Source organism: Lawsonibacter faecis (assembly GCF_014287675.1).
Lineage (GTDB): Bacteria > Bacillota > Clostridia > Oscillospirales > Oscillospiraceae > Pseudoflavonifractor > Pseudoflavonifractor faecis.
The window spans coordinates 115343-230685 of the sequence record NZ_JACOPQ010000003.1 but is presented as its reverse complement, the minus strand read 5'-3'; the positions used below and the strand labels follow the sequence as shown (position 1 = coordinate 230685).

Below are 115343 nucleotides of genomic sequence, written 5' to 3'. Positions count from 1 at the left end.
TTACTACTGCCATTATTGACACCTCCATAAAATTCGGAGGGGCGGGGCTGCCGCCCCTCCGTGCAAAAACTGCTTCAGCTGCAGCGACAAATTATTGCTTTATCCAGGCGATGCGGGAGATGTTGATGAGGTGCTCGTAGGTGAGGTTCTCGGAGATGGAGTTGTTGCCCCAGGAGCCGCAGCCCAGCGTGGAGGTGGGGTTGAGGCCGTTGGCCAGAGCGGGGTTGGCGGCGAAAATGCCGGGCTGGTTGACCAGCAGACGGGAGACAGGCAGCTCCACGCCGGCGTATTCGGCCTTCTTGTCGTCATAGGTATGGACCACGGCGGAGTGGCCGGCGCCCTCATAGAGCAGATTGGCCTTGGCGACGGCCACGCCCTCCTCGAAGGAGTCCACCGCGATGGCAATGGTGACGGGGCACATCTTCTCGGCGCAGAGGGCGTCCTTGGCGCCGGCGTTGGCCTTGTCCACCTTCAGCAGGATGATGCGGGTCCACTCGGGGATCTCCACGCCGGCGGCATCGGCGATGTCCTTGGGATACTGGCCCACCAGCTTGGAGTTGATGTGGCGGCCGTCGGGGAAGAGGGCGGTGCGGAACTTCTGAACGGTCTCGTCGTCGGACACATAGTAGGCGCCGGCTTCCTTCATGGCGGCCAGGAACTCGGCCTCGTCGGCGGCGGGATAGATGGCGGACTGGTTGCCCGCGCAGATGAGGCCGTTGTCGTAGCTGCGGCCGGCGACAATCTGCTCGGCGGCCTCCTTATAGTTGAAGCCCTTGTCGATGATGGTCTGTACGTTGCCGGGGCCCACGCCGAAGGCGGGGTGTCCGGAGGAGTAGGCGGAGCGGACCATGGCGGCGCCGCCGGTGGCGATGATGACGTCGGAGGCCTGCATCAGCAGCTGGGTGCACTCGATGGAGGGCTCCTCAATGCACTGCAGCAGGTTCTTGGGCGCGCCCAGAGCGGCCAGCGCGTCGTTCATGATCTGGACGGTGTGCAGGGTGGACTTCTTTGCGCGGGGATGGGGCGCCACGATGAGCACGTTGCGGCCCTTGAGGGCGTAAGCCGCGTTGAAGATGGCGGTGACGTTGGGGTTGGTGCAGGGGGCGACGGAGCACATAATGCCCTTGGGCTTGGCGACGAGGGCCAGCTTGTTCTCCTCGTCGTAGCCAATGATGCCGACGGACTTCTTGCCGTCCAGCGCGTGGTGGATGCCGTCGGGGGAGCCGGCGTTCTTTTCGATCTTGGCGGCAAGATCGCCCAGACGGGTCTCCTCGACGGCCTCGCGGGCCAGCTCCTCGGCGTGAGCGCCGAAGGCGTCGAGAACGGCGTTGACACAGGCGTCCACCTGCTCCTGGGTATAGTGCTCAAATTCGGCCAGGGCCTGGCGGGCGTTGGCGACCAGCTGGGCAACTAATTCCTGATTATCCATGATAGGATCCTCCTCCTATAATTTTGATAAGCATAATTTATCACCTGCGCGGTTTCCCATATTGTATAAAACGGAACAGACGGCGGGGGGAAGGTGTTAGGCGTTTGTGTAAATATGATAAAAGGGGGCCAAAACGGCTCAAAGGTTGGGACAGGAAAGAAGTTTACCGCCGGATGCCGCGCGGGCGGCCGTGCTCAGCGGAGGGCCCGCCCGGGTAAAAAAACAAATCCCCCATCGAACCGGTTCGATGGGGGATTGTGGTCGGTCAGGAGCGGCAGAGGACCTCCCTGCGGAAGCGGAGGGGGGTGTCGCCGCAGAAGCGGCGGAATTCCCGATTCAGGTGGGACTGGTCGAAATAGCCGTTGTCGAAGACGATGTCGGACAGGCTGGCCTCGTCGTCCTGCCGGGAGAGCATCCGCACCGCGTTCTGGAAGCGCATGATGGAGGAGTAGTTCTTGATGGAGATGCCGTGGGCCTCCTTGAACTTCTCGCGGCAGTACCGGCCGGTGTAGCCGGTGTAGTCGCTGATGACCTCCATGCGGATATTGCCCCTGGCCTGGCAGAGCTGGAGCTCGGAGAGCTCCACAAAGTCGGGTGTGTATGTATCGTCGGTGAGCTCCAGGCGGGCGAAGTCCGCGATGGCGGCGATGCGCTGGTCGAAGGTCTCCTGGGCGGCCAGGCGCTCGGCGATCCAGCCCGCGCCCTTCAGGTCGTCCTCCAGGGAGATCTGTGCGTCGGTGAGCTCGTGCCAGGCCGCGCCAAGAGGACGCATCCCCTTGGGGCTGTAGGGCTTGAAGCCAAAGTACACCGAATCGGGGGCCAGCACCAGCTCCCGGGGGGCGGTCTGAACGCCGCTGACCACCGCCACGGGATTCTCCCGGTCGCACTTGAAGAGGAAGTCGATGCATGCGTCGGGGATCAGACGGATGGGCGTGCCGTCCCTGCCGGTCTGGAACTGGTAGCACAGCGCCAGGTTTTTCTTGGAATAGGGGTTCCACTTGAGCAGGCGCTCACTGTAGTGGAGCTGCTTGGAGAGCTCGGGCTGCAGGGGCACGATGTCCCGGTCGATGTTCGTCTGACAGGTACTCATCATACATCCTCCTTACAAACCAAACGTGCGGCTACTCTCGTTGTAATGGCAAAATCAGCTCTCGGCGCGGGAGGGATGGGTCTCGTCCAGGAAGAAGCCGATTACAAACGATACCAGGTTTACGAAGCCGAAGATGAAAAGACTCCACTTCAGGCCGAAGGCGTGGGCGGCCACTGCGTCGGCCACGGGGGCGATGCCGGTGAGAAAGGTGGTCAGGGCGCCGCCGATGGTGGGGGAGACAAAGCCGGAGAGAAACGCGCAGGCGTTGAAGAGGGCGAAGGCCGCGCCGGAACGGCTGGGGGTCATTCCCTCCAGCTCCATGGACATGGTAAAGAGCACGGGCATCCACATGCCATTGCCGATGCCGTAGATGGCGGTTCCGGCCATTGCGAGGGGAACGCTGAAGCTGACGGTGGACACCAGGGTGCACACGCCCGCGAACTTCAGAATCTGCCCTATGATGAGTATGGGCTTGCGGCGGCCGGTCTTGGACATAATCACGCCGCCCATTACGCTGCCGACCAGGCCAACCAGGGGAAAGGCCAGCGCCGCACAGAGGTTTGCCACCGCGGGGTCCATGCCGCCGCCCTCAGCGATGAGGGTGGGGAGCACCACAACCATGAAGGAATAGCAGAAGAAGTCCATTACAAAGACCAGACAAAGAAGTTTGATGTTCTTCCGCTTCCAGAGATTGCGGTAAATGCCCTTTTCAGGCAACTCCACCGCCGCGCTCTGGGGGATATCCGCGGCTCGGATGCAGGTCACCCAGACGACCATCAGAATGAGCAGCGCCACGCCCCAGACGCCCATGGCAATTTTCCAGGAGCCAAGGAGGCTGCTGAGGGGGAGCATCAGCGCAAAGCTGATGACAGTGCCGATGAAGGGAAACATACCGTTAAGGGTGTTCATGGTATCCCTCGCCCTGCCTGTATACCAGTTCATGATGGCGGAGCCGATGAAGGGGATGGCCAGGCCGAAGCCGATGGAGTAGATGCCGCGGGCCACCAGAAAGAGGGGGTAGGTGGGGGACCAGAAGTTGAGGAGCACGCCGATGGTCAGGAAAAACTGGGTGCCCAGATAGAGCTTGCGGATCCCCAGGCGGCTCTCCAGGATACCGCCGGCCAGACAGGCCACGATACTCATGGGAAAGGTGATGGAGACGGAGAGGTTCAGCAGGGCGTCCTGGCCCGCCAGACCGTAATACTCGCTCAGTACGCTGAGGATGGGTGAGGGAGACATCTGCTGCACATAGCCGATGCCGATGGTCAGAATAACCAGAACTGTCATGAGCGGCAGCTTGCGGGGCCGCTGTTCCATAGGGGGTTCCTCCTTCGAGTTTCTTCTCTCTTCTCTTTTTGCGTTTGCGATGTTTTGCGGTGGGGCTTCCTCTTTTTACAATACAGAGGAGGTACGGGCGCTGTAAGGTGGAGACAGACACGGGCTTACCGTGAAACTACATTCAGGAGGAGATTGCAATGACGAATACAGAAGTCGAACGCGTCCGCGAGGTAGTGCAGCGTTATATCGACGCCACCTACAAGGCGGATATCCCCGCGCTGAAGAGCTGCTTCCACAAGGATGCCCGGATGACCGGCTATCTGGGCGATATGCTGCTTGTCGGCACCCCCGATCCGTTTTTTGAGGATATGGGCTCCGCGCCCTCGATGGAGTCCAAGGGCGACCCCTACAAGGCTGAAATCCGCGCGCTGTCCGTCACCGGCCGCATCGCCGACGCGGTGGTGTACGAGACCGGCTTCCGGGGCGACGGCGTCCTGGAGGACCACTTCCATCTCATCTGCGACAATGGCGTCTGGAGCATTATCTCCAAGAACTTCACCACCATCTGAGCATCTGCATATCGGGCCGGACCCCTTGGGGTCCGGCCTTTTTATGTATCGAAGCCGGGCGGACCTGACAAAACACAGGAAGCCTCCGTCCGCCTGCCGGAGACCCGAACCGGGCGGAGGAGGTGGTCTGAGCACTGTGAAAGAGCGGTAATCCGGGCAGTCTGTCCCCGGTGCGTCTACATACTAACCCATCTGAGGACGATTTTGCACTATCACAAGTGATAGTCTGAGTGATAATCCGCTGAGGAAAAGAGACGAACACCTATCATTTTCTACGTGCGTTTTTTGTGCATATGTGGTATACTGCTAACAAAAGATCGCGCGGCGGCAAAAAACGGCGTTTTCGGGCGTTTCCGGCCGGAAAAATACAGCTGGGCCCGCGGCGGTGCTCAGGAGGTCGGAAAGCTTCAAAAGTGAGGGGTGGTAGTATTGCACATTCTTGGTGCGAAGATCCTGTCCCGCTCCAGGGTCAACCGGCAGCTGGACCAGATATTTGCCTATCCTCTGACGGTTGTCAGGGCCCCTATGGGTTTCGGAAAGACCACGGCGCTCCGGGAGTATGTGCACGCCAAGCACCTGGACCCCATCTGGCTGTCCCTTCTGGGGTCCGGCGGGTCCCTGGCCTACTGCTGGGAGCGGATGAACGCCCAGATCAAAAAGAAGAACCCCCAGCTGGCCCAGCGGTTCGTGGACTTGGGCTTTCCCAAGGACGCCCCTCAGCTTGCCAAGATTGTGGGGCTCGTCTGTGAGACCGAGTATACCGAGCCCACCCTGCTGGTGATAGACGACTACCACCTCATCGACTGCCAGCAGACCGCCGATCTCATCACCCTGATTGCCGGGGAGCAGGTAAAGAACCTTCACATCGTGCTTCTCACGCGCAATACCCAGGTCCTGCCCGTGGCCGATCTGGAGCAGCGGGGCCTCTGCTGGGTGATGGGCCAGGAGGTTCTGCAATTCCGGGCGGGAGAGATTAAGGATTACTTTGCCCTCATGGAGTACGACGCAAGCGAGGAGGCCCTTCAGAGCGTGGGCCGCTGGACGGGTGGGTGGATCTCGGGCATTTACCTGGTCCTGCGGGGGATGCGCCAGGGTCTGCCCATCGGCAGGGGGGAGGACATCGACCAGCTTCTGGAGCTGAACCTCTACAGCGCCTATGACGGCGAGACCCAGAATTTTCTGGAGAAGCTCTCCTGGCTGGACGCCTTTACTCCGGAGCAGGTGTCCTGGGTGTTCGAGGACACCGCCGCCAGCGCCAAGCTGCTGAATCTGGTGCAGGGCAACGCGTTTATCATGTACAACAACACCCTGGCCGCCTACAAGATGACCGACCTGCTTCAGGAGTTTCTCCAGGGGAAGGCGCGGCAGAAGGGCGTGGACCCCCGCCCTCTCTGGCACCGCATGGGGCTGTGGTTCCTGGAGCGGGGAAAGAGCGTCCTGGCCTATGACTACCTCTGCCGCTCCGGGGAGATCGAGACCATTCTCCGGGATCTGGACCGGGCGGTGGGCAAGGATATCCACTTCGCCCAGTTCCCGCAGATTCATAAGGTGTTCGACGGCCTGCCCTCTGAGACCGCGTTCCGCTACCCTCTGGCCACGCTGCGCAACATCCGGGTCATGGCCCTATCCGGCCCGCCCTCCTCCCACAGCGTGCTGGAGGAGCATCTGCAGAATATGGAGCGCTATTTCCTGACCGTCAAAGACATGGATGAGCAGCGCCGGACCCTGATTCTGGGCGAGATCCACAATACCTGGATTTTTATCGCGTTTAACGACGTGCAGCAGGTGGTGGCCCATGCCGAGCAGGCCGTGAAGTATTTTGCCGGCCGGTACTCCTGCATCGTCAGCAACGAGACGGAGTTCAACTACGGCGCGCCCCACCTTCTCTACTGCTACTACAAGAAGCCGGGCACCCTGCGGGATACGGCGCGGTTCATCGCCAACCACTTCCATACCCTGGCCCAGGCGGTGGAGGGCTGCGGCTCGGGCAGCGAGCCCCTGGCGCTGGCGGAGTATGCCCTTGAGACCGGGGACTTTGACAATGTGGAGCTCAACGCCCAGCGGGCCATCTACCAGGCCCGCAGCTATAACCAGACCTCCATTGAGATCTGCGCCGCCTTTGTCCTGGCCCGGCTGAGCCTCTACCGGGGCAAGTTTGCCGAGGGAGAGCGGCTCATCGGCGAGCTGGCCGGCACGGTGAGCAGCCAGAACAGCGCCGTTCTCAACACCACCATGGAGCTGTGCGCCGCCTATATCAGCAGCTGCTTCGGCAAGGTGGACGCCATTCCCAACTGGCTGAAGGAGAACGATATGGACACCGGCAGCTTCCTCTTCCAGGGGGTGGCCTTCCCCTATATCGTCTGTATGCGGGCGGTGCTCCTCTCCGGGGCGTTTATCCGGCTGGAGGTCCTCTGCCAGGAGTTCCGGGAGAAGTTCGCCCTCTACAACAATCAGCTGGGCTTTATCCACAACTATATCTGCTGCGCGGTGGCCCGGTCCAAGCTCTACGGGATCGAGGCGGGCTGCGAGGAGCTGGAGCACGCGCTGGTCCTGGCGGCGGCAGACGATGTGGTCATGCCCTTTGCCGAGAACGCCATAGGCATCCTGCCGATGCTCCGCAAGATGCGCTGCTCCCGCAGGGTGCCCCAGGACTTCCTGGCCCGGGTGGTGAGCTGCTGCGAGCGCTATCAGCAGAGCGTGTCCGGTCTGCTCCCCACCGCAGTCACACTCACCGACCGGGAGCGGGAGATCCTCCAGATGCTGGCCAAGGGCATGAAGCACGAGGAGATCGCCTCCGGACTCTATATCTCGGTGCCGACGGTGCGCTACCATGTGAAAAACGTATACCAGAAGCTGGAGGTCAACAACAAGGTCTCCGCCATACAGAAGGCCAGAACCATGAATCTGATATGACAAAAAGAGGGAGCCGGCGGACCATTGTCCGCCGGCTCCCTCTTTTTGTCATATCAGGCCTTTCCAGCTGCATAGCGCCGAACAAACTCCTCCTGGGGGACGGGCTTTGAGAAAAAGAAGCCCTGGCCGTAGTCACAGCCGATCTCCTGCAGGAACGCCACATGCTCCCTCTGCTCGATGCCCTCGCAGACCACCCGGATATTGAGCGCGTGGGCCAGCTCCGTCACGCAGGCGAGGACGTTTTTCACCCTATCGGACACGCCGTACTCCCGCAGGAAGCCCCTGTCCAGCTTGAGCACCTGAATGGGGAGGGTGTCCAGCAGGTTCAGGCTGGAGTATCCGGAGCCGAAGTCGTCCATGGTGACAACAAAGCCGGCGTCCTGGAGCTGGAGCAGCTTTTTTACGAGCACGTCGGAGGTCTCATTGAAGGCGCTCTCCGTGATTTCCAGCTCAATGCAGCGGTGGGGAAGGCGGTAGCGGTCCACAATCTCCAGTACCGCCGGATAGAACCGCTGCTGGTAGATTGTGACACGGGAGAGGTTCACCGCAATGGAGAACTCTCCGCCGTACCGGTCCATGTGACGCCGGATAAAGGCGCAGGCCTTGTCCAGCATGCAGAAATCCACCTCCGCAATGGAGCCGTTGCGCTCGAAGAGGGGGATAAAGTCGTCCGGGGCCACGATGCCGTGGCCCGGGATATCCCACCGCACCAGCGCCTCGGCGCTGTGGAACGACAGGTCGGAGAGGCTGAATTTGGGCTGGAGGTACATTTTAAACTCGCCGCCGTCCAGCGCCCGGCGCAGCCGGTTTTTCAGCTTGTTCTCATGGTTGAGCTTGTCCAGCAGCTTTTCGTTGTACCAGACGGTGGTGGACTTGCCCAGCAGCTTGGCGTCCTTGTGGGCCATATTGGCCTTGTCCATCACGGACTGGATGACCTCGGCGTTTTCGGGGATGGCATATGCGCCAACGGTAAAGGTGACGAATTCGGAGACGTTGAGCAGCGGCCCCTGGAGCAGGGTCTTCGCGAGGAGGCTGCGCAGGCCGTCCACAAGGTCCGGCTCCTGTCTGGCCAGGATGAGGAAGTCGTCCGCGGAGATGCGGGCGCAGAGCTGATTCGAGTGGTAGCGCTCCCGCAGGGCGTCCGCCAGCGCGCACAGCAGCTTGTCGCCCAGCTCGTATCCGTAGCTGCTGTTGAGAAATTTGAAGTCGTCGATGTCCAGCTCAATAAGGCAGTACCAGCCGCCGGGGCGCTGGCGGAGGAGGGGGGCGGCATTGGCCTCAAATCCCGCCCGGTTGAGGATGCCGGTCAGGTTGTCGGTATAGATGCTGTTCTCCAGCGCTCTGCGGTTTTTGCGATTGAGCAGGGTGAACACGCAGACCGAGATGAGGAGGACCACGCCGTAGAAGACGATGAACCGGATAAGCTTGCGCTCCGCGCCCTGCTCCGCCAGGAGCACCATCTCGTCCGCCTGGGCGAAGTGCCGCTGGCTCAGCTCATAGAGCCGCAGAGGGGAGGTCTCCCCACGCCGAACCTGATGGATTTCCGTCTTCATCTCATCCCACGTCTGCTCCAGGAGCGCCAACTGGGACTGATAGTCCTTGTCGCCGTTGCGCCGCAGATTGAACTCCCCCTGGCCGGTGCGCAGGTTGTCGATGATCTGATCCAGCCTGAGCAGAAGCGCGTCGTCCTGCTGGCCGCTCATCTCCTCCTTGACCAGCTTCTGGGTGGCGCCGCGGACAATCCCGCTGTAGTTCACGATGCGTGCGTCGCCAAGATTTTGCATCAACAGGACCATCAGAATGGCGAGTGCAATCACCCACATGCAGGTGTAGATAAAAAACTCGTTCTTCTTCCTCATAGGCGGCCTCGATTCTACCAGTCTTGGCGCGGGAACAGGGGTGATACTGTGCCGGGGCCAGAAATCCGGGAGGGCCGGTCAGCGCTGTGCAATCTCCCTGGCAAGGACCGCGCAGAGCTGCCCGATATCGATGGGCTTGCTGACGTGGGCGTTCATTCCGGCCGCCAGCGCGGCGGAGATATCGTCGCTGAAGGCATTGGCCGTGGTGGCGATAATCGGAATCGCGGCCCCGTCGGGCCTCTGGCTGGTGCGGATGCGCCTGGTGGCCTCGTACCCGTTCATCACCGGCATCTGCACATCCATCAGTATGGCGTCGAAGTGCCCGGGTTCGGAGTTCAGGAAAGCGTTCAGCGCATCCTGGCCGTCCACGGCGCACTCCACCGTCACGCCGCTCATGGTCAGCAGCTCCACTACAATTTCTCGGTTGAGCTCGTTGTCCTCGGCCAGCAGCAGGCGCTTCCCCTTCAAAACGGCCTGGCCGGAGCCGGCGTCCATATGGAAGCGCTGTTCGCAGCCCAGGGCGGCCCGGATGGCCGCGTAGACGGAGGAGCGGTAGAGGGGTTTGGGCAGAAATGCGTTGGCGCCTGCCTCGCGGGCCCGCTCCTCAAACTCCGAGCTGTCATAGGCCGAGATCATGATGATGGGCAGATCGAATCCCACGCTGGCACGGATCCGCCGGGTTACCTCAATGCCGTCCATGTCGGGAATCTTCCAGTCGACCAGACAGAAATCGAACCCACCGCCCTGCCGCTGGGCGCCGACGACCCGGTCGACGGCCTCTTTCCCCGTGGTGACCCATTCGGACTGGATTTTGATGTTCTCCAGGAGGGAGGCGGTCTCCACACAGACGTCTTTTTCATCGTCTGCCACCAGGGCACGCAGACCGAGGTCGGAAAAGTCCTCCAGGGGACCCGCCTCCTCATCACGGAGCAGCGGCAGGTCCACCGTGCAGACGGTTCCCACGCCGCTCTCGCTCTGAATATCGATGCGCCCGCTCATCAGGGTCACCAGGTTCTGGGTGATGGACATCCCCAGCCCCGTGCCGCCGTAGCGCCCGGCGATGGAGGCATCGGCCTGCTCGAAGGGCCTGAAGATACGCTCCAGCGCCTCGGGGGCCATGCCGATGCCGGTGTCCCGGATGACGAAACGCAGAGTGTCCGTGCTGTGCTTGGAGGCGATGCGGGTTACGGTCAGGGTGACCGCACCGCCGGGCGGGGTGAACTTGACCGCGTTGGAGCCCAGGTTTAAAAGAATCTGACTCAGGCGCAGCGCGTCGCCGATGTACTGGGTCCGGCCCTCAAAGCCGGACATGACCTCCCTGAACGCGACGCCCTTGGCCTTGGCCTGGGCATAGATGGTGGAGACGAAGCTGTTGACGACCTGGGACAGGTCAAAGGGCTCCTTCTGCAGTGACATCTTGTCGCTCTCGATTTAGGACATATCCAGCACATCGTTGATGAGCATCAGCAGGTGCTTGGAGGAGTAGTTGATTTTGGTCAGACAGTCCTCCACCTTCTCCGGGGAATGGACGGAGGCTGCGGCGATGGTGGTCATACCGATGATGGCGTTAAGCGGAGTACGGATTTCGTGGCTCATGCGGGAGAGAAAGTCGCTCTTGGCGGAGTTGGCCCGCCTCGCGTTCATCATGGCATCCTGAAGGGCCTGCCGCGCCTTGAGCTCATCCGTGCAGTCGGACAAAACGCTGATGACCTGAAGTTTCTTCATACTGTCCGCGCGGTAGATTCGTACCGACAGCCACCGCTTTTCCCGGTCGGGGAGGGTGTATTCCACGGTCTTGATGAAAGGGAGCTCCTGGGCGTGGACGGCGGCGCGGATCTCGGCGGCGTCCTCACTGCGGAAGCCCCGGTAGAGATCTTCCATGACAGCCACCGGGCGGCCGATGACCCTCTCAATGTTGAGTCCGGTATAGTAGATCTGCTCTGTCTCCGCGTCGCGGATCAGGAATGCGTCGTCAATGCTGTTGGAGAGCGTGTCGAAAAGCTGGCTGCGCAGAACCAGCTCCCGCCTCTGCCGCCGAAGGGCGTACTGGGAGAGGAGGAGGGCGCCGAACATCAGCCCCATCAGGACAAGGGAGCCAATCAGGGTGTTTTGATGCAGAGCCTCCGCCATTTCGCCGTACTGGACCTTTTTATCCTGTGCGCTCTGTATCATCTTGTCCAGAATACCCGTTGCCTCATCGTACAGAGGGTACAGGCGGGTGTCCTGCCAGCGTTCAATTTCGTCCAGGGTGGTGTCCCTCCCCCCGGCAAACTCCAGGCAGGCCGAATGTTCCGTATCCAGCGCCGCCAGGGCGGCGTACAGCCGGGCCATGTCCTCCGGGTCGCCCAGGTAGAGCGTCTCCAGCTTATCCAGAGGCTGCGCCATTTTGGAGTCGATGTCGTCCAGCGCGCTGCGGACCAGGGTGATATCAGCAGCGCTGTTATGGGAGGTCAGACGTTCAAAGCGAATCCGCATCTCCGATATGCAGCTCTTGAGATCGCCTGCCGCCGCCACCACCTCGAAGGGGTGGTCCGATATGACCTCCATATGTCCGGAGAGCTGGTTGGAGCTCCACAGGGTCATTATCAGGTAGATCAGCATCAGGACGATGAGGCCTGCGGTGCTGACAGTGCTTAAAATCCAGGTTTTATCCTTCGCCCTCATGCCGCTGCCGGCCGGCTTGCTGTGCATGTACAACTCAACTCCAACGTGTCCGTCCTTCGGCGGAGCGATTTATATGGGGTCCGGACCTGCGAGGTCGCTCTCCATGGGGGAGAGGACGGAGAGGGTGCCTCTGACCGAGTCGTCGTAAAAGCAGTAGCGCTTCCGTCCGTGCTGCTTGGCTGCGTAGAGGGCCTGATCCGCCCGGTGGAACAGCAGCTCATAATTTTTGCCGTCCTTGGGCGCGATGGACACGCCCATGCTGAGGGAGACGTCAAACTGGGCGTATCTGCCGGCGATGGCCTCAAACAGGCGGCTGACCATGGGCTCCACCTCATCTTTATAGGGGGTGAAAATCAAAAACTCGTCTCCGCCGATTCGGGCGGCGATGTCCTCCTGGCGGATGTTCTGGACAATCCGCCGGGCCACGTCCTTCAGCACCTCGTCGCCGAACATATGCCCGTACCGGTCGTTGGCGTTCTTGAAGAGGTCCAGGTCGAAGAGAATCAGCGCGTACTTCTCCGCCCTGCCCTTCACCAGGGCGGACTCAATCTGCGCCCGGGCGGACATATGGTTGTGGAGCTTTGTGAGGGAGTCCTGCTCCGCCTGCTCTTTCAGCGCCTCCAGCTGGAGACGCTCCTCGTGTACGTCGGAGAATTTGCCGATGGTCCCGGTCATCACCGGGTGCTCGTCCCCCACCCACAGGGGCCGGGCCACCACCTTGTACCAGCGCTGCTGGCCGTGAATGTTCAGCGCGTAGACGGCGTGAATCAACGGGTTTTCGGGCGTGGCGGCGGTCAGCCGGCCAAAGAGATCGTGCAGATCGTCGTACGAGAGGACCTTGTGCAGCTCGGCATTGTGCTCCGGGTGGGGAATCAGCTCAGGCAGCCCAAGCTGAGCGGCGCCCCAGTCGGAGAGGGTCAGCAGATCGGTGCTCAGACTGTACTCGTACTGAATCTCCTTGGACATGGAGGCGAAGAATTGATATTTGGTCCGCTCCTGCTCCAGCAGGGCGAGGGTACGGCTGGAGACCTTCCCGGTGCTCAGCACCTGGGAGGAGATGCTGGAGATCTCGGAGGCGGAGATCTGCTCCGTGGTGCTCTTGGCCATCTCCTCCGCGATCCGCGGCCCCATCTCGATGAGGCACTGCAGGAGGATGGGATTGAAGACGCCGCACTCGCCGTTGAGGATCATCCGCATGGCGGCCTCATGGGAATAGGCGGGCTTGTAAATGCGCTCGTTGGTGAGCGCGTCGTATACGTCCGCCACAGCCACCACCTGGGCAGAGATGGGGATTTCGTCGCCCTTGAGTCCGTCGGGGTAGCCATGGCCGTCATACCGCTCATGGTGCCACCGGCAGATTTCATGGGCGATTTGGATCAGCTCCTCATTCTGGTGGCAGGGGGCGTTCTCCAGAATCCGGGCGCCGATCTCGCTGTGGGTTTTCATAATCCCGAACTCCTCCGGCGTCAGCTTGCCGGGCTTGTTGAGAATGTGCTCCGGGATGGATATTTTTCCAATGTCGTGGAGGGAGGAGGCGTTGACAATCAGCGCGATCCGGCCGGGGGTCAGTGGGTAGCGGCCTGTCATATGGACCAGATGGCGCAGCAGCAGGTCGGTGATGGTGCGGATATGCAGCACATGCATCCCACTCTCGCCGTTGCGGAATTCCACGATGTTGGAGAGAATCTCCACCATCAGGAAGTTGTTGCGCTCCTTCTCCAGGATTTGCTCGGTCACCATGCTCTCCAGCATCTTCTGCTTGGCGTAGAGCATAATGGTGTTTTTTACCCGGCGCTGGACCGTCTTCTCGTCGAAGGGGCGGCTGATGTAGTCGGTGGCCCCCAGATCGTAGGCCTGGTCGATATAAGAGGAGGAGGTCTCCGCCGAGATCATAATGACGGGCACGCTGCTCAGCCACTCGCTCTTGCTCATGTAGGCCAGAACCTCAAAGCCGTTCATCTCCGGCATCATAATATCCAGCAGCACCAGGGAGAGCTCCGCGTGGTACTTTTCCATAATGGAGACCGCCTCCAAACCGTTGGCCGCCTCCGAGACGGCATACCTGTCGGCCAGCATGTCGGCCAGCATGGAGCGGTTGATCTCCGCGTCGTCTACAATCAGTATCTCGTATTTCTGTTCCGTGCCAGACACCTCCCACCCGTGTCCCGGGCGCTTAATTCAAATGGCTGCGAATGGCCGCGCGGGTCCGGTGGTACTCCTCGCGGACCCGGTCAAAGCACGGCTGGGTGCGGTCGTCGGGCGTCCCGGCGCGCAGATTTTCCGTCAGCTCTATGCAGGCGTCACGCAGGGCGTTCAGACTGAGATTCATGGAGATGCCCTTGATTGTATGTACCGCGCGGAAGGCGTCCTGATAATCCCCCGCATCCATGGCGGAGCAGAGCAGCTCGAAGCTGCCGTCCCTGAGGAACATGGTCAGAAAACGATCAACCCGGTTTTCACTCATAAATCTGCGCATCACGTCGTCGTAATCGGCGGCAGCGGCGGCGTAGCATTCTCTCAAGTTCACCGGACCATCCCCTTTGATCATAATATATTGATACATTATAGTCCAAGATATCGAAAGAGACAATCACATTGTTGCAAATTGAGACAAAGAAATTGAATTACAACGGGTCTGAATGTTGAATCCTGCTTTTTTGCTCGAATATATGGAAATAAACTCAAAATACCGTTATAATTGAGCAGGAAAGGCGGTGCAAGATGTCAATCAACAGTCAGGAACAGACGATATACCGCAGCCTCGCGGGACAGATCCAGCTTGGTTTTTTCGACGACGGCGAGCGGTTCCCCTCCGTACAGGAGATCGCCCGGCGCTTTCGCGTGTCCTACTGCCCGGCGCAGCGGGCCCTCAAGGCGCTGGAGCGGGCGGGGCTGGTGCAGCTCTGCCGCGGGAGGGAGACGCTGGTGATTGCCAAGCCCTATCATAACTACCTGGACAGCCCGGTCTTCCGCGCCCGGGCGCTGGCGCTGGCGGATCTCTGCAGGAGCCTGGAGTTACTCTCACCCGCCATTACAGTGGAGGGAATTTGCCGGATGGAGTCTGGGCAGCTGCCGGCACCGCCGGAGGCGGATGCCGAGTGCGCCCAGCGGGCGAAGTACCTGTACAGAGGCTTTGAGAGGGCGCTGAGGGCCCTGGGGAGCCGGACCGTGCTGAGTCTCTACTACGACGTGGGCGCGTTCGCCGGGAGCGCGCTCCTCGATATCCTCTCAGAGCAGACCGGCGGGGAGAGCGGCGTCCTTCTGCGGGAGCTGTCGGAGGGGACGCTGCGGAGCCTGCAGGACTGTGAAGGGGGGAACTTCTCCGCGGCGTTTCGGCGGCAGCGGGACGCGGCACAGCGCTTTTTTGCGCTTCCCGAGCAATTTCTGGACGGGGCGGCGGCAAGCGCCGCAGAAGCCCCGGCGGCCTTCCAGTGGGAGCCGAACAAGGGGCGTACCCGCTACTGCGACGTTATCGCAATCGATTTGGTCTGTGGGATTAATCAGGGGAAGTATCCGGTGGGAACGCTCCTGCCCTCGGTTGGGGCGCTGGCGGACATCTACCATGTGTCGACGATCACCATCCGGCGGACCGTCGGCGTGCTGAATCAGCTGGGCGTCACCGCCACCATCAACGGCGTGGGCACCCGGGTGATCTTCGCCGGGGATGCGACGCTGCTGCAAAAACGCAGGGGCCTGATGCTGGACGAGAACCTGCTGGACTTCCTGGAGGCGGTTCAGCTCTTCGCCCTCACCTGCGCCCCGGTGCTGGAGTATACCTTTCCCCACCTGAGCGGAGAGACCCTCCGGGGACTGACTGACGCGGTGTCGTCGGGCGACCGGAAGGCCGGTATGGTAAACGCCATCAGCGCCTGCCTGCAGGCGGTGACGCGGGAGTGTCCCCTTGCGGCCGTCCGTGAGATCTACGGAAAGATCACCCTTCAGCTGCTGAAGGGGAGCGTGCTGCGGCTGAACGAGACCGGGGAGGAGCGGGTGGACTGCTGGTCCGCCCTCTCCTCGCAGCTCCGGGAGAGTCTGACTCAGCGCGACGGCGCGTGCTTTGCCCAGCTTTTCCGGCGGGTGGCCGCGGACAATTTCCGTACGTCAAAGCAGACCCTGCTGGAGCTGAAGGTGGCCGGCGCAGAGGCGGTTGCCGCCCCGGCGGAACTCTCCGGGATGGAATAAGAGCGTATAAGAAGCGGGGCCATGCAAGTTGCATGGCCCCGCTTCAGACTGTCAAAAAACCTCAGCTATGTTCTATTCCGCCGTCAGCGCCCGGTACAGCGCCTCGGTGTCGTCCACGATCAACCCGGCCCCGTGCTCCAGCAGAAAGGCCCGGTCCCGGAAGCCCCAGGACACCGAGATGCAGGGGAGGCCGGCGCTGCCGGCGGTCTGGATGTCCACGTCGGAATCGCCCACGTAGACGGCCCGGCCGGCGTCCGCGCCCAGCTCCCTCAGGGCTTTGAACACCGTGTCCGGCGCGGGCTTGCGGGAAATCCCGGCGGCCTCGCCGATAGCGACGGGGAGCAGCCCCTCAAAATAGGCCTGGGCCAGGCCCTTCACGGCGGCGTCGAATTTGTTGGAGACAATGGCAAGGTGAAAGCCTTCCGCGCGCAGCCGCCGCAGCAGCTCCAGCACACCCGGGTAGGGGGCGGTCCGGTTCTCCATGTTGAGGACGTAGTGGGCCCGGAAGTCGGCCAGCACCTTGGACACCAGGTTCTCCGGCGTGCCCTCGGGCACCGCCCGGGCCACGAGCCGGGCCACCCCGCTGCCCACGAAGCGGCGCACCTCGTCCACAGTACGCTGGGGCAGGGCATTGACGTTCAGCGCGTAGTTGACGCTGTCGGCCAGATCCTGAAGCGTGTCCAGCAGCGTCCCGTCCAGGTCGAAAATGACCGTATCATATCGCATAAAATCCACCTTTTCTCTGTCTTGGCTGTTGAAATTTCATTGCAGATTAGCGTCCATTATACAACTCCGCCGCCCGCCGCGCCATACCCTGCGGGGCCCTTCCTCTCCTTTTGGCGACTTGACCAACAGGGGACTATCAACTCCCCCTATCACTTGTGATAGGTTATGGGAAAACGCCTTGATTTTGAATTTGCAATCTGCTATGTTAATTTTGCATCAAACTATTTCCGCCAGGAAATAAAGTTAAGAGGAGGAAACTAGCATGAACACGAAGAAGCTGGGCTCCCTGCTTCTCGCGGGCGCTATGGTGCTGTCTCTGGCAGCTTGTACGCCCAAGGAGGCGGAGCCGACCCCTACCCCAAGCGCGTCTGCCGCGCCCGAGGTAAAGACCATCACCAAGACCGCCCAGGGCTACGGCGGCGAGGTGAGCGTCACCGTCACCTTCACCGACGGCGTGATCACCGACGTGGCCGCCGTGGGCGAGAGCGAGACCGAGAATATCGGCGGCAACGCCCTCAAGGAACTCCCCGGCAAGATTAAAGAGGCGAACAGCGCCGACGTGGACGGCACCTCCGGCGCCACCATGACCTCCAACGCCATCAAGAGCGCCGTGAAGGCCGCCATCGCCGAGGCCAAGGGCGAGAGCGAGCCCACTGCCGGCGCGGTCGCCATGAAGCCCGGCACGTACACGGCCACTGCCAGCGGCTTCTCTCTCCTCCAGCCCCTGGAGGTGAAGGTCACCGTCAGCGAGACCGCCATTGAGAAGATCGAGCTGGGCGAGAACGCCGAGACCTACCCGTTTGTCACCGCCGCCATGGAGAAGATTGTTCCCCGCATGCTGGACGCCCAATCCGTCCGGGTGGACGCCATCACCGGCGCCACCGGCTCCAGCACCGGCATCAAGCTGGCCACCGAGGCCGCGCTGAAGGACGCCCTGGCCGCGGGCGGCGCGGACGAGAGCGCCATCGAGAGCTTCTACACCGTGCCCGAGAAGGTCGGCAAGCAGGAGACCATCGACACCGATATCCTGGTGGTGGGTATGGGCGGCTCCGGCACCGCCGCCGCCATGAGCGCCGCCGAGGCCATGTACGCTGCCAACGGGGGCGACGCCTCCAAGGTCTCCGTCCTGGCCATCGACAAGGCCGGCAAGTACGGCGGCACCTCCTGCATCACCGCCGACACCATGGGCATCAACGCCCCTGAATACGACGCCACCTACCACGGCGGCAAGGACTACGTGGACGCCGAGGCCATGAAGGCCGATTGGAACAACTTTACCAAGGGCGACGCCAAGCAGGAGCTGCTGGACCTCTTCTTTGAGGAGTCCGGCCCCACCATCGACTGGCTCATCAGCCACGGCTTCGACTACGGCGAGGGTTCCCCCGACGGCGAGGGCTGGGAGTACGGCGGCCCTCAGCGCGGCTTCACGCCTGAGGACATTTTCTACTGCAAGTTCCAGTACACCGGCCAGGGCTACGGTAACTGGAAGAAGGAGACCGGCGAGATGTTCGACGCCATCATCGCCGACTATGAGAAGCTGGGCGGCAAGTACCTCCTGGAGGTCGAGGGCACCGAGCTTATCTACGATAAGGCGTCCAACACCGTCACCGGCGTGAAGGCCGTGGGCTACGACGGCACCGAGTACACCATCAACGCCAAGGCGGTCATTACCGCCACCGGCGGCTTCTCCAACAACGCCGAGCTCCAGGAGCAGTACCTCTCCAACGAGTACTACCCCCTCCAGGGCGCCTGGAATATGTACGGCATGACCCAGAACGACGGCAAGATCTTCGCCTCCGCACTGGATATCGGCGCGGGTACCTATAACATTGGCATGCCCCCCATGGTCCATCTCCAGGGCGCGCCCATCACCCTGCACGAGTACCCCGTGGAGATCGTGGGCGATGAGAACGACGTGGGCTTCTGGTCCGCGCTGCCCCGCCGCAACTCCCTCAACGACTTCCCCAACGCCCTCGCCAGCGCGGCCTACGCCCTCCAGGTGGGCATGGACGGCGCTCGCTTTTCCAACGAGGCTGGCACCTTCCAGACCTGGAAGTCCGGTCCCAGGTACTACACCATCTGGTCCGACGACTACTTCCAGTCCGTCAAGGAGAACGGCCTGCCCGGCGCGGGCTTCGGCGACGACCTGACCTGCCAGGGCGGCATCGACGGCGGCAAGCCCATCCCCGAGGTCTACGACGTCATCGACCTGTGCATCGAGAAGGGCATCGCCTACAAGGCGGACACCCTGGAGGAGCTGGCCGAGATCACTGGCATGGACCCCGCCACCCTGACTGAAAATGTCGGCCGTTACAACGCAGCTGTGGCCGCCGGCGAGGACACCGAGTTCGGCAAGAGCGCCGACTACCTCACCATGTCCATCGCGAATGAGGGTCCCTACTACGCCTTCGTGGGCGCGTCCTACATCTACTCCACCGTGGGCGGCCTGGACGTGAACACCGACATGCAGGTTCTGGGCAGCGACAACGCCACGCCCATCAACGGCCTGTACGCGGTGGGCACCGACTCCCTGGGCGTTCTGTTCAGCGAGCAGCGCGAGTACGTCACCTATGGCGGCGCGGCCCAGGGCTGGGCCTACACCTCCGGCCGGATTGCCGGCAAGGCTGCCGTGGAGGACCTTGAGGGCTAAACCGAACCAGTCAGCTTATATTTTACTCTTCAGTCATGCAGCCCCGGCTGTGTCCGAAAGGACATGGCCGGGGCTGCGGCTATGATTGAGACGGACAGAAAATAAGAACTGAAATGTGAAAGCCCGGCGGGAAAAGAGCCCCGTTCGGTTCTGGGACGGATACGGATTCATTGGAGAGCCTCCGCGGCCTTATCAATTTCCGCTTTTCTGCTGTCCGTCCACCGCTTCCTCTTGACAAATTCCACGCCCTGGGTTAGAGTAGAGAAACAGATTTTCGAGATGACGGCGGAAAGGGTGTTCGGGATGTTTGGAACGAAGCGGGTGAGAACAGAATAGGTACGACCCGTGGACGACCAGCCGCTGCGCCCGGATGCCGGGAGCGCTTATAGATCAGGTTGCCGTGGCGTTGCTTGCCGCGGTTTTTTTGTACCCAAATGAGTGTAGGGGGCGGTTCTGCCGCCCCGCGAGAAAGGAGGTCCCCATGGACCCGACACAGACCGGGGGCGGCAAGGCCGCCCTGATATGGCGCTTTCTGCGTCCGAGCCTCTGGCTCTTCACAGGCGCGCTGACCCTCTCCATGCTCAACACGGTCTTCAATGCCGCCACGCCCCAGATTATCCGCACCACCGTGGACTCCGTCATCGGCCCGGAGCCCTTCGCCCTGCCGGAACCGCTGGTGTCCCTCCTGAGGCTGGACAGTCTGGAGCTTACCCGCGGACTCATCCTGGCGGCGGCGGCCATTCTGGCGGCGGCGGTCCTTTCCGGGGTGTGCAACTACCTCTCCCGCATCTGGACCGCAAAATGCTCGGAGAACTTCGTCAAGGGCCTGCGGGACGGACTCTACGACCATATTCAAAAGCTGCCCTTCTCCTGGCACACAGCCCACCAGACCGGCGAGATTATCCAGCGCTGTACCTCCGACGTGGACGTTATCCGCAACTTTGTCACCAACCAGCTCCTGGAGGTCTTCCGCACCGCCTTTATGGTCGTTTTCTATCTCGTTGTGATGTTCTCCATGAATGTGAAGATCTCACTGGTGGCCCTGGGGTTCCTGCCCATCATCATGGGCTACTCCTTCTTCTTCTACACCAAGATTGCAAAGCGCTTCCTGGCCGCCGACGAGGCGGAGGGGGAGCTCTCCACCACCGTTCAGGAGAACCTGACCGGCGTCCGGGTGGTCCGGGCCTTTGGCCGGGAGCAGTACGAGATTGACCGCTTTGATGTAAAGAATCAACGCTTTACAGACCTCTGGATCAAGCTGGGCAAGCTGATGAGCGCGTACTGGGCCAGCGGCGACCTCATCACCGGGCTGCAGATTATGACCGTCCTGCTGGTGGGCGTGTACGAGACCGTGGGCGGCGGCGTCACCGCCGGCGAATTCCTGGCCTTTATGTCCTATAACGCGGCCATGGTCTGGCCTGTGCGGGCACTGGGCCGCATCCTCTCCGAGATGAGCAAGGCGGGCGTGTCCATCGACCGCGTAAAATATATCCTGGACGCCAAGGAGGAGCCCGGCCCGGCGGAGCCGGTGGAGCCGCCCATGGACCGGGATATCGTCTTCGACCACGTATCCTTCGGCTATGAGGAGCAGGGGAGTACCGTTAAGGATATTTCCTTTACTATCCCTGCCGGGTCCACCTTCGCCATTCTTGGCGGTACGGGCAGCGGCAAGAGCACCCTCATGCACCTTCTGGACAGGCTCTACGACCTTCCTGAGGGCGGCGGGCGCATCACCATCGGCGGCGTGGACATCCGCAGCATTCCCCGGGAATACCTGCGCAGGAACATCGGCATGGTCCTCCAGGAGCCCTTCCTCTTCTCACGCACCATCGAGGAGAACATCAAGGCCACACGGCCCATGGCGAGCCTGGAGGAGGTCCGCGCCGCCGCAGCCACCGCCTGCGTGGACGCCGCCATGGCGGAGCTCTCCCTGGGGTACGACACCATGGTGGGGGAGCGGGGGGTCACCCTCTCCGGCGGGCAGAAGCAGCGCGTGGCCATCGCCCGGATGCTGATGCAGGGCGCGCCCATCATGGTCTTTGACGACTCCCTCTCCGCAGTGGACGCCGAGACCGACGCGCAGATCCGCGCCGCCCTCAGGGAGCACGAGGAGGGCAGCACCGTGGTCCTCATCTCCCACCGCGTCACCACCCTCATGCAGGCCGACCGCATCCTGGTCCTGGAGGACGGCCGGGTGGCCGAGGAGGGCACCCACGCCCAGCTTATGGAGAGGGGCGGCATCTATAGGCGCATTTACGACATTCAGATGAACAGCGAGGACCGGGTCCTCCTGGAGGAAGGGGGGGACGACTGATGGCCGCCTACGACGAGAAGGAATATGCCCAGTCCTTTGACTGGCGGGTGTGGAAAGCGCTTTTCCCTTACCTAAGGCCCTATAGGAAGACCCTCATTCAAATCTTTGTCTTTATCTTCCTGTGCGCCTTTATCGACATTCTGCTCCCCCTCTTCCAGCGGTATGCCATCGACCGCTTTATTGAGGGGAATACCACTGCCGGGGTAGCCGGCTTCGGCGGGGCCTATGCAGCCGCCATTATCCTCCAGGCCCTCTTCGTGGTGGCCTTCACCCGGGGCTCCATGCGGCTTGAGATGATGTTCGGCCGGGACATGAAAAAGGCCTGCTTCGTCCACCTCCAGACTCTGTCCTTCTCCTACTACAACGTGACCCCGGTGGGCTATATCCACTCCCGGGTCATGAGCGACACCAACCGCATAGCTGCCCTGGTGGCCTGGAACTTCTTCGATATGCTCTGGGCCTTCTCCTATGTGATCGGCGTCTTCATCGCCATGCTGATGCTCAACGTCCAGCTGGCCCTGCTGGTTATCCTGGTGGTGCCCGCCATCGCCCTGCTGACCTGGTATTTTCAAAACCGCATCCTCCACTGGAACCGCAAGGTGCGCAAGGCCAACTCCAAGATTACCGGCGCCTTCAACGAGGGCATCACCGGGGCAAAGACCTCCAAGACCCTGGTCATTGAGGACCAGAATTTTGCCGGTTTTCAGAAGCTCACCGGAGATATGCGCGCCTCCTCCGTGAAGGCCGCCCGCCTCAGCGCCGTCTATATCCCGCTGGTCCTCTTCGTCAGCTCCATCGCCACGGCGGTGGTTCTGGCCAGGGGCGGCTTCCTGGTGAGGGAGGGACTTCTGCTGCTGGGCACTCTTTCCGCCTTCGCCTCCTATGCGGCGGGCATCTTCGAGCCCATCCAGCAGCTCGCCCGAAACATGGCCGACTTTATCTCTATCCAGGCCAATATTGAGCGCGTTACCGGTCTTTTGGACGAGAAGCCCCTCATCAGCGACGCTCCCGAGGTGGTGGAGCAATACGGCGACACCTTCCACCCCAAGAAGGAGAACTGGCCCCCCATCAAGGGGGACATTACCTTCGAGGACGTGTCCTTTCAGTACCCCGACGGCAATGAGGAGGTGCTGAGCCACTTCAGCCTCCATATTCCCGCCGGGACCACCGTGGCCATCGTGGGGGAGACCGGGGCGGGGAAGAGCACCCTGGTAAACCTGGCCTGCCGCTTCTTCGAGCCCACGGCGGGCCGCATCCTCATCGACGGCGTGGACTACCGCCGGCGCTCCCAGCTCTGGTTACACTCCAACATCGGCTACGTCCTCCAGGCCCCCCATCTCTTCTCCGGCACGGTGATGGAGAATATCCGCTATGGCCGGCTGGACGCCACCGAGGCTGAGATCAAAGCCGCCGCCGAGGCGGTGAGCGCCGACACGGTGGTGAAGAAGCTGGACCGGGGATACGACAGCCCGGTGGGTGAGGGGGGCGACCGCCTCTCCACCGGCGAGAAGCAGCTCATCTCCTTCGCCCGGGCGGTTTTGGCCGACCCGCGGATTTTCGTGCTGGACGAGGCTACCTCCTCCATCGACACGGAGACGGAGCAGCTGATTCAAAACGCCATCTCCCACCTGCTGGAGGGGCGCACCTCCTTCCTCATCGCCCACCGGCTCTCCACCATCCGCCACGCGGACCTCATTCTGGTGGTCCGGGACGGCCGCATCGTGGAGCAGGGTAAGCACGAGGAGCTTCTGCGCCGCAAGGGGTATTACCACACGCTTTACAGCAAGCAGTTCGCCGAGGAGGCGGCGCTCCGGGCGCTCCAGGCGCAATAAAAGACGGCGGGGCAAAGTCCTGATGGACTTTGCCCCGCCGTCTTTATCTCTATATCCATTCCAGGATGGTATTGCAGAGGTATTTCCCCTTGATTCTCCGGCCGATTTTCAGCGCGGTCTCCATGGCCTCTTCGGCCATAGCGCCGGTCACCCCGGCCAGATAGTCCCGCGCGCCCTCCGGGTCCTGACCAAACCGCTTCACAGCCTCGTCCTCCGCCCGGGCCAGGGCGGCGAAGAACCGGTCCTCCATGGCCTCGTAGACGGGAACGACCTCCACGGGGGCGATGGCCTCGTAATTGCGGCAGCAGAGCTCGGCGGTCTCCTGGAAGGCCCACCAGGCGTCTGCGGGGTTGAATGCGCCGCACTCGCCCCGCTGGTAGGCCTCCGGCAGGCCGCGCCCTCCGGTGTAGCAGGGGACGAAGGGGGCCAGCCGGGCGTTGCTGAACGCGAACCAGACCGGGCAGCCCAGCTCCTGCGCAAGCGCGGGGGAGAGGTCGGCAATCATGCAGACGACCGTGCCCCCCTGGGCGATGCTGGTGCTGATCTCCATCCAGAAGGGGTTGTGGAAGCGTCCGGCCTCGGGAGCCGTCCCAAGGCTGTACTCCGTGCCCTCCAGCCCGTCCCGCATCAGGTCCATGAGTCCCCGCAGGGTGACGGGCTCCCTGGGGACACAGCCGTAGACCGGGGCCTCGGGCGGCAGGTTCAGCCCGCCCAGCTTGTTGAATACCCGCCATTTCCGCAGGGTATTCACCGGATTCAGCGCCCCGCCGTAGCCGGGGTTCAAATCGGTGGAGTCCCCGCCGAAGGCGGCGGCAAAGTTGAGCTTTTCTCCGCTGCGGACCAGCCCCTTCTCCACCGCCAGCTCATAGAGGCCGGGGGAGCAGAGAAAATTCTCGTGGTCCTCAAAGTCCACCTCGCCGATGCCGAAGCAGTTGGGACGGCACTCCACCTGGTCGTCGGACACCCGCCGGGCGCACCAGTAGCCGCCGGGACCCAGCTCCAGGAAGAAGCCCTCCTCCGGGTCGGCCACGGCCATGCAGACGGTCCCCTCGGCTCCGTCAATGGTGGAGACGGAGTAGCCGTACCGGGCGATCAGTTCCCCCGCCGTCTCAATGGCCTGCCGGGCGGTCCTGCCCCGCTCCAGCATCAGAATGACCAGGTCGTCACACTCCAGCAGATCTCCCTCCTTCTGGTAATCGGCAAAGGCGTAGACCCCCTGCATGGAGACCGCCACCCTCTGGTCGTTGACTCCATCCGCCCAGGAGACGCGGCGCGTGCCGGTCTCGTAGGCGGCTGCGGAATAGGTATAGCCGTAGGTCAGCGGGACCTGGGGGATGGGCGTGCCCTTAACGGTGAGAAAGGTATCCCCGCCGTCCCAGGCCCGGCGGGGTACGTAGTGCACATGGCCCGGACATCCGGGCCAGTCGTCGTTGGCGGCCAGGAGCACATGGCCGGCGGCGCTGGCATTCCTGCCCACAATGACGGAAAAACACATAGCGGCAATTCTCCTCTCTTATCGCGTTTCTTTCATCAGGGCCTTGGCGGCGATCAGGTAGGCGGCGCCGGTGATGATAAAGCAGAAGAACACCGCGCCGATGGAGGCCATGACGAAGGGGATCTGCTGGCCCACGAAGTAGGCGGCCACGCCCAGCAGGAAGCAGCCGATGGCTACTGGGTTAATGCCGTTCTTGTACCAGTAGGGGCCGTTCTTATTGCTGAACTGGCTGATGTCGTACTTCTTTTTGCGGATAAAGAAGTAGTCCGCCACCAGAATGGCGATGCAGGGCGGGAACACTGCGCCCAGGTATCCCAGGAAAATCTGGAAGGTGTCCAGAAAACTGCCCAGTACCAGGGGCGTGAGGGCCAGCAGCACCGAGCCCACGGCGATGATGGTCATAGAGACCTTGGGGGAGAGCTTGCTGCTCACGTTGGCGGTGGAGAATCCGCCGGAGTAGACGTTGATCATATTCACCGCAATGGTGGACAGCACAATGAGCACGTTGGCGATCTGCCCCATACCCAGAGAGGAGCAGATGTAGCCCAGGTCGGCGGAAGTGGGGTCGAAGAGACCGCCGTTGAGCACCGCCACCGCGATAGCGCTCACCGCGCCAATCATGCAGAACCACAGCATACCGAAAGCGGCGCCCGCCATGGGGGCCGCGGTGGCCGCCGTTTTGCTCTTGGTGTAGCGGGTATAGTCGGCCACCGCCATGACCCAGGCGAAGCCGAAGGCCGCGAAGGAGTCCATCGCTGAGCCGAAGGGCAGGGCCCAGCCGGAGTTGGCGGGATTGGCCTCCAGCTTCCAGGCCGCGATATCGCTGAAGGAAAAGGTGCGGAAGACCTGCACCGTAATCCAAACGCTGAGGACGATCAGGCAGATGACTGCGATATTCTGGGCGATGCCGATGAGCTTCGCGCCGCCGAAAATAGCGATTACGCTGGTGATGGCCAGGATAATGATCACGGAGAGGGCTATCATGGGCTTGGAGTGGGGGTCCGCGCCGGTAAAGCTGGAGATGAGGCTCGCCAGGGGGACTGCGGCGATATAAGTGTTGACGCCGCACCATCCCACAAACTGCAGGGCGTTGATGAGAGAGGGCAGCTTGCTGCCCACAATGCCGAAGGGGACGCGGGCCAGGCCCATGGTGCTGGAAGCCACCCGGAAACCCATGATGCCCACCAGGGCCAGAATCAGATAGACCAGAGGATTGCTGATAATGGCTGCTAGGAAGGCGCCGCCCAGCCCCAGAGCGCCCACGATGGTGCCCATATACCAGGAGGTGGGGTTGGCGTTGGCGCAAATCCAGACCGACGCCATCTCCTTGATGCCGTAGTATCTGGCGTTCATTGGGACATACTCGTCAATGTCATAGTCGCGGACGACGTTCTCTTTGTTTGTATCAGCCACCAGAACTCACTCCCTTTTTAATTGTGGCAACAAATTCTGCGGCGGGCGTCGCGCGCCGCCCGTCATCTGCAAATAAAATATATCCACAAAAATGCACTCTGTCAAGCATAAAAATTAATGCAAAAGCCACAGAAAAGGGGTGTCAATAATTAAAAACTCAGATTGGTCCTTGTGAAAACGCACAGGTGAAATATTGCAAAACGATATTATATAGTCAAATTATTTACCATTTTGCAATTTAAAAACAAAGGAAACACATTGATAATTATTAAAATATGGAAAATGAGAGTCCGGAGGGAGAAAAACGATAAAATATTTTACCATTACAGCGAATGAATTAAGAAAAATACCAAATTTAATCTGGTAAAAAAATTGACCAATATGTGCGCGCGAGAAAATGAATATATATTGGAAATATGAATAAAAATTCTGCGGATGAAAAACAAAAAGGCAGGGCCGCAGAAGCGGCCCTGCCGGTATCAGGCCTCCTCCGAGGCGGCGATGTCTGCGCGGATGCTGTCCGCCAGCGCGGTGGTCAGCTTGCGAAAGGCGGTGAGCACCCACTCGCACTCCTCCTTGCTCAGGTGCTGAAAGGCCTGGCGCTCCGCCTCATGGAGGCGGGCGAGGAGCTTGTCCGCATAGGCCTTCCCCTTGGGGGTAAGGCGGATGAGGTTGTTGCGCTGATCGTGGAGGGCGCGCTGGCGGGTAATAATACCGTCCTGCTCCAGCCGCCGGAGGGAACAGGAGATGGTCTGCTTGGAGTAGCCCAGGCTGTCCTTCAGGCTGCGCTGGGTACAGAACTCCTGCTTGCTGATCTCATTGAGCACAAAGAGGGTGGTATCCTGTATTTTGTTGGCGGAGGCCCATTCGTTATAGACGGCGTCCATCTGAAAATAGCTGCTGTAATAGCTGTCAATATAGGCCTCCAGCTGCTTGCGTTCCTTGGCGGTCATGCCAAACCTCCTCAAAATGGCGGCGTGTGGTAAGAACGGATATCTATTGGCATTATACCCCAGGGGTGGAAAAACCTCAAGAGAAAAGCCCGCACAGACTTTTTACCGGCAGGGAAGGGTCCCGCTGCGGCCCGAACAAAAATTTGCGGAAGAAAACGAAAAAAGGATATTGACAAATACGCGCTATCCTGCTAAAATAACATTCGTTCTGTACGGGACAAATACCCGGCAGACACCAATATGTGGGGGTATAGCTCAGCTGGGAGAGCGCCTGAATGGCATTCAGGAGGTCAGCGGTTCGATCCCGCTTATCTCCACCACAAGTCCCTTTGGGACCTACAATTGAATACGGTTACGTGGGGGTATAGCTCAGCTGGGAGAGCGCCTGAATGGCATTCAGGAGGTCAGCGGTTCGATCCCGCTTATCTCCACCACAAAAGTCCCGAAATCACATGATTTCGGGACTTTTTCTTTGTTTTTTTGGATCTTGACGGGGGTATAGCTCGGTCGTCTGCTAAAATTGCAGGCGGCTTAACGATACCCCTAATGGTCAGGAAACGAGGAGCCACATAAAACGCTGGTTTTATACTAATCTTAGGTGCAATTGAGAATGAAATATGATAACATGTCTATTAATTATCTTAGTACAAAGAAGGGTGTCAATGGATAAAATCTGTCATTTGGCGCAGCAGCATCTGGCCGAACTCGATAGCATACCGAACCTATACCGGGCCTATGAAGATGAGTTTGTTGAATACCTCAGCGATGCCAGTGAAGAATTTCTCTGGCTGGGCATTAAAGTAGACCCCTTTGAAGATTCGATGGATCTTTATCTCACTTTCGACTATGTTGACCTTCCCACTGGCCGGCTTGAGGAGCTCTCAGCCAGCGATATAGATATTCTTGCTTTAAATGAGAGAACCAAATTGGAGCAAAAGTACTTTTCCAATTTCCTAAAGGATCACAGTCATGGCTTTGTCTGTACCTGGACAGAGCCCACTATGTGTCGTGGCATGACCAGCAGAGTGGGATATCGTGGTGTGCCGAGTGGATTTGATGAGGCCAATGCGTTTATTCAGAGTTGTAAAAACTATTTCGAATCAGTTCACGCTATGAATGATGAGGAACTTTTATCCATTCTCGTTAACGATCTGGTGAGCAGGCTTGGTTATAAAGGTGGTCTTCCTCTGAAATTGGAGTGCGGCAGTGTATCCACAGTCTCTCCAGACACGCAGTTTGTGTCGGCGGCTCTGCTGCAAAATCCCTACCTGGGGAAAAATTATGCCTTTTTTCAGTTGCCTATGCCATCTGGGACGGTGAAAACGATCAGCGCCGTTGCCTCTGATGCGCATATTTTTCAAATGTTGTGTCAAGAATTTGAGTATCTGGATGGCGCGGATTACTATCTGTTGGATGATGCGTTAATCGGCGTAAGCCGACATTTCTTATGGCGCAGTACATATAAGGACGACCCAGGAGTCAGCTATAGCCCCTATCTGGAACAGCTTGATGTCATGGACCGTTTTGAGGAGTTTCTTCCCTATGCAGATGAAGCACTGCGCAATCTTTACTATAATGATTATAAGCGCCGACTGGCTTTCGGTGCAGAAATAAATATTTTTACAGAGGGTCCCACAGATTGGAAACACATGAAATTTCACTGGCAGCGTTGTAGAGAGCAATACGCCTTTTCCAGGCTCGATCTTAAATTTCTAGAATATGAGTCTGAAAACAGCGGTGTGTCTACTGCGATTCACATGGATATGGATGGGACCAAACTATGCGAAATGTGCCGTTCCTTTTCCCTAACAACAAATCGAGAAATTCTCATTTTTATCGCCGACCGCGACCGTGCTGATGTGGTGAAAGCTCTTGCACCCACCCAAGGCAGCTTTAAATATTGGGGGAACAATGTCTATTCCCTGGTACTTCCTGTCCCGCCCCACAGGGTGGCTACTCCGGACATTTGTATTGAACATCTATACTTGGATGAGGAAATTAAATCCACATTTATGTGTAGTGATGGTGTAGAGCGCCGACTCTACTTGGGAAATGAGTTTGACCAATATGGGAGGGCTCCTGTGTTGGACCGCCTCTGTATAAACAGAGCTGCCTGCGGGGCAAGGAGTATTCGGGTCATTAATGGTTCGACTAAGGAAAGAGTCCTCTCTCTGAGCACTGAATCAGAGATTAACTATGCGCTGAGCAAAATGCAGTTTGCTGGGCATATTTGTAAGGGAGAAGTTCCCATCAGCGCTACTACCGAGAAGGCTTTTGAAGCGCTGTTCAAAATTATTTTAGATATCAAGATTCATCATGACAATATTGTAGCTTCCAGCAGACAGCCGCAGACTGAATAACTTCCTATGTATTGAAGCGCATCTCCAAACTCCATATAGAGGGGTACGTAACCGATGGGGTCAGGAGCCCCCAGGGGATTATCTCGCCCAGAAACGGATGGGTCGGCGTTTCCCGCTTCCGTTCCTGCCGCCGTTGCAGGAAGGCGCGCCGGGCCTCGTCCGTCAAATAGACCCCGCCGCTCTCCCGGAAGTCGAAATCCGCCTGCTTGAGCACCCGGTTGTTGACCAGGGTGAGGACGAAGCGGTCCGCCATGCAGGGGCGCAGCTCCTCCATCAGATCCAGAGCCAGGGAGCTCCGGCCGGGGCAGTCCCGGTGGAGAAAGCCCATGTAGGAGTCCAGCCGAGCGTCCTCCGCGCGCAGGCCGTGATCCAGCCGGGGGCGCTCAATGCTCCAGTAGGCGTTGTACAGCTTCCCGAACACCATGGAGCGGGCCGCCCGGCAGCTCTGGGCCGGGTCGCCCGCCCAGCGGTACTGTTCCCGCCGGAGCAGGACGCTGCCGTTGGCCTCGCCGCAGGCCCGGGCCAGGAATTTTCCCCTGGGGGTGCGGAAGGCCAGGAACACGCCCCGCCGGGCACAGGCCTCCATGAGGGCGGGGGAGGCCCCGGGATAGGCGAAGAAGATGATGCCGGACAGGGTGTGCAGGGGGTACCGGGCCAGCACCTCTTTTTCCCGGTTGGCCGCGACGTTCTCCCCGTCCAGGGAGAGGTAGATGTCCTCCGAGGTGACGAACAGGGTATTCAGCAGCTGTCTCATGGCCCGGCGCAGATAGGCCCCCGCCGTGCGCTCCCGCAGCAGAGCGGTCAGGCAGAGTTCTTCCAGAGAACGGGCGCTGCAGGCTTTGGATGGCTTGACTCTGGGCGTATACCCCCGGCGGGCGTGCCGGTGCGTCTCCGCCGGCATGTCCCGCACCTGCCCCCGCAGCTCCTGTGTGAAGGGCGCCGCCGTCCGCCGCCGGGTCTCGCCGTAGAAGAGCGCTCCCTCCGGGATGGGGCGCACAGCTGCAGTTCATCGGCGCTGTGGGACTTGGGGGGCGCGCCCCGCTTGAACTCCGCGGGATAGGGCCGCCAAAGGCCGTCCTCGCCCCGGAGGGGGACGCCTTGGAGATCGGCGTGGAACTCCACCACGTCGCACCGCCCTGAGACGCCGAGCGGCGGGGAGCATACCGGCAGATCCCGCAGGATCAGGGTATCACCCCGCCGCTCCCGCTGCTTCTCGTCGTGGGCCTGCCGGTGGTACAGATCGCCCTCCACGGTGCGAGGATTCTAGAGTGGCTCTACCATGTGGGCCCGCCCGAGCGCGAGATTGAGGACACCAAAGCAAAACCGCATAGATGATTGAATACGATGCGCAAACAGCCGCATTGCAAAAGCCCGTCCGCGTTTTCTCACGCGGACGGGCTTTTTACCGTTGAGGACAGGGGCGGGGGTTCTGCGGCGGGGCGGAATATCGCCCTACAGTGAAGCTGCGTAGGCCGCCACCGCGCGGCACAGGAAGGCGGCGCAGCCGGGGACGGACTTGTCGTAGTAGGCGGTGAAGCGCTCGTCGGCCACGTACATCTCGGCGAGGCCCGCGTGGGCCTGGGGGGAATAGCTGGGCCAGGTGAAGGAGAGCCACTCCCTGTGGAGGGCGGCGATGGCGCGGCCCTCCTCGCCCTCGGGGGAGACGCCGGCTGTGACGGCGGCCTCAAGCCGCCGCTGAAGCGCCTCCCCGATGGCGCTCATGCGGTCGTACTCCTCCCGGCTCATCTTCTCCAGCAGCTTGTTGCTGCCCTCCACGGCGGCCTCGCCGTATTTCCTGCGGATCTCCGCGCCGTATTTGGCCTCGTTCTCGGCGATGGCGTCGCGCTTGAAGGCCTCAAATTTTTCTCTGTCGGACATGGTATGTCCTCCTTTCGTACTCTCAATGGTCCTGTGGACGGTCAGGATGAGGGCGTCCAGCCGGGCGCGCCGGTCCTCCAGGGCCGCCAGGTGGCTCTGCAGCGCCGTCTGACGGTCAAAGGCCGGGTCGTCCAGCATGGAGCGGATGTCCGCCAGCTCAAACCCCAGCTCCCGGTAAAACAGGATCTGCTGGAGCCTGTCCACCTGCTCCGGGCCGTAGATGCGGTAACCCGCCTGCGTGGTGCGCAGGGGATGGAGTAGCCCCTCCCTGTCGTACCAGCGCAGGGTCCGGGTGGTCACGCCGGCCAGCTCGGCCAGCGCCTTGATGGCGTATTCCATAGTGGCGTCCCTCCTGACAATGGAGAGTATAGACCTTGACGCTGCGTCAAAGTCAAGAGAAAAAGAAAACTTTATTCTGCCAATTGATATTCGTCGTATACCTCCACCCGGCCGGTATGCCAGTCCAGGGAGATGGACGCGCCGTCGTAGACCGCGTCGGCGGAGTAATCGGCGATGAAGCCCACGCTCCCGCGGACCGACAGCACGGTGCTCGCCCGAATGGGAACGCCGGTGAGGTCGAAATGGTACTGGTCGGCGGGCGCGGCGTGTTCCCACAGCTTACTATCTTCCGACAGGGCCGTCAGGTCGCACACCTGTTTCGTGCCGGACCAGTAGAGGGCCATCAGGGTACGGCCGTCCTCCACCAAGCTCTCGCTGTCCACATAGTCTGTCACCAGGCTGCGCAAGTCCTCCTCCGTGAGGCTGGCGGGCCGGGAGAAGCCGCCGCCCTGAAGCTCGAAGATGTGCAGCTCATGCACGCTGACGTCGGTCCCCACGCCGGTACAAACCGCAACGGCCAGCTCGTCGGAGCCGTCGCCGTCATAGTCGCCCAGAGCCATTTCGGCCTGAATGTTCTGTGGGCCCTCGTGGTAGGCGATGCCGGGGTAGTAGTCCAGGCTGCGCCCCCGGCGCAGGAGCACACCGCGGCTGCCGCTGATACGCTCGTTGAGGCCGTAGAGGGTGATATCCGCCCCGGGCAGATCGGCCAGCACCCGTATGGGGTCGTTGTAGACCGCGCTGGGAGGCGTGCTCAGCCGGTGCTCCCCGCCGTAGTCCATATATGTGGGCGCGGGGAGGTCGTCCACCGACAGGGACGCCGGGTCCGGGATGGGCTGATCCCGGCGCCAGGCGTAGCCGTCGTAGCGGAGGACGGTCCTGCCGCTCTCACCCCCGTCCCCGTCCAGCAGGGCCAGGGTGAGGTCCATGGAGGCGTCGTCTCCGGTGAGGCTGACGATACGGTAGCCCGCCTCGTCCCCCGCGGGGAGACAGAAGCGGTCGATGGCGGCGAAGGTCTTAAAGCGGTCGGTGGTGTAGAGGCAGATGGGCGGCCAGCTCCCGCTCCGGCACTCCAGGGTGATGAAGCCCCAGTCCCCCTGGAGGAGGAGTGAGTCGGCCAGATAGACCGAATCGTCCGGCACGCCGGATCCGCCCACATCGGCGTAAATCCGGGAGACATCCAGCGCTTCCCAGGTCCTGCCGCCGTCGGCGGTGGTGAAGATGGGCGCGCCGTTGAAGAGATCCACGCAGATGACGCCGTGGTCCGGGTCGGAAAAGCCGGCCAATTTGGCGTACCACTTGGCGGCCTCCGGGCGGCCGTACTCGGTCCAGGTGTACCCGCCGTCGTGGGAGCGGTAGAAGTAAATATCCGCCCAGCCCACGCCGGTGCCGATGGAGACCACCGCCCAGCCCTCTCTGGAGGTGGTGAAGCCCGCCTGGACGGCGAGGCCGCCGTCAATCCCCTCCAGGGTGACGGCGCTGTCCCGGGCGGCCGTCTCATCTCCGGCCCAGCCGGCGGGGGCGGGGAGCAGGGGGAGGAGGGGCGTCCAGTCCGCGTCGCCGGGGTAGCGGAGGGCTGGGAGCCTGCCCGCGTCGAAGCTGACCTCCTGGTCGACCTCCGGCGGGACGTCGGCAAGGACCTCCAGCAGGCTCCACCAGCTTCCGGTCCTGCCGTCTTCGTAGGTACAGAGGATGTTCAGGAGAACCGCGCCGTCGGCGCCGTCCGGGAGCTGAAAGGAGCGGGCTGAGGCAGAGCCGATTTCCCCGCCCAGCGGCTCCAGGGTCTCCCGGCGGAAGAGCTGGACGCGGCAGTCCACGGAAACGTCGGAGGAAAAGGAGACGGCGAGGACTACGCCGGGTGTGACCGTCACGGCCTGGTCCCCGGAGACGGAGGGGGCGTCCTCCGACTCAATCAGGTAGAGCGGCCGGTTGCCCGCCTGCGCGATTGGGGCTGGGTAGTCCCCGCTCTGGACGGAGGGGACCAGCATACGGAAGCCGTACTCACATTCCCGATAGCGCAGGCCGCTGTTCCAGCGGCAGCGGACGACAATGGTCCGCTCCTCGGAGCCGATTCCGGTGGAGGCGCTGTGGGCGGGGAGGTAGAAGCTCCCGTCGGGCGCGGTGTCCTGAATCCGCTGGACGGGAGGCGAAGCGCCTCCGTCCAGCAGGTAGTCCTCAATGACGATTTCATCCGGCAGATCCGACCAGAAGGTGAGGTGAACGGCGTCGCCCACCTCGGCGGAAATCAGTGGGCGCATCTGCGTGACGGGGAAAGGGCCGCCGTCCCCGCCGCCCCAGTGGGTGGGATAGGCTTCGCACTGGAAGTCGGCTTTGCCGGGGATGCTCACGGTCAGGCTGGGGGGTGTCTCGGGCAGGGCCACCGGGTCGGCGGCCAGGACGAAGCCCAGGGCCAGGGCCAGCAGGGCAAAGGCCGCCGCTGCCAGGGGCAGGCTCCTGCGCCAGCGCAGAACGCCCTGGATACGGCCCTTCACGCCGTTCTCCCCGAAGGCCAGGGGCGTCCGCACCGGACGGGAGGAGGCCAGTGCGAGGAGGGCGGCGGAGTAGCCCCTGCGGATATCCTCCCCGCTTTGGCGTAGCACCGATTCGTCGCAGGCCGCCTCCATGTCCCGGCAGGCAAGCGCCCACGCCAGCCAGAGCACGGGGTTAAACCAGTGGACGGCCAGGGCCAGGAAGGCGGCGGCCTTGACGACATGGTCCCCGCGGCGGATATGGGAGCGCTCATGGAGGAGGACATAGCTCCGGGTGTCGCCGCTGAGACCCGGGGGAAGATAAATTTTCGGCGGGAAAAAGCCCAGAACGAAGGGGCTGTCGATGCGGTCGGTCTCCCAGACGCCGTCGGCGGTGCGGACTGCGGCTTCCACCCGGCGCTTCAGGCGGAAATAGGAGAGGCCCGTCCAGCAGCAGAGGGCCAGCAGGCCAGCGGCCCAGAGGATGGAGAGCACGCCCGCCGCGGAAAAGCCGGCCCCCTCCGGCTGTGTGGAGACGGCGGGGAGGGATGGGGCAGGGGGCGCCTCCGGGACGGCGGCTGTGCCGGAGGGGGCTGCCGGGGCGGTGAAGGCAGGGGCCGGGGGCGCCGCCGGGACGCCGTCGGTCCAGCCCAGGCCCAGGGGCTTGGAGGAGAGGACGGCGGCGGGACTCTCAAAGGAGAAGGGGCAGACCATGCGGAACAGCACCACCGCCCAGAGCAGGAAGACGATGCCCCGGGGGGCGCCCAGCTTTTTCAAAACGGCCCGCAGGAGCATCACCGCCAGGGCGCAGAGGGCGGCCACGGCGGACATCCGCAGGAGGGCGGCGAAGAGGACAGGGAGGGTATGGGCAAACAAGTCACTCATCTCCGGCCTCCTCAATCATTTGGCGCAGCGCCCGCGCCTCATCGGCAGAGAGCCTGCGGCCCCTGAGAAAGGCGGCGACAAAGGCGGGGAGGGAGCCGCCGAAGGATTTCTCCACCACGGCCTCGCTCTCGTACTGCCGCACCTGCTCCCGCTTCACCAGAGCGGTGACGGTGGCGGCCTCGTTCCTGAGGAAGCCCCGCTCCCCCAGCTTGCGCAGAAGGTTGTAGGTGGTGGGCTTTTTCCAGCCGAAACGCTCCAGGCAGAGCTTGGAGAGGGCGGTGGAGTTCACCGGCTCCAGGGACCAGATGAGATCCATGAGGCGGTACTCCGCATCGTACAATTTATAATCTTCCATAACGGCGGCCTCCAAAATGGTTTGTTAGAAGAAACCTGTTGATACAGATAGTTTATCCCGACAAACCACTTCTGTCAAGGGCGTTTGGCGAGGGTGCGGGCTCGCCGGGGGTGCGGCGGCGGGCTCTCTTTCGCAGTTCATTGAACGTGGGCACAAAAAAAGGCCGGGCAGTTTAACTGCCCGGCCTTTGGAAAGCCGATTACCTGCGGCGGCGTCCGCTGTAGCCCCGGCCGCCCCGGCTGCCGTAGCCCCGGCTTCTCCGGCGGCGGCCGCCGAAGACCAGGAAACGGACGATCAGGAAGAGAATCAGGAGGATGAGGGCCAGCAGCGCGGCCTTCACCCAGGTCTGGGAGAAGAATTTTTCAATGCGGTCCAGGTTGTAGAGCAGCTCCGAGCGCGCCACGCTGTCCACGGCCACCAGGTCCAGCGTGCCGTACTCCTTGCCCTCGTAGCGGAGGGTGACCTTACCCAGAACCATGCCCTTCTCCACGGGGGCGGTCAGGGTCTCGTAGTAGGACTCCACATCCTTCTCGAAGTCGTCGATGACGGCGTCGTTGGGGAGGGTGGCGGAGATGGTGCCGTTGGGCTCGGCCACCACCTTGTCGGCCTGCTCGGAGAGGGTCACGGGGACGGAGAGGAGGGGCTTGGTGGCGTCCATAACGGTCTGGCGGGAGAAGTTGGAGAAGCCCCACTGCAAAAGCCGCTTGCTCTCGGAAAAATAGGTGTGGCCCTCGCTGCCGGTGGTGCCCTCCACCCGGGTGCAGCCCAGCACCACAGCGATGAGGGAGCGGTCCCCCTTGGTGGCGGCGGAGGCCAGGCAGTAGCCCGCCTCGGGGGTGTAGCCGGTCTTGATGCCGGTGGCGTACTCGTAAGTATAGCCCTGGACGCGCCAGCTGGTGATCAGGGCGTTGGTGTCCCAGAAATGACGCTCGCCGCTCATATTGGTGGCGGGGACGGTGTAGTCCATGGAGGTGACCAGCTCCCGGAAGAGGGGGTACTTCATGGCCTCGTTGCAGATGAGGTAGATATCGTAGGCGGTGGTGTAGTGGTTGTCGTCGTGAAGGCCGTGGGGATTGGTGAAGTTGGTGCCCTCGCAGCCCAGCTCCTTCGCCTTGGCGTTCATCATCTCCACGAAGCCCTCAATGCCGCCGCCGATGGTCTCGGCCAGGATATTGCAGGCCTCGTTGGCGGAGGGGATGAGGGCGCAGGCCAGCACGTCCTTCAGCGGCATAATCTCGCCCGCCTTGATGTTCTGGGTGGAGGCGCCGGAAATCATCCGGTCGTTCACCGTGTTGCTGGCGGTGATCTCCTGCTCCAGGGTGAAGCGGCCCTCGTCGATGGCCTCAATGGTGAGCAGGGCGGTCATCACCTTGGTGATGCTGGCGGGGTACATCTTCTCATGGGCGTTCTGCTCGTAGAGAATCTCGCCGTCGGCGGTGTCCACCAGAATGGCCGCCTTGCCGTCGATGTGCATCCCGTCCACCGAGGGGGTGGCGGCGGCCAGGGGGGTGAGGAGGCCGGCGCAGAGGGCGGCGGCCAGGAGGAGGGAAAAGAGACGATTTTTTTTCATAGGAAACTCCCGCATCTTGTGTTATAATCTTTTTAAAAGTCATGTCTATTATAGCAAACCGGGACAGGGGGCGCAACCGGGAAGGTGGTTACAATTTGATGAAGATTTCAAAGCTGGAATTCGTCATTCTGCTTCTCACCGCCGCCTTTCTGGCCTTCGCGGGGGGCTGGTTCCTCCGCGGAAGCACTGCGGCGGAGCCGATCCGGGTGGAGGTCCAGCGGACGCTCTCCCCCGGGGAGACGCCGCTGGCGCTGCCCGCGCCCACCGGCGGCGGGGGCCCGGACGGGAAAATCAACATCAACACCGCCGACAGCGAGACCCTCCAGACCCTGCCGGGCATCGGGGAGAAGCGGGCGGAGGACATCATCGCCTACCGGGAGGCGCACGGCCCCTTCCGCATCGCGGAGGATCTGACCAGGGTAAAGGGCATCGGCGAGAGCATACTGGCGGGGCTTTTGGAGCAGATCACGGTGGAATGACGGCGGAACGCTCCCGGTTTGAGGTCTGACAGGGGTATGGAGGTTTATATGGCGAAAATTTTGGTTGTGGACGACGAGAAGGTGCTGGTCAAGGGCATCAAGTTCAACCTGGAGAGCGAGGGCTACCAGGTGGAGGTGGGGTATGACGGCGAGGAGGCCGTGGAGCTGGCCCGCAACGGCAGCTTCGACCTCATTATCCTGGACCTGATGATGCCGAAGATCGACGGCCTACAGGCCTGTATGCGCATACGGGAGTTCTCAAACGTGCCGGTCATCATGCTGACCGCCCGCAGCGAGGACACGGATAAAATCATCGGCTTTGAGTGCGGGGCCGACGACTATATCACCAAGCCCTTCAACATCCTGGAGGTGAAGGCCCGGGTGCGGGCCCTCCTCCGCCGGGCGGGGGTGGCCGCCCAGAGGGACAAGAACACCCGCCTGACCATGGGCCACATCGTCATCGACAGCGACGAGCGCTCGGCCTGGAAGGAGGGGAAGAGCGTGGACCTCACCGCCAAGGAGTTCGATCTCATCGAGCTGCTGATGCGCAACCCGGGCCGGGTCTACAGCCGCGAAAACCTGCTGAATGTGGTGTGGGGATACGAGTACGCCGGGGACTACCGCACGGTGGACGTCCATGTGAGGCGGCTGCGTGAGAAGCTGGAGCTGGACCCGGCCAACCCGGAGTATATTCTTACCAAATGGGGCGTGGGGTACTATCTGAAAAACGGATAACAAGGGCAGCCCGGCAATGCCGGGCTGCTTTTTGATTTGAGCAGCTTGACAATCTAAAAAATTAGAATATAATAAAAATATAGATTAATAAGGAGGCGTTGGGATGGACAGGGCCAAGCTGATTCTCAACCCCGCCCGGCTGCGGATTCTGCAGCACCTCAAGCTGTGCGGCCGCGCCTGCACCGCGGAGCTTGTGGAGCACCTGGCCGGCGTGCCCAGGGCGACGGTGTACCACCATGTGAAGCTCCTGGAGCAGGGCGGACTCATCGAAGTCGTACAGGAAAACCGCGTGCGCGGCACGGTGGAGAAGGTCTACGCCATGAAGGCGGGCGGACTGCCTATTACGGAGGGGGCGGACGCCGCTGCGCTCTCCACGGCGTTCCACATGGGTCTGATGCAGGAGATGAACGACTACTTCGGCCGCGGCGAAGGGGACTGCAGGCGGGATAACGTATTTTTCACATCGGCGCTGCTCTGCCTCACGGACGGCGAGTACGCTGCCCTGCTCCGGGAGCTGGTGGAGCTGCTGAAGCCCTATGCGGAGCGGACGGAGGGGGAGGGCAGGCGGCTGCGCAAGCTCTCCATCATCGCCTCCCCGCCCGGGGAGGCGGGGGATGAACATGAATTTCCATGAATTCGGGGACGCGGCCGCGCCGCATATCATGCTGATCCACGGCGGCGGGAACGCCTGGTGGAACTACCTGCGCCAGGCGCGGGCGCTGGCGGAGCGCTACCACGTGATTCTTCCCACCCTGGACGGACACGGCGAGGAGTACGCGGCGGACTATCAATCCACGCAGGCGAGCGCGGACAAGCTCATGGCGTATATTGAGGAGCGGTGCGGCGGGCGGCTGTTTGCACTGGGCGGCGTGTCCCTGGGCGGTCAGATTGTGCTGGAGCTGCTGTCCCGAAAGCCGGAGCTGGCGGAAAAGGCGATTGTCGACGGCAGCGTCTGCTATCCCCGGCCTGCCATGGCGCGGTTCTGCCTCGCCGCGGTGGGCCTGTGCTGGGGACTGATGTTCAGTGAGCGGGCGTGCCGGTTTCAGCTCGCCGCCATGCCGAAAATACTGCCGGAGAAGATGCTCTACCCGGAGGAGCTGAGGGAGCACTATCTCCGGGATATGCCCCGGCTTAGAAAAGAGACGCTTTTTGCGATTTACCGCACCTATATGGCCGATTACACCCTGAAAGAGAGCATTCGGGAGACAAAAGCGCAAATAACGTACTGGTATGGCGAGAAAGAGATGCGCTGCGTGAAAAAATCCGCGCAGATGGTGAAACGCTGTGTGCCCTCCTGCGAAATCTATGAGGCGAAGGGGTACAACCACGGCTATCTCTCCATCTACCTGCCCGACGAATGGCTTGCCCTTGCGGAGGCGTTTTTTCAGCGGTGAGGCGGGGCGATTCATGTGTAAAAGGGCGGTCGTCCGGTCTGACCGGACGACCGCTATTTTTTTCTGTTGACAAACGGGGGAGAAGCGCTTATACTTAAAACAGAAACTTATATAAGATTGTGATAAAAGCAGGGGGCGATGGGGTGGACGCATTAACGGCCAGGCCGGAAGTACTGAAGCAGGCGAATCTATCGGTGATCCGCAGGCTCCTGAAGACGAGAGGGACGGCCACCAGGGCGGAGATTGCCGAGGAGACGGGGATCAGCTCCACGACGGTCCGGGCCCTGCTGGCAGAGATGCTGGAGCGCGGCGAGCTGGAGAGCGCTGGCTACGATGCGTCCAGCGGCGGGCGGAAGGCGGAGCGGTACCGCTTCCGGCCGGACCGCTACCACGGCGCTGCGGTCTGCATGACCAACGTGGAGATCCACGGCCTGGTGGTGGACAGCTGCGGGGAGATTGTGGAGATCTCCCGCCTGGAGGCCGGCGACGGGGATTTTGAAAGGGCGGTCGTCGCCTTCCTGGACCGGGTGACCGCCCAGCGGGAGATCCGCGCCATTGGCCTGGGCGTGCCCGGCGTGGTGGACGGGAGAGTCTACTGGAAGAAGCGGCGGGACTGCGACGAGCTCTACCAAATTCCGCTGGGCGAGCTGGTGGCCCGGCGGTACGGCGTGAGCGTGGTTCTGGAAAACGACCTCAAGGCCGTGGCCATCGGGTTTGGGCGCTGCTATGAGAAGGAATTCCCCCAGGAGGAGCCGGAAAACACCAATATGGCCTACCTGCAGTTTGAGGAGGGCTGTGTCAGCGCCGGCTTCATCTCCGGGGGCCGAATCGTCCAGGGCAGCAAGAATTTTGCCGGCGAGCTGGGACTGGTCCCTATCGGCGGGACGCTGCTTGACGACTGGGTGACGTCGGCCGCGGACGACGCTCAGTACATCGACCGCATCATCCAGATTGTCAGCTGGGTATGCGCCATCCTCAACCCCCAGTATGTGGCCCTGGGCGGCCCGGATATGCGCAGGGAGTGCATCGGCCCCATCGGCGACGGACTGTCCGCCCTCCTGCCCAGACACATGCAGGCGGAAATACTTTACGCGCCAAACATGTGGCACGACTATCATGACGGCATGGCCTATTTGACGGCGAACAAACTGTTTGACGAGGTTCAATTCGTAAAGGAGTAGCCATGCTTTTTCACCGCCACGGCAGCGCGGCGACCGGGTCCCGGCCCCTGCGCTGCTTTTTTATCCAGACGGGCTTCGGGACCGCCTTTACCTATCTGACCAGCGGCGTGTTTCTCAGCGGTCTGGCCCTCCTGATGGGCGCGGGGGACGTGATTGTCAGCTATCTCAGTGTGATCGTGAATATCTGCGGGGTGCTCATCCTGCTGTTCTCTCCCGTCCTGGAGCGGTTTCAAAGCCGCAAGCGGCTCACCGTGGGACTGACGGTGCTCTCCAGGCTGGCGACCCTCTTCATCGTCTGCATCCCGGTAATCGCGCCGCCCGGTCTGCGGCTACCGCTGCTGCTTGTGGCGGTGGTGGCTGCCTTTACCCTCCAGGCCCAGACCACGGTGGTGCTGAACCAGTGGATGCTGGGCTTTATGGATGAGAGGCGGAGCGGCCGGTACATCTCCCGGCGGCAGACGCTGACCCTGGCTGTCACGGTGGCGCTTTCCCTGGCCGGCGGCTGGTGGATGGACGTTGCCCAGGGGCGGTATGAGGGCTTTGCGGCGTTGTTTGCACTGGCGGGCCTGATGGGTATATGTGAAGTGGTTTTACTTGTCAGAACCCCGGACGGACCGGCCTGCCACTCGGCGGTCAAGGGCTTCGGGCTGCGAGAGCTGGTGCGCCTGCCCCTGCAAAACCGGCCCTTTGCGGGGTTTGTACTCTATATCTTCACATTTTATCTGCTGCTCTACATCGCCGACAGCTTTACCATGGTCTACCTGATGAAATACCTGGCGCTGCCCTATGGGACAGTGAATCTGCTTTACATGATAATCTCCCTGCCCCAGATCGTGCTGCTGGGACTCTGGGGCAGGCTCAGCGACAGGCGGGGTCACCGGTTCGTGCTGAAGACCTCCATCTGGCTCTTTACCGGGGAGACGCTGTTTATGGCGTTCGCGGGGCCGGAGGGCTGGCCGCTCTTCATCCCCATCGCCTTCCTCTGCTCCTCGGCGGCCAACTCCGGCTTTGCGGTGGCCGTGTTCAACCGGCGGTATGAGCTGATGCCGGGGGAAAACCGCATTGTCTACGACAATTTCTATTCCGCGGCGGTGGGCGCGGCTTTTATCCTGGGACCGATGGCCGGCGGCGCGATCAAAGGGGCCGTGGAGTCCGCCCTTCCGGCGGGGGGAGGGGTCCCCTTTGCGGGGATTCGGGTGCTCTACATCGTCTCGGCGGTGGGAATCCTGCTCCTCCAGACCGTCTGCTGCCGCCCGGGGAGGGGCGGCGTCCGGGCCCCTGCCGCGCGCTTCCCCGAGGGACCGAAAAACTGTGACTCAAGTGTAGGATAGCGTGAGGGACTGCGCCCGCGGGCGCAGTCCCTCACGCTATCCTACACTTCAGCTTTTTTCGGCGGGCGCTTTTATGCCGGCGCTGCCACGGGGGAATCAGACGTTTCTGCCCATCCCGTAGGCCTGGGCCATGGCCGGGGTCTTCTCGATGTCGCCCTTCTGCCACGCGCCCACGCCGTAGAGAATGCCCTTTTCCACCGCGCCGGACAGGCAGTCCTCGGTAAAGCCCCGGAGGCCCTCGATGGTGCGCTTCATCATGCCCGTGTCGGTGTCGGCGGCGGTGACGATGAAGTAGAACTCCTTGCCCGAAATCTCCCCATACCGGGGGACGGTGCGGTCGATCAGGGTCTTCATCTGGGCGCACATGGAGTAGAAGTAGACCGGAGTGGCCAGGACGATGACGTCCGCGGCCACCATCCTGGCCAGGATGTCCGCCATATCGTCCTTCTGGACGCACTGGCGGGATGCGCTGCACGCGCCGCAGCCGGTGCAGCAGCGGATGTCCTTCTCGCGGAGGGAAATGGTCTCCACCGTATGGCCGGCCCCGGCCGCACCTCTGGCGAACTGGGCGCAGAGCAGCTCGGAATTGCCGCCCTTGCGGGGGGTGGAGGAGAGAATCAGAACGTGTTTACTCATATGGCATGCCTCTTTCTTTTTCTGATACCGCCATGCTAACACCTGGAGTGAACTCCATGTCAAGAAAAAGTTTTCAGGGCGCTCAAAACCCGGGCGATATCGCCGTCGACGCTGATGGCCCGGGGAGCCAGCTCCTTGGGGGCGGGGGCCTGTCCCAGGTTCACACAGGCGTAGACGGCGTCCGGGTTGGCGAGGGTCCTGCGCCAGAAGGGGTACTTGATGATGGCGGGGGTGTTGTACCCCGCGCCCAGCTCCAGGTAGAGGACGCTGCCGGCATCATGGGAGTGGAGGAAGTCCGTATACCGGCGCCGGGCGGCGTACCAGCCGGGGTCCTGGACGAAGGCGTCGTCGCAGCGCAGATTCACGGTCATGGGCCCGCCGCAGGCGGGGCAGCGGGGGACCAGCGCCGTGGGGACGCGGAGGTTCTCCTGCTCCGCCACCATGCGGCGCACGGCCTTTTCATTGTCGTAGGTGGTCTGGCGGCAGGGGAGGGAGCACTGAAAGAGGCCGTAGTCCCCCTGGGTGTAGAAGAGCCTGGACTTGTCGAAGCCCGCACGCTGGAAGCAGTGGTCCACGTTGGTGGTGAGGACAAAGTAATCCCTGCCCCGCAGAAGCTCCAGCAGATCCCCGTAGACGGCGCCGCCGTCCTCGGCATAGCGGTTGAGCCAGATATGACGGCTCCAGTAGGCCCAGTACTCCTCAGGCGTGGGGTAGGGCCAGAACCCGGCGGAGTACATATCCCGGTAGTGGTATTTGGCGATGAAGTCGGCAAAATGGGTCTCGAACCGGGGACCGGAGTAGGCGTGGCCCGCCGAGGCGGAGAGTCCCGCACCCGCGCCCACCACCACCGCGCCGGCCCGGTCCAGGGCGGCGCGCAGCTCAGCCAAGGAGCTCCCGGTAGATGGAGAAGTCGATATCCTTGAAGACATTAAAAATCACCTGCTTTATCCTTGGGTAGTCGGGCAGGGCCGCCCGGACGGCGGATACCGCGATTTCCGCGGCCTGGCGGTTGGGGAAGCGGTACACCCCGGTGGAGATGCAGCAGAAGGCCACGCTGCGGCAGAGCGCCGCGTCGGCTGCGGCCAGGCAGGCGCGGTAGCAGTCCGCCAGGGCGCGGCGGTGGGAAGTGCGCAGGGGGCCGTCCACGATGGGGCCCACGGTGTGCAGGACGTGAGCGGCGGGAAGGTTGAAACCCGGCGTCAGCTTGGCCCGGCCCGGGGGTTCCTCATAGCCCTGGGCCTCCATCAGCTCATGGCAGGCCTGCCGGAGCTGGAGCCCCGCCGCCGAGTGGATGACGTTGTCAATGCAGTTGTGGCAGGGGTGGAAGCAGCCCAGCAGGGCGGAGTTGGCGGCGTTGACGATGGCGCCGGCCTTCAGGCGGGTGATGTCCCCCTGCCAGAGAACCAGGCGGGGGTCGCCGGGGACGGCGGGGAGCGCCTGGGCGTCCACCACGCCCCGCGCCCCGGCCTCCTCCCGCAGAAACGCGTCCTGGACCCGGAGCCAGTCCGGGCTGATGGGGACGGGGGGCCGCAGGTTCATCAGCCCCCGCAGGAGGGCGCGCTTTTCGCACCCGTCCTGCGGGACCGCCGTGCCCGGCCGCTCCGCGGCCAGGCCCCGGACCAGATAGTCCAATCGCTCCTGCTGGGTCATAGCGGCCCGCTCCCTTCTCCCACTTGACTTTTTTGTGCCGTGTGATTAGTATAGGGCCATAGGGACAAATTGTGAAGTAGGCACATTTGAGTGCCGCAGTTTCCAAAGGATACTTTGGGGGCGCCTGCAGATCATGGGCGATCCGCCGTCCGTCCGCGGCGGCGGATCGGATACGCCCTGAGGGGGAGGGGAATGATATGAGCAAGACCAAGGAACTGCCTGCCTGCCCGGTGGAGACCACCCTCATGCTGATCTCGGACCGCTGGAAGGTGCTGATTCTCCGGGACCTGATGGAGGGCACCCGGCGCTTCGGAGAGCTGAAGAAATCCATCGGGAGCATCTCGCAGAAGGTGCTCACCGCCAATCTGCGGGACATGGAGGCCGACGGGCTGCTGACCCGGAAGGTCTACCCCGAGGTACCGCCCCGGGTGGAGTACACCCTCACCGAGACGGGGTACAGCCTCAGGAGCGTCCTGGACGCGATGACCCAATGGGGGACGGAGTACCAGCAGAAGACGGTGTAAAGACGTGCGGACGCCATCCGCGCCCGGCTGCTGACTCGGCCCGCAAAAAAAGTCTGTGACACGTATGATTACGCCGCGGACGTATGAGCCTGAAAAGAGCTTTGCGAAAGAGTTCCGCCGCGCTTACGGCCTTCAGGGGGCAGGCGACATGGACGGCGGCAACTGATTGCGGTATTGAAGCTGAAAAGGCAGCCGCCTCAAAATGGGCGGCTGCCTTTTTGTTGAGTGCCGGGTTAGGCGTCGGAAACAGGCTTCCGGCGGCGACCATCATAACGGGAGCTTAAGACGCAGACGCGCTGGGCGGCTTCCCGTTGCGCTGCCGCCAGGAGAGGCAGCTGGAGAGCGCGGCGCGGAGTTGCTCCACGGAGATGGGCTTGGCCAGGTGGCCGTCCATCCCGGCCAGCCGGGCCCGGCTGGCGTCCTCGGTGAAGGCGTCCGCCGTCATGGCGATGATGGGCAGCTCGCTGATGCGCTCCATCCCGCAGGCGCGGATTTCCCTGGTGGCGTCGTAGCCGTTCAGGACGGGCATCTGCACGTCCATAAACACGATATCGTAGTAGAGCGGGGGATGGGCGCACACGGCGTCCACCGCCTGCCTGCCGTTCTCGGCCACCTCCACCCGGGCGCCCAGAATTTCAAGCATCTCCACGGCGATCTGGCGGTTGAGCTCGTTGTCCTCCACCAGCAGGACCCGGAGCGCGGAAAAGGACTCCACCCCGTGGGCGCGCTCCTCCGTCGGCGGGAGGAGGGAAGCGTCCCGCTTGGTCAGGCAGAGGGTGACGGTGAAGCGGGAGCCGCTGCCGTACCGGCTCTCCACCTCAATGGCGCCGCCCATCATGGTCACCAGGTTTTTGACGATGGTCATGCCCAGGCCGGTGCCGGGAATCTTGCTGGTGCGGCTGTCGTCCGCCCGGCTGAAGGGCTCGAAAATGTGCTCCAGATACTCGGGCTTCATGCCGATGCCGGTGTCCGCAATCACAAAGCGGTAGGTGCCCACATGGGCCTCCTCCTTTTTCAGCTCCTCCAGGGAGAGGGAGATCGTCCCCTCGGCCTGGGTGTATTTGGAGGCGTTTTCCAGAATGTTGACCAGCACCTGCTGCAGCCGCTGCGCGTCCCCGCTGACCCGGGCGTGGAGATCGTCGGCGATGGAGAGGGAGAGCGCCTGCCGCCGGTTCTCCAGAGAGAGCCGGACCAGCTCCACGCAGGCGCCCACCAGCTCCCGCAGGTCGAAGTCCTCCTCGGAGAGCTGGGCCGCGCCGCTCTCAATCTTGCTGACGTCCAGGACCTCGTTGATGAGGCCCAGCAGATGCGCGCCGGAGCCGGCGATCTTCTCCAGGTAGTCTTGCATCCGCTCCCGGTCCTCCAGATGGCGCTGGGCCAGCTCGGTCATGCCCAGAATGGCGTTCATGGGGGTGCGGATATCGTGGCTCATCTTGGAGAGAAAGTCGCTCTTGGCCTGGCTGGCCTTCTCCGCCTTCTCCAGCGCGTCCTCCAGCAGCAGCTTGGCCCGGCGTTCCTTCTCCAGCGCCTCCTCCTGCAGGCGGCGCTCCCCGTCGATATTCCGGGAGAGGGTGATCTCGATCAGGTCGTCGGTATAAGGGCTCTCCACCCGCACCACCTGGGTGAAATTCCAGTGGTATGCGCCGTCCCCGCCCAGGTGGGGGACCTCCATCGTCACAATGCGCTGACCGCTTGAATAGGCGTCGATCAGGGCCTGGCGGGAGAATTTCCGGATAAACTCCGCCCGGTGGTCCGGGTGGACGGTGGTCAGCTCAGCCTGAATCAGCGCGTCGAAGGTGCCGGAGTCGCCCGGCTTCCGGACGGGGAAGCGCTCGTACTCCAGCATATGGTAGGTGTTTTGCGTCAGATTGACCGCGATGAGCATCTGGTAGGCGGCGCGGGCGGCGGTGGCCAGCTGGCTGATCTCCACGTTTCGCCGCTGTTCCAGCAGGAACTGGTCGTGAATGTCCCGAAAGACCAGCACGCACCAGCAGTCGTCCTCACCCGCCAGCGTAATCCGGGCGGCGGTGAACTCCACCATGTGGTAGGCGCCGCCGCAGCGGCGGCGCAGCCGCCTTGTAACCTGCCGCTGTCCCCGGCCGAAGTGGGCGAGCAGCGCCTCCCGGGAGAAGGCGGCGTTAAAGAGGTCCAGATCGTCGGGGTGCAGCGTCTTTTCCGCATAGAAGCGGTTTTGCACCCCGAAGCCGCCCCGCTCCGGAATACCGGCCCACATGGCGTCCTTCTGGCAGTTGACGTAGTAGTCGCCGGTCAGATTGACAATGATGCACTCGTCGAAGACGGTCACAAGGCTTTGGGCGTACATCTGCTCGACCTTCTGAAGGCCCTGCTCCTCCTCAAGATTCATCCGGTGGGGCGTGGCGGTCACCACGACGGCCTGCACGCCGCCGTCCCACGCCACGCGGTTGGCGGTGATGTCCACATTGGTCTTCAGAAGCGGATCGTAGCAGACGATATGGCTGGACGTCCGCCCGCCCAGCCCGGCCAGGGGACAGCTGGCGCACAGCTCGGGCCAGACCTCATGGCACCTCACGCCGAGGGCGGCCCGCCCCCGGGCCGTCTCCTCACAGCGGCGGTTGAAGTAGAGCAGCCGGTGGGTCTCCTCCTCGATGACATAGACGCTGGTCTCGCTCAGGGCGTTGAGTAAGTTTGCCAAATTACCGTCAAGCATTGCGTCCGCTCCTCATCCTGATTGGGGTATGACTGAACAGTTCGCCATCATTATATACTGAACCGACAGGAAAAGGAAGCCAATTGTCGGCAGAAAGTCCCTGGAGGCGTATAAGCGCAGCCGCCCGGCACAATTGTGCCGGGCGGCTGCGCTTATACGCTCTTCGGCGCCGGGGCGGGGTCCTCTTTGTCGTCCCCGTAGGGGATGTCCCGCTGGAAGCGGCGGCGAAACTCCGTGGGCGGGATACCGATAATCTGGGTGAAAACCCGGGAGAAGTAGTTGGGATCGTTGAAGCCCACGCCGGCGGCGATCTCGGCGATGTTCTCCCGGGAGAGCAGCAGGTGGTTTTTCGCCAGCTCCATACGGACCTTGTTGACATAGACGTTGATGTTGACCCCTGTGCGCTTTTTGAAAATGCGGCTGAGATAGGACTCGCTGCAGTGGCAGAAGGCGGCCAGATCGGACACGGTGATATGGCCGCCCGCGTTGAGGCGGATGTACTCAATGGCGTGGGTGAGGATATTGTCCTCGCTGGAGTTGTGGTAGCGGCGGGCGGCGTTGGGCTGGGTGTGGGTGGGCTGGAGCATCCGGTAGGTCTGCCCCAGGTACTCGGCCAGCAGCTCCAGGCCGGGCAGGATGTCCTTGGCCTCCACGACGGGATTTTGGATGGAGGTGCGGTAGAGGTGCAGAGCCTCGTCCGCGTTCAGCGGCGAACAGCGGCGGCAGGTGCGGCGGATGCGGGCCTCGGTGAGCCGGGGGGTGGTCTGGAAAAATCCCGCGTTGATGGAGCCGAGCAGGGTGCCGCCGCTGCGGATGGGCAGCACATACTCCCCCAGCCCCGCGTGGCAGACGCCGAAATAGGCGCCCTGGTGCTTCTCGCATTTATTGTACATCAGGCGGATCATGGAGAGGCATACCCGGTAGTGCTCCGGGTCGGACTTCATGTACATGCAGAACGGGCTGGTGTGGGCCAGGAAGGGCTGGAGCGCCTCGTCCAGCTCCTTGTTGATTGGAATGAAGCCGCTGAAGTCCTTGATACAGACCTGCAGGCCCCATCTGTCACGGAGAAAGCGCAGGTAGTCGCTCAGCGCTTTGTAGGAATTGCCCATTGATTCCCGTCCCCCCACACCTAAATTTGTCCAGTTTCTATGATAGACTTATCTGCTGAATAAGTCAATATTTGATGCAGAAAAATCCAGAAGTTGTGTGGAAAAATCATTGCATAGACGGTTGCAGCCTGCTATGATTAAGGCGAAATAGAAGAAATGACCCGGATGAAGCGGTGGAAACTTGGTCAAATTGGGGACGTGAACCGACAGAAGTCCAAAAGTAAAAAAAGCTGTCTTCAAAATACAGGACTGCCGGAGGACAGAATTTTCAAGACACACTCCGCCGGGATAAGTAAGGTGATGGAGATGCAGGAAATCAGAAAACAGCTCGCAGTGATAGGGGCCGGCCCCGCCGGAGTCTGCGCGGCGCTGGCCGCGGCGCGGCTGGGAATTGAGACGGTCCTGCTGGGCAACCGGCCGGTACTGGGCGGCAATTCCAGCAGCGAGATCCGGGTCTGGACCCGGGGCGCCACCGGGGCGGGCAGCTTGTTTGCCGAGGAGATGGGAGTCTGGGGCCGCCTTAAGCTGGAGAACTTCTACAGAAACCCGGACGGCAACCCCCTCTTCTGGAGCGAGACGTTGCTGGACGCGGTCATGAGCCAGCGGAACCTGACGTTTTTCCTGAATACCGAGGTTTTCGAGCTGGCGATGAACGGCGGCAGGATCGGCTACATAGAGGGTGTGCAGCAGGGCGCGGAGCGGAGGCTGCGCGTCTGCGCCGACTGCTTCATCGACGCCACGGGGGACGGCACGCTGGGCGCCGAGGCGGGTATCCCCTTCTACGTGGGAGATCGCCGGGTGGAGCCCACCGACGGGCCCCAGCTGCCCGGCGCGCAGCTCCAGGGCAGCTCCATTCTGTACTACACCCGCAGGGAGGACCACCCGGTCCGCTTCATCCCCCCCAACTACGCCTACGACATGGAGAAAATCGAGCAGATGCTGGGCCGGGGCGGGCGGATCGTCAATGAGCAGCTCAGCGGCAGCGACTGCTGGTGGTTCGAGTACGGCGGGGTGCGCAACACCATCGGCGACGCCCAGGACATCGCCCTGGAGCTGAAGCGGCTGGTGCTGGGCGTGTGGAATTACATCAAGAACAGCGGCAGGTTCGACGCCGACTGCTATACGCTGGACTGGCTGGGGAGCCTCCCCGGCAAGCGGGAGAGCCGCCGGATGGAGACCGAGTATCGACTTCGGGGCGAGGACCTGCTCGGCGCCCGGCAGTTCCCTGACGGGGCCTTCTACGGCGGATGGTATATGGACTACCACCCGGCGGGGGGCATGCACGACGCACACGAGGAAAACTGTGTACAGATTCCGGTGAACGTCTACCAGGTGCCTCTGCGCACCCTCTACAACCGGCAGGTGCCAAATCTCATCTTCGCCGGACGGAACATCGGGACCGAGCGGGACGCCTTTGTCTCCACCCGCATCATGAACACCTGCGCCCTTTCCGGCCAGGCAGCCGGAACGCTGGCGGCCGTCTGCGTCCGCTTGGGCAAATCGCCCGCCGAGCTGGACTGCGCGGAGGTAAGCGGCGTGCGGGAGACCCTCCTGCGGGAGGATATGTTCATCCCCGGCGTGCGGTCGGAGGACGGCGCGAACCTGGCGGGCAGGGCGGCGGCGGCCGCCAGCAGCCACCACAGCGGGGCCTGCGGCCCCCGGGCGGGGAGCTACCCTCTGGACGAGGGGGGCTTCGTGACCTTCCCCGCCGTTGAGGGCGGCCGGGTGGCCTTCACCGTGACATGCGACCGGCCGGTGGAGCTGCGGGCCAGGGCCCACCGCTCCATGCTCCCCAGCCGCCTCCGCCCCGGCGAGGCCGCGGGGAACGCGGTCTGGAAGCTGGAGAAGGGCGAACACCGTCTGGACTATTCTGTTCCCCCGGGAATGGGAGGCGCATTCTGCACGCTGGTCTTTGAGAACGCGCCCGGCGCGGAGCTGGGCCTTACCCGGCCCGGCCGCACGGGCTTCGTCTGCGGGCGGGCGTCCCGGTCGGAGTACTGCGAGCCCATGCTGGCCTATGAGGGCGACGCCGGGCTCTACGCCCCCGCCCAGGCGATCAACGGCTACGCCAGGCCCTGGGGCGGACCCAACCAGTGGTGCGCCGCGCCGGGGGACGAGAGTCCCTGGCTGGAGCTGAGGTGGGAGACGCCGGTGGAGCTGAGCGAGGTGCGCCTCTACCTGGACCCGGAGCTCTCCATGGAGCTGCCCAGCAGCCACACCCGGCAGTGGGACGAGAGCCATCACTTTACCGCCCGGGAGGAGATGCCCGCCCAGCTGGTGCGGGATCTGCGCATTCAGGTGCGGGGGGAGGACGGCGCGCTTGAGACCGTCTTTACCCAAAGGGACAACTGCCAGCGGCTTCTGTTGGCGCAGCTGCCCCGGCCCGTGCGGGCCTGCGCCCTGCGCGTCTGCGCCGACGCCGCGTGGGGGGAACGCAGCCCCGCCGTCTATGAGGTGCGGGCCTACGGCCCGGCTGAAGCTTAAAGCGTTTACGCGGGATCCGCTGCTTATCGGAAACACCCTGATTGGAAACAACAGCGAGACCAGGAATGCTGTGTTTTAAAGAAGCTGTCTCAAACCATCATCACCAGAAAGGAAGAATGAACATGAAAAAGCGCAAACTTCTTGCCGCGGGCCTGGCCTGCGCACTGTCCCTCTCCCTGCTCGCCGGCTGCGGCGACAGCCCCAAGCCCTCCGAGTCCCCCAGCGCCGCCCAGCCCAGCGCCTCCCAGCCCGCCGGCCCCAGCGCGTCCCAGCCCTCCGAGCCCGCCGCCGACAGCGTCAATGTTGTCTGGGCCGGCTGGTCCGGCGAGGAAGAGGCCAGCAAGGATATCTTCCAGCGCATGAGAAAGACCTATGAGGACCAGAGCGGCAACACCGTCACCTGGGTGGGCTGGACCTGGGCCGACACCGCCCAGCAGCTCCTCATCCGCTCCCAGAACAACAGTGAGCAGCTCGACCTGGCTCAGGCCGACATCGGCATTTTCAACACGGTTGCCCAGGCCGGCGTGCTGGCCGACTGGAACGACATTCTGGGCGAGGACTTCATGAAGGAGACCTTCGAGCAGTCCGCCCTGGATACCGGCAACGTGAACGGTGAGCAGCTGGGCCTGCCCTGGAGCATGGCCTCCATCTCCATGGTCTATAACCCCGAGATGCTCTCCGCCGCCGGCTGGGACGCGCCTCCTACCAGCATGGAGGACTTTGAGAAGTGCCTGGCCGACCTGAAGGCCGCCAACCCCGACGTGATCCCCTACGCCGTCTCCACCAAGGACGCCACCTGCGCCGGCGACTTCATGCCCTGGCTGTGGACCTTCGGCGGCTCCATCTTCAATGAGGACGGCAGCGTCTCCATCAACAGCGAGGCCGCCGTGGAGTGCGTGAAGTGGTATCAGGATATGATGAGCAAGGGCTACATCGCCATGGACACCGGCCGCGGCGAGGCCCGCCAGCTCTTCGCCCAGGGCAAGGTCGCCTTCTATGACGACGCCGTGGTCGCCAAGGGCCAGGCCGTCAACAACGGCGTGGACCCCGACGAGGTCGTCAACGTCTGCTCGGCCATGGTCCGCCCCGTCCTGAAGGACGGCGACAAGCCCCAGTCCACCATGTGGGGCCATATGCTGGTGACCTTCAAAAACTCCGAGTATCAGGAGCAGGCCGCCGAGCTGGCCAAGACCCTGGTGAGCGACGAGGTGGCCCTGGACTACTTCAAGAACAACGGCATGCCCCCCGTCACCAAGAGCGCCGCCGAGCTGGACGAGGTGAAGAGCGACGCATACCTGAAGGGCTTCATCACCTCCACCGCCACCGCCCGCCTGGAGGAGACCGCCCGCATGGCCAACGCCAACGAGGTGAAGAGCGTCATCACCGAGGAGCTGCAGTACGCCCTCCTGGGCCAGAAGACCGCCGAGCAGGCCGTGTCCGACATGGCCGCCCGCCTGGAGGCCCTGTAAAACCCGTATGTTACCCACAGCAGCCTGAACGAGCCCAGCCGCGCAGCGGCTGAAGGAACACACGCCCCCGGCCACGGAAACGGGGCCGGGGGCGTGGCTTCCACCGCGCAGCCTGACAGCCTCACACCCATTTTGAGGGTGCATCTGAAAAGTCGGAGCACCCACCTGTCTGACAGAATCCCAGGCGCCCCGACTTTTCAGATACATCCTGCGGAGGTATCCCCATGAACAAAATCAGAAACGGCGGCAAGCTCACCAACGGCCAGGTGGGATTCCTGCTGATTGTCCCCGGACTGGCCGTGTTTGTCGCAATCATCCTCTACCCCTTTGTGGACGCCATCCTGATGAGCTTCACCAACCGGTCCATGCTCTCCCCGGAGTATGACGTGGTGGGCCTCACAAACTACATGAAGGTCTTTAAGGACCCGTACTTCGGCAAGACGCTGATGACCACGCTCGCCTTTGTCCTGGGCAGCACCATTCTGCCCTTTACCCTGGGTCTCATCTGGGCCATTGTGCTCAACCAGGGCTTCCGGGGCGCGGAGTTTCTCCGGGGCGTGACGCTGGTCAACTGGATTATCCCCGGCACCGCCATCGGCTTTCTGTGGAGCTGGATTTTCAACGGGCAGTACGGCATCCTCAACAGCATCCTGGAGGCGCTGGGCATTCTGGAGACGGGCATCCCCTGGCTGGGCCAGACCAACACGGCGCTCTTGTGCGTCGTCATCGCCCGCACCTGGCAGATGCTGCCCTGGTACATGGCGTTCCTTCTGGGCGGGCTGCAGAGCGTCTCCCTGGAGCAGGTGGAGGCCGCCCACATCGACGGCGCCAACAACTGGAAGACCTTCTGGAAGATTATCCTGCCCGGCATGAAGCAGACCGCCATCCTGGTCTTTATACTGGGCCTCATCGGCAACCTCCAGCACTTCGACCTGCCCTGGACCATGGTCCAGGGTGGCCCGGCACGGGCCACCACAACCCTCTCTATCGAGGTATACACCACGGCGTTCAAGAACTGGAACATGGGCAAGGCGGCCACCGTTGGCACCATCTGGGCGGTGCTGCTGGCCGGGTTCAGCATTCTGTACCTGCGCAAAGTCAACGACCCGGATTAAGGAGGGAATGAGAAATGTTTCAAAAGACAAAGCCGTTCCGCGCCTTCTTCTGGGTGGCACTTGTCGTTATCGGCTTCTTCGTGTTCTTCCCCCTGCTGTGGATGATCAATACCGCGCTGAAGCCCACGGCGGAGACCTTCAGCAGCTACTTCTTCACAGGACCCCTGACCCTGGACAACATCATCCACATCGTCACCGACGCCAAGATTATGGGCTACCTGAAGAACAGCCTCATCGTCTCCTTCGGCTCCAGCTTGATGGCCACCGTGGTCTGCGCCTTCGCGGGATACAGCTTCTCCAAATTCCGCTACCGGGGCCGCAAATTCGTCATGGGCCTATTTATGATGAGCCAGGCCTTCCCCCAGGCCATCCTGCTGCTGTCCATCTACACCCTGATGAACAAGCTGGGCCTGCTGGGCAGCTACTGGGCCCTGCTCATCAGCTATGTGGTCTTTACCCTCCCGGTGGGTACCTGGACCCTGAAGAGCTACTTTGACAACATCCCCGACTCCCTCATCGAGAGCGCCAAGATCGACGGCGCGGGCCACTGGCGGATCATGACCAAAATCGTCTTTCCCATGGCCGTGCCCGGCATGATCTCCATCGCCATCTACGGCTTCGTATGGAGCTGGAACGACCTTCTCTACTCCATGACCCTGGTCACCGACTCCGCACGGCGTACCCTGGCCTCCGGCCTGGTGATGACCTTCCTGGGTGAGGCGTCCACCAACTGGGGCTATATGATGGCGGCCTCCATTGTGTCCGCCATACCGGTGACCATCATCTTCGTCTTCCTGCAGCGCTACTTCATTCAGGGCCTGACTGCCGGCGCGGTGAAGGGATAAATACAAAATGGTGCCCCTGTAAGAGTGGAAAACGGCTTCTTTTCGCGTATTCGGCTTTTGCAGGGGTATTTCATATCCACATTCGCTGTGTAAACGATGTTTTGAGGGGAGATTACAATGAAGAAGCATCAAAAGCAAGCGCTCAGCCTGTTCCTTTCAATCTGTTTGGCGCTCTCATGTCTCGGCGGAGCGGTTCCGGCCATGGCCGCCGGTGCGGAGGAGAACCCGGAGCACGGCGACCTGCTCTACAGCAGCGACTTCAGCGATGAGAGCGCTATCACCGGCTGGCTCAATCCCAATCAGTTTATTGTGGAAGACGGCGTCCTCAAGGGGGCCAACGCGGAAGGGGCCGTCTGCGTGGGTCTGCCCGAAGCGCTGAGCGGCGGGGACTATGTGGTCTCGGCGGAGGTAAAGGCCACTGAAATTCACCCGGACAAGGGCTCCAGCGCGGGCATTGTGTTCCGTGCCGGGAGCGGCGAGAGCTTTTTCCATTTCCGCCTGAACAGCAACAAACAGGAGGGGATGGACGCCCAGCTGTTTCGCTGGGCGTCCGGGAAGAGCAGTCAGTTGGCGAAGACAAAATTCGACTGGGAGGCAGACCGGGTATACACAATGACGGCGGTGGCCGACGGTGCCGTCATCCGGTGTTATGTGGACGGCGAGCTGGTCGCCGATTACACGGACTCGAGCTATGACGGGGCAGAGAGCGGGGAGGCCGCCGGGGTCGGCTTCCGCCTCTGGGGGTGCAGCGCGGAGTTTGACAATCTTACCGTGAGCGCCCTGCCCGCGCCGGAACCGCCCGACGGTCCCACGCCGGCGGCCGTCCTCACAGCCCCGGAGGAGAATGCGGCGCTGCCCTCCGACACGACGGAGATCACGCTGGCCGGCATGGTGAGCGGCGCGGAGCGGGCGGTCATTCAGGTGAATGGGGCCGAGGCCGAGGCGCTGGCGCTGGAGCGGGACGGGACCTTCACCCACCGGATTACGGACATGACGCCCGGCAGGTATACCGTGAAGGTCACGGCCGCCGGCGAGACGGGAAAGACTGCCGAGGCGGTGAGGAGCTTCCGCATCTTATACCCCGCGCCGGAGGGCGCGTACACCTTTGAGGAGCCTGACGCGCTGGCGGGATGGACCGGCGATGCCGGTTCTTACAGGATTGCCGAGCGCGACGGCGGCAACCATATTTTGCAGGGGACAAACTCGGGGAGCGCACTCCTCCTCGCTCCGGGCCGGCCGGAGAGAGACAGCTACCGCATCTGCGCGGACGTAAGCGTTACCAGCGCGTCCCATACCTGCGCGGGGATTCTCTTCCGGTATGCGGACGGGGAGAACTACTGGTACTTCCGCCTGGACAGCGGCGGGAAAGCGATCCTCTATCAGAATGCGCAGGGCAGCTGGTCCGGCTTCGGCTCGACCGACGTGGGCTGGGCGGTGAACGAGACCTACCGGCTTGCGGTGGAGGCCGACGGCCCCTACATCAAGTGCTATGTCGACGGGAAGCTGGCCATTCAGCACACCGACGAAGGCTACCGGCAGCCCCAGGCCAGCGGTCAGGTGGGCTTCCGGCTGGTGAAGTGCACGGCGGAATTTGACAATCTGTCGCTGGGAGAGGTGAGCCGCCCGTCCGTGACAATCACGGTTCCCGCCGGGACGGTGACCAGCATGCCCGTCTCCCTCTCCGGCACCGCGGCGGAGGCCGGCAGCGTGGAGCTCACCCTGAGAAAGGACGGTCAGGTCCAAAAGACGCTGAATGCCCCGGTCCTGGCGGACGGGACATACGCCATGGAGGCCTATCTCCCCAGCGGAACCTACACCGCAGAGGCGGTGGCGGTCAGCAAGGGCGGCGCAGGCCGGTCCGATACGGTGGAGAGCAAGCCGTTCACGGTGGCGCTGCCCGCGGCGGCGCTGACGGCCGAGCTGGCCAGGAGCATGCAGGCTGCGGTGGACGAGCCCGTGCGGGTGGTGTTCAGCGCCCCCGTGGATGCGGCCACATTGGACGGCGTCACGCTGAAGCGGGGCGGAGAGACCGTCGCGGCGTCGGCCGCGGTCGATCCGGAGGATGTGGACGCGCGCACGGCCGTCATAACGCCGGACGAGGCCCTGTCGGCGGACACCGAGTACCAGGTGGTGATTGGCGCCGGTGTGAGGGACGTCATGGGCAACGGCGTGAGTGAAGCCCCGCTGACGCTGACCTTCCGGACGGAGAAGGACATCAACGCGCTGCCGCTGCTGGACAGCGGGCGGGGCGAGGACGTGCTCTCCCTCAACGGCATGTGGGACTTCAAGACAGACCCGGACAAGCTGGGCGAGGCCGCGCGCTGGTATATGCCGGAGAATACCGGCGGCTGGGACACGCTGGCCGTGCCCGGAAACTGGGACATTGAAAACGACTACGCGCACTATAAGGGGAGCGCCTGGTACGCCCGCGCCTTTGACGTGCCTGAGCAGTACGCGGGCTACCCCGTCTACCTGGAGATGACCGCCGTCTACCACAACTGCAAAATATGGCTGAACGGCCATGAGGTGGGTACCCACGACGGCGGCTACACCACCTTCCGTTTCCGGGTGGACCAGTACCTCAACTTCGGCCAGGCGGAGAATACCATCGCCGTCCTGGTGGACAACACCTACAGCGTGGGCGCCTGGTGGAAATGGGGCGGTATCTCCGGCGGGGCGGTGCTGCGTGTGAACAACGCCGTCCGGCTGGACTGGCAGCACATCAGCACCGAGCAGGACTTCGCGGCCAAAACCGCCGTGCTTTCCCTGGAGTACAAGCTCACCAGCCAGGCCACCGGGGAGAAGAACTATCTGCTGGTGAGCCGGGTCTTCGACAGGGCGACCGGCGAGCAGGTGGGGGAGATTGCGACGCCTGCCGCGGTACGGCCCGGCACCCAGCGCATCAGCGCCGCGATGGAGCTGGAGGAGGTGAAGTTCTGGCACTTCGACGACCCCAATCTCTACACCGTGGAGACCCGGCTGCTGGACGGGGAGGATGTGGTCCACTCCGTGGAGGACAACATCGGCGTCCGGGAGATTGCGATTGACGACACGCATTTCTATCTCAACGGCGAGGCGCTGCGGCTCACCGGCGCGGACCGGGTGTGGGACGACCGGGTTAACGGCCAGACGGAGCCGGACTATGTGGTCATGCGGGACATCGACTACATGAAGTCCATGGGCATGAACTGCGCCCGCATGAGCCATGTGCCCATGTCGGAAAACCTGCTGGACTACTGCGACGAGGTGGGCTTCCTGCTCATCTGCGAGAGCAATGTATGGGGCGGGCCGCCGCCGAAGGACGCGGAGCACGGCTACCGCAGCGTGCCCTGGTACACCGAGATGATAGAGCGGGACTACAACCACCCGTCCATTTTCGCCTGGTCCATCGGCAACGAGATGCACGGCGGCAGCGCGGCCACCCAGGAGTACGCCCGGTTTATGCACGGCTACATCAAGGAAAATCTGGATGCAACCCGGCTGGTGACCGAGGTGAGCCTGTCCGCCCAGAATCCCAACAACCCGGAAAACGCCCAGGGCGACTCGGTCTATTATGCGGACTTTATCTGCTGCAATTTCTACGGCGGCTTCCGCGATAACGTCCTGCGGGTGCGCAATACCTATCCCGACAAGCCCATCTTCATTACCGAGTACGGCAACGGCCAGACCTCGGAAATTCCGGACAGGGCGGTCATCAATCCGCAGGCCATTCTGGACCAGTGGGGCGATTTGCCCTATGTCTTCGGCGCGGCCATCTGGACCCTGAACGACTACCGCTCGGACTACGGCGGCACCCCCCTGGGACAGAACCGTGTCTGGGGCGTTACCACCGTATGGGGCGATAAGAAGATTGGTTTTGAGGCGCTGCGGAAGGCGTCCTCCCCTGTGGCGGAGTTGAGCGCCGTCACATCCGGGGACACCCGGACGGAGGGGGCCACGGCGGTGCTCCTCCTCCAGATGCGCGTCAGGGACATCGCCGAAGAGCTGCCCGCCTGCGCGCTGCGGGGGGCGACGCTCAAGTGGGAGGCGCTGGACGCCGCCGGAGCGGTGGCGGCCTCCGGCCTGAGCGCCGTCCCGGACATGGCGCCCGACGGCGGCGTCTATCCGGCAACCGCCTTCGCGACCGTACCCGCGGGCGGCCTGGGCGCCGTCCGGGCCACGGTAATTGACTCCCTGGGCTATGAGATCGCCGAGACGGTGGAGTACCTCCAGGCGCCCGCCGTGGCGCCCTCGCTCACCGCGGTCATCGCGGGGGGTGGCAGCGCCAGAGTGATTTTCGAGGGCGTGGACAACGCCGAGCAGTACGCCGTCACGGCCCAGGGGGGCGGGAAGACGGCAACCGTCACCACCGCGCTCAACCGCTACGCGGACTTCACCGGACTCACGCCGGGTGAGACGTACTCCTTCACGGTCTCCGCCCGGAACGCCGCCGGGCAGGGCCCGGCGTCCCCAGCCGTCTCCGCCCTCCCGAACGCCTCCGCGGGCGTGTTGCCCCCCGTCATCTGGCATACCGAGCCGGTGGAGGGCGGCTTCTTCGTGGGCTACTCCGTCAAGGACGCGGGCGACACCTACGAGCTGCGCTGGGGCACCGAGAGCGGAAACTATACGGATACGGTCGCCTTTGCAACCGAGGGCGGCGTGAAAATTTCCGGCCGGCCGGGCGGGGAGACTTATTACTATCAGCTCCGCAGCATCTCCGGCGGCGAGGCCAGCGCCTGGAGCCAGGAGATCGCCGTTACAACCGAGACCGCCCGGCAGGCGCGGCCGGTACCCGTGGTCCGGGGCGCGGCGGCGGGGGAGAACGCCGTCAGCCTGACCATAGATCCCGTCTGGAAGGCCACCGGGTACACGGTGAAGTACGGCACGGACCCCGCCGCGCTGACGGAGGCGGTCTACGTCAACCGCGCCGAGGTGGACCAGCTCATGATCTCCGGTCTGGAGACCGACACGACCTACTATTTCGCCGCGGCTGCGCACAACGGGGATGTGGTCTCCCCATTCTCCGCCCCGGTCTCCGCCGCGACCCGCGCGGAGAGCGGCCAGGCGGCGGCGGTGGCCGTTGTGGAGGACGCCAACCTCCGCTTCCCCTTCTATCAGGAGCGGGCCGAGCTGCATATCTCCGCGCTGAGCTTCTTTGAGGAGCCCCAGACCCTCACTGTGAGGGCGGAGGACCTGCCCGCGGGGGTCACAGTGCCGGATGAGATGCACTTTGTGGCGGAGCAGGGGGTCCAAACCGGCTACACCGTTCCCGTCACCGTCTCCAGGGAGGCGGTCCGGGGCAGGCACAGCATCAGGGTCTCCGTCCTGAACGGCGCAAAGGTGCTTACGGAGAAAGCGGTGGTTTTGGACCTGCTGGACTGCGAGATACTCTTCCGGGACGACTTCGACGCCGACACCGGCGGGGACTACGCCTCCGCCGGCAGGGGGAGCTTTGCCGTGGCGGAGGGGAGGATGAGCCTCGTCCCCGACGCAGCGACCTCCTCGCTGCTGGTCACCGCCGGAGACGCGGAGTGGACCGACTGTGTGGTGGAGAGCGAGATGACCATGTCCGGCTCGGCAAACGCCACCAGCGCCGGCATTCTGTTCCGCTATCAGGATGAGAAGAACTTCTGCCACGCGCGTATCGACGAGACGGGCGGGAACTGTTCTCTGCAGGTGTACCAGTGGGTCGGCGGGCAAGGCGCCAATCTGGCCAGCGTGCCGGTACCGACGGCCCGGGATGGCGTCTACCGCCTGCGGGTTGAGGTGACGGGCGCCGCCGCCAGAGCCTACCTCAACGACGAGCTGACGGCCGAGGTCACGGTGGCGCCGTCCAGCGGCGGGGCTGGCTTCCGGGCCTATGGCCGGACGGCCTCCTATGAGAACCTCTATGTCTACCGGGTGATTGCCGACAAGTCCGCGCTGCGGGCGCTGGTGGACGACTGCGAGAACTATGACGAGAGCGGCTATACCGCCGATTCCTGGAGCGCGTTTGCCGCCGCCCTGTCCGCGGCCCAGGCGGCTCTGGACCGGGAAAACGCCGCCCAGGAGGAAATTGACGCCGCCTATGCCGCACTGGAGGGCGCGACGGCCGCGCTGGAGGAGGCGCCCTATGCCGGCGCTCCGCTCTCCCCGACCGTCACAAGGACCAGGACCCTGCCCGACGGTACCCGCATTGTGACGGTGACCGACCGCAGGACCGGCGCCGTCACCGCCAGAATTGAACTGCCCCCCGGCATGGAGGAGGCCGTCGTCACGGTCCCCGTCAAGGGCGCGGGGCCTGATACGGTGGCGATTTCGGTGGATCGGGAGGGAAATGAGACTGTAGTCGCCTGGTCCGTGCCTGTGGACGGCGGTATCCGCCTGAAGGTAACGGGCTCCGTCTCCCTGAGGTTTGCCCAGACCCAGACCGGCTTTGACGACGTGCCCGCAGACGCGTGGTTTGCCGGCGGCGCGGCCTTTACGGCGGCCCGGGCGCTCTTCCGGGGGACCGGGGGCGGCAGCTTCAGCCCCGACGCGCTGATGACCCGATCCATGCTGATAACGGTGCTCTACCGCCTGGACGGAGAGGAGAACGGCAGCGGGGGCGGGACCTGGTATTCCGCAGCCGTGGACTGGGCCGGGGCCAAGGGCATCTCCGACGGCGCCTGCCTGGACGACGCCGTCACGCGGGAACAGCTTGTGACCATGCTCTACCGCTACGCGGGAAGCCCGGAGGCGGCAGCGCCGACGGCGGAATTCCCGGATGCGGGCGAGTTATCTCCCTGGGCGGCGGACGCCGCGGCCTGGGCGGTGAACGGCGGACTGCTCACCGGCAGGGACGGCGGAAGGCTGGAGCCCCGGGGCAGCGCGACCCGCGGGGAGGTCGCTGAAATCCTCATGCGGTTTATCCGCGCACAGCTGCGGTGAGGACGCAGGCGGCGGGATTGGACTGAGGAAGGCGCAGGGTGCCGGGGCGCGGGGCCCCGGCACCCCGGCGTCATTCGGAAGACAGCTTATTGGGAAAGAAGGGAAATGCTTTGAAACGATTGAAACAGGGACTGGCCTTGCTGCTGGCGGCCGTGATGCTGCTGGGAATGGTTCCGGCGGGCGCGGCGGAAGAACCGGAGAACGGGATTGTCATTGAAGCGGAGGACGCTTCGCCCCAATTCGTCGGCAGTTGGGGAAACAAGGACGTGAAGACGACCGGCGATGCTGAGTGCAGCGGCGGAAAATTCTGCTTTGTGCAGAAGAATTCCGCGCCCTCGGGCGAGTATGTGGAATTTACCGCGGAGGTCCCGGCGGACGGAACATACGATATTTATGTCACGACCAAGGACAACAAGGACCGGACGGGCTTTCAGTTTTCAGTCAACGGTGAGGACGTGGGCAATCCCGTGGACCTCTATCTCGCCGGCCCGGACGCGGCCTACCGGGAACACAAAATCGGCGCCGCGGAGCTGAAGGCGGGGGCTTTCAAGCTGCGGGCCACGGCGCTGGAGAAGAGCGCCGCCGGACTTGAGGAGAGCGCGAACCGGGGCGGGGTGTTCGACTTTTTCCGCCTGGTGCCGGCGGCGGCGGAAGAGCCCGATGTGGACCCGGAGGCTCCGATCTTCTTCGAGGATTTTGAGGGCGATGCCTGTCAATTCGGTCTCGCAGATGGCTGGTCGGTGGTGGAAAACGGCTCCTCCAAGGTGCTTCAGGGCACGAAGATGGCGGCGGCGGGGCTTCTGAACAGGACCTCCGAAGCGTTTCATCTGCCGGAGACCTATACCATCAGCTATGATTTTACCATGCTTCAAAACGCGGGCAGGGACGGCTGGTCCGGCGGAATTGTCTTTGAGTACAATACGGACAACGATTTCTATCATTTCCGTTTTAACAAGAGCGATTCCGTCAGCAACATTCAGCTCATGAAGTGGCCCGACCCCAATCAACACGTCCTGTTCCAGAAGGACTATCCGTTCCAAACCGGTGCGGGGACAAGTCACAACCTGTGCCTCGTGAATGAGGGGGGGAAAGCCCGCTTTTATGTGGACGGCGAGCTTTTAGCCGAGAACATTGCCATCGGCACCTCCGGGAAGGGGCTGGGCTTGCGGGTCTACAACGGCGCGATGCAGTTTGATAACGTGACCGTCTGGGACTATGTACGTGAGCCGGAGGCAGTCCCGGGCGGCCCAATCTATCAGACCGGGTTCGACACGCTGCCGAAGGAGCTGGAGGGGAGCGCGGTCTGGGGCCTGGTCGAGCTGAAGGAGGGCAGGGCGCTTGGAGGCGCCTGTACCGGAAACAACGATTCGCTGGTCCAGCTCACCAGCGCCGGCACTCTGCCGACGTCCTACACCCTTGTGGTGGATATGGCGCTGATGGGGGGGATTACCGGCAGCGGCTACAGCGCGGGCCTGACGTTCCGGCACGAGGACAGCAAGGAATTCTATCATTTCCGTCTGGACAACGGCACGGGGATGTCGGCGCAGCTGTTCCAGTGGACGTCGGGCGCCGGAAACAAGCTGGCGAGCACCCCGGTTGCCATCACCGACGGCGAGGCGCGGCGCCTGAGGGTGACGGTGGACGATGCAAAAATTATCTGCTATCTGGACGGGCGGCAGGTGGCTGAATACGCCGGTTCTGCCGCCGGGGGAAACGTAGGCTTCCGCCTCTACAATGCAGAGGCCCTTTTCGATAACCTCGCTGTGTACAGCGGCGTGGTGGAGCCGCCTGCGGAGGGCGAGTATGCGCAGGCGTTCCGGTTCCCCGAGGAGACGGAGACCATCTACAACAACGAGCAGACAGACCACTACCGCGAAAAGACGGGGGAGTGGTCCTCGCTGCCCGGCGCGGGTCAGGACTCCAGCGACGCCCGAACCGCCGGCGGCGGAGGCGCAGCCGCCTTTTCCGCCTATCCGCCCAAGTCCGGACAGCAGAATTACAGCGTGGACTGGTATGTCCCCGCCGCCGACGGGGATGCGGCGGACTTTATCATTCAGACACTGGACGGCATGTGGAAATTTACGCTCTCAGCCGGCACGGCGGCGGGATGGCAGCGTCTTGGCGTGGTGACCGCCACCGGCGGAACGGCTTTCACCGTTGATGCGGCCTCTCAGGGCAGGCTTTACGCCGACGCGGTAAAACTCACCCCCACCACGGCCAAGGCGGACCCGGTATATACCCCCACCGGCGGCGGTTCTGAGGAGATCGCGGTTCTGGTGAACCAAATCGGCTATGATACAGGCACGTCCAAGCGGGCTACCGTCCCCAATGCAGAGGACGGCGCCCCGTTCCAGGTCATTCACAGGCAGACGGAATCGGTGGCCTTCTCCGGTGTGGTAGAGAACAACATCGCTGATTTTACCCAGCTGGATACGGACGCGGACACCGACTTTTACATCACCTGCGGCGGTGCGGAGTCCTATGTTTTTACCATTGGCGAAAACATCATTCAGCGGCGCAGCGTGAAAAACGCCCTGGCTTTTATGGATGAAGTCCGATCCGACACCTTCTGCGTGGGCAGCAACAGCATCGCCTGGCGCGACAGCCACCAGTTCTCCTTTGAACTCAATGGCCTGGTGCTGCAGTACATGGCCAACCCCGCCCTGCAGGACAGCCTGACCGGCGGCATCACCAACACGGCGACCTGCGAATACGAGGCCCTGCGCGTACAGGACGAGCCGGATATTATCTGGCTCATCCAGTTTGCGGCCCTGCGCTACTATGATTGGGGCCACGACGAGGGCAGGGACCTGCATATGCTCACAAAGGAACAGCTTGCCTACTACCTGTACCTCTACCCCGAGATCAGCGAATATGTGCCGGAAGAGACCTACAGGGCCATTCGGGATTATACCATCTCGGTCTGGGGCAATTCCAAGGTCAGCGGCAACAGCCAGTGGTATGCGGTCTCCGGTACAGACCATAACCTCTACAGCGTCCAGACCGTCTTTGGCGGACTCAAAGGCTCCCAGCCCCCCGGCCACTCCATCGTGCCCAACCTTTTGATGTACGAGGTGGCGAAACGGGACGGCCTTGGGGACGACGTGGCCCAGCGGTTCTTCGACGCGGCCTATGCCAACTGTGAGTACACCATCCACGATATTGACATCAACGACCCCTTCTACAACAAGGGCCAGCGCATGAGCGAGTACGTCACCGTCCCCGCCCTGGCCTGGTTCCTTGAGATGTACCCCGACCGGGCGCCCGGCGGTTTGAAAGCCGCCCTGGAGAGCTGGGCGGAGAAGACCATCGCCCGGTCGGACAATATGTGGGACATCCGCATGGCGGTCAGCCTGGAGGCGGGGGACGGCGTCTACTATTTCCACAATCCAAAGCTCCAGAGCCAGGCGCTTACGAAGGACTACTGGACCGGCGCGGCCTATGCCAATGCGGACGACCAGGCCGGCTACCTGGCCGGCGGCGCGCCCAAAAATGAGCCCGGCAACCAGGCGGGCCTCCAGGCCGTCACCTACGCGGCGGCCCGTGTCCTGGAGGACGGGGCCGCTGCCGGACGGCTGAAGGAGCTGGGCGTGGCGGCCATCGACGATCTGTATGGACGAAACCCCACCGGACGGGCCGCCTTCTACGACTTCACCCGTGACTTTGAGGGGGCGGACCTCGGCTGGTACAAGCAGTTTGCCGGCGGTGCAGGCGTGCTGGAGCGCCGCACCGCGGTCATCGACGCCAACGCCCCCGAGCTCTGTTACCCCTACGCCCCTGAGAATTACAACACCGGCTATACCGAGGGCTGGGTGGCCTACAACACCGCCTGGAACGCCTCACTGGCCTATGCGGCGGCCGACGCCGTGAGCCTGGCCGCCCCCGTCTCCGGAAAACAGGGGGAGGCGGTGACGCTCACGCTGAACGCGCCCCTCAACCTGGATACGGCGGTGCGGGAGACCGGCTATGTCTTTGTCACCAATCCCCTCACCGGGGAGCGCGCCAAGGTCGAGGTGGCGGAGCGCGGTACGGACAGCGCCGTTTTTGAGGGGACCTATGTCCTGCCCAACGCGCCCTATGTGACCGTCTCCTACGGCAGCGGCATTTTCCTCCAGAGCGCCGATGTGACCGTCAGCGATTATGTGGGCGTTCCCGCCGCAGAGATTACGCTGAGCGGGCACGCGCTGACGCTCGCCGCGGGCGAGACGGTCCGACTGAGCGCCGCCGTTCTGCCGGCGGACGCCACTGACAAGCGTGTGAGCTTTACGTCCCTGGATTCCGGCGTGGCCAGCGTCACCGCCGACGGGCTGGTCAGAGCGGTCGGGGCGGGACAGACGGTAATTACCGCCGCGTCGGTCTCCGACCCCGCGATCAAAGCGGAGTGTACCGTCACCGTGGCCGCGGCCGCGCCCCAGAGCCTGCGCGTCAGTGCGCCAAGCGAACTCTCGGCGTTCGGCTCACAGGGTAAAATTGAGGTCACCGGGGTGGTATACTCCGACGGGACTGTGAAGACCGGCTCCCTGCCCGAAGCTGTGTTCTCCACCGGGGACGGCGGTATCCTCCGGGTGGACCCGGACGGCACCCTCACAGGCCTGGCCGCGGGGAAGGCCACCGTCACCGCCGCAGCCGTGGTGGAGGGAAGGACTGTCACAGGCGCCGCGGAGGTGACCGTGACGGCGGAGCGATCCTTCGATCTGCTGACCCTCTACCGGGAGGGCCGGTATACTGCCGACGGCGTCACCATGGCAATTGCGGCGAATACGAAGGACGATTTGACATCCTCCTACGGTACCGACCGCCTGAAGCTCACCGGCAATCAGGCGGGCAACACGGTCGCCTTCCAGCTGGGAGAACTGGCCGCCGGGACCTACAGCGTCACCCTTTTCAGCAAGTACTATGGGGGCAACTATGCCTACGGTACCTGGAGCTTCCGCATAGACGGAAAGACCGTGGGTACGGAGATCGACTTTGACCAGGCGGACAAGAACGGCACCTACCACGATATCCCCCTGGGCGGCGTGGAGCTGGGAGCGGGAGAGCATACCTTTACGTTCGTCTCTTCCGACGGCGGCCCCGTTGTGCCGGTGAGCGTGACACTGTCGCTGGACGGCGGGACGGACCCCGGCCCTGACCCGGAGGTAAAGCCCGGTCAGACGACGCCGAAAATCCACGCGATGGACGAGATGTATAAAAAGGTCTATACGGATGCCTCCATCCAGGCGGCCGGCCTCAATTACCGCCTCTATGTGCCCGCGGGCTACGAGCACGGCCAGGAGGCGGAGCTGCCGCTGCTCATCTATCTCAACGGCGCGGGCAGCCGCGGGACCGACAACGTCAAGCAGCTCGCCAACCTCTCGCCCCTCATTACCCCCCTGATCGACGACCCGGACCACCCCTGCATCATCGCCGTGCCCCAGCTTCCCACCAGCGACAAGTGGGTGAATGTGGACTGGGCCCTCGGCAGCTATGAGGACAGCGTGCCCGAGTCCAACAGCGCCAAGCTCCTGATGGGACTCATCGGCGAGCTGAAGCAGGCCTACAAGGTGGACCCGGACCGGGTGTACCTCATGGGGCAGTCCTTCGGCGGCTACGGCGCCTGGGACCTTATCACCCGCCACTCTGAGACCTTTGCCGCGGCGGTGCCCATGTGCGGCGCGGGCAGCCCGGCGCGGGCGGAGGCCGTCAAGGATATGCCGCTGCTGGTTCTCCACGGCGCGGCGGACCCCACCGTTCCCGTCAGCGGCTCCCGCGAGATGACGGCGGCCCTGAAGGCGGCGGGCAGCACCAGCGTGACCTACCTGGAGTACGAGGGGGACGACCACTACGTCCAGCGGAGGCTCTTTGAGCAGCCGGAGCTGTACCTCGACTGGCTCTTCAGCCAGGAGAAGGGGAAGACGCCTGCCGCACCCGACGTGTCCGGGCTGTATATGCCCAGACTCACCCTCAACCTGAACGGGGCCGAGCAGCTTGACAGGCTGACCGTGACCGGCGGGACGGCCAAAGTGGAGGGCGGGCAGATGACCCTCACCCCGGCGGACGGAGGTTCCTCCGCGCTGGCGCTGGCAAAAGGGACGGAGGGCTTCCGGGACGGCGTGCTCACCGCCCACTTCACGATGGACGCCCTCACCGGGTCCGGCGGCGCGGGGCTGGTGCTCCGGGCCCGGGACGGCGGGAATTACATCCACATCCGTTTTACCAAAAACGGCCTTGAGCTGCTGGAGATGGTAAACGGCAAGGCGGCGCGGAGCAATACCGTGCCCTACACCCTCACCGCCGGCCGCATCACCTGTATGAAGGCCGAGGTGAGAGGGAGCGTGCTGAGCGTCTGGGTGGACAACAAGCTCCTCTTTGACCGGGCCGCGATTCAGGCCGCGGCGCTGCAGGAGAGCGGCGCTGTGGGCGTGCGCAGCTATGGCGTCCCGGTCAGGACGGACGACATCATCTGGTCCACCCGCGGCGGCGCGTATATCGCGCTCACCTCCATGGCGGACCGGCAGGTCTACCAGCGGGACGCAGAGACCGGCACCGGCGCCGTGGCCCTCACCGGCACGGCGGAGGGCGCGGCCAGACTGCGCTGGCGGGTGGTATCCTGGGACGGCGGAGACAACGTGATTCACGCCTGGACGGAGACGCCCGTCACGGACGGCGGCTTTTCCGCCGACTTCACGGTTCCCCAGGGCGGCTGGTACAAGACCGAGCTTGAGGCCCTTGACGCCGGGGGAGAGCGGATTGCCCGGGCGGAGAGCGGCCGCTGGGGCGTGGGCATCAACATCCTGTGCATCGGCCAGTCCAATATGGTGGGCATCGGCCAGGGCGCGCCCGAGGCCGCCCACGATCTGGCCTCCAACTTTATGAACGAGCACTGGACCCACCTGGAGGACCCCTACGACAAGGGCGACACCACCCCCATCTCCTCCGACGGCACGGTGGGCAACTCCATGGTTCCCGCCCTGGTCAACGCCCTCATCGAGGCCTACGGCCTGCCCGTGGGCATCATTCCGGCGGCCAGGGGCGGCGCGGGACTGGTGTGCGACTGCGCCGACTACCCCCGCTGGCTGGATCGCAGCGAGGACAATCCCGCCGACCGTACCAATCTCTACGGAAACTCCCTCTACCGCGCCCGGGCGGCGGGCGGCGTAGAACTCATTGTCATGAACCAGGGCGAGCACGACGTGTCCGGGAATACCGGCGAGGAGGCGTATCTCGCAGCGCTGAAGACCCTGGTCGACAACTACCGCAGGGATTTGGGCCGGGACGTGCCCTTTTTCTACTGCCAGCTCGGGCCCGCAAGGCCCGGCAGCTGGAGCGATGAGAAGGGGGCGGTCATGGACGGCATCCGCGCCGCCCAGATGCGCTTCAACGACCCGGAGCAGGGCGTGATTCTGGCCGCCGTGGAGATGGACCTGGACCGCAACAGCGACAACCTCCACTACACCACAGCCAGCCAGAGCGTCATCGGCCGGCGGGTGGCCAACGCCATCCGGTGGTACTACGACGCCGCGCCGGACAGGGCGGACTACTACACGGGACCCGGCATCGCGGCAGTCCGCTTCGCCGACGCGGCGGGGACAAAGCTGGATGTGACCCTCGCCCACACCGGCGGCAGCGACTTCACCCCCGCGGCAGGCATCACCGGTTTTGAAGCCGCCGATGGCGTCGGCAGCCTGGAGATTACCTCCGCCGTGCGGAAGGATGCGCACACCATCACCCTGACCCTGGCGCGGCCCGCCGAGGGCGGGACCAGGGTGCGCTACATGGCGGGTCTGCTGCCCGACGTGACCGGCATCGTCAAGGACAATTCCCCCATGCGCCTGCCGCTGAACGCCACGGTGGGCTGGCTGGAAGTGACGGGCCGCGTGGAGTCGGTCACGCTGGACTGCACGGAGGCGACGCTCTACACCAACGGGGAGAACACCCTCCGGCTCACCGCCGAGGTCCTCCCCGCCGGGCTGGAGGGCGCGGAGGTCAGCTGGACCTCCGGCGACGAGGCGGTCGCCACGGTGGACGATTTCGGCCTTGTGACGGCGGTGGCCGACGGTACGGTGGTGATCACCGCCGCCGTGGGCGGCAAATCCGCCCAATGTACGATTACCGTGAGCACCTACTATACCGCGCCCGCCCGGCCCCCGGTGAAGATCGAGACCGCCCCGGACGGGAGCGTGGCGGCGGTGATGACGCCCAACGCGGCCGTGAGCGGCGGGCAGGCCAGGGTCAGCCTCACCACGGCGGACGTGAGCCGGCTGACCGCCGCGGCGGAGAAGAGCGGCGGCACGGAGGTGGTCATCCGGCCCAAGGTCCGGGGGACGGCGGACCGGTTTAGGGTCTCCATTCCTGCGGGCGGCGCCGCCAAGCTGGCGGGGTACGGCCTGACGGTGGAGCTCCCCGCTGCAGAAGTCACCATTCCCGCAGGCGGCCTGGCAGGACACGAGGGCGGACTGGTGATGACCGCGGCCCTGACGGAGAATGGCGGCCTGTCGGTCTCCACCGGGCTGAACACCCTGGTCAGGGCGACCTGGGAAGCTCCCGCGGAGGGAAATGTGGTTTTGTTGGTGCTGGACGACGGGAGCACCCGGCCTCTGGCCCTCTCCCGAGTGGAGCAGGGAACGGCCACCGCGCTTATCCCGGGCGGCGCTACGGTGGCGCTCGGACAGCGCAGCGCCTCCTTCCCCGACGTTCCCGAGGGGAGCTGGGCGGCGGACGCCGTCGGCTTTGCGGCGGTCCGGGGCCTCTTCGGCGGCGCGCCCGGCGGCGCCTTCGTCCCCGGCGAGCCCATGACCCGGGCCATGCTGGCGGTGGTCCTGGCGCGGATGGACGGCCGGGAGGCCTCCGGCGGGGCGGGACAGCCCTGGTATGGCGGCGCCCTCTCCTGGGCGGTGGAAAACGGCATTCTCCAGGGCAGCGGCGGGGATTTAAACCCCGACGGGGCGCTCACCAGAGAACAGCTGTGCACCATCCTGGCCCGCTATGCCGGCCATGCCGGTCTCACGCTGGAGCAGACTGACGCGGCGGAGACCTTCTCCGACAGCGGCGCGGTCAGCGGCTGGGCGGCCGGCTCGGTGGAGTTCTGCCTGCGGGCTGGGCTTCTCACTGGCAGGCCCGGCGGACGCATGGACCCCAAGGGCCAGGCGACCCGGGCTGAGATTGCCGTGATTCTGACCCGCTTCATTGAGGCGGCCCTCCGCTGAGGCGGTTTTCCAAGGTGCAAAGACAGACGGACGGGGCGCGGACCAAAATGGTCCGCGCCCCGTCCGCCCCAGCTTATCAAAGAAGTCCCGGAGGTTTTTTTGACAGCCCCGTCCGTCTGTCTCAATATTCCCGCAGGCCGCCGTTTTTCATAATTCCAATGCAGCGGCACAGGTGGCTGCTGAGGGTGTAGGCGGGCCGCTCAAAAACTCCGTCGCCCACGTCGAAGGCACGGCTTCCGCCGGGGCGGAGGTAGAGGGGGGCCTGGGAGTCCGGAAAGAGCTCCCTGGCCTTGGCCTGGAGCACGGCCTCATCCGTGCTGCGGCCGGAGGCCTCATAGATCTGCGTCAGCTCCTCAATGGTGAAGGCCGGCTGGCGGCTGGTCTCGGACAGGGCGACCATGATGTCCCATTCCATGTTTGACACTCCTTTAAGTACGCTGCCATCCAGTATAATGAAATGGCGCGCTCCTGTCAAACGGGGTAGGGGCGTATGTGCCCGCTCAGCCGATGAACATCTGGGTCCAGTAGTGCCCGGCGGCCACATACCCCACACCGATCTGGGTATAGGCGGCGTTGAGGATATTGGCCCGGTGGCCGCTGGAGTTCATCCAGCCGTCGACCACCTGCTGGGGCGTCCGCTGGCCGTAGGCGATGTTTTCCCCGGCGGTGCGGTAGCTCAGGCCGAAGGCCTTGATCATCTGGAAGGGCGTGCCGTAAGTAGGGCTGGTGTGGGAGAAGTAGCGGTTGTCCGCCATATCCTGGGACTTATAGCGGGCGATGCGGGAGAGCTCCCAGTTGGCGGTAAGGGCGGAGAGCCCGTTCTGGCGGCGGATTTCGTTGACCAGTCGGACGACCTCGTTTTCGTAGGCGGTGACGGAAGAATCCACGCTGGGGATGTTCAGCACCTGGCCGGGGTAGATGAGGTCGGGATTGGAGATCTGGGAGTTGGCACGGATGATCTCGCTGGTGCCGACCTGATACTTGACGGCCAGCTTCCACATCGTGTCCCCGGGGACCACGGTGTGGGACAGCGCGGACGCCCCGGTGGACAGAAGGGAGACGGTCAGGGCGGCGGCGGCAAATTTGTGGACAAGTTTTTTCATGTTTAGCACCTCCTGAAAACAGGGTAACACTGGATGACGTGGGATTCAATGTAAAAATATTGGCAGAAGGAGCGTTAAACACGCAGAGCGGGGACCCAAACAGGCAAAAAAAGTCCCGCCCGCCGGAACACTCCGGTGGGCGGGATCTGCCGTCTTGATTAGACGCCGCGGACGTTGACAGCGCGCATCTTGCGGCTGTCCTTGGGATCGGGCTCGGTCTCGTAGGAGACCTTCTGGCCCTCGGCCAGGGTCTTGAAGCCGTCGCTCTGGATAGCGGAGAAGTGGACGAACACGTCGCCGCTGCCGTCCTCGTTGGAGATGAAGCCGAAGCCCTTTTCCTCGTTAAACCATTTGACAGTACCGTTCATAATAGTACCTCCTAAAAATTGTTATTCCAGTGCAAAAGAAAAGCCACAGGCGAAGTCAAAATGGAAATTGACTTACACCTGTAGCAATCAATCAGTACATTTAGAATACTTGATTAGTATACACAGATGAACGGGAAATGTCAAACAATATTTTTGCCGAATTTTGAGAGCCGTCACAGCAGCGCGGCCCAGAGGGGGATGGTCACCATGCTCAGCAGGGTGGTCACGAACATGCACTGGGAGGCAAATCCGGCGTCGGCCCCGTACTGTGAGGCCAGCACCGTGGCGGTGGTGGCGATGGGCATTCCCATCAGAATGACGGATGCGGCTTTGACCGCGCCGTCCAGGGGCAGCCAGTGCAGGGCCAGGAAGGTGATGCCGGGGACGACGGCCAGCCGCACGAGGGCGAAGCCGAGGATGTCCCGGCTGAAGAGGCCGGACAGGTCCGCGTCCGCCAGGACGGCGCCGATAAAGAGCATGGACACACTGGTGCAGCAGTTCCCGATGGAACTGACGGCGCTGTCCACAAAGCCGGGCACAGGAAGGCGGAACACCATCCGGACGGCGCCGATGTACACCGCCGCGATGCAGGGGTTGAGCAGCATGTTGCGCAGGCGGCCGGCTCCCCTGACGCCGGTAAACAGGGCGACGCCGAAGCTCCAGAGGAAGACGCGGATGGGGATGACGAACATGGACGCGTAGAACACGCCCATGGCGCCGTAGGCGTCCTGCATGACGGAGAGCCCGGCAAAGCCCGCGTTGGGGATCATGGTCCCGTACCGCAGAATCTTTCCGCGGGCCGGCGGCTTACGCCCGTAGAGCAGCCTGCCCAGCCCCAGGCAGAGGACGCACAGCGCCGCCGAGACGCCGACGGTGAGCAGCACCGACGCCGCCTGGCCGCTGCGCAGCTCCTGGGGGAACGAGCTCAGGGTCATGCAGGGGAGGAAGAGGTCCAGCATCAGGACGGAGAGCCCGTCGCGGAGCGGGTCGGTGACAATTCCCATTTTCCGCAGCACAAATCCAGCGGCAAGGCAAAAAAGCTGCGCCGCCTGTATGCCTGCCATCATCCAAAAATGCTCCGTCATATCCCGTTACCGCCTTGAGTGATGGGCCCGGAGGCGGCCGCTTACACCGCCTCCGGGCCGGAGAGGGGGAGGGAAAGCGCTGTACCCGGAATTGGCGGGGCACAGGGGGAAGCCGTGCAGAATGCCCTTAAACGTCAAAGCCGCACCTGTGCGCCGCCGGACTCCTCGAAGAGGGAGAGAATTTTGGTATTATCGAAGCCGCCCCAGCCCCTGTCCATGGCCGCCAGGAAGTATGCCCGGCTTCTCTCGCAGACGTCCACATCCACCTGCTCCTCCTCGGCCAGAGCGGAGGCGATCCCCATATCCTTGGCCAGCAGCTTGATGGTAAAGCCGGGCTCCACCCTGCCGGCGAGGGCGTAGTCGGCCAGCTTGCGGATGGAGTAGCTGGACCCGGAGCTGCTTGTGATGACCCTGACCATGACATCCGCCGGGATGCCGGCCTTGACGCCCAGCTCCAGGGCCTGGCAGGTGGCGATCATGGTGGCGCCGAAGAGCAGATTGTTGACCGCCTTCGCCGTGTGGCCGGCGCCGTGCCCGCCGGCGTGGATGATCTTGTCTCTGTCCCCCAGCGTCCGGAGGAGAGGGAGGACCTGTGCAAGGACGTCCTCTTCGCCGCCGACCAGGATGCTGAGGGTCCCTTTCTCCGCGCCAATCGGCCCGCCGCTGACGGGGGCGTCCAGCATATGGACGCCCCGCTCTTCCAGCGCCGAGGCGATCTTCCGGGTGCTGGAGGGGGAGGCGCTGCTCATGTCGATGTAGATCTGGCCCGGGTGGGTCCCCTCGATGATGCCGCCCGTGCCCAGCACCGCGTCCTCCACATCGTTTGAGTTGGGTACGATGGTGATCATGACGTCGCTGCCCTGGGCGGCCTCTCTGGGGCTGTAGCAGGCCACCGCGCCCAGGGCCTCCACGTTGCTCAGCGCCTCGGGCAGAACGTCGTAGGCGCGCAGGGGATAGCCCGCCTGCAGGAGCCGCGCCGCCATCCGTATTCCCATTGTGCCGATTCCGATGAAACCAACAGTCTCCATTCCGTGCATCTCCTTTACTCATAGGACAGGGCTTCCCACGAGCCTGCAGATTTGTGCGACCTGTTGACGGAGATATCATAAAACAGAATGATTTTGGTGTAAAACAGCTATATGGCGCCATGCGTACAACATAATTGTTGTCCGGGGTGCGGAGAGCGGGCCTGAGATGGGGGACGCGTCCAGGCGTTGCCCATATGGATGCCGGACACGGCCGATGAAACGGAGACCGGAACAAAATCACAACCTCTGTGTTGTGGATGCGGCTCCGACTCTCTGTTTCACATCCGGAAGGAGATGTGCTAATCTTACGAGGCAGGGCTTCCGTAAAAAAAGACGGCGAGGAGGATGTTCCGATTATGGATATCAGAAAAATAGTCACCATCCGGGAGCGGAGCTTCATGGAGGGCGGCGTGCATCTGCAGCGGCAGGTGGGGAAAATCGCGGTGATGGCCGTGGTCAGGGACCCCCATCCCGGAACGTACGTGGAGGATGTGCAGGCGTATATCGACTTCGGCCATGAGCTGGGGTGCAGACTGACCGGCATCGCCGTGGAGGAATTCGGCCGGGAGCAGATAGAGTCCTTCGGGAAAGGGGCCGTCGTGGGGGCGGACTGCGAGCTGGAGCACGGCGCGGCCATGAACCATGTGCGCTTCGGCAACGCGATCCGGACCACGCTGGGCTATCCCTGCAAGACCATCATCCCCTCCACCATCACCCGGGGCGGGCCGGGGGCGGTGCTCACCGTGCCGCTGGTCCACCGGGAGGCCAATCTGGTGCGCTCTCACTTCGACGCCATGACGGTGCAGATCCCCGACGCACCCGCCGGGGACGAAATCGTGGTCGTCGCCGCCTTCGGGTGCGGCGGGCGGCCCCTCTCCCGGCTGGGGGGCCTGAGCAAGGACGACATCGTGGGGGACGGCATACGGTAAGAGGAGCCCTTTGCAGGGCTGCCCCGGTGTAGTAACATAGAGGCGGAGGTGGGTTATGCAGGAAAATCAACTGTACTTTCTCATGGTCGCGGAGGAACTCAACATCACCAGGGCGGCCCAAAAGGCGTTTATCTCCCAGCAGTGCATGAGCAACCACATCAAGCGGCTGGAGGAAGCGTACAGCACCCGCCTCTTCAACCGCCGTCCGAAGCTGTCCCTCACCCCCGCCGGGGAGCTGCTTGCGCAGACCCTGCGGCAGATAAAGCGCCTGGAGGACAACCTGCGCAGCCAGCTCAGCGAGGAGAATTTCAATTTTGGCGGAAAAATCAACCTCGGCATCACCTGGTCCCGCTCCAGCATTCTCCTTCCGCCGGTGCTGACGCAGTACAGAAAGCTCTATCCCAACATTGAGATCATCGTCCAGAACAACGTCACCGACAACTTGGAAAACCGCCTGCTGTGCGGCTATCTGGACCTGGCGGTGGGCACCGGCGCCATCAACTCGCCTGAGATTGAGGTTAAGCCCCTCAGCCGGGAGAGGGTCTTTCTGGCGGTATCGGACCATCTTCTGGAGCAGCTCTTTCCCGGCGGCTACCCCGCCTGCAAGGAACGGTTCCGCTCCGGCGTGGACCTGGCCGACTTTGCGGCCTGTCCCTTCATCCTCAACACGCCGCAGGAGCGCTTTTTCGACCTGCTGACCGATATGCTTGACCAGCAGGGGCTGAAGCTGAACGTCGTTTTCCAGTCGGACAGCTCGGACATCCGCAGCCAGCTCTGCGGCGCGGATCTGGGGGCGTCCCTGTTTTCCGAGCTGCTGCTCCAGTACGTGATCCGACAGAACAAGCTCCAGCCAGCCGACAACCAGCTGAACATCTACCCGGTGAACGGGGAGTTTCCGGACTACTGGATGATCGCCTTCTACCACAAGAAGGCCTTTCAGCCCCAGTACCTCAAGGTGTTTATCGAGATGCTGGCGGAGCAGGCAAAGCGCTGCTGCGCGTGCGCAGAAGGCCGGTGAAACGCGGGCGCGGCCCCCGTTCAGGAAGCCGCGCCCGCATTCTTTCGGCGCCGCTGGGGCAGATGCCGCCTGGGGACCGCCTATCCCCCGTATTGCGCGGTAACGGACGCCCAATCCGGCATTTCGCCGCGCAGGGCGCTCCAGGTGGGCATGGGGTATCCGGGGGCCTCTCCGCGCAGCTTCTCAAAAGCCGGGTCCGGCGCCGCCATCTCAGGGGCGGCGCTGCGGCAGTGGCCGCTGGCCGCGCCCCGGCGGATGAAATAAAGTTTCAGCAGAGACGGAAGCCCGGCGAACCAATTGGTTCGCCGGGCTTCCGTGCCGATAGTTGCGGGGGAGGCGCCCGTTCAGGATTTGATATCGGCGGGCGCGTAGCTGAGGGTGGCGGTGCCGTCGCCGTTGTCCACCCAGCTTCCGGTGATGGCGCCGGCTGCGATGGGGCCCGCGCCGCTCTCGGTGAACTCCAGGGTGCCGTCGCTCTTCAGGTCCAGGGCGCCGTCCATGGCGAAGCCGCCGAAGTCGATGCGGATGGTATAGGAGTAGTCGCACCCGGCATTGGCCGCCGCGGGCACGGCCTCCGCCTCGGCGGTCATGGCCCCCTGGCGGCCCGAGAGAGTGCCCGCGCTGCCGCCGTTCAGGTCGAAGGCGGGCGTCAGGCGGGGGAAGGAGGCCCAGCCGTCGCTCCAGGTGTAGTTTTCGGAGAGAACGTTGACGTCGCCCAGGGTCACGCCCTCGGACACCGTCACGGCGGCGGACTCGGCGTTGGTGACGTAGGGGCTGCCGCTCCGGGAGACGGCGGTGATGCGGTAGGTGCCGCCCCTGGTGAGGCCGTCAACGGTGAGGGCGGTGTTGGACTCGCTGACGCCCTCCAGGGTGGCGGCGACCACGTCGGCGGGGTCCCCGGTGTTAGTGAAGGTCAGCTCCACCGCGTCGGGGTAGGCCTGGTAGGTGTAGTCCGCCACGTTGGTGAGGACGGCCTCAAAGGCGCCGCCGTTGGTGTCCCAGAAGTAGTCGATGACCGGGTCGCTCTGGGCGCCGGTGTAGGTATAGGAGGCGGTGGCAGCGCCGGACATCTCCAAGGACGCGTCGGTCAGATCCGGGAAGGCGAAGACCTTGACCAGATACTCGCCGTAGGCGGCCTGGAAGAGGTCGGAGAATTGACCGGTGTAGCTGCCGGAGCCGTCCTCATAGATGGGGCTGCTGGCGTAGAGGTAGTCGTCCCCGTCTCCGGTGGCGGCGGTGTCGCAGAAGTAGATGAGGTAGAAGCTGGCGCCGTCCACGCCCTGGAAGGAGAAGCTGCCGCTCCCGTCCACGGTAAAGCGGGTGGGCGTATCCAGCTTTACCGCGCCGGCGGAGGCGCTGGGGGCGGCGCTGGCGGCGGGTCCGCCGCTCTTAGAGGCGACCGCGCTGAGCACCTGGCCGACGCTGCCCAGGTAGCTCTTGGCGTACTTGCCCGCGGAGCTGCCGCAGGCGGAGCAGGAGAGGCACAGGGCGGCGGCCATGAGGCCCGCCACGGCCCGTTTCAGGATGGAGGAACGTCTCATTTCGCATCCCCCTTTCCCCTGGACAGGAAGCAGGAGACAATCTCCGCAAGGATGCACGCCAGCATGACCGCCGCGATGGCGACGACGGGGGCCAGCCCGCCCCGGGAGGCGTACATGGTGATGCCGTTGAGGTTGTCCGCCCAGACGGGGAAGCTGTTGAGGAAGAAGAGGCCCAGCGCGAAGGAGAGGCAGGCTGCGGAGACCAGGTTGAGGGCCCCCAGGGGCTTGCCCTCGGCCAGGGCGTATACCCCGGCGCAGGCGGCGGCGAGGAGCAGAGCGATGCACACGCCGGTGTCGAAATAGTCAAAAACAGCGCCGTAGACGCAGTAGGCGGCAAGGCACACGACGCCCAGTGCGGCGCAGCCCAGGCTGAGAAGCGCGCCCGGCCCCCTGCCCTTCAAATTCAGTTTACTCATGCTTTTACCCTCCAATCAGTCGCGGCGCCTGCCGCCCTTGACGGCGAGCACGGCGTAGCAGGCGGCGCAGGCCACGGTCAGGACCGCGAACACGCCGGCGGCGGCCACCAGGGTGGTCTGCCACCAGGGGGTGATGGTCACGACCACCGACGAGCTGCTCAGCCCGTTGACGGACACGGAGCGGCTGGCGGCGTAGACATTGTATTTGGCGGCCCGGCGCAGGCACTGCAGGATATAGCCGTCCCCGCCGTCGATGGCGGCCTGGATGGCAGATGTGATGTTGGAGCTGTCCCAGCAGGTGTAGTCGATGCCGGCCACCAGCTCCTCCAGGTAGTGGGTCTTGTAGAGGGAGCTGGCGGTAAAGGCGTCGGTGGTCACGTGGCCCTTGAAGGCCCACTCGGTCTTGAGCACCGACGTGAGCAGGCTTTTGCAGGTGGCGGCGTACTGGAGGCCGATGCGGTTGAAGCCGGTCATGGTGCCAAGGGCACCGCCCTCGCAGAAGGCCCCCTCGAAGGCGCGCAGGTAGTTCTCACGGATGGTCTGCTCGGTGGCGAAGGTGGAGAGGCTCTCCCTGTGGGCTTCCTGGTCGTTGAGGGCGAAGTGCTTGATGCCGTAGATGATGCCGACCTCCTGCATGGCCTTGGCCTCGTGGGCGCCCACGATGTAGCCGAAGTTGCCGTCCTCGGAGTAGTACTGCATATTCCGGCCGCCGAAGGGAGTGCGGTGGACGTTGCCGCCGCCGTACCAGAGCTCGTTGAGCTCACAGAAGGCGGCCTCCACGCCCAGCATGTGGCCCCTGGCCTCAAAGCGCTCTGTGTTCCATGTCCGGGCGGTCATCACCTCGGACACCCAGGACATGCCGCTCTGGCCGGTGGCCTTCAGGCTGCCCTGCTGAATGCACACGCCGTCGTCGCCCCGGGCGGCGGAGGGCATGGCCACCCGCTCGATGGCGGCGCTGCCGTTGGAGTCCGCCACCAGGGAGAGCATGTCGGCGACGGTGAGCTGGTCGATGAACTGGTTCCACACCTCGTCGTCCTCCCAGGCCACGTCCTTCATGGTGGCGAAGGTCAGCGTCACGTCGGAGCCCTGGGTGAAGTCGGAGACGGCGGGAGCATCGGCGGGGGTCTCGTACCAGTCGGTGTCCAGCTCCGCCATCATCTCCTCCGTGGCGTCCACCACCTGAACGGCGGCGGGGTAAGTCCCCTCCCAGTCGCTGCGGGAGAGGTAGGTGAAGTCCACGCCGTAGTGGTTCAGATCCGCGAAGTCGAACTGGTTGGTGACCTCCACGCCGGCATCGTACCGGGACATTTTGTAGGACTCCGCGTCCAGCCCGGCCTGGTTCCAGGCGTGGGTCTTGGCGGCGTCGCCGTCGCAGTCCATGCCGTCGGCTGTGGTATAGCCCTTGGCGGCCAGGATGTTGTTCAGCGCGTCGTGGGCGTCGTCGCCGATGGCGAGGTAGTAGTCCCCGGCGCTGAGGATGTACCCGGCCGCGCCCTTGGAATCGTAGCTGGCCAGCATGTAGCGCCGGACCTCGGCGGTGACGGTGGCGCTCTCGCCGGGCTGGAGGGTGCCGGTCTTCTCAAAGCCCACCACCTGGACGGCGGACTTCTCCACGCCGTTTTCCTTCTCGTAGTCGCCGTAGGGCGTCTGGGCGTAGACCTGGACCACGGACCGGCCGGCGGCGGAGCCGGTGTTGGTGACCTTCACCTGGACTTCATAGTTGTCGGTGTCGGCGTTGTAGCTCACGCCGAGGAGCTCCTGGTCGAAGGTGGTGTAGCTCAGGCCGTGGCCGAAGGTAAAGACCACCTCGTCGCCGTAGCTCCAGCCGCTCCCGGTGGAGGAGCCGGCGGAGCCGGAGGCGTTGCCCCTGCCCAGGACGGCGTCCTCATAGCGGGTTTCGTAGTACTTGTATCCCACGTAGATGCCCTCGGCGTAGATGGTGTAGTAGTTGATCTGGTCGCCGCCCGAGTTGTTGTCGGTGCAGGCGGCGGTGACGGCGTCGGCATTGCCCCAGGTGGGGGTGTTGTCGGCGGCGTAGACCGTGGCGGGGGCGGAGAGGGAGTTGGCGGCGTAGGTGTCCACCAGGTGGCCGGAGGGGCTCACCCTGCCCGCCAGAATGTTGGCCACACCCTCAAACCCCTGGGTGCCCGGAATGCCCGCCAGGACGCAGGCGTCCACGCCGTACTCGTCCAGCCACCCCAGCTCCATCATCTGGTCGGCGTTGATGACCACTATGAGCTTTTCAAACACGCTCCCCTTGAGCCCCCTGAGGTAGCCCAGCAGGTCCTTCTCGTTGGTCTGGAGTCCCAGGTAGCGGGAGCCGTCGGCGGCGTACATGGCGGTCTCGCCGTCCTCGGAGCCCCAGCGGGTGAGCACCACGACGGCCGCATCGTTGTAGTCGTTCTTCCAGGAGGCCTCGTAGGGGGTAATATCGCTGAGGGGAGCCTCCACGACCTCCTTGTTGGTGGTGGCGGTCAGGTCCTTGTAGACGTTCTCCGCCAGGGCGAGGTTTACGTTATCCTCCCCGAAGACCTTCTGCATGGCGGCGTTGAAGGTCATGGTGGGGATGGCGTCCACGGTGGAGGCGTCCTTCTTCTTGTTGTATTTGGAGTTATAGGAGCCGTTGCCGAAGACGGTCACCCGGTCGGTCTCAGAGAGGGGGAGCGCGCCGCCGCTGTTGGTGAGGAGGACGGCCCCCTCCTCCGCCTGGGTGACGTTCTCGGCGGCGGCGGCCATCTCCACCATGAGGGCGGTCTGCTTGTTGGCGATGTCCGTGCCGTACTCGTTGGGGTAGACCAGGGTGTTGGCCCCAGTGTCCTCCCCGGTGTTCACCAGCGTGCTGGTGGAGATGTTCAGCGCCTGATTAATCATGCCGGAATTCTCAAACATGATGGTGGAGCCTGCGACGGTGACCAGCAGCAGAAATGCCATGACCGCCGCGAGGCCGCGGAAAAGTCTCGCTTTTTTCATACCTTACCTCCAAGTTCTCGTGGTGTCGCAAGAGCGCGTTCTCCGGGCCGCGGGCCCGGCTTCTTCACCTTGTCCCCCGCCCCCTTCCCATTCAGCGGCTGTGCTGGAATTGTGCCCGTACACGGTATAGGTGAAAGTATATCGGTACTAATTTTCTTTTCCACAATTTCTCCGCGAACTGTCCGCCGGACTTCGTGAATTGACAAAACGGGTATGAAAACGGCCGCCCAAAAGGGCGGCCGTTTCGAATGAGAACTATGGAATCGGGATGGAGATGCGCAGGAGAAAGAGCTGGTTGTCCGGGTAGATGCCCATACAGCCGTCGTACTTCTCCACCGCGTAGCGGATGCTCTTGAGGCCGAAGCCGTGGTAGTCGGTGTCCTCCTTCGTGGTGACGGGGACGCCGTCCCGGAAGCTCAGCGCCCCCTCGTAATAATTTTCAAACTGGATGAGAAGCAGATCGCTCCTGGACCAGACCGACACGGAGATGAGCCGCCGCGCCGGGTCGTCCACCGCGCTGACGCTCTCAATAGCGTTGTCCAGGGCGTTGCCAAAGATGGTATACACGTCCACCGCGTCCAGAAAGCCCAGCTTGCTGCCGTCGGCCACGCAGGTCATGCTGATGCGGTGCTGCTCGCAGTAGAGGCTCTTCTCGGTGAGCACCGTGTCCAGCACCTCGCTGCCCGTCTCAATGGTGGAGTCGTAAATCTGTATGGAATTCTCAATCTCGGCCAGGTACTTCTCCCGCTCATCGTCGGGCACGACCGTCCGCAGGGCGGCCACCTGGTGCTTGAGGTCGTGGCATTTGCGGTTGATGAGGTCGATATTGGTGCGGGACAGCTCGTACTGGGCCTTCTGCTTGCTCCAGAGCTGCTGCTGGAGGTCGAACTCCCGCTGGATGCGCAGCTTCTGCCGGTGGGCCACCTGGACCCAGAGGACGAAGAAACAGCAGAGCATGGCGTAGGCCTTGCAGACATAGTAGAGCGGGCTGCTGTCCAGCGCGAAATAGCTTCCGGCCACATCGCTCAGCCAGAGGGCAAAGACCAGGACCAGGGCGGTGGAGACCAGGGAGAATTTGATGTCCACATGGTAGTGGCCGTTCTCCGGCAGCTTCCGGGCAAAGAGAAAGTAGAAGAGCACATAGGGCCCCGCGCAGCACAGGAGATAGGGGAGCGAGAGCTGGGGGGCGCCCCGGTCGGCGCGGAACAGGAAGAGGTAGAGCGCATGGGCGAAGTGCTGGGTGGCGTAAGCGCAAACCGCGCAGTAGGCCGCGTCCTGGGGGGAGACCGCGCAGACGGAGTAGACGAACGCCCCGGCGGCGGCCAGCTCCACGATATATTTCAGATTGGTGTGGGGGAAGAGGAGCGACAGGGCGATACAGAGCGCCGCCCCGGCCGCAAGGCGCAGCGGAAAGCGCCTGCGCTTCTCCAGCGGAATCAGGAAGAGGACGCAGATGATCAGCAGATTGACGGTGAATATGCTCCTGTCGAAGAGAAACGAAGCGGCTTCGCTCACCGGCCCCCACCTCCGTAGTAGTTCATCACGGCCATCTGAAACTCCTTTTTCCGCGGGCGGCTGACCTGGAGCTCCTGGCCTCCGCTCAGGGTCACCGTGCCGCCCTTGAGGTGGACCACGTGGCGCAGGTTAATGAGATAGCACTTGTTGCAGCGGGTGAAGTGGAGCCCCTCCAGCTGCTCCTCCATCTCCCTGAGCGTGCCCAGCATGGTGTAATCGCCGTCCCTGGCGTGGATATGGAGTCTGTGGTCGGCCACCTCGATATAGTAGACGTCCTCCGCAGGTACCTTGCGGATGCCGCCCTCAGAGGGGACAATCAGGCTGTGCTGCACCCGGGAGGAGAGGACGCCCAGGGCCTTGCCCAGCTTGACGGAGAAGGCGAAGTAGCTCACCGGCTTGAGCACGAAGTCCATGGCGTCCACCTCATAGCCCTTGATGGCGTACTTTGCCATGTTGGTGATGAAGATGATGATAACCGACGGGTCCGCCCTGCGCACCGTCTGCGCCGCCGTCATACCGTCCATCCGGGGCATCTCGATGTCCAGCAGCAGAATGTCCCAGACGGGACGGTAGTCCATGACCAGCTGGGCGCCGTCGGTAAAGACCTCGGTCTCAATGGTCTCACCGCGCTCGCGGCTAAAGCGCAGGATATACTCCTGGAGCTGGCGCGCACAGGCCGCGTCGTCCTCCACCACCGCAATCCGGAGCATGGCCCGCACCCCCTTTTCTCATCTTTTGTTCAGGGTGTATCTGAAAGGTCTGTGCAGCGCTCTTTTCCCGCTCGAAATCCACACCGCTCCGACTTTTCAGATACACCCTTATCAGATACACCCTTATCAGATACACCCTAGTATAGCATAGTGGGCGCCGGATTTGAATTCTGTCCGCAGGGAAAACGGAAGTTTTCTCCCAGGCCCTGTTTGAAAAAGGTCAACACGGCCAGTCGGCGGGCATTTTCCCGCCTGGACGGCCCGGCTGTGCCTTGAAATCCGTCATGCAGCTGCTGTAAAGCCCCGTGGGGCTTCTTTGACAAGTCGAAGGGCGGCGGAGCATCCACATCGGATGCTCCGCCGCCCTTTTGATGTGTGAATGGTTTGGGTTGATGGGTTTGCCGCTGGAATCGACGTCAGCGTATCAACCGCTCCAGCATGGCGGCCACCTCCGCGCGGGTGGCGGGGCCGGAGGGGTCCAGCATTCCACCAGACTTCCCAGTGATGACGCCCTCGGCCACCGCCCAGTGCATGGCCTCCACTGCCCAGCCGGAGATGCTGCCGGCGTCGGTGAAGCCGCTCAGGTCGGCCCGGGTCTTCTCCGCCCCGGCATAGCGGTAGAGCATCACGGCCAGCTGCTCACGGGTGATGTCGGCCTCCGGGGCCGTGCCGTCGGTGATGCCCAGCGCCATTGCCCACTCCATGGCGCTGGAGTACCAGGTCTCTCCTGCCTCGCCGGTATCTTCGCCGCTCATACGGTGGAGCACGGTGAAGAACATGGCCCGGGTCATGCTGTCCATGGGTGCGAACCTTCCGCCCCCCACGCCGTTGAAGAGCCCGGCTTCGGTCACGTAGGCGACCGCACCGGCATACCAGGCGTCCCCGGCCACGTCGGTAAAGCCGGTTTCGGTTTCGCTGTTTGTCTTTCGGAACTCGGCGGTAATGGTGTGGGCCCGGGTCACCTTTTCAAAGGTATAGCGTTCTACCGCGCCCACACTCGTGCCGTCCACCAGCACGTCGGAAATCACATAGCCCTCGTCTGCCTTGACGGTAAAGGTCTTGTCTGCGTTCCGCTCCACCCGGACGGTCCCGGCGGGGCTGATGCTGCCGCCCTCGCCCGCGCCGGCCTTGATGGGGTAGCGGGTTATGCCCGGAACGGCGGAGGGCGCGGCGGTGACGATCACCTCGGCGGTATCGGAGGCGATGGAGGCCGTCTTTTCGCCGGTCGCACCGCCGTTGGTGTTGGTCACCACCACATAGTAGTACCCTGTGCCCTCGAAGGCGGTGGGGGCGCTGTAATGGGCGTCGGTGGCGCCCGCAATCGGCGTACCGCCCTGGGCGCTGTCCTGGGTGCTGCTGTACCACTGATAGCTGAGGGTTCCGCCGTCGCTGACCGCCGCAGAGACGCTCAGGACAGCCGCGCCGCCCGGGGAAACGCTGATGTCGGCAGGCTGGGCGATGATGACGGGGGTCTGGGCGTCCACCGGCTCGGGAGGCTGCCCGTTTTTCTCAGCATAGGTGAGGGTGACGTCGTCGATGACGACGCCTCTGGCGCTGCTGCCCCAGTTGTGGATGCCCACATAGCCCGGCTGGTCGGTCAGGCCGGGAACCACCGTGCGGATGACGCAGGTGTCGTCCACATAGAGCTCGTAGTGATCGCCGTAGAAGCTCATTTTGATGTGGTAGGTCTCCCCGGCCAGGAGGGGAACGCTGTCGTTGGCGACCAGCGCGTAGGTCTCCGCGCCGCCGTTCATGTTGATCCAGAGCCAGTCGCCGGTCCCGTCGCAGCCGATGGCGAGATGGTGATTGTCATCGGTGCCGCGGATGATGAAGGCCATGGCGCCAAAGTCCGCGCCGACAGGCCGGACGTCGAACTCCAGGATGCCGTCCTGAACCGGGGGGAGGCTGGCGTCCAGCAGCATCTGCTTGCCATTGGCGCCGGTGGTCACCTGGAGGGACTTTTCACCCTTCAGGGGAGAGTCGGTATTCATGGAAATGGTATAGTCCTGGCGGTAGGTCTCAAACCCGCTCAGGTCGCCGTCCTCGAAGTCCCGCCTGGCAGTCTTTACGGTGTGGCTGCTGCCGGTCACCGCAATGGCCAGCTCGGTGGGGTCGCCCTGGGCAAAGACAAAGTCCAGGGTGACGGTGGCGCCCGCGCCAAACTGCCGGAAGTACTCCCTGAATATGACGGCCTTGTTTCCAGTGATGACGTAGTCCTCCCCGGGGGTCAGGGCCGTGTCGCCGAAGCGCAGGGAGTGGAGCGGCACGTTTTCGCTGGTCACATCCACGGTCACGTCTCCGGCGTCGTCCAGATCAAAGCTGGGGTTGGCGCAGGACACGGAGCCCAGCGCGCCGGCGGCGGTGGTGGAGAAGGTGGAGGTCAGCTTCTCCGCACAGGCATTGCCCAGCGCGTCCCGGGCGGTGATCTCCAGGGTGTACTCCGTCTCAGGCTCCAGTCCCGCGAAGCGGTTGGTCTTGCGGGCGGGAATTTGGGCCGCGTAGAACTGGGAGAAGGTGAGGAAGCTGCTCACAGACTGGCCGTCCTTCTTGAGCTCCACCTGATAGTCGTACACATAGGCGTTGTCCTCGGCCTGGGGATAGGTGAACTCCACCTCGCCGGAGGAGATCATGTTGTAGGTGATCTCAGCGTCCTGGGGGAAGGCGGGGGACTCCTTATCCCGGTTGTCCTCAGTGTAGGCAAAGCTGTCCCTGGTGAGGGGCAGCGCCACCTCCCAGGTGCCCAGGTGCCGGTCCACCGAGAAGTCGTAGCGGTCAAAGACCAGGCGGTCGCTGTAGACGGTGGCGATGACAGCCTGGTTCATCTGGGACTGACTGCCGTCCTCATGGACAAGGCCGGTCTGGGCGGGGACGCTGCCCTCGATGCGGCCGCCGTCGAACTCGATGTACTGCATGCCGCCCAGGTGGACCGAGGTAAAGTCCTTCTGGTGGATGGCGCGGTCGTCGTAGAGATCCCGGTGGGAGTGGCCGGTGAGAACCACCGCCTGGGGGTAGTCCCTGAGGATGCCGTACACGGCGGCGGAGGAGCCGAAGCTCTGGCCGCTGCCCAGCACCGTCCCGCTCAGGGGCGCGTGCATGACCACGAAAATGGGCTCGCCGGGGTCATAGCCCTCGGAGCTCTTGAGCTTGGCCAGCTCGCCGGACAGCCAGCTCTGCTGGGCGCTGCCGAAGTCGTTGCTGTCGCACATCAGGAAGTGGTAGCCGCCCATCTCCACGTGGTAGTAGCTGGCGGGGTAATACTCCTCGCTCAGGGTCTCCATGGCGTCCGTGCGGTCGTGGTTGCCGCGCACCACATACTTGTCGGCGCCCTGGGGGTTGTAGGCGTCCAGGATATCCTGGACATATTTCATCTGGGAGTCGCCCGCGCCGTCGCTGACCATGTCACCCGCGATGATCAGGCCGTCATAGCCGCCGGGCAGCAGCTTGTCGATGGCGTTAAAGGCGTAGTTCAGCCGGGCGCCGTCCCCCGCGCCGGTGACGTGGGTGTCGCTCATGAACACGTAGGCGGCCTGGGCCTCGCCGGTCCACTTGGCGTAGAGGTTCACGTCCGCGGTCACGCCGGCGATGGGGAACACGGCCTCGGTCTCAAAGGTCTCGTCCAGATACCAGCCGCCGAAGGTGTAGCCGCTTCTGGTCATGGCGGCGGGGGCGGCGATGCTCTCGCCCGCTCCCACGGCGGTCTGGGTGGGGACGGGCGCGCCGCCGTTGGCGTGCCAGGTAATGCGGTGGCTTCCCTCCGCCATCACCGTGACGGTGACCTTCCAAACCTGGATATCCCCGTTCTCGGCGGTGACGGTGTAATCCCTGGCAACGCCGCTTTCAAAGGTTACGCCGAACCCGTTCTGGGGCTTCACGTCGGCCTTCTCATGGAGGCCGATGGCGGGGGAGAGGGGGTTTTTCAGGTCGGTTCCGGCGGGCAGAACCACGGAGACGGTATGGTTCACGGCGTCGATGGTGCCGGGGCAGTCCTCAAAGCCCTGGAAGACGAAGGAGGTGATGGCATTATCGCCGGACAGGGCGCGCCACTGGGCGTAGAGGGTGAGGTTGGCGTAGACCTTGTCGGTCTCGAAGTTCCAGGCCTTGGCGCCATCGGCATCTCTGGTCCAGCCCAGGAACTCGTGGCCCGCGCGGACGGGATCGGCGGGCTTTTTCACCAGACTGCCCTCGGTGACGGTGGATTTCTCGGGGGTCCCGCCGTCCTGGAGATCCAGGGTGAGCTCCATCTGGGCGGGCGTTCTGGCGGGGGTGACCTTGATGTGGTCGATGGTATAATTTGTGTTGGGACCCCAGCCGTAGATGCCCACATAGCCCTCGTTGGTGGACCAGCCCGTCCAGGAGGTGTCACCGCTGAGGACGACTTCACCGTCTACGATGATGGTGATTGCCTGATCATAAAAGCGGAATGTCACATCATAGTACTTTCCGCCCTTCAGGGCAAAGGTTTTGTCGGTCCAGGGATCGGCCCAGGACTCGGTGCCCGGCGCATGGTGGTTGCCGGAGGAGTCGGCCAGCAGGCGGTTGTCGAAGCGGCTGGCTCTGAGGGCTGCGGCGTTATAGTAGCCGTTTTCCGCGGGGCTGCGGAAGGAGAGGCCCAGGATGGGCTCCTCGCCCGAGCCGGTCACCTTGACCCGCATTTCAATGGTACCGTTGGTCAGCTTACCGGCATCCAGGAGGGAAACGGCGCGATGCTTCTGGGCTACTGCCGGGAGGTAGACCGCCTTGCCGTCCTGCGCACCTTCGTCATTGATCAGCGTAGCGGCGGTGAACGCTGAGCCGTCCGCGGCTCTCCACGTACCGGTCTCGTCGGTGAAGTCGCTGTAGTAGAACTCATCCACCCACTTGGCGTACAGGGTTATGTCCTCGGTTACGGTGTCGGCGGCAAAGTCCCAGGCCTGGGTCAGCCCGGCGTCCTTGTACCAGCCGGTAAAGACCTTGTTGACAATGGTCATGCTGTGTTCAGGCTGGGCCAGCAGGGAGCCCTTGGCCACGGTGAGGCCGGCCAGGGCGGGCTCGCCGCCGTTCTCCTCAAAGGTCACGGCAGCGTTGTCGTCGTCGGCGGCGGCAGCGGTGATGGTAACAGTCCAGACCTGGGCCGTGCCGTCCCCGGCGGTGACGGTGTAGGCGACGGGGGCGGTGAAGTCGGCCGCGGCCCCGCTGGCGGGGGTACAGGCAGCCCCGTCGGAGAGGGTGAACACGGGGGCCAGGGCGGTCAGGTCGGTCCCGTGGGCCATCCTGGCGGTGACGGTGTGGCTCTCCGCGTCGACGACGGCGGCAGTGCCGTTGACGGCGAAACTGAGCATATCGTTGCCGGAGATCCACTGGGCATAGACGGTGACGTTGGCGGTGACGGGGGTTTCGGCGGTGAAGGCCTTGCCGGAACCGTCCTGCCTGGTATTCCAGCCCGTGAAGAGATACCCGGGCCTGACGGGAGCCTCGGGCATTTTACTGCCCATGACCGCTCCGGTGACGGCCTTTACTGGGGTAGTCCCGGGGTCGCCGCCGTTGCCGTCGAAGGTGACGGTGGAGTAGATGTCCATCTCGCCGTTGACGACCCGGTAGATCTGCTCACGAATGGCCATCATGACCTCGATGTCCTTGGTGTAGGAGGAATTGCTCTGGACGACAGAGCCGATCTGCTCCTTTACCCAGGTCTCATAGTCCTCGCCCCGCTGGGCCAGAAGATGAAAGACCTCGTAGTCCTCCGCGCCGTCGCGGATGGAGGCGGCGCGGATGGAAGACTCCACGCCGTTGTTCTCGATGTCGGGCCAGACGATGAAGTCGTCGCCCTTCCAGTTGAACAGATTCAGGTTTTCGGTCTTGTTGACGCCGATGTTCGCGCCGCCGTCGGTCCAGGCGTCGGCCCAGCCGGCGTCCCAGGCCCAGTGGAGGTGGCCGGTCACGTCCACCGCGTAGGAGTACCAGCTCTGCACCCGCATCTGCCACACGGGCTTATCGATGTATTTGTTCAGATAGTCGCCCTGGGGGTTGAGGCAGGTGTACATCATGACGGTGCCGGGATTTTGCGCAATCCACTGGGCGTATTTCTCCCTGCTGCCGTCGAAGATGCTGCTCAGGGGGAACTGCATGGTGGTCTCTTCCAGCATGAAGTCCACGTTGTTGGTGTCGATGGGGTCGCCGAAGAGGATCATCTTCTCCTGCGGCACCAGCTCGTTGAACATCTTCACCATGTGGAGGTATTCTTTCCGCTCGCGGGCACTGATGCACTCGTCCTCCACATGCTGGAAGGAGATGTCGGTCCAGCCCTTTTTATACAGGTGGTCGGTCAGGGCGGGGATGTACTGCCGGTAGAAGGCCTCCACCTCGGGGGCCATCTGATCGCCGTCGGCAGGCGAGAAGTAGCTGGGAACCTCCCAGACCTTGAGGGGACGGTTGGTATAGCTGAAGCCCGCGTTTGCATCGTAGGCCGGATCGGGAATCAGAATGGTGGGCTCGGTGTGGGAGGCATACTTGGTGTTCAGCAGGTGGTAGAGCTCCAACTTCTTGATGAAGCCGCGGTCCATGAAGTACTCAATATACTCGTCGAATTTGCTCCAGTCGAAGTGGTACTCTACATCCTCCGTGCCGTACCCGGTCACGGTTGTCCCGCCGTCCATCAGCAGCTCCAGGGGCTGGACGTGAAGGACGTTGACCCGGGCCTCCTCCATGGCGTCGGCGGCACTCTCCACGTAGTCCCACCAGGGCTGGCTCCACTTGCCGGCCGCCTTGATTTCGGGGAAAAGGCCGCTGAGGATGTACATATCGGGGTCGATGCCGCTCCAGTTCCAGGTGCCGGAGATGTTCTGCCAGTAGGAGAGCTCAAAAACCGATTCGCTGGCGGAGGGGATCTCTGCGTCCACCACCTCGGCGGTGACGGTCACGGAGAAGTCGCCCTTGTCGGTCTTCACGGCGGCGGCGCCGGTGTAAATCCCCGGAACCGTCCCGGCGGGAGCATATACGGTAATCCAGATGGACTGGGTGTTCCCGGCCGTGACGGTCCGGGTGGGGTCGCTGGACAGGCGGTCGGGGTAGCCGCCCTCGCCCCAGCGGATGGCGGTGGAGGCGTTCTGGCCGCTGGAGTTGCGCATATTGTGGTAGTCCACAAAATTGTACTCAATGTTGGCGCTGTCGATGGTATTGCTCCCGTCGGACAGACTGGAGAATTCCACCCCGCTGATGGTGAAATCCTCGTCGCTGCGCAGGAGAATCTGAGCGGACTCCCGGTCGTTCTGAGCCATCAGCAGGTCGATGGTCTCTCCGGCCATGGGGGTGGAGGTCTTCTTAAAGTCCTGGAAGGGATTCACATAGGAGTTGGTGGTCCAGAGCTCCACGGTGTTATCGCCCTCTACACCGCTCTCCATCGCGCCCAGGTCGGGGTAGCCCAGAATCGCGTTGCCTGCATAGTCCCTGCCGCCGCTGCCGGCGATGGGCAGTCCGGCGTTGATGGCGGGGGAGCCCTCCCGGAGGGCGTAGCCGCCCAGGGTATCGATGGCGGAGTCGCCCTCGACACCGCTGCCGCCCTTCCCGGCGTCCGTGAACATCGGGTCGGCCACAATCTTGTTCGCGTCGCCGGGCACGCTGTCGAAGCCGTAGTACAGGTTGTTGTCGTAGGTGAAATTGCCCCAGCCCGCCAGGTCCGGCTTGCCGCTGTTGTTGTAGAAGATGTTGTTCTTCAAATGGGAGGGGCTGCCGCCGTCCACAATCTTGGTCAGGTTTTCGCCGATGTAGAAGGTGTTGTTGTAGATCTCGGCGGGGGTGGTGTTGGAGACCAGAAACAGGCTGTCGTGGTCGTTCTGGCTGATGTTGTAGCGTACCGTGCTCTCGATGGACTGGGACTGGCAGAGCAGCATGAAGCCGCCCTCGTTGTCGTGGCTGTAGTTGTACTGGTAGGTGGTGCCCCGGCTGGAGTCGCAGTCGTAGGCCTGGCCGTCGCCGTTGTTGACGGTGCCGTAGGCCTCGTTGAACTGGAAGAGGGCGTCCTCGCAGCGCCAGGGCCAGATGGCGGCGTTGTACATCGCGCCGTAATCGTCCTTGGTGTTCTGGCTCGCGCCGCTGCTGACGTTGTACTCGATGAGGGGCGCAATGCAGAACTGGGGCACGATGGCGTCGCCGCCGGACTCCTCCACATAGTTGTTGCGGATGACCACATTGGTGTGGCCGTACTTGGCCTTGACCTCCTCGGGGATGACGCCGCCCGGGTGCCGCTCCCAGTAGTAGGCCGAGTGGCTGGAGCCCACGGAGATGCCGGTGCGGCTCACATTCGCCACAGTGCAGTTCTCAACGGAGACGTCGTCGTAGCGTGTGGCGTGGGCCACGTCGCCGTTGGCGGCGGTGGTGATGATGTAGATACCGCCGTTGGGCGCGGTTTTTTCCGTCAGCGTGCCGTACACATCGTGGACATACAGCCCGTCCAGATGGACGCCGCTGACCACGCCCCGGCCGCTCTCCGCCTCCACCACCACGCCGACGGCCATCTGCCGGGTGCCGGTGGTGTTGGTAATCTCAAGATTGCTTACGCGGATGTGAGACATGTTTTTGATATGCAGGCCGTAGGCGACGCCGGGGCGGGAGGTGGTGCCGGTATCGCCCTCTCTGCCGATGACGAAATCCGCTTTGGCCACGCCGTTGGCATGGATGACGGGCCTGGCGCCCGCCTGCGCGCCCACGGTATCGCCGTCGTACATATCCACCACAATGGGGCTTTCCCCGCTGCCGGAGCCTCGGAGGGAGAGGCTCTGCCCCTCAAAGACCGAGCCCGCCTTCAGCAGCACCCGGTCGCCCGGCTTGAGGGTGAGGGCGTTGACCTTGCCCAGGGTCTTCCAGGGCGCGTCGGCGCTGGTGCCCTCGCTGCTGTCGTCGCCGCCCTCGGAGTCCACGTAGAAGGTGGTGCCGGTGGGGTAGGCGTAGTTAGCGCTCATCGAAACCGGGGAGGCGGGCATCGTAAAGGTGGTCTTCACAGCCATGGCGTCTGCAAAGGTCACATCCGTGTCGCTGGTCCAGCCGGCAAAGGACATGCCTTCGGGAGGCGCATCGGCGGTAACGGTCACGGTATCGCCGGGCATTGCCGTCTCCGGCTGGGCAGTACCGCCGGTGACGGTAATCGAATAGGACTTTTTCTCACCGATTTCCACAGGGAGAGAGGCAAAGCCGGTGACCTTCCCTTCCGCGTCCACCTCAACGACATTCAGATAACTGCCATAATCCCGGGGCAGGTTGTCCCCGGAGACAAGCAGCGTATTGTACTCTGCGGGCTTACTTTCGCCAATTGCGGGTGCCGGGGCCGGCGCTGTCTGCGCGGAGCAGTAGTATTGCGTACCGGCCTCAGTCTGCCTTACGGTAAGGCGGATGTCATCGCAGTACAAAAATTCCGGATTTGGGTCCTTCCATGCCGTAGCCTTGGCCTGGGTTACATTAGGGTTTCGCAGGGTCAAGCTCTTCTCTGTCCACTCTGTCTCTGCGAACTCAAGAGAATTGTCGCCCGTCGTGGTGGAGCCCGGGGCGTTCAGAGTAATCCACGCCGTCGCTCCGGTGTTCTCGCCGCCGGTTTTGCCCCAGGCCCGGAATGTATATTCCGCACCCGGAATCAATGGAAGCATACTTCCCTGAAAGCCGTCGCCGGATACTTTCAGAGCCTTTTCACCCTCTGCGACATCGTCTGATATGATTTGGTTTGTCGCCGGGTCCGTGCCGCCCCAGGCGCTGTAGCCCTCCATATCATTTTCAAAGCCATGATTGACCAGCAGATTCTGGCTGTCCACCATATCAAAGGTTATAACGATAGAACCCTCTTGAGCGCCTGCGTTTAGCTCGACAGGCGTAGACAAGGAAGGAGCTTGGGCTGCGGAAGCTGTTCCGACAGCAGGGGAGAGCAGGGAGACAAACATGCATAGTGCCAGAAGAAGACTGATACTTTTTCGTAGCATTCGTTTCATCTTTTTCCTCCTTAAATTTTTTAGGCCGGACCGTCCAGAGTCTGTTCTACCGCGATGGCTCTCCTCCTTCCGCAAGATAAGCGTCCAAATACTCCTGATTGACCCGGACCCCGGCGGTCCGGGTCCGCTCTGCGAGCAATTGCCGATAGGCCTCCTCCTCCAGGCGGAGGCGGAGCACGGCGCGCTCGCTCTCTGTCAGGGCTTCGGCCTTGTCAAAGCCCAGATAGCGGACGATGTAGGTGCGCTCCCCCAGGGGAAAGGGGGCGGAGATCTCGCCGGGCGACATGGCGAGCAAAAACTCGGCGTCAAAGCTTTGGCGGATAAGCTCCCGCAGCTGCGCGGAGGTAAGGGTCTTCTCCTCCGCGGTATAAGTGACTCCCGCTCTTGTGATGAAGCCGCCGCCCCGCCCGGCGAGCATATCGGTGATGTCCGCGTAAAGGGCCTCCTGCTCGGAGGCGGGGAGGTCCCGGGCGGCGGTGACGTCGCACAGGAGGCAGTCGACTGTTTCGCCGTCCATCTGGGCATAGCGCCCGATACTCTGGTAGCAGACGTCCACATCCGCCTCCTCAACGCCCAGAACCTCCTCCGGCAGGGCCGCCAGAAGGTCCGTCCTCAGTGCGTCCATGCGGTAGCCGTAGTACTGCTCCGGTGTGAAGCGCCGCAGGCCGTATACCGGCTCTCCCGCGGCAAGCCGCGCTTCACGGCGATGGTTTTCCTCCTCCAGCGCCGTGAGGAACCCATCGTAGGTGAACGCCTCGGACAAAACGCCGTACTCCAGCCCCAGCGCCTGCTCGGTGCGCAGCGAGGTCATGTATGCAATGTTCTTCTCCAAAAGAAGACGCTGAAAGCGTTTCTCACCGAGCGTTTCCTCCACGCTTCGGTCACCGGGGATGTAAAGCTCTTCCCGCAGTTCCCCCTCGTACGCCGTCCGGTTCTCCCGCAGCATCAGCAGGAACTCCTCTTCGCAGACAGGGCTGCCGTCCACCGTCAGGACATACGCTTCGGGCGCGGCCCGCTGCGGCAGGGAGGCCCCGACGGCGGCCGCGGCCGCCAGTCCGGCAACCGCCGCCGCAATGAGCGCTCTTCCGATTCTCATGAAACCCCTCCTGATGCCGGCAGCCGTCTCCGTCCGGGCGGAGCGGCTGTTGAATATGTGCAAATTGGGCCTTGCGGCAGTGCCGGCTATATCTATTTTCACTAGCGTACCACACGCGCCGCCGGGCCGCTTTTCCAGATTGACACAGATCCGCCTCAACTTATATAAAACCATCCTATTTTCTCCGCCTCTTTCCGCGGAAAAGCGTTGCGGCAGTGTAAAAAGCTGATATAATAGCCACAGAGACAGAGGGGCGGAGGCCCAAAACAGGTACGGGAAGCGACGGCAGGGGAGGTATTTCGTATGTCGGCGGCTGAGACGCGGATACATAATGCGCTTATCCAGAACATGCCCGCAGGCTATCATTTCGACACCCATATGCACCGCACGGTGGAAATTTTCATCTGCCTCTCCGGCGCCATCACGATCACGGTCCTGGGGGCGCCTCTCGCCGTCCGCGCCGGGGAGTACCTGCTGGTTTTCCCGAACGTGCTGCACAGCTGCGATATCCCCCAGGACGGCCCCTGCAGTATCCTGCAGATGCACTTCTATCCCGAGTCCCTGCCCCAACTGGCATATCAGTGCTCCTCCAGCGAGTCCTGCTTTATCTTCGAGCTGGCGCTGGATAAGCGGAAATTTTTCAAGGGGCGGAGCACGCCGCAGCTCGCCGCCTGTCTGGAGGGTGTGCGCGCGGAGCTGGCAAATCCCCAGGACGGCGGCAGGAATATGCTGGAGGCATACCTGACGCTTTTAAATATCCTCCTCTCCAGGGACCTTTACGACCGCGCCCCCAAGAGCCAGCTCTATGAAAACCGCCATCTGATGCGGGCCACCATCCATATCAATGAACACTGCACGGAAAAGCTCACGGTGGGAGGGGTGGCGGAGGCTGTCGGCATCTCCGCCGGGTACCTCACCCGGCTCTTCCGGGAGGAGCTGAATCTGGGCGTGTCCACCTATATCACCTATGTGCGCATCAGCAAGGCCATCGACTTCATGTTTGCCAACCCGAACTACCCCCTCACCAGCCTCGCGCTGGAGATGGGCTTCTGCAGCCTTCAGCATTTCTCCAAGATTTTTAAGGACAAGATGGGCGTCTCCCCCAAGAAGTACTTCTCCATCCGCCCAATCTGAGCGCTCCGGGTCCGAAATACGACAAAGAGGCGGCCACTTTACATAAGTGGCCGCCTCTTTGTCGTATTGCTCAGCTCTGCGGGTGGGGCTCGGCGCGGGTCAGAGCGCCAGGAGTGTGGGACGCCCGGACGCCCGGGACGCGCCGAGGTCGATGATGCGCTGGTTGGAGGAGCCCCGGAACTGAAGGGAGATATCGTGGAGGGCCTCCACAAACTCGCCGTCCACCAGCACGTCGACAAGCCCCAGCAGCTCGTCCGTGGCCTCGCACCGGGCGCGGCTTGGACCGGTCAGCTCCTCATAGGTATAGCCGCTGAAGGCCCAGACATTCTTCTGCGGGTAAGCCTTCCGCACACGGCGCAGGAAGGGCAGCAGCGCGCGCTGGTTGGCGGGCTCAAAGGGCTCCCCGCCCAGCAGGGTGAGCCCGGCGATGAAGGAGGGGGAGAGGGCCTCCAGCACCTCGTCCTCCGTCTCTCCGGTGAATGGGGCGCCGTAGGCAAAGTCCTGGGCCTCCCCATTGAAGCAGCCGGGGCAGCCGTGGGTGCAGCCCGAGACGAAGAGGGTCACCCGCACGCCGCTGCCGTTGGCCACGTCCCGCTTTTTGATGGCGCCGTAATTCATACCGTCCCCCTTACAGGTGGAGCACCCGGTCGGCGATCTCCTGGGTGCGGCCCTGATTCCAGTACTGGGTGCCGATGTAGCCGCAGGTGCGCCGGGCCACATTCATCCTGGCCTGGTCGCGGTTGCGGCATTTGGGGCACTCCCACACCAGCTTGCCGTCGCCGTCCTTCACGATTTTAATCTCCCCGTCGAAGCCGCACTCCTGGCAGTAGTCGCTCTTGGTGTTCAGCTCCGCGTACATAATGTTGTCGTAGATGAACTCCATCACCTGGAGCACGGCGGGGATGTTCTGCTGCATATTGGGCACTTCCACATAGCTGATGGCCCCGCCGGGGGAGAGCGCCTGGAACTGGGCTTCAAAGGAGAGCTTGTCGAAGGCGTCGATGTCCTCCGTCACGTGGACGTGGTAGCTGTTGGTGATGTACGCCCGGTCGGTCACGCCGGGGATGATGCCGAAGCGCTTCTGCAGGCACTTGGCAAAGCGGTAGGTGGTGGACTCCATGGGCGTGCCGTAGAGGGAGAAGTCCATCCCCTCCCGGGCCTTCCACTCGGCGGTGGCGGCGTTGAGGTATTTCATCACGTCCAGGGCGAAGGGGGTGGCGTCCGGATCGGTGTGGGACTTGCCGGTCATGTACTTCACGCACTCGTAGAGGCCGGCGTAGCCCAGGGAGATGGTGGAGTAGCCGCCGTAGAGCAGCTTGTCGATGGGCTCGCCCTTTTTGAGCCGGGCCAGGGCGCCGTACTGCCACAGAATGGGGGCGGCGTCGGAGAGGGTGCCCTTGAGTCTGTTGTGGCGGCACATGAGGGCGCGGTAGCACAGGTCCAGCCGCTCGTCAAAGACCTGCCAGAACTTCTCCGGATCCCCGCCGGAGGAGAGCGCCACGTCGATGAGGTTGATGGTCACCACGCCCTGGTTGAAGCGCCCGTAGTATTTGGCCCTGCCCGTCTCCGGGTCCACATAGGGGGTAAGGAAGGAGCGGCAGCCCATGCAGGTGTAGCAGTGGCCTTCGCCGTTGCTGTCCACCTTGTTGCGCAGCATGATTTTCTCGCTGATGTAGTCGGGCACCATCCGGCGGGCGGTGCACCTGGCGGCCAGCTCGGTGAGTGGGTAGTAGGGGGAGCCGGGGCGGACATTGTCCTCCTCCAGCACGTAGATGAGCTTGGGGAAGGCGGGGGTCACCCACACGCCCTGCTCGTTCTTCACGCCCTCCAGCCTCTGCTTCAGCGTCTCCTCGATGATAATGGCCAGATCCCGCTTGGTCTGGGGGTCCTCCACCTCGCCAAGGTACATGAATACGGTGACGAAGGGGGCCTGACCGTTGGTGGTCAGCAGGGTGACCACCTGGTACTGGATGGTCTGCACGCCCCGGCGCACCTCGTCCCGCAGGCGCTGCTCCACAATGCGGGAGATAATCTCCTCGCTGGGAGAGGCCCCCATTTCGGCGGCCTCGGACTCCACCTGGCCGCGGATTTTCTCCCGGGATACCTGCACGAAGGGGGCCAGATGGGACAGGGAGATGCTCTGCCCGCCGTACTGGTTGGAGGCCACCTGGGCGATGATCTGGGTGGCGATGTTGCACGCGGTGGAGAAGCTGTGGGGCTTCTCAATCAGGGTGCCGGAGATGACCGTGCCGTGCTGAAGCATATCCTCCAGATTGACGAGGTCGCAGTTGTGCATATGCTGGGCGTAGTAATCCATGTCGTGGAAGTGGATGATGCCCTCCTCGTGGGCCTTGACGATCTCCTCCGGCAGGAGGATGCGCTGGGTGATGTCCTTGGACACCTCGCCCGCCATATAGTCCCGCTGGACGGAGTTGACGACCGGGTTCTTGTTGGCGTTCTCCTGCTTCACCTCCTCGTTATTGCTCTCAATGAGGGAGAGGATGCGGCTGTCGGTGGTGTTCTCCATCCGGTCCAGGGTCCGCTTGAAGCGGTAGCGGATATACCGCTTTGCCGTCTCATAGGCGCCGGCCTCCATGATACGGGTCTCCACCAGCTCCTGGATCTCCTCCACCGACGGCGCGCGGCCCAGCGCCGCGCACTGGGCCTCGATTCCGGCGGCGATGTCCTCGATCCCGGCGGGCGTCAGTTCCCTGGGGCCGGAGGCGGCCTCGTTGGACTTGGTGATGGCGGCAAAAATTTTGGCGCGGTCGAACTGCTCCTCCGCGCCGCTCCTCTTGATAATTTTCATCGGTAAAAAGCCCCTCTCGAATGGTAAAAATCGGCTATATATAGTGTAATGATTGCGGGATGATACACATTATATGGTATGCGCGCCGGAAAATCAATCCTATTTTTTGCGCAAAGGCCCTTGACAAGAGCGCAACCGCCCGACCCGCCTGGGCTTGCGGAGCCCGCAGAGATGCCGCCGCCGGGAATATTCCGCCGTTTTGGAAAGATAATACAAGGAAAGCCTTGCTCAAACGGCGAAAGGAGCTTCTATGGAACAGTATATCCAGCCGCACACCCTGCTCATGATCCTCTGCGGCATCGGCATGGGCACCATCGCCCGGCTCATCACCCTGCACATCGACACCCGGCAGACGCCCAGCTTTCCCAACGGCATGTTCATCAGCATCTTTCTGGGCTTTGTGGCCTCCTTCCTGGGGGCGGTGGCGATCCCGGCCCTGCTGGCCCAGGACCTGACGGCGGTGACCTTCCTCACCCTCGGCGTGCAGCACTTCCGGGAGGTGCGCACCGCCGAGCGGGAGAGCATGGAAAAGCTGGAGAGCACCGAGTTCACCAAGCGGGGCAACGCCTATATCGACGGTATCGCCAAAACCTACGAGTCCCGGTACTATATCTCCCTCATCACCGCGCTGCTGGTGGTGCTGGCGCTGGAGCTGCTGGGCCGGGAGGAACCCCTGCTCAATATCGGGGTCTCCCTGGCCGTGGGCTTCGCGGCCATCGCCCTGCTGCGGGTCCTTACCAAGGGGAAATGCGTGGGGGATATCTGCCGCATCGTCCAGGGCAGGATGACGGTGGAGGGCTCCGAGCTCTACGTGGACGGGATGTTCGTCACCAACAAGCTGGGCACCGAGCGCAGCCGGGAGCTCTTTCTCCGGGAGGGCGTGGCCTTCGTCATCACCCCCAGCCAGAAGAAATTCGAGATAACGCTCAACAACTACGGGCAGCGGCAGGCCCTTCTCTTTGAGGCCACCCGCACCTTCGGCGTGAAGCGGTTCGCCTTCTCCCGCAAGAGCTTTACCCAGGGGAAGGTGGTGGTGGCCTTTGTGCCCATTCTCAACCAGCCGGACGCCATCCTGGAGGTGCTGCGCCGCACCCCCGTGCTGGAGAACAGCCGCAAGATTCACACCATTATGAAAAGCCCCGTGATAGGAGGAAACGCCCATGGCTAAGAGCGCGGAAATTCTGGTGTATATCACCGCCGACAGGGAGCGGGTGGTCTCCGGCGACCCCCTGACCCTCTATATCACCGACGAGGCAGAGGTGCAGCGGACCCTGACCGACCTGGGCCGGGCCCTGAAGGCCGACGCGGTGCGGCTGAGCAACGGGGACCACATCCTCATCAGCGGTTAGGGGGCGGCGGATTTGAACACACAGCTCGGCGTCAGCGTCAAGCGCAAGGAGGCCCGGGACAAGGTGACCGGGGCCGCCAAATACACCGCCGACCTCTCTCAGACGCCCCTGCTCCATGTGCGCATCCTCGCCAGCACCCAGGCCCACGCCCTGCTGCTCGGCGTGGACGCCGCCGCCGCGTCCGCCATGCCCGGCGTGCGGGCGGTGGTCACCGGGACGGACGCCGGCCAACTGCTCTGCGGGGGGATTCTGCGGGATATGCCGCCCCTGGCCAGGGACAGGGTGCGGTATTTCGGGGAGCCGGTGGCGCTGGTGGTGGCGGAGGAGGCGCAGCAGGCCATGGCCGCCGCCGCAGCGATCCAGGTGCGGTACAGCCCCCTGAGTCCCGTGACCACCATTGAGGAGGCCCTCGTGCCGGACCCGGTGCTGGTCCACGAGAACCTGGGCTCCTATCAGCGGATGGAGGCGGATATATACCCCCGGCCGGGCACCAATCTCTTTCACGCCGTCAAGGTCCGCAAGGGGGATATGGAGCGCGGCTGGGCCCTGAGCGATGAGACTGTGGAGGGCACGTTCCACCTGCCCCAGTCCGACCACGCCGCCATGGAGACGCGGGCGGTCCGCTGCTCCATCTCGCCCGGCGGCGTGATTGACATCACCACCGCCTCTCAGTCTCCCTTCGAGGTCCGGGAGCTCATCAGCCGATATTTCGATGTGCCCCAGGGCATGGTGGCCGTCCACGTCCCCCTGGTGGGGGGCGCGTTCGGCGGCAAGGCGGCGGTCCAGCTGGAGGTGCTGGCTGTACTGGCCTCCCGCGCGGTGGACGGGGCCTGCGTCAGCCTGGTCAACTCCAGGGAGCAGGACATGGCCACCTCCCCCTGCCATATGGGGATGCGGGCGGAGCTGAAGCTGGGGGCCCGCCGCACGGGAGAGATCACCGCCGCACGGATGGTCTTCCACCTCAACGCCGGGGCCTACGCCGACATCTCCCCAAAGCTCGCCAAGGCGGTGGCGGTGGACTGCTCCGGGCCCTACCGCTTTCCCAACATTGACTGCGACAGTTTCGGCGTATACACAAACGCCCCCTACGCCACATCCTACCGGGGCTTCGGCCACGCGGAGCTCTTCTTCTGCCTGGAGCGGATGATGGACAAGCTGGCGGACGCCCTGGGGATGGACCCCTTCGAGCTGCGGGCGGTGAACGCGCTGAAGGAGGGGGATCTGACCGCCACCCAGGTGAAGGCCACCCGGAGCAACATGGGGGACCTTGTCTGCTGCCTTGACAGGCTGAAATCCCTTATCAACTGGAGCGAGGGCGCGCGCATTCAGGAGCCGGGGGGCCTGATCCGGGCCAAGGGCATGGCCTGCCTGTGCAAGACCTCCGACACACCCACCGACGCGTCCGCCGCCGCCACCGTGTCATTCCTGCCGGACGGCACAGTCGCCCTCAACTGCGCGGCGGTGGAGATCGGCCCGGGCATCCGCACGGCCATGGCCCAGATTCTGGCGGAGACCCTCCGCATGGATGTGGGCCGGGTCTACGTCAACATGGAGGTGGACACCCAGACCGCGCCCTACTACTGGAAGACGGTGGCCAGCATGACCACCTATATGATGGGCCGGGCCGTCAGGGCGGCGGCCCTGGACGCCCGCCGGCAGCTCCTGGCGCTGGGCGCGGTGGCCATGCGCTGTCCGGAGGAGGATCTGGAGGTGGAGAACGAGCGGGTCTATCTCAAGGCCGACCCGCTGATGTTCGCCGCCTTCCGGGACTTGGCCACGGGATACAAGTACGGCAACGGCAACGCCGTGGGCGGGCCTGTAATCGGTCGGGGCAGCTACGTGATGGACCACCTCACTCTCCTGGATAAGGACACCGGCAAGGGCAAGGCGGGGCGGAGCTGGACCCTGGGGGCCCAGGCCGTGGAGGTGGAGTACGACCCCGCGCAGCATACCTACCGGCTTCTAAAGGCGGCCACCGTGCTGGACGCGGGGAAGGTCCTCAACCCCAAGACGGCCAGGGGCGTGGTCATGGGGGGCATGAGCATGGGGCTGGGCCTTGCGACCCGGGAGGAGTTCGTCCAGGCCCCCGGCGGTGTGGAGGGCGCCACCAGCTTCCGTACCTATAAGATGCTGCGCATCGGAGAGGAGCCGGAGTATCTGGTGGACTTCGTGGAGACCCCACAGGTGGACGCCCCCTTCGGCGCCAGGGGCATTGCGGAGCACGGGGTCATCGGGATGCCCGCCGCACTGGCCAACGCCGTGGCGAAAGCGGCGGGGGTGGACATTGAGGAGCTGCCCGTCACGCCGGAGCTGATTTGGAGAAAGAAGGGGCGCCCATGATTCCGTTCGATTTCGACTACTATGCCCCGGAGACCACGGGGGAGGCCTTCAACTGCTACGCAAAGCTCTCCAAGGCGGGCAAGCGCCCGGTCTGGTATGCCGGAGGCACCGAGCTCATCAGCATGGCCCGGGTGGGCAGCCGGACCTTCGGCGCGGTTGTGGATTTGAAGGGGGTGCCGGACTGTACCCGCCTGGCGGCGGAGCGGGGGCGGATCGTCCTGGGGGCGGCCCTGACCCTGACGGAGATCGCCCGGTCGGGCCTGTTTCCGCTGCTCGGCAGCACCGCGGCGCGCATCGCGGACCACACCATCCAGGGCAAAATTACCCTGGGGGGCAATCTGGCGGGGACAATCCAGTACCGGGAGTCGGCGCTCCCGCTCCTCCTCTGCGGCGCCAGGGCGCATGTCATGACTGCCGGGGGAGTGGAGAAGCGGCCCTTCTCCCAGGTCTTCAGCGGGCGGCTTCATCTGGAGGAGGGGGAGTTCCTGGCGGCAGTGGACGTGCCCGAGCGGGAAGCGGCGCTGCCGCACTGCCATGCGAAGCGGACCCGGCAGGATAAAATCGACTACCCGCTGGTGACGCTCTGCGCCGTCCGGGATGGGGGGAGCGTCCGCTGCGCCGTGTCCGGCTACGGGAGCGCGCCGCTCCTGGTCCCGGCGCAGGCGCTTGCCGGGGGCGCCGCCGTATGCGGGGAGCTGGCCGGAGAGGCTGCCGACAGTCTCTCCGGCAGCGGGGCGTACAAGCGGTTTGTCCTGGAGAATATGGTGGGGCAGGCCCTCGCCAACCTGGGGGTGAAGTGATGCGCTCGTGTACGGGAAAGTGTTTTCTGGAGCTGGAGGTCAACGGCAGGACGGTGTCGGTGGCGGCAAAGCCGTCGGACACCCTGCTCCACGTCCTGCGGGAGAAGTTGGGACTCACGGGCGCCAAGCCGGGCTGCGAGAACGGGGACTGCGGGGCCTGCACGGTGCTGGTGGACGGTATGCCCGTCAAATCCTGCCTGATGCTGGCGGCGGAGGCTGTGGGCCACGCGGTTACCACCGTCGAGGGCCTGAAGGACGCGCCTATCCAGACCGCGTTCGTGGAGCAGTGGGGATTCCAGTGCGGCTACTGCACCTCGGGCTTCCTCATGGTCTGCCACGCCCTGGCGCTCCACCATCCGGACGCCGACGACGCCCTGATTGAGACCTGGCTCCAGTCCAACCTGTGCCGCTGCACCGGCTACGCCGAAATCCGCGCGGCGGTGAAATCCATCCTGGCGGACGGGCCGCGGCGGGCTTGAATACTCATTCACAATGACGTATATTCATTTGAGTTCCGCCGTCTGCGGACGGCGGAACTCTGCGAGGCTTGCTCTGCGAAAAGTTTTTTGACAGCCCGGGCCCCCGCCTCTCCGCCGGGAGAGGCGGGGGCCCGGGCTGTCTCCATGTGGCGCAGACGAACGCCATTGGTTGATTTAGACAGATTCCAGTTGAGGGGAATGCAGAAAATTGCAACCATTCAACAGATTATTTAAGGCAATCATATATCCGATATATTAGAATAAGACTGTCGAAATAAGGGGAAAAACACCGGATAAATGGATGGGGGTGGTGTTATAGCGGGCTGAACGGCGTTATGCATGGCGATTTCAGGACCTTGAGGCCAATTACCGGACAGACTGAATGTCAATACGCACATACCGGCATACAAAAGCAGAATTACGGGAGGCGGAATGAATATGCAAAAACAGAGACCTTTTTTAAGCGCTGCCCTTGCGTTCGCCATCTGCCTGAACAGCACCTGCGCCATAAGCGTTGCGGCGGCTGCTCCGTCAGAGTCCGATTTGGAAAATCCAATATTTGCAGAAGATTTTGAATCTTACGACGCCTCGCTCTGGACAGTCTCCGACGGCAATTGGAGCGTGGAGGAGACGGAGGGGGAGCACGCTCTGTGGGGAAGCGATACCGGCCTTATTTCCACGGGGAGCATGGAGTGGACGGACTATTCGCTGAGCTATGACATGACCCCCGCCGAGGATAAAAAAGGCGGGTCGGCGGGAGCGGTTTTCCGATATCAGGACGACAATCATTTCTATCATTTCAGGCTGATGGAGAAGGACGGTTCAAAATATGCCGCCCTCCTTGAGTGGAAGGGCGGAAAATCCTCGCAGCTGGGAACCCGCGTCCCCTATGCCTATGAGACGGGTACGACCTACCGCTGCACAATCAGGGTGATAAAGGATAAAATAGAATGTTATATCTGCCCGGTGGGCGAAGCGGCGCCCACGGACCCGATTTTGGAATATAAAGACGAAAAGGCCCCCCTCCTGTCCGGAGGCATCGGCTTTCGGGCGAATAAGTCCGGGCGGGTCGGCTTCGACAATGTTTTAGTGGCTGAGGCGGCCGCGCAACAGATATTTACAGTGTCGTTCGAGGTGAACGGCGGCACACAGGTGGCAGAGCAGCAGGTGAGTGCCGGCCGGACGCTCTCAAGGCCGGACGCGCCCACGAGGGACGGATTTATGTTTGATGGCTGGTACGCCGACCCCGCGCTGGAGACGCCGTTTGACTTTAATACGCCCGTTGCCTCGGATATGACGCTGTACGCGAAATGGACGGAGGTCCTCGATGGGGAAGCCGTCACATTGGAAGACGGCTTCAGCGGTGATCTGGAGAACTGGTCTCAGGTAAAGGGGCCGGGCGACGCCTTTGTCATTCCGGAGGACGACGAGCGGCTTCTGGCCTCCAATGCAACCAAAGACCGGGCGGAGCTCCTGCTGAATACATACGAAATGCTGGTTGACAGCGTTGTGGAAGTGGACGTAACGGTGGTGGATGACAGCAAAAATTTTACGGTTGGCATCTTGACCAGATACACCAACGCGCAAAATCATATCCTGGCCTGTTACACCAAGGGGACGGGCCTGAGATTCATCGACCGGGCGGGAACCACCAAAACAATGGATTCAGACGTGGTGCTGGAAAAAGGCGTGACCTATCGTCTGAAATTGGTATCGAGTGGGAGCACATTTCAATTTTACATCGACGATGAGCAGATTTACTCGGTCCAAAACATCAACCATCCCTTTGGCAAGGTCGGTCTCTACACGACCAACTCTTCGGAGATTTACTTCGATAATTTTAAAATGAGCGGAAGCCTGGTTCCGGAGGGGGTGGAGTTTCCCCCCACGGGAGTGGCGCTCAGCCGCCATGAGCTGACGCTGGAAGAGGGCCAGGTCCTGGGACTGTCCGCTGCGGTGGAACCTTTTTATGCGACAAATCAGAAGATAGACTGGAGCTCGGCCGATACCCGGATAGCCACCGTCGACAGCAGCGGAAAGGTACGGGGTGTCGGCGTGGGGTCAACGGATATTACGGTGACCACCCAGGCCGGCGGCTATACGGATACCTGTACGGTCACGGTGCACGAGGCTCCGCCCGAGCGGGAGCAGAACGCGGTCGTCCCGATTCAATGGGAAAATTTCGCGCCCGGCCCCTTCACGGACCCGCTGTCGCTGAAATATGCCAAGGCGGCCAACAATAATATCAAATGCAATCTGTTCGGCTGGCTTGATGAGAAATTCGGACCGGAACCCGGCGAGTTTTATGGACTGGGCTCCACAGTCAAGGGCTATGCCGCGTTGGCGTTTGTTTCGGCAACGGTTCTCAGTATGGACGTGTACGACGAGGAGCGCGTGGGCCACAGCGAGGAAGAGGCAGTTGAACGCACGGTCAAGCTGATTGCATCCATCGCGCGCAATCACAGAAGCAACCGCGACTCCGGCGGCTGGGGCGTCAGCCCGGATAAAACGAAGCGGGGCGCATCGGATCAGACCGCTCTGGACGCCAACGTCTGCGGCACCGCAGCGTGGCTGATGTGGGATTATCTGCCGGACGAGTACCGGGAATACGCGCGGAAAATGGTGGAGTATGAGGCGAACGCGCTGATGGACTACACAGTGCCCTATTACCGCGCCCCCGACGGGACCCTCGTCTCCCCCGGTGACACGAAGGGCGAGGAGAACGCCTGGAATTCCGGCGTTCTCGCCCTGGCGCTGTCTATGATGCCCAACCATCAAAATCATGCGGCATGGGCGGAAAAGTGCACGGAATTGATGATCTCCGCATACTCGACCCCCAATGATCTGCTCAATACCCATGTCATCGGCGGGAAGGCGGTTAAGGACTGGCTGAATGGATCAAACGCCGACAACAACGGCATCGCAATCAACCACAGGCGCATCCACCCCGACTATATGGCGGTCATTGCCCATCTGCTCAACGGCGCGGTACAGTTTGCCATGGCGGGCGAGACCGTGCCGGAGGAGACGGTTTTTAACGCGGACCTGATTTACCAGGCATACGTGGATTTGGAATTTGACGCCGAAAACTACAACGCCCCCGGAGGCAGCATGTACAAAGCGCGTTCGCCCAAAATTTACTATCCCATGACGAACGACTACGGCGACAACAGATTGATGCACGTAGCGTCCATCGACGTTTTTGCCGATGCCCTTGGCTTTGACCATAATGTGACACTGGACGGCGAATACTGGGCGAACGTGCATATCGACGAAATTCTCCGCCTGCAGGACCGCTTTACCGACGGGCGCACCTACCTCGATGATGAAGAGGGCGGCTCCTCCGGAAGTGAACGCTGGGTTTCCACGCATCTTGCCAGGGCGATGATGGGGAACTGGATGCGCCATCAGCGGCAAAACGGGGTGGATATTGCGTTTGAACGCCCGCCGGAGACAGGCGCGCTGCCGGACGGCCTGATGCAGTACACCGTCGGCGGCACCTACGGCACGGTGGAGTATGACGGCGTTTATAAGCTCAGCACAATGGGCACGCTGGGCGGCACGGAGGACGCTTTCCGCTATGTCTATCGGTACACAGAGGGCGACGCCGAAATGTCCGTCACGATCAGAGCCCTGCAGAGCGATGGAAATCCTGCGGACGCGACGGCCGGTATCATGTTCCGGGACAGGGAAAAGACAGCGGACGACGCCAACGTGTATCTCGGTTATCGTGACGGTAGGCTCGTTCTCACGGTGCGCGGGAGCAAGGGCGGTGAAAGTCTGCTCATTGCGGAGCGCGCGGTGACCCTTCCTGTCGGCGTGAGGCTGGAAAAGACAGGGGACGCCGTTGAGGGATTTTTCAATCAGGGCGGCGGATGGATAAAGATCGGCGGCGCGGCAACTGACTGCGCCGGTGAAGGCACGATTGGCTTCCTGGCGGCGTCCGGCTCAAACGGCGCCTTTGCCCACGCTGATTTTGAAGTGCTGTCAGAGGCCCCTGACGCAGGGACTGCGCCGGGTGTGAAGAATACCACCACGAAAACAAATCCCGACGGTTCCACCACCACTACGGTTGTGGACAAAAGAACAGGGAATGTCACTCAGACCACCAGGTATCCCAGCGGGGTGAAAATCGTCACCGACACGCCGAAGGACGGCGAATCTGTCAGCGAGGTACTGGTTCCCAAGGACTTGGACGGCGTTACGGTTACCATTCCAACCGCTGAGAAGCCAGCTCCCGGCATGGCGGCAGCCATTGTCAGAGCCGACGGCACGGCAGAGATTATCAGGACCTCCGTTGCCACAGAGGATGGGATGCGCATAACGCTGAGTGAGAGCGCAACCGTCAGGCTCATCGACAACAGTAAGGCCTTCGCCGACGTGCCGGACGGCCACTGGGCCTACGGCGCAATTCAGTTTGCCGCCAGCCGGGAGCTCTTCACAGGCACCGGGGCCGACAGCTTCAGCCCCGCGGGCGGTATGTCCCGGGCCATGCTGGTGACCGTCCTGGCCCGGCTGGACGGCCAGGACGCCGGCGGCGGCGCGACCTGGTACGGCAGGGCCATGGACTGGGGCGTGGAGAACGGCGTCACCGACGGCACAAACCCCGAAGCCGCCATTACCCGCGAACAGCTGGCGGTCATGCTCTGCCGGTATGCCGGGGCGGAGGCCCCGGAGGAATCCGCGCTTCACGGCTTCCCCGACGCCGGCAGGGTGTCCGATTGGGCCGCCGGGGCCATGGCCTGGGCCGTGCAGGAGGGCATCCTCACCGGCAACGGCACGGGCGGGCTCAACCCCGCCGGCACCGCCAGCCGCGCCGAAGCGGCGGCCATTCTCATGCGTTTTGTGGAGCAGATGGCATAACATGACCATTTGCGAGGGATATGCCTGCGGACTTCTCTCCTCAGCGGATGATCCGGCGATGATTTCAGTCAATTTCGGCTTCAACCGGCCACCTTAGCCGGTCAGGCTGTGCCCCGAAATTAAGGTGCGCAAGGGGAAGCTTGCGTGAAAGAAAAACGTCAGGCTAAGCGGCGGCCGCATTTTGAGTGCGGCCGCCGCTCTTTATAAATTACTTTGCCGCAGTTCATCCGCGAGAGCTCCGTGAACCGGACCTGTTCACAGCCCCAGTCCCTAAGAAGCGGATTGTCTCCCGCGCCTTGTCTGTGGTATGATGAAAAAAAGCCCGGAGGGAGGCGGTTGCATGATTCGCACTGCAATTGTGGAGGATGACCCGGCCTGCGCGGAGCTGCTCAGGCGCTATCTGGAGCGCTGCGGCCGGGAGTGGGGGCTGGAAATTCAGGCGGAGCTGTTCTCCGACGGGCTGGACATCGCCGAGGGCTACCGGCCGGTATGGGACATCCTCTTGATGGATATTGAGATGCCCCACATGGATGGAATGGAGGCGGCAAGGCGCATCCGGGCGGTGGACCCGGCGGTTGTCATCGTCTTCATCACCAATATGGCCCGTTACGCCGTCAAGGGCTATGAGGTGGACGCCCTGGACTTTGTCCTCAAACCCGTGACCTATCCCCAGTTCGCCATGAAGATGAAAAAGGCGGCGGCAATCGCCGCGGGGCGGGAGCGGCGTTATCTGCTCCTTCCGAAGGACGGTGTGGAGCAGCGGGTCTCCACGGACGACATTCTGTTTGTGGAGGTCATCAACCACCGGCTGTATGTCCACACTGCCGGCGGCGTATATGTGCGCTCCGGCTCCATGCAGGAGATGGAGCGCCAGTTGGCGCTCCCGCAGTTCGCCCGCTGCAACAACAGCTATCTGGTGAATCTGCGCAACGTGGTGGGGGTGCGCAGGGACGCCGTTCTGGTCCCCGGCCATGAGCTGCCCATCAGCCGCCCCAAGCGGAAGGCCTTTTTGCAGACCCTATCCGATTATTTTGGAGGTGGCTTCCGTTGATTCTGGAGATGACTCAAATGCTGCTGGTGGACGTTCTCCCCGCAGAGGTGCTGGCCGCCGCCCTCCTCTTCTGCCTGCCCCTCCGGCGGCGGCGCTTCTTCCCCCTCCGGGCTGCCGGGACCGCGCTGCTGCTCATGGCGCTGCCCTTCGTGCTGCCTCTGGGCATGCTGTCGGAACTGCTCCAGGGCGATTCGGCCCGGCTGGCCTATACCCTGCTCTACTCGCTGCTCTCCTATCTCATCGGCGCGGCCTTCGTCCTGGCCTGCTGCGCGGTCTCGGTCCGCGAGGCGCTCTATTGCGCCACCTGCGCCTACCTGACGCAGCACTTCACCTACTGCCTGCACCGCTTTCTGCGCCCCGGCATGGATACCGCCGCCGCGGAGACCTATGACGTCTGGTACCTTCTTATCTACGGCGCGGCCTATGCCCTGGCCTATGTTCTCTTTGCCCGCCGCCTCGTGGCGGGAAAGCGGTACGACATCAGGCTCTCCCACTCCCTGGGGACCATGGCCGGCGCGCTGTCCGTCGCGCTGGTTCTCAGCGCCGTGGCTCAGCACCTGGAGTCCCGGGGCGGCTCCCTCTACCCCGTCTGCCTGCTCTACGCCATGTTCTGCTGCTTCTACGTACTCTGGGCACAGGTGGGCCAGTGCCGGCGGCTGGCGCTCCAGCACGAGCTGGACGTCCAGCAGCAGCTCTGGCTGAAGCACAAGGACCAGTTTGAGATGACGGCGGAGAATGTGGAGCTCATCAACCGCAAATGCCATGATCTCAAGCACCAGATCGCGGCCCTCAAGCAGATCTCCGACCAATCCCAGCGGGACGCCACCATCCGGTCGCTGGAGGAGTCGGTGATGATTTACGACTCCATCGTGGAGACGGGAAACCACATACTGGACACCATTCTCACCGAGAAGAGCCTCCTGTGTGAGGCGCGGGGGATTACCCTCACCTGCGTGGCGGACGGGGCCTGCCTCTCCTTCCTGGAGGCGGTGGACCTCTACACCCTCTTTGGAAACGCCCTGGACAACGCCATTGAGCACGTCAGCGCGCTGGAGGATGTGGAGCGGCGGACCATCGCTGTGTCGGTCTTCTCCAGGGCCGATTTGGTCTTCATCCAACTGGAGAACTACTACAGCGGCCCCCTGGAGTTCGACGACGGCCTGCCCATCTCCCGGAAGGCCCGGGACGGCTACCACGGCTTCGGGCTGAAGAGCGTGCGCCACACGGCCGAGCGGTACGGGGGCTTCCTCACCCTCCAGACCGAGGGGGACATCTTCCTCCTGCGGGTCACCATCCCCCGGTACCGGGAGTGCTGAGCCCCGCCCCGAGCCAGCCCGCCGAAAATAAGAGCCGACGCTTCTCATGACGGATGGGGCCATTTTTCACAGAAAACCCAGCCCTATCCGTCATGCGCGCGGCTGTTTTGCCGCCTTGATGGCGCAGGTTACGCAGCAAAAACGACAGAGTTGGTACCCGGCGGTCCACGCCCGGGTCCGGGCCTGCTATACTTCCCACAAAGCCCGTGCGCGGGCACAGATTTGGATTGGGAGGTATTATTGTGAAAGACTCTACCACGCCCCGGCGGCCCCGGAAAGCCGCCATGGCAGCCATGAGCGTGCTGCTGGTGCTCCTGTTGGCGCTCAACGCTGCGGCGGCCGTTCTGGTGCCGCCGAACTACAGCATGATCAACAACTTCTTCAATCAGGGCCCCTCCGAGGCCGAGACCGCACAGGCGGGGGCCGACTCTGCGGAGATGACCCGGGAGATCGCCTCCGAGGGCATCATTCTGCTGGAGAACCGGGACGGGGCTCTGCCCCTGGACCGGGGGACCAGGGTCAACCTCTTCGGCTACGGCTCCCGGGACACGGTCTACGGCGGCTCGGGCTCCGGGTCCGGCGACAGCAGCGGAAACGTGACCATGGTCCAGGGACTTCGCAACGCGGGCTTTGAGGTGAACCAGGAGCTGGCGGATTTTTATGACGCCCGCTTCAAGGAGCGCACCGGCGTGGGCTACACCGGCAACAACTTCGACATCAACGAGCCCCCCGTGGGCGAGTACTCCGCGGAGCTGCTCGGCAACGCCAGAGACTTTTCCGACGTGGCCCTGGTGGTCATCTCCCGCCTGGGCGGCGAGGGCGCGGACCTGCCCATGGAGATGGGGCAGGCCGAGAGCGAGGTGGGCACCTCCGGCAGCGCCACCAGCATCGGCGTTCAGGGCGGCGACGCCGGAAAGCACTACCTGGAGCTGCAGCAGGTGGAGATTGAGATGCTGGACATGGTAAAGGAGAATTTCGCTACCGTAGTGGTGCTCCTGAACTGCGCCAACGCGATGGAGCTGGGCTTTCTGGAGGACACGGACATCGACGCGGCGCTGTGGCTGGGCTGCCTGGGCTCCACCGGCTGCGACGCTGTGGGCGGGGTGCTCTCCGGCGCGGTGAACCCCTCGGGCCGGACCACCAGCACCTTTGCCTACGCGGTGGAGAGCGCGCCCAGCTACTACAGCTTCGGCGATTACGACTACACCAACGCGACCTATACAAACACCTCGCCCATCGCCCCCGCGTCCGAGCCGGACAACTACCACTATGTGGACTATGTGGAGGGCATCTACGTGGGCTACCGCTACTACGAGACGGCGGCGGCCGACGGCTATATCGACTATGACGCCACCGTCCAGTACCCGTTCGGCTACGGCCGGTCCTACACCGCCTTTGAGCAGGAGATCAGCGCCTTCCGGGACGACGGTGCGGCCGTCTCCATGGATGTGACCGTCACCAACACCGGCAGCGCGGCGGGCAGGGACGTGGTCCAGGTCTACTATACCGCGCCGTATACGCCCGGCGGCATTGAGAAGAGCCATGTGGTCCTGGCCGGCTTCGGCAAGACCGGGCCTCTGGAGCCGGGCGAAAGCGAGACGGTGAACGTCTCCTTCACCTACGAGGACATGGCCTCCTACGACTACAGCGGCGTCAAGCTCCAGGGCGGCGCTTACGTGCTGGAGGCGGGGGATTATGAGATCAAGCTCATGGGCAATTCCCACGAGGTAATCGACAGCCGCACCGTCTCCGTGGCGCGGGACGCAGTCTACCGCGACGGGTTCGACGGCCCCCGAAGCACCGACGGCGCGGCGGCGGTGAACCGCTTCGACGACGCCACCTGGGGCGAGGACGTGACCTATGTCTCCCGGGCCGACTGGGCCGGCACGATGCCGGCCCGGCGCGCCCCCCGGAGCCGTGAGGCCAAGGCGGAGATTGTCTCCGCCCTGACCGCCGACGAGTACGCCAACGACCCCGGCGACCCCGACATCACCTATGCCGACCACGGCCTGACCCTGGCCGATATGGGCGGCCTCGCCTACGAGGACCCCCAGTGGGAGAAGCTGCTGGAGCAGGTGAGCGTGGAGGAGATGACCAACCTGCTCTCCAACGGCGGCTGGTGCACCGAGACGGTGGCCAGCGTGGGCAAGCCCTACTGCACCGAGGTGGACGGACCAAACGGCATCAACAATATCATGGCCGGCGTCACCGGCAACCAGTACACCGGCCAGTCCGTGCTGGGCTGCACCTGGAACCGGGAGCTGGCCGGCCGCATGGGCGAGACCTACGCCAGGGAGGCCGCGGCGTATCATATCTCCGGCCTGTACGCCCCCGGGCTCAACATTTTCCGCTCCCCGTTCAGCGGGCGCAATTACGAGTACTTCTCCGAGGACGGCTTCCACACCGGCAAAATGGCCGCGGCGGAGATTCAGGGTATCCAGTCCCAGGGGGTCTACTGCTACGCCAAGCACTTCGCCGTCAACGACTCGGAGACGAACCGGGATCAGGGCGGACTGTGCACCTGGGTCAATGAGCAGGCCATGCGGGAGGTCTACCTGCGGGGCTTCGAGCTGGCCGTCAAGGAGGGCGGCAGCAAGGGCATGATGGCGGCGTTCAACCGCTTGGGCACCACCAACTGCGCCGAGAGCTACCAGCTCCTTACCGAGGTGCTGCGAGACGAGTGGGGCTTCCGGGGCGCTGTGGTCACCGACTGCATCATGCAGCTCAGCTACGTGAACGCCGACCGCTGCGTCCGGGCGGGCTGCGATCTGCAGCTGGCCCTGATGAACCTGAACGCCGTCAGCGAAGAGACCGCCGGCACAACCACCGGGCGGCAGGCCATGCGCGGTTCCACCCATAACATCCTCTACATGGTGGCGAACAGCGGCGCCCTGGAGATCTCCAAGGCCCCCGCCCCCGTGTGGCTCTTCATCGCCGTCGGAGCGGACGCGGTCCTGCTCGGCCTATGCGCCTTTTACTTCGTTCGCCGTCATCAGCGCATGAAGCGCTGGAAAACGGCCCGGACGGCGGACGCGCCCGGCGGAGACCGGGCCTGACGCCGCGGCGGCACGCCGCCGCAGAGCCGCTGCCGCCGGTGGGAGCCGGGGCCGCACAGAAGGACGAATTACGCATCAGAGCGGCCGCCGTTTGAAACGGCGGCCGCTCTGATAATTTGCGCACATTCCGCCGCGGCAGCGTCATGGGTCACAGGTGAATGTGTTTTTTACATTGAGCAAGGCTCAATTTGAGCCTTACTCACAGGGTTACAACAAGACCAAACTGCCTCTGTGAGGCCGGGTCAGTTGATTGCTCTGCGGACGAACTCACGGCTCTGCTGGGTCCGCTCCTCATTCACCTCAGCATTGTAGATGGTGATGAAGTAGGAGCCTGCCTCAAGAAGAGGACGGCGGGCGGCGCAGAAGGTCTTGTGGTGCTCGGTCTTGGAGTGGTTGTTGAACAACTCCAGGCTCTCCCACTTCTCGAAGACGAACATATCCACATCGTTGTCCGGGGAGGGGTAGTGGGCGTAGCTGATATTGCCGGGCTCCCTGCGCGTGCCGTCAATATTGGGCTTTACGATCTCCAGGAGCTTGTCCCGCATTCCGGGCTTACAGGTGTAATAGGCCTCAACGATTAACATAACAGATTCCTCCTTTAAAATATCCGGCGCACGGCCGGTAGAACACAGGTTTAGGGCATGAGACCGAGGAACTTCCACCACGGGAGAGAGACCAGCAGTCCGATGGTGGAGATGACGATATAGCTGGTGGACTGCAACGCCGCCTGACGCTGGCTGAGCATCTCGCCGTTGCCCGCGGTGGCGTTGGCGGTCAGATACAGCGGCATTTGATAGCGCAGGAACCAGACGTGGACGGAGACATAGGCGATGAAGCCGATGACCCAGGGGCTGATCCCGACGGAAAGACCGAAGGGTACCAGCGCCACCGTGAAGAGGACGGTGGTGGTTAGGGTGGAGGCGATGACGAAGCGGGCCAGCAGGACCACGGCCACGAAGCCCAGGACGAAGACGATGGGCCGGCTGACCAGCGGCGCCATGAGGGGGGTGAGGGTGTCGCCGATGAAGACGTCAATACCGAGGTATTTGATCATGCTGCCGATGGAGATGACTGCGCCGATGAAGAACACCAGGTTCCAGTTCACCTTCTTGTCAAAATCCGCCTTATCCAGAACCTTGGTAGCCACCAGTATCGTCATTGCCAGCACCGCAACGGCGGCGGAGCTGACGTCAATGGTGCGCTCCAGCATCCACAGGACCAGGCAGCCGCCCATAACTGCCAGCGTAATCCACTCGTCGCGCTTGATGGGGCCCAGCGCCTTGCTCATATCGGCGATGGTGGCCTTGTCGAACTGAGTGCCGCCCTTGGGCTTGAAGAGCAGTACGATGGCAATGTAGCTCAGCACAATCATTACGATGCTCCAGGGCAGGGCGTAGTACACCCACTGGATCCAGGTGACGCCCTCAAAGCCCTCAGGCATAGCGCCGAGCATGGAATAGGCGATGAAGGAGCCGCTGAGGAAGATC

Annotated in this window: 71 protein-coding genes and 2 tRNA genes (2 of these 73 running past the window's edge); 34 read left to right on the top strand and 39 right to left on the bottom strand. The window is 63.1% G+C overall.

Going from position 1 to position 115343, the window contains the following annotated elements:
* The 4 genes from H8S62_RS05310 to H8S62_RS05295 form a co-directional block, all read right to left on the bottom strand.
* Window positions 1–13, bottom strand: the 5' portion of a protein-coding gene (locus H8S62_RS05310) for an amidohydrolase (protein WP_173023552.1). It extends 1676 nt beyond the left edge of the window; the window shows 13 of its 1689 coding nt (coding positions 1–13); it begins with the start codon at window positions 11–13; its stop codon lies off the left edge, out of view.
* A gap of 78 nt (window positions 14–91) precedes the next feature.
* Window positions 92–1429: an aldehyde dehydrogenase family protein gene (locus H8S62_RS05305; RefSeq protein ID WP_155148042.1), complete on the bottom strand. Its 1338-nt coding sequence runs from the start codon at window positions 1427–1429 to the stop codon at window positions 92–94.
* 265 nt (window positions 1430–1694) lie between these two features.
* Window positions 1695–2519 carry a helix-turn-helix domain-containing protein gene (locus tag H8S62_RS05300; protein ID WP_173023551.1) on the bottom strand — a complete coding sequence of 275 codons (825 nt, stop codon included), beginning with the start codon at window positions 2517–2519 and terminating at the stop codon, window positions 1695–1697.
* 54 nt (window positions 2520–2573) lie between these two features.
* A complete protein-coding gene (locus H8S62_RS05295) occupies window positions 2574–3836 on the bottom strand; it encodes an MFS transporter (RefSeq protein WP_155148036.1) in 1263 nt (420 codons plus the stop codon).
* A 158-nt stretch (window positions 3837–3994) separates the two neighbouring features.
* Between H8S62_RS05295 and H8S62_RS05290 the strand changes: the two genes are divergently transcribed.
* The gene (locus H8S62_RS05290) at window positions 3995–4366 is read left to right on the top strand and encodes a nuclear transport factor 2 family protein (protein ID WP_155148034.1); all 372 of its coding nucleotides are present in this window, start codon (window positions 3995–3997) and stop codon (window positions 4364–4366) included.
* Between the two features lie 429 nt (window positions 4367–4795).
* Entirely contained in the window at window positions 4796–7279 is a 2484-nt protein-coding gene (locus H8S62_RS05285; RefSeq protein WP_173023550.1) for a helix-turn-helix transcriptional regulator, read from the top strand.
* 53 nt (window positions 7280–7332) lie between these two features.
* Here H8S62_RS05285 and H8S62_RS05280 read toward each other — a convergent pair whose 3' ends face one another.
* From H8S62_RS05280 to H8S62_RS05265, 5 genes are all read right to left on the bottom strand, one after another.
* On the bottom strand, window positions 7333–9138 hold the full coding sequence (locus H8S62_RS05280; protein WP_155148032.1) for a putative bifunctional diguanylate cyclase/phosphodiesterase: 1806 nt from the start codon (window positions 9136–9138) through the stop codon (window positions 7333–7335).
* A gap of 78 nt (window positions 9139–9216) precedes the next feature.
* Window positions 9217–10554: a response regulator gene (locus tag H8S62_RS17955; RefSeq protein ID WP_243255371.1), complete on the bottom strand. Its 1338-nt coding sequence runs from the start codon at window positions 10552–10554 to the stop codon at window positions 9217–9219.
* Between the two features lie 15 nt (window positions 10555–10569).
* The gene (locus H8S62_RS17950) at window positions 10570–11829 is read right to left on the bottom strand and encodes a sensor histidine kinase (RefSeq protein ID WP_243255369.1); all 1260 of its coding nucleotides are present in this window, start codon (window positions 11827–11829) and stop codon (window positions 10570–10572) included.
* 42 nt (window positions 11830–11871) lie between these two features.
* Window positions 11872–13953: a GGDEF/HDGYP domain-containing response regulator gene (locus H8S62_RS05270; RefSeq protein WP_341481018.1), complete on the bottom strand. Its 2082-nt coding sequence runs from the start codon at window positions 13951–13953 to the stop codon at window positions 11872–11874.
* 22 nt (window positions 13954–13975) lie between these two features.
* Window positions 13976–14329, bottom strand: coding sequence for an Hpt domain-containing protein (locus H8S62_RS05265; RefSeq protein ID WP_173023549.1), 354 nt, complete (start codon window positions 14327–14329; stop codon window positions 13976–13978).
* Between the two features lie 194 nt (window positions 14330–14523).
* Here H8S62_RS05265 and H8S62_RS05260 point away from each other — a divergent pair, with 194 nt between their 5' ends.
* A complete protein-coding gene (locus H8S62_RS05260) occupies window positions 14524–15984 on the top strand; it encodes a GntR family transcriptional regulator (RefSeq protein ID WP_186918716.1) in 1461 nt (486 codons plus the stop codon).
* A 72-nt stretch (window positions 15985–16056) separates the two neighbouring features.
* Here H8S62_RS05260 and H8S62_RS05255 read toward each other — a convergent pair whose 3' ends face one another.
* Window positions 16057–16710 carry an HAD family hydrolase gene (locus tag H8S62_RS05255; protein ID WP_155148026.1) on the bottom strand — a complete coding sequence of 218 codons (654 nt, stop codon included), beginning with the start codon at window positions 16708–16710 and terminating at the stop codon, window positions 16057–16059.
* 262 nt (window positions 16711–16972) lie between these two features.
* Between H8S62_RS05255 and H8S62_RS05250 the strand changes: the two genes are divergently transcribed.
* The 3 genes from H8S62_RS05250 to H8S62_RS05240 all read left to right on the top strand — a co-directional run bounded on the left by H8S62_RS05250 (window position 16973) and on the right by H8S62_RS05240 (window position 23506).
* The gene (locus tag H8S62_RS05250; protein ID WP_186918715.1) at window positions 16973–19360 is read left to right on the top strand and encodes an FMN-binding protein; all 2388 of its coding nucleotides are present in this window, start codon (window positions 16973–16975) and stop codon (window positions 19358–19360) included.
* 481 nt (window positions 19361–19841) lie between these two features.
* Window positions 19842–21674, top strand: a complete 1833-nt coding sequence (locus H8S62_RS05245) for an ABC transporter ATP-binding protein (RefSeq protein WP_186918714.1) — start codon at window positions 19842–19844, stop codon at window positions 21672–21674.
* Window positions 21674–23506 (top strand): ABC transporter ATP-binding protein, encoded by a 1833-nt coding sequence (locus H8S62_RS05240; RefSeq protein ID WP_186918713.1) that lies wholly within the window; start codon window positions 21674–21676, stop codon window positions 23504–23506. Before H8S62_RS05245 ends, H8S62_RS05240 begins: the two co-directional genes overlap by 1 nt.
* 49 nt (window positions 23507–23555) lie before the next feature.
* On the opposite strand, the gene H8S62_RS05235 is transcribed toward H8S62_RS05240, so the two are convergent.
* The 3 genes from H8S62_RS05235 to H8S62_RS05225 all read right to left on the bottom strand — a co-directional run bounded on the left by H8S62_RS05235 (window position 23556) and on the right by H8S62_RS05225 (window position 27367).
* Entirely contained in the window at window positions 23556–25001 is a 1446-nt protein-coding gene (locus H8S62_RS05235) for a C69 family dipeptidase (RefSeq protein ID WP_186918712.1), read from the bottom strand.
* A gap of 18 nt (window positions 25002–25019) precedes the next feature.
* Window positions 25020–26414 carry a cytosine permease gene (locus H8S62_RS05230; RefSeq protein ID WP_186918711.1) on the bottom strand — a complete coding sequence of 465 codons (1395 nt, stop codon included), beginning with the start codon at window positions 26412–26414 and terminating at the stop codon, window positions 25020–25022.
* 479 nt (window positions 26415–26893) lie between these two features.
* Complete coding sequence (locus tag H8S62_RS05225) at window positions 26894–27367, bottom strand: MarR family winged helix-turn-helix transcriptional regulator (RefSeq protein ID WP_186918710.1); 474 nt, start codon at window positions 27365–27367, stop codon at window positions 26894–26896.
* 244 nt (window positions 27368–27611) lie between these two features.
* Between H8S62_RS05225 and H8S62_RS05220 the strand changes: the two genes are divergently transcribed.
* From H8S62_RS05220 to H8S62_RS05210, 3 genes are all read left to right on the top strand, one after another.
* Window positions 27612–27687: transfer RNA gene (locus tag H8S62_RS05220), tRNA-Ala, on the top strand.
* A 38-nt stretch (window positions 27688–27725) separates the two neighbouring features.
* Window positions 27726–27801 (top strand) — tRNA-Ala (locus H8S62_RS05215).
* Between the two features lie 228 nt (window positions 27802–28029).
* Window positions 28030–29727: a hypothetical protein gene (locus H8S62_RS05210; protein WP_186918709.1), complete on the top strand. Its 1698-nt coding sequence runs from the start codon at window positions 28030–28032 to the stop codon at window positions 29725–29727.
* Window positions 29728–29731: 4 nt separating this feature from the next.
* Here the strand turns inward: H8S62_RS05210 and cas1 are convergent, their stop codons facing one another.
* From cas1 to H8S62_RS05180, 5 genes are all read right to left on the bottom strand, one after another.
* Window positions 29732–30724: a CRISPR-associated endonuclease Cas1 gene (gene cas1 / locus H8S62_RS18315; protein WP_341481017.1), complete on the bottom strand. Its 993-nt coding sequence runs from the start codon at window positions 30722–30724 to the stop codon at window positions 29732–29734.
* A gap of 455 nt (window positions 30725–31179) precedes the next feature.
* Window positions 31180–31944, bottom strand: a complete 765-nt coding sequence (locus H8S62_RS05195) for a MerR family transcriptional regulator (RefSeq protein ID WP_186918708.1) — start codon at window positions 31942–31944, stop codon at window positions 31180–31182.
* A gap of 71 nt (window positions 31945–32015) precedes the next feature.
* Window positions 32016–35294, bottom strand: coding sequence for a M56 family metallopeptidase (locus tag H8S62_RS05190; protein WP_186918707.1), 3279 nt, complete (start codon window positions 35292–35294; stop codon window positions 32016–32018).
* Window positions 35287–35649: a BlaI/MecI/CopY family transcriptional regulator gene (locus H8S62_RS05185; protein ID WP_155148005.1), complete on the bottom strand. Its 363-nt coding sequence runs from the start codon at window positions 35647–35649 to the stop codon at window positions 35287–35289. Before H8S62_RS05185 ends, H8S62_RS05190 begins: the two co-directional genes overlap by 8 nt.
* Window positions 35650–35848: 199 nt before the next feature.
* On the bottom strand, window positions 35849–37219 hold the full coding sequence (locus H8S62_RS05180; RefSeq protein WP_155148003.1) for a D-alanyl-D-alanine carboxypeptidase family protein: 1371 nt from the start codon (window positions 37217–37219) through the stop codon (window positions 35849–35851).
* Between the two features lie 98 nt (window positions 37220–37317).
* Between H8S62_RS05180 and H8S62_RS05175 the strand changes: the two genes are divergently transcribed.
* The 6 genes from H8S62_RS05175 to H8S62_RS05150 all read left to right on the top strand — a co-directional run bounded on the left by H8S62_RS05175 (window position 37318) and on the right by H8S62_RS05150 (window position 42339).
* Window positions 37318–37698: a ComEA family DNA-binding protein gene (locus H8S62_RS05175; RefSeq protein ID WP_186918762.1), complete on the top strand. Its 381-nt coding sequence runs from the start codon at window positions 37318–37320 to the stop codon at window positions 37696–37698.
* Window positions 37699–37746: 48 nt separating this feature from the next.
* Window positions 37747–38433 carry a response regulator transcription factor gene (locus H8S62_RS05170; protein ID WP_186918706.1) on the top strand — a complete coding sequence of 229 codons (687 nt, stop codon included), beginning with the start codon at window positions 37747–37749 and terminating at the stop codon, window positions 38431–38433.
* Between the two features lie 103 nt (window positions 38434–38536).
* Window positions 38537–39067 carry a helix-turn-helix domain-containing protein gene (locus H8S62_RS05165; protein ID WP_186918705.1) on the top strand — a complete coding sequence of 177 codons (531 nt, stop codon included), beginning with the start codon at window positions 38537–38539 and terminating at the stop codon, window positions 39065–39067.
* Window positions 39054–39827 (top strand): alpha/beta hydrolase, encoded by a 774-nt coding sequence (locus H8S62_RS05160; protein ID WP_186918704.1) that lies wholly within the window; start codon window positions 39054–39056, stop codon window positions 39825–39827. Before H8S62_RS05165 ends, H8S62_RS05160 begins: the two co-directional genes overlap by 14 nt.
* Before the next feature lie 143 nt (window positions 39828–39970).
* A complete protein-coding gene (locus H8S62_RS05155) occupies window positions 39971–41008 on the top strand; it encodes an ROK family protein (RefSeq protein WP_186918703.1) in 1038 nt (345 codons plus the stop codon).
* A gap of 2 nt (window positions 41009–41010) precedes the next feature.
* Window positions 41011–42339 (top strand): MFS transporter, encoded by a 1329-nt coding sequence (locus tag H8S62_RS05150; protein ID WP_243255367.1) that lies wholly within the window; start codon window positions 41011–41013, stop codon window positions 42337–42339.
* 96 nt (window positions 42340–42435) lie between these two features.
* Here the strand turns inward: H8S62_RS05150 and H8S62_RS05145 are convergent, their stop codons facing one another.
* The 3 genes from H8S62_RS05145 to H8S62_RS05135 are packed head-to-tail and all read right to left on the bottom strand — an operon-like array spanning window position 42436 to window position 44625.
* Window positions 42436–42975, bottom strand: coding sequence for a flavodoxin family protein (locus tag H8S62_RS05145; RefSeq protein WP_186918702.1), 540 nt, complete (start codon window positions 42973–42975; stop codon window positions 42436–42438).
* 59 nt (window positions 42976–43034) lie between these two features.
* Window positions 43035–43862 (bottom strand): SIR2 family NAD-dependent protein deacylase, encoded by an 828-nt coding sequence (locus tag H8S62_RS05140; RefSeq protein WP_207723464.1) that lies wholly within the window; start codon window positions 43860–43862, stop codon window positions 43035–43037.
* Complete coding sequence (locus H8S62_RS05135) at window positions 43855–44625, bottom strand: protein-ADP-ribose hydrolase (protein WP_155147990.1); 771 nt, start codon at window positions 44623–44625, stop codon at window positions 43855–43857. The genes H8S62_RS05140 and H8S62_RS05135 overlap by 8 nt, the downstream gene beginning before the upstream one ends.
* A gap of 197 nt (window positions 44626–44822) precedes the next feature.
* Here H8S62_RS05135 and H8S62_RS05130 point away from each other — a divergent pair, with 197 nt between their 5' ends.
* Window positions 44823–45149 carry a winged helix-turn-helix transcriptional regulator gene (locus H8S62_RS05130; protein ID WP_155147988.1) on the top strand — a complete coding sequence of 109 codons (327 nt, stop codon included), beginning with the start codon at window positions 44823–44825 and terminating at the stop codon, window positions 45147–45149.
* Window positions 45150–45429: 280 nt separating this feature from the next.
* On the opposite strand, the gene H8S62_RS05125 is transcribed toward H8S62_RS05130, so the two are convergent.
* Complete coding sequence (locus H8S62_RS05125) at window positions 45430–47838, bottom strand: ATP-binding protein (RefSeq protein WP_186918700.1); 2409 nt, start codon at window positions 47836–47838, stop codon at window positions 45430–45432.
* Between the two features lie 152 nt (window positions 47839–47990).
* The gene (locus tag H8S62_RS05120) at window positions 47991–48947 is read right to left on the bottom strand and encodes a helix-turn-helix domain-containing protein (RefSeq protein ID WP_186918699.1); all 957 of its coding nucleotides are present in this window, start codon (window positions 48945–48947) and stop codon (window positions 47991–47993) included.
* Between the two features lie 306 nt (window positions 48948–49253).
* Between H8S62_RS05120 and H8S62_RS05115 the strand changes: the two genes are divergently transcribed.
* The 6 genes from H8S62_RS05115 (at window position 49254) to H8S62_RS05090 (ending at window position 70933) form a co-directional block, all read left to right on the top strand.
* On the top strand, window positions 49254–51431 hold the full coding sequence (locus H8S62_RS05115) for an FAD-dependent oxidoreductase (protein ID WP_186918698.1): 2178 nt from the start codon (window positions 49254–49256) through the stop codon (window positions 51429–51431).
* Window positions 51432–51553: 122 nt separating this feature from the next.
* Window positions 51554–52900 carry an ABC transporter substrate-binding protein gene (locus H8S62_RS05110; protein WP_243255356.1) on the top strand — a complete coding sequence of 449 codons (1347 nt, stop codon included), beginning with the start codon at window positions 51554–51556 and terminating at the stop codon, window positions 52898–52900.
* Window positions 52901–53124: 224 nt separating this feature from the next.
* A complete protein-coding gene (locus H8S62_RS05105) occupies window positions 53125–54015 on the top strand; it encodes a carbohydrate ABC transporter permease (RefSeq protein ID WP_155147976.1) in 891 nt (296 codons plus the stop codon).
* Window positions 54016–54029: 14 nt separating this feature from the next.
* On the top strand, window positions 54030–54860 hold the full coding sequence (locus tag H8S62_RS05100; RefSeq protein WP_155147974.1) for a carbohydrate ABC transporter permease: 831 nt from the start codon (window positions 54030–54032) through the stop codon (window positions 54858–54860).
* A gap of 117 nt (window positions 54861–54977) precedes the next feature.
* The gene (locus H8S62_RS05095) at window positions 54978–61748 is read left to right on the top strand and encodes a glycoside hydrolase family 2 TIM barrel-domain containing protein (RefSeq protein WP_186918696.1); all 6771 of its coding nucleotides are present in this window, start codon (window positions 54978–54980) and stop codon (window positions 61746–61748) included.
* Between the two features lie 110 nt (window positions 61749–61858).
* Window positions 61859–70933: an Ig-like domain-containing protein gene (locus H8S62_RS05090; protein ID WP_186918695.1), complete on the top strand. Its 9075-nt coding sequence runs from the start codon at window positions 61859–61861 to the stop codon at window positions 70931–70933.
* Window positions 70934–71054: 121 nt separating this feature from the next.
* Here H8S62_RS05090 and H8S62_RS05085 read toward each other — a convergent pair whose 3' ends face one another.
* The 5 genes from H8S62_RS05085 to H8S62_RS05065 form a co-directional block, all read right to left on the bottom strand.
* Window positions 71055–71348, bottom strand: a complete 294-nt coding sequence (locus H8S62_RS05085) for a hypothetical protein (protein WP_155147967.1) — start codon at window positions 71346–71348, stop codon at window positions 71055–71057.
* Window positions 71349–71433: 85 nt separating this feature from the next.
* On the bottom strand, window positions 71434–72036 hold the full coding sequence (gene safA / locus H8S62_RS05080) for a SafA/ExsA family spore coat assembly protein (RefSeq protein ID WP_155147965.1): 603 nt from the start codon (window positions 72034–72036) through the stop codon (window positions 71434–71436).
* A 158-nt stretch (window positions 72037–72194) separates the two neighbouring features.
* On the bottom strand, window positions 72195–72404 hold the full coding sequence (locus H8S62_RS05075; RefSeq protein ID WP_155147962.1) for a cold-shock protein: 210 nt from the start codon (window positions 72402–72404) through the stop codon (window positions 72195–72197).
* A gap of 173 nt (window positions 72405–72577) precedes the next feature.
* A complete protein-coding gene (locus H8S62_RS05070) occupies window positions 72578–73489 on the bottom strand; it encodes an AEC family transporter (RefSeq protein ID WP_186918694.1) in 912 nt (303 codons plus the stop codon).
* 134 nt (window positions 73490–73623) lie between these two features.
* Window positions 73624–74517, bottom strand: coding sequence for an NAD(P)-dependent oxidoreductase (locus H8S62_RS05065; protein WP_173023489.1), 894 nt, complete (start codon window positions 74515–74517; stop codon window positions 73624–73626).
* 356 nt (window positions 74518–74873) lie between these two features.
* Between H8S62_RS05065 and H8S62_RS05060 the strand changes: the two genes are divergently transcribed.
* Complete coding sequence (locus H8S62_RS05060; protein WP_173023490.1) at window positions 74874–75446, top strand: amino acid synthesis family protein; 573 nt, start codon at window positions 74874–74876, stop codon at window positions 75444–75446.
* Between the two features lie 55 nt (window positions 75447–75501).
* On the top strand, window positions 75502–76464 hold the full coding sequence (locus tag H8S62_RS05055) for a LysR family transcriptional regulator (protein ID WP_186918693.1): 963 nt from the start codon (window positions 75502–75504) through the stop codon (window positions 76462–76464).
* A 344-nt stretch (window positions 76465–76808) separates the two neighbouring features.
* Here the strand turns inward: H8S62_RS05055 and H8S62_RS05050 are convergent, their stop codons facing one another.
* The 7 genes from H8S62_RS05050 to H8S62_RS05020 all read right to left on the bottom strand — a co-directional run bounded on the left by H8S62_RS05050 (window position 76809) and on the right by H8S62_RS05020 (window position 94659).
* Window positions 76809–78005, bottom strand: a complete 1197-nt coding sequence (locus H8S62_RS05050) for a hypothetical protein (RefSeq protein ID WP_186918692.1) — start codon at window positions 78003–78005, stop codon at window positions 76809–76811.
* A complete protein-coding gene (locus tag H8S62_RS05045) occupies window positions 78002–78421 on the bottom strand; it encodes a hypothetical protein (protein ID WP_186918691.1) in 420 nt (139 codons plus the stop codon). Before H8S62_RS05045 ends, H8S62_RS05050 begins: the two co-directional genes overlap by 4 nt.
* A gap of 15 nt (window positions 78422–78436) precedes the next feature.
* A complete protein-coding gene (locus H8S62_RS05040) occupies window positions 78437–81391 on the bottom strand; it encodes a glycoside hydrolase family 3 protein (protein WP_186918690.1) in 2955 nt (984 codons plus the stop codon).
* A gap of 255 nt (window positions 81392–81646) precedes the next feature.
* A complete protein-coding gene (locus H8S62_RS18485) occupies window positions 81647–82906 on the bottom strand; it encodes a GHKL domain-containing protein (protein WP_155147946.1) in 1260 nt (419 codons plus the stop codon).
* A complete protein-coding gene (locus H8S62_RS05030) occupies window positions 82903–83616 on the bottom strand; it encodes a LytR/AlgR family response regulator transcription factor (RefSeq protein WP_186918689.1) in 714 nt (237 codons plus the stop codon). The genes H8S62_RS18485 and H8S62_RS05030 overlap by 4 nt, the downstream gene beginning before the upstream one ends.
* Before the next feature lie 416 nt (window positions 83617–84032).
* Window positions 84033–93392 (bottom strand): InlB B-repeat-containing protein, encoded by a 9360-nt coding sequence (locus H8S62_RS18305; RefSeq protein WP_186918688.1) that lies wholly within the window; start codon window positions 93390–93392, stop codon window positions 84033–84035.
* 217 nt (window positions 93393–93609) lie between these two features.
* Window positions 93610–94659: a hypothetical protein gene (locus H8S62_RS05020; protein ID WP_186918687.1), complete on the bottom strand. Its 1050-nt coding sequence runs from the start codon at window positions 94657–94659 to the stop codon at window positions 93610–93612.
* A gap of 303 nt (window positions 94660–94962) precedes the next feature.
* On the opposite strand from H8S62_RS05020, the gene H8S62_RS05015 reads away from it, so the two are divergent.
* Window positions 94963–95793, top strand: coding sequence for an AraC family transcriptional regulator (locus H8S62_RS05015; RefSeq protein ID WP_155147938.1), 831 nt, complete (start codon window positions 94963–94965; stop codon window positions 95791–95793).
* 99 nt (window positions 95794–95892) lie between these two features.
* Here the strand turns inward: H8S62_RS05015 and nrdG are convergent, their stop codons facing one another.
* Both nrdG and nrdD read right to left on the bottom strand, forming a co-directional pair.
* Window positions 95893–96411, bottom strand: a complete 519-nt coding sequence (nrdG, locus tag H8S62_RS05010; RefSeq protein ID WP_155147936.1) for an anaerobic ribonucleoside-triphosphate reductase activating protein — start codon at window positions 96409–96411, stop codon at window positions 95893–95895.
* Between the two features lie 10 nt (window positions 96412–96421).
* Window positions 96422–98602: an anaerobic ribonucleoside-triphosphate reductase gene (gene nrdD / locus H8S62_RS05005; RefSeq protein ID WP_186918686.1), complete on the bottom strand. Its 2181-nt coding sequence runs from the start codon at window positions 98600–98602 to the stop codon at window positions 96422–96424.
* A 250-nt stretch (window positions 98603–98852) separates the two neighbouring features.
* Here nrdD and H8S62_RS05000 point away from each other — a divergent pair, with 250 nt between their 5' ends.
* From H8S62_RS05000 to H8S62_RS04960, 9 genes are all read left to right on the top strand, one after another.
* Complete coding sequence (locus tag H8S62_RS05000; protein ID WP_155147932.1) at window positions 98853–99770, top strand: YIEGIA domain-containing protein; 918 nt, start codon at window positions 98853–98855, stop codon at window positions 99768–99770.
* Window positions 99763–99951 carry a capping complex subunit for YIEGIA gene (locus tag H8S62_RS04995; protein ID WP_186918685.1) on the top strand — a complete coding sequence of 63 codons (189 nt, stop codon included), beginning with the start codon at window positions 99763–99765 and terminating at the stop codon, window positions 99949–99951. Before H8S62_RS05000 ends, H8S62_RS04995 begins: the two co-directional genes overlap by 8 nt.
* Before the next feature lie 12 nt (window positions 99952–99963).
* A complete protein-coding gene (locus tag H8S62_RS04990) occupies window positions 99964–102291 on the top strand; it encodes a xanthine dehydrogenase family protein molybdopterin-binding subunit (protein ID WP_186918684.1) in 2328 nt (775 codons plus the stop codon).
* A complete protein-coding gene (locus H8S62_RS04985; protein WP_155147926.1) occupies window positions 102288–103091 on the top strand; it encodes an FAD binding domain-containing protein in 804 nt (267 codons plus the stop codon). The genes H8S62_RS04990 and H8S62_RS04985 overlap by 4 nt, the downstream gene beginning before the upstream one ends.
* Window positions 103091–103570: a (2Fe-2S)-binding protein gene (locus H8S62_RS04980; protein ID WP_186918683.1), complete on the top strand. Its 480-nt coding sequence runs from the start codon at window positions 103091–103093 to the stop codon at window positions 103568–103570. Before H8S62_RS04985 ends, H8S62_RS04980 begins: the two co-directional genes overlap by 1 nt.
* A 438-nt stretch (window positions 103571–104008) precedes the next feature.
* A complete protein-coding gene (locus H8S62_RS04975; RefSeq protein ID WP_186918682.1) occupies window positions 104009–108433 on the top strand; it encodes an InlB B-repeat-containing protein in 4425 nt (1474 codons plus the stop codon).
* A 340-nt stretch (window positions 108434–108773) separates the two neighbouring features.
* The gene (locus H8S62_RS04970) at window positions 108774–109484 is read left to right on the top strand and encodes a LytR/AlgR family response regulator transcription factor (protein WP_155147920.1); all 711 of its coding nucleotides are present in this window, start codon (window positions 108774–108776) and stop codon (window positions 109482–109484) included.
* A gap of 17 nt (window positions 109485–109501) precedes the next feature.
* Entirely contained in the window at window positions 109502–110800 is a 1299-nt protein-coding gene (locus H8S62_RS04965) for an ATP-binding protein (RefSeq protein WP_186918681.1), read from the top strand.
* 242 nt (window positions 110801–111042) lie between these two features.
* Window positions 111043–113856 carry a glycoside hydrolase family 3 N-terminal domain-containing protein gene (locus tag H8S62_RS04960; RefSeq protein ID WP_186918680.1) on the top strand — a complete coding sequence of 938 codons (2814 nt, stop codon included), beginning with the start codon at window positions 111043–111045 and terminating at the stop codon, window positions 113854–113856.
* Window positions 113857–114098: 242 nt separating this feature from the next.
* On the opposite strand, the gene H8S62_RS04955 is transcribed toward H8S62_RS04960, so the two are convergent.
* On the bottom strand, window positions 114099–114440 hold the full coding sequence (locus tag H8S62_RS04955; RefSeq protein WP_155147914.1) for a putative quinol monooxygenase: 342 nt from the start codon (window positions 114438–114440) through the stop codon (window positions 114099–114101).
* 50 nt (window positions 114441–114490) lie between these two features.
* Window positions 114491–115343 carry the 3' portion of an SLC13 family permease gene (locus tag H8S62_RS04950; protein WP_186918679.1) on the bottom strand. 545 nt of this gene lie beyond the right edge of the window, so 853 of the gene's 1398 nt are visible here — the last part of the coding sequence; its start codon lies beyond the right edge, outside the window; the stop codon is at window positions 114491–114493.

Bases quoted from the DNA above. Each gene is read 5' to 3' on its own strand.
- H8S62_RS05305 (WP_155148042.1), bottom strand. From the start codon at position 1,429: ATGGATAATCAGGAATTAGTTGCCCAGCTGGTCGCCAACGCCCGCCAG.
- H8S62_RS05300 (WP_173023551.1), bottom strand. From the start codon at position 2,519: ATGAGTACCTGTCAGACGAACATCGACCGGGACATCGTGCCCCTGCAG.
- H8S62_RS05295 (WP_155148036.1), bottom strand. From the start codon at position 3,836: ATGGAACAGCGGCCCCGCAAGCTGCCGCTCATGACAGTTCTGGTTATT.
- H8S62_RS05290 (WP_155148034.1), top strand. From the start codon at position 3,995: ATGACGAATACAGAAGTCGAACGCGTCCGCGAGGTAGTGCAGCGTTAT.
- H8S62_RS05280 (WP_155148032.1), bottom strand. From the start codon at position 9,138: ATGAGGAAGAAGAACGAGTTTTTTATCTACACCTGCATGTGGGTGATT.
- H8S62_RS17955 (WP_243255371.1), bottom strand. From the start codon at position 10,554: ATGTCACTGCAGAAGGAGCCCTTTGACCTGTCCCAGGTCGTCAACAGC.
- H8S62_RS17950 (WP_243255369.1), bottom strand. From the start codon at position 11,829: ATGCACAGCAAGCCGGCCGGCAGCGGCATGAGGGCGAAGGATAAAACC.
- H8S62_RS05260 (WP_186918716.1), top strand. From the start codon at position 14,524: ATGTCAATCAACAGTCAGGAACAGACGATATACCGCAGCCTCGCGGGA.
- H8S62_RS05255 (WP_155148026.1), bottom strand. From the start codon at position 16,710: ATGCGATATGATACGGTCATTTTCGACCTGGACGGGACGCTGCTGGAC.
- H8S62_RS05250 (WP_186918715.1), top strand. From the start codon at position 16,973: ATGAACACGAAGAAGCTGGGCTCCCTGCTTCTCGCGGGCGCTATGGTG.
- H8S62_RS05245 (WP_186918714.1), top strand. From the start codon at position 19,842: ATGGACCCGACACAGACCGGGGGCGGCAAGGCCGCCCTGATATGGCGC.
- H8S62_RS05240 (WP_186918713.1), top strand. From the start codon at position 21,674: ATGGCCGCCTACGACGAGAAGGAATATGCCCAGTCCTTTGACTGGCGG.
- H8S62_RS05235 (WP_186918712.1), bottom strand. From the start codon at position 25,001: ATGTGTTTTTCCGTCATTGTGGGCAGGAATGCCAGCGCCGCCGGCCAT.
- H8S62_RS05225 (WP_186918710.1), bottom strand. From the start codon at position 27,367: ATGACCGCCAAGGAACGCAAGCAGCTGGAGGCCTATATTGACAGCTAT.
- H8S62_RS05210 (WP_186918709.1), top strand. From the start codon at position 28,030: ATGGATAAAATCTGTCATTTGGCGCAGCAGCATCTGGCCGAACTCGAT.
- H8S62_RS05195 (WP_186918708.1), bottom strand. From the start codon at position 31,944: ATGGAATACGCCATCAAGGCGCTGGCCGAGCTGGCCGGCGTGACCACC.
- H8S62_RS05190 (WP_186918707.1), bottom strand. From the start codon at position 35,294: ATGAGTGACTTGTTTGCCCATACCCTCCCTGTCCTCTTCGCCGCCCTC.
- H8S62_RS05185 (WP_155148005.1), bottom strand. From the start codon at position 35,649: ATGGAAGATTATAAATTGTACGATGCGGAGTACCGCCTCATGGATCTC.
- H8S62_RS05180 (WP_155148003.1), bottom strand. From the start codon at position 37,219: ATGAAAAAAAATCGTCTCTTTTCCCTCCTCCTGGCCGCCGCCCTCTGC.
- H8S62_RS05175 (WP_186918762.1), top strand. From the start codon at position 37,318: ATGAAGATTTCAAAGCTGGAATTCGTCATTCTGCTTCTCACCGCCGCC.
- H8S62_RS05170 (WP_186918706.1), top strand. From the start codon at position 37,747: ATGGCGAAAATTTTGGTTGTGGACGACGAGAAGGTGCTGGTCAAGGGC.
- H8S62_RS05165 (WP_186918705.1), top strand. From the start codon at position 38,537: ATGGACAGGGCCAAGCTGATTCTCAACCCCGCCCGGCTGCGGATTCTG.
- H8S62_RS05160 (WP_186918704.1), top strand. From the start codon at position 39,054: ATGAATTTCCATGAATTCGGGGACGCGGCCGCGCCGCATATCATGCTG.
- H8S62_RS05150 (WP_243255367.1), top strand. From the start codon at position 41,011: ATGCTTTTTCACCGCCACGGCAGCGCGGCGACCGGGTCCCGGCCCCTG.
- H8S62_RS05145 (WP_186918702.1), bottom strand. From the start codon at position 42,975: ATGAGTAAACACGTTCTGATTCTCTCCTCCACCCCCCGCAAGGGCGGC.
- H8S62_RS05135 (WP_155147990.1), bottom strand. From the start codon at position 44,625: ATGACCCAGCAGGAGCGATTGGACTATCTGGTCCGGGGCCTGGCCGCG.
- H8S62_RS05130 (WP_155147988.1), top strand. From the start codon at position 44,823: ATGAGCAAGACCAAGGAACTGCCTGCCTGCCCGGTGGAGACCACCCTC.
- H8S62_RS05125 (WP_186918700.1), bottom strand. From the start codon at position 47,838: ATGCTTGACGGTAATTTGGCAAACTTACTCAACGCCCTGAGCGAGACC.
- H8S62_RS05120 (WP_186918699.1), bottom strand. From the start codon at position 48,947: ATGGGCAATTCCTACAAAGCGCTGAGCGACTACCTGCGCTTTCTCCGT.
- H8S62_RS05115 (WP_186918698.1), top strand. From the start codon at position 49,254: ATGCAGGAAATCAGAAAACAGCTCGCAGTGATAGGGGCCGGCCCCGCC.
- H8S62_RS05110 (WP_243255356.1), top strand. From the start codon at position 51,554: ATGAAAAAGCGCAAACTTCTTGCCGCGGGCCTGGCCTGCGCACTGTCC.
- H8S62_RS05105 (WP_155147976.1), top strand. From the start codon at position 53,125: ATGAACAAAATCAGAAACGGCGGCAAGCTCACCAACGGCCAGGTGGGA.
- H8S62_RS05100 (WP_155147974.1), top strand. From the start codon at position 54,030: ATGTTTCAAAAGACAAAGCCGTTCCGCGCCTTCTTCTGGGTGGCACTT.
- H8S62_RS05095 (WP_186918696.1), top strand. From the start codon at position 54,978: ATGAAGAAGCATCAAAAGCAAGCGCTCAGCCTGTTCCTTTCAATCTGT.
- H8S62_RS05085 (WP_155147967.1), bottom strand. From the start codon at position 71,348: ATGGAATGGGACATCATGGTCGCCCTGTCCGAGACCAGCCGCCAGCCG.
- safA (WP_155147965.1), bottom strand. From the start codon at position 72,036: ATGAAAAAACTTGTCCACAAATTTGCCGCCGCCGCCCTGACCGTCTCC.
- H8S62_RS05075 (WP_155147962.1), bottom strand. From the start codon at position 72,404: ATGAACGGTACTGTCAAATGGTTTAACGAGGAAAAGGGCTTCGGCTTC.
- H8S62_RS05070 (WP_186918694.1), bottom strand. From the start codon at position 73,489: ATGACGGAGCATTTTTGGATGATGGCAGGCATACAGGCGGCGCAGCTT.
- H8S62_RS05065 (WP_173023489.1), bottom strand. From the start codon at position 74,517: ATGGAGACTGTTGGTTTCATCGGAATCGGCACAATGGGAATACGGATG.
- H8S62_RS05060 (WP_173023490.1), top strand. From the start codon at position 74,874: ATGGATATCAGAAAAATAGTCACCATCCGGGAGCGGAGCTTCATGGAG.
- H8S62_RS05055 (WP_186918693.1), top strand. From the start codon at position 75,502: ATGCAGGAAAATCAACTGTACTTTCTCATGGTCGCGGAGGAACTCAAC.
- H8S62_RS05050 (WP_186918692.1), bottom strand. From the start codon at position 78,005: ATGAGACGTTCCTCCATCCTGAAACGGGCCGTGGCGGGCCTCATGGCC.
- H8S62_RS05045 (WP_186918691.1), bottom strand. From the start codon at position 78,421: ATGAGTAAACTGAATTTGAAGGGCAGGGGGCCGGGCGCGCTTCTCAGC.
- H8S62_RS05040 (WP_186918690.1), bottom strand. From the start codon at position 81,391: ATGAAAAAAGCGAGACTTTTCCGCGGCCTCGCGGCGGTCATGGCATTT.
- H8S62_RS05030 (WP_186918689.1), bottom strand. From the start codon at position 83,616: ATGCTCCGGATTGCGGTGGTGGAGGACGACGCGGCCTGTGCGCGCCAG.
- H8S62_RS18305 (WP_186918688.1), bottom strand. From the start codon at position 93,392: ATGGTGGACAGCCAGAATCTGCTGGTCAATCATGGCTTTGAAAATGAT.
- H8S62_RS05020 (WP_186918687.1), bottom strand. From the start codon at position 94,659: ATGAGAATCGGAAGAGCGCTCATTGCGGCGGCGGTTGCCGGACTGGCG.
- H8S62_RS05015 (WP_155147938.1), top strand. From the start codon at position 94,963: ATGTCGGCGGCTGAGACGCGGATACATAATGCGCTTATCCAGAACATG.
- nrdG (WP_155147936.1), bottom strand. From the start codon at position 96,411: ATGAATTACGGCGCCATCAAAAAGCGGGACGTGGCCAACGGCAGCGGC.
- nrdD (WP_186918686.1), bottom strand. From the start codon at position 98,602: ATGAAAATTATCAAGAGGAGCGGCGCGGAGGAGCAGTTCGACCGCGCC.
- H8S62_RS05000 (WP_155147932.1), top strand. From the start codon at position 98,853: ATGGAACAGTATATCCAGCCGCACACCCTGCTCATGATCCTCTGCGGC.
- H8S62_RS04995 (WP_186918685.1), top strand. From the start codon at position 99,763: ATGGCTAAGAGCGCGGAAATTCTGGTGTATATCACCGCCGACAGGGAG.
- H8S62_RS04985 (WP_155147926.1), top strand. From the start codon at position 102,288: ATGATTCCGTTCGATTTCGACTACTATGCCCCGGAGACCACGGGGGAG.
- H8S62_RS04980 (WP_186918683.1), top strand. From the start codon at position 103,091: ATGCGCTCGTGTACGGGAAAGTGTTTTCTGGAGCTGGAGGTCAACGGC.
- H8S62_RS04975 (WP_186918682.1), top strand. From the start codon at position 104,009: ATGCAAAAACAGAGACCTTTTTTAAGCGCTGCCCTTGCGTTCGCCATC.
- H8S62_RS04970 (WP_155147920.1), top strand. From the start codon at position 108,774: ATGATTCGCACTGCAATTGTGGAGGATGACCCGGCCTGCGCGGAGCTG.
- H8S62_RS04965 (WP_186918681.1), top strand. From the start codon at position 109,502: ATGCTGCTGGTGGACGTTCTCCCCGCAGAGGTGCTGGCCGCCGCCCTC.
- H8S62_RS04955 (WP_155147914.1), bottom strand. From the start codon at position 114,440: ATGTTAATCGTTGAGGCCTATTACACCTGTAAGCCCGGAATGCGGGAC.